Annotated in this window: 106 protein-coding genes and 2 tRNA genes (2 of these 108 running past the window's edge); 66 read left to right on the top strand and 42 right to left on the bottom strand. The window is 64.2% G+C overall.

Translation table 11 applies throughout. The features are described from left to right. Positions 1-2322, top strand: the 3' portion of a protein-coding gene (locus tag V473_RS09600) for a TonB-dependent receptor (protein ID WP_066603073.1). The gene continues 126 nt to the left of window position 1, outside the view; 2322 of the gene's 2448 nt are visible here — the last part of the coding sequence; its start codon lies beyond the left edge, outside the window; it ends in the stop codon at positions 2320-2322. A 97-nt stretch (positions 2323-2419) separates the two neighbouring features. Continuing rightward, on the top strand, positions 2420-5635 hold the full coding sequence (locus tag V473_RS09605; protein ID WP_066603076.1) for an autotransporter outer membrane beta-barrel domain-containing protein: 3216 nt from the start codon (positions 2420-2422) through the stop codon (positions 5633-5635). Positions 5636-5779: 144 nt separating this feature from the next. On the opposite strand, the gene V473_RS23520 is transcribed toward V473_RS09605, so the two are convergent. The 5 genes from V473_RS23520 to gatC form a co-directional block, all read right to left on the bottom strand. Next, the gene (locus V473_RS23520; protein ID WP_148648354.1) at positions 5780-6358 is read right to left on the bottom strand and encodes a hypothetical protein; all 579 of its coding nucleotides are present in this window, start codon (positions 6356-6358) and stop codon (positions 5780-5782) included. A 79-nt stretch (positions 6359-6437) separates the two neighbouring features. Continuing rightward, complete coding sequence (gene gatB, locus V473_RS09615; protein ID WP_066603080.1) at positions 6438-7943, bottom strand: Asp-tRNA(Asn)/Glu-tRNA(Gln) amidotransferase subunit GatB; 1506 nt, start codon at positions 7941-7943, stop codon at positions 6438-6440. Then, positions 7940-8287 (bottom strand): hypothetical protein, encoded by a 348-nt coding sequence (locus V473_RS09620; protein WP_066603086.1) that lies wholly within the window; start codon positions 8285-8287, stop codon positions 7940-7942. Before V473_RS09620 ends, gatB begins: the two co-directional genes overlap by 4 nt. A gap of 1 nt (position 8288) precedes the next feature. After that, on the bottom strand, positions 8289-9773 hold the full coding sequence (gatA, locus tag V473_RS09625) for an Asp-tRNA(Asn)/Glu-tRNA(Gln) amidotransferase subunit GatA (protein ID WP_066603087.1): 1485 nt from the start codon (positions 9771-9773) through the stop codon (positions 8289-8291). A gap of 1 nt (position 9774) precedes the next feature. After that, a complete protein-coding gene (gene gatC, locus V473_RS09630) occupies positions 9775-10062 on the bottom strand; it encodes an Asp-tRNA(Asn)/Glu-tRNA(Gln) amidotransferase subunit GatC (RefSeq protein WP_066603089.1) in 288 nt (95 codons plus the stop codon). 132 nt (positions 10063-10194) lie between these two features. On the opposite strand from gatC, the gene V473_RS09635 reads away from it, so the two are divergent. Genes V473_RS09635 through V473_RS09645 form a run of 3 tightly spaced genes read left to right on the top strand, consistent with a single transcriptional unit; the run spans position 10195 to position 12231 of the window. Then, positions 10195-11313: a DUF3089 domain-containing protein gene (locus V473_RS09635; protein WP_066603096.1), complete on the top strand. Its 1119-nt coding sequence runs from the start codon at positions 10195-10197 to the stop codon at positions 11311-11313. A 32-nt stretch (positions 11314-11345) separates the two neighbouring features. Continuing rightward, positions 11346-11819, top strand: a complete 474-nt coding sequence (ruvX, locus tag V473_RS09640; RefSeq protein WP_066603098.1) for a Holliday junction resolvase RuvX — start codon at positions 11346-11348, stop codon at positions 11817-11819. A 1-nt stretch (position 11820) separates the two neighbouring features. Further along, complete coding sequence (locus tag V473_RS09645; protein WP_066603100.1) at positions 11821-12231, top strand: Rap1a/Tai family immunity protein; 411 nt, start codon at positions 11821-11823, stop codon at positions 12229-12231. Between the two features lie 66 nt (positions 12232-12297). Here the strand turns inward: V473_RS09645 and V473_RS09650 are convergent, their stop codons facing one another. Then, positions 12298-12681 carry a MerR family transcriptional regulator gene (locus tag V473_RS09650; protein WP_066603103.1) on the bottom strand — a complete coding sequence of 128 codons (384 nt, stop codon included), beginning with the start codon at positions 12679-12681 and terminating at the stop codon, positions 12298-12300. Positions 12682-12749: 68 nt separating this feature from the next. On the opposite strand from V473_RS09650, the gene V473_RS09655 reads away from it, so the two are divergent. Then, positions 12750-13514 carry a MauE/DoxX family redox-associated membrane protein gene (locus V473_RS09655; RefSeq protein WP_066605438.1) on the top strand — a complete coding sequence of 255 codons (765 nt, stop codon included), beginning with the start codon at positions 12750-12752 and terminating at the stop codon, positions 13512-13514. A gap of 52 nt (positions 13515-13566) precedes the next feature. On the opposite strand, the gene V473_RS09660 is transcribed toward V473_RS09655, so the two are convergent. The 3 genes from V473_RS09660 to serB form a co-directional block, all read right to left on the bottom strand. Further along, a complete protein-coding gene (locus V473_RS09660; RefSeq protein WP_244884364.1) occupies positions 13567-15027 on the bottom strand; it encodes a L,D-transpeptidase family protein in 1461 nt (486 codons plus the stop codon). Between the two features lie 92 nt (positions 15028-15119). Beyond that, the gene (locus V473_RS09665; RefSeq protein WP_066603109.1) at positions 15120-15374 is read right to left on the bottom strand and encodes a hypothetical protein; all 255 of its coding nucleotides are present in this window, start codon (positions 15372-15374) and stop codon (positions 15120-15122) included. Positions 15375-15572: 198 nt separating this feature from the next. After that, positions 15573-16448: a phosphoserine phosphatase SerB gene (gene serB, locus V473_RS09670; RefSeq protein ID WP_066603111.1), complete on the bottom strand. Its 876-nt coding sequence runs from the start codon at positions 16446-16448 to the stop codon at positions 15573-15575. Between serB and miaA the strand changes: the two genes are divergently transcribed. From miaA to leuA, 8 genes are all read left to right on the top strand, one after another. Next, complete coding sequence (miaA, locus tag V473_RS09675; RefSeq protein WP_066603113.1) at positions 16447-17391, top strand: tRNA (adenosine(37)-N6)-dimethylallyltransferase MiaA; 945 nt, start codon at positions 16447-16449, stop codon at positions 17389-17391. The genes serB and miaA overlap by 2 nt on opposite strands. Positions 17392-17495: 104 nt before the next feature. Continuing rightward, a complete protein-coding gene (locus V473_RS09680; protein WP_066603116.1) occupies positions 17496-19247 on the top strand; it encodes an acetolactate synthase 3 large subunit in 1752 nt (583 codons plus the stop codon). Positions 19248-19257: 10 nt separating this feature from the next. Beyond that, complete coding sequence (locus V473_RS09685) at positions 19258-19617, top strand: hypothetical protein (protein ID WP_066603124.1); 360 nt, start codon at positions 19258-19260, stop codon at positions 19615-19617. Beyond that, entirely contained in the window at positions 19617-20132 is a 516-nt protein-coding gene (gene ilvN, locus V473_RS09690) for an acetolactate synthase small subunit (protein WP_066603127.1), read from the top strand. The genes V473_RS09685 and ilvN overlap by 1 nt, the downstream gene beginning before the upstream one ends. Positions 20133-20316: 184 nt before the next feature. Beyond that, positions 20317-21336, top strand: coding sequence for a ketol-acid reductoisomerase (gene ilvC, locus V473_RS09695; protein WP_066603130.1), 1020 nt, complete (start codon positions 20317-20319; stop codon positions 21334-21336). Between the two features lie 247 nt (positions 21337-21583). Beyond that, entirely contained in the window at positions 21584-22207 is a 624-nt protein-coding gene (locus tag V473_RS09700; RefSeq protein WP_066603133.1) for a YceI family protein, read from the top strand. Between the two features lie 3 nt (positions 22208-22210). Beyond that, entirely contained in the window at positions 22211-22966 is a 756-nt protein-coding gene (locus V473_RS09705; RefSeq protein WP_082679055.1) for a YceI family protein, read from the top strand. Between the two features lie 76 nt (positions 22967-23042). After that, positions 23043-24716 (top strand): 2-isopropylmalate synthase, encoded by a 1674-nt coding sequence (gene leuA, locus V473_RS09710; protein WP_066603135.1) that lies wholly within the window; start codon positions 23043-23045, stop codon positions 24714-24716. Between the two features lie 122 nt (positions 24717-24838). Here leuA and V473_RS09715 read toward each other — a convergent pair whose 3' ends face one another. Next, positions 24839-26206: a M20/M25/M40 family metallo-hydrolase gene (locus V473_RS09715; RefSeq protein WP_066603142.1), complete on the bottom strand. Its 1368-nt coding sequence runs from the start codon at positions 26204-26206 to the stop codon at positions 24839-24841. Positions 26207-26393: 187 nt separating this feature from the next. Between V473_RS09715 and V473_RS09720 the strand changes: the two genes are divergently transcribed. The 4 genes from V473_RS09720 to trmFO all read left to right on the top strand — a co-directional run bounded on the left by V473_RS09720 (position 26394) and on the right by trmFO (position 31103). Beyond that, a complete protein-coding gene (locus tag V473_RS09720; protein WP_066603146.1) occupies positions 26394-27695 on the top strand; it encodes a dicarboxylate/amino acid:cation symporter in 1302 nt (433 codons plus the stop codon). Positions 27696-27953: 258 nt separating this feature from the next. Further along, a protein-coding gene (locus V473_RS22900; protein WP_148648355.1) for an IS630 family transposase occupies positions 27954-29017 on the top strand; the annotation gives its coding sequence in 2 pieces (ribosomal slippage) (positions 27954-28445 and positions 28448-29017; 1062 coding nt in all). 284 nt (positions 29018-29301) lie between these two features. Continuing rightward, positions 29302-29487: a helix-turn-helix domain-containing protein gene (locus tag V473_RS09740; protein WP_066603158.1), complete on the top strand. Its 186-nt coding sequence runs from the start codon at positions 29302-29304 to the stop codon at positions 29485-29487. A gap of 272 nt (positions 29488-29759) precedes the next feature. After that, the gene (trmFO, locus tag V473_RS09745) at positions 29760-31103 is read left to right on the top strand and encodes a methylenetetrahydrofolate--tRNA-(uracil(54)-C(5))-methyltransferase (FADH(2)-oxidizing) TrmFO (protein WP_066603159.1); all 1344 of its coding nucleotides are present in this window, start codon (positions 29760-29762) and stop codon (positions 31101-31103) included. Positions 31104-31119: 16 nt separating this feature from the next. On the opposite strand, the gene V473_RS09750 is transcribed toward trmFO, so the two are convergent. Next, on the bottom strand, positions 31120-31584 hold the full coding sequence (locus tag V473_RS09750; RefSeq protein ID WP_066603161.1) for an EF-hand domain-containing protein: 465 nt from the start codon (positions 31582-31584) through the stop codon (positions 31120-31122). 43 nt (positions 31585-31627) lie between these two features. Then, positions 31628-32290 (bottom strand): hypothetical protein, encoded by a 663-nt coding sequence (locus V473_RS09755; protein ID WP_066603164.1) that lies wholly within the window; start codon positions 32288-32290, stop codon positions 31628-31630. A gap of 136 nt (positions 32291-32426) precedes the next feature. Here V473_RS09755 and V473_RS09760 point away from each other — a divergent pair, with 136 nt between their 5' ends. From V473_RS09760 to V473_RS09770, 3 genes are read left to right on the top strand one after another with little or no spacing between them, the layout of a single operon-like run. Further along, positions 32427-34481 (top strand): TadE/TadG family type IV pilus assembly protein, encoded by a 2055-nt coding sequence (locus V473_RS09760; protein ID WP_244884365.1) that lies wholly within the window; start codon positions 32427-32429, stop codon positions 34479-34481. Further along, positions 34478-35074, top strand: coding sequence for a TadE/TadG family type IV pilus assembly protein (locus V473_RS09765; RefSeq protein WP_066603168.1), 597 nt, complete (start codon positions 34478-34480; stop codon positions 35072-35074). The genes V473_RS09760 and V473_RS09765 overlap by 4 nt, the downstream gene beginning before the upstream one ends. Further along, positions 35071-35736: a TadE/TadG family type IV pilus assembly protein gene (locus tag V473_RS09770; protein WP_066603172.1), complete on the top strand. Its 666-nt coding sequence runs from the start codon at positions 35071-35073 to the stop codon at positions 35734-35736. The genes V473_RS09765 and V473_RS09770 overlap by 4 nt, the downstream gene beginning before the upstream one ends. A 36-nt stretch (positions 35737-35772) precedes the next feature. Here V473_RS09770 and V473_RS09775 read toward each other — a convergent pair whose 3' ends face one another. The 4 genes from V473_RS09775 to eno form a co-directional block, all read right to left on the bottom strand. Then, positions 35773-37143: a pyruvate dehydrogenase complex E1 component subunit beta gene (locus V473_RS09775; protein WP_066603177.1), complete on the bottom strand. Its 1371-nt coding sequence runs from the start codon at positions 37141-37143 to the stop codon at positions 35773-35775. Beyond that, on the bottom strand, positions 37143-38219 hold the full coding sequence (pdhA, locus tag V473_RS09780; RefSeq protein ID WP_066603179.1) for a pyruvate dehydrogenase (acetyl-transferring) E1 component subunit alpha: 1077 nt from the start codon (positions 38217-38219) through the stop codon (positions 37143-37145). Before pdhA ends, V473_RS09775 begins: the two co-directional genes overlap by 1 nt. Positions 38220-38453: 234 nt before the next feature. Then, positions 38454-38765 (bottom strand): FtsB family cell division protein, encoded by a 312-nt coding sequence (locus tag V473_RS09785; protein WP_066603187.1) that lies wholly within the window; start codon positions 38763-38765, stop codon positions 38454-38456. Positions 38766-38842: 77 nt separating this feature from the next. Further along, complete coding sequence (eno, locus tag V473_RS09790; protein WP_066603191.1) at positions 38843-40117, bottom strand: phosphopyruvate hydratase; 1275 nt, start codon at positions 40115-40117, stop codon at positions 38843-38845. 229 nt (positions 40118-40346) lie between these two features. On the opposite strand from eno, the gene V473_RS09795 reads away from it, so the two are divergent. From V473_RS09795 to V473_RS09815, 5 genes are all read left to right on the top strand, one after another. After that, a complete protein-coding gene (locus V473_RS09795; RefSeq protein WP_066603194.1) occupies positions 40347-40976 on the top strand; it encodes a hypothetical protein in 630 nt (209 codons plus the stop codon). A gap of 57 nt (positions 40977-41033) precedes the next feature. Further along, positions 41034-41423 (top strand): phage holin family protein, encoded by a 390-nt coding sequence (locus V473_RS09800; protein WP_066605445.1) that lies wholly within the window; start codon positions 41034-41036, stop codon positions 41421-41423. Then, on the top strand, positions 41420-41743 hold the full coding sequence (locus V473_RS09805) for a hypothetical protein (protein WP_066603197.1): 324 nt from the start codon (positions 41420-41422) through the stop codon (positions 41741-41743). Before V473_RS09800 ends, V473_RS09805 begins: the two co-directional genes overlap by 4 nt. Further along, entirely contained in the window at positions 41736-42311 is a 576-nt protein-coding gene (locus tag V473_RS09810; RefSeq protein ID WP_066603200.1) for a DUF883 family protein, read from the top strand. Before V473_RS09805 ends, V473_RS09810 begins: the two co-directional genes overlap by 8 nt. 104 nt (positions 42312-42415) lie before the next feature. Continuing rightward, on the top strand, positions 42416-42637 hold the full coding sequence (locus tag V473_RS09815) for a DUF4170 domain-containing protein (RefSeq protein WP_066603202.1): 222 nt from the start codon (positions 42416-42418) through the stop codon (positions 42635-42637). Positions 42638-42738: 101 nt separating this feature from the next. On the opposite strand, the gene V473_RS09820 is transcribed toward V473_RS09815, so the two are convergent. The 6 genes from V473_RS09820 to carA all read right to left on the bottom strand — a co-directional run bounded on the left by V473_RS09820 (position 42739) and on the right by carA (position 49169). Continuing rightward, positions 42739-43398: a rhomboid family intramembrane serine protease gene (locus tag V473_RS09820; RefSeq protein ID WP_066603204.1), complete on the bottom strand. Its 660-nt coding sequence runs from the start codon at positions 43396-43398 to the stop codon at positions 42739-42741. A 2-nt stretch (positions 43399-43400) separates the two neighbouring features. After that, complete coding sequence (gene greA / locus V473_RS09825) at positions 43401-43877, bottom strand: transcription elongation factor GreA (protein WP_066603207.1); 477 nt, start codon at positions 43875-43877, stop codon at positions 43401-43403. Positions 43878-43955: 78 nt separating this feature from the next. Then, entirely contained in the window at positions 43956-47291 is a 3336-nt protein-coding gene (gene carB / locus V473_RS09830; protein ID WP_066603209.1) for a carbamoyl-phosphate synthase large subunit, read from the bottom strand. Beyond that, the gene (locus tag V473_RS23525; RefSeq protein WP_148648356.1) at positions 47291-47515 is read right to left on the bottom strand and encodes a methionyl-tRNA formyltransferase; all 225 of its coding nucleotides are present in this window, start codon (positions 47513-47515) and stop codon (positions 47291-47293) included. The genes carB and V473_RS23525 overlap by 1 nt, the downstream gene beginning before the upstream one ends. A gap of 23 nt (positions 47516-47538) precedes the next feature. Next, entirely contained in the window at positions 47539-47907 is a 369-nt protein-coding gene (locus V473_RS09835) for a ribonuclease E inhibitor RraB (RefSeq protein ID WP_066603212.1), read from the bottom strand. Beyond that, on the bottom strand, positions 47904-49169 hold the full coding sequence (carA, locus tag V473_RS09840; RefSeq protein ID WP_066603215.1) for a glutamine-hydrolyzing carbamoyl-phosphate synthase small subunit: 1266 nt from the start codon (positions 49167-49169) through the stop codon (positions 47904-47906). Before carA ends, V473_RS09835 begins: the two co-directional genes overlap by 4 nt. 154 nt (positions 49170-49323) lie before the next feature. Between carA and V473_RS09845 the strand changes: the two genes are divergently transcribed. The 9 genes from V473_RS09845 (at position 49324) to V473_RS09885 (ending at position 58568) form a co-directional block, all read left to right on the top strand. Beyond that, entirely contained in the window at positions 49324-49776 is a 453-nt protein-coding gene (locus V473_RS09845; RefSeq protein ID WP_066603218.1) for a GatB/YqeY domain-containing protein, read from the top strand. Positions 49777-49839: 63 nt separating this feature from the next. Beyond that, positions 49840-50223, top strand: a complete 384-nt coding sequence (locus V473_RS09850) for an endonuclease domain-containing protein (RefSeq protein ID WP_066603221.1) — start codon at positions 49840-49842, stop codon at positions 50221-50223. Further along, entirely contained in the window at positions 50220-52118 is a 1899-nt protein-coding gene (gene dnaG, locus V473_RS09855; protein WP_066603223.1) for a DNA primase, read from the top strand. The genes V473_RS09850 and dnaG overlap by 4 nt, the downstream gene beginning before the upstream one ends. A gap of 41 nt (positions 52119-52159) precedes the next feature. Beyond that, positions 52160-54214, top strand: a complete 2055-nt coding sequence (gene rpoD / locus V473_RS09860) for an RNA polymerase sigma factor RpoD (RefSeq protein WP_066603225.1) — start codon at positions 52160-52162, stop codon at positions 54212-54214. Between the two features lie 214 nt (positions 54215-54428). Beyond that, positions 54429-55109: a DUF6975 family protein gene (locus tag V473_RS09865; protein ID WP_066603227.1), complete on the top strand. Its 681-nt coding sequence runs from the start codon at positions 54429-54431 to the stop codon at positions 55107-55109. Positions 55110-55185: 76 nt separating this feature from the next. After that, the gene (locus tag V473_RS09870) at positions 55186-56031 is read left to right on the top strand and encodes an AAA family ATPase (protein ID WP_066605446.1); all 846 of its coding nucleotides are present in this window, start codon (positions 55186-55188) and stop codon (positions 56029-56031) included. 41 nt (positions 56032-56072) lie between these two features. Next, on the top strand, positions 56073-56486 hold the full coding sequence (locus V473_RS09875) for a GFA family protein (protein WP_066603229.1): 414 nt from the start codon (positions 56073-56075) through the stop codon (positions 56484-56486). Positions 56487-56605: 119 nt separating this feature from the next. Beyond that, positions 56606-57655, top strand: coding sequence for a hypothetical protein (locus V473_RS09880; RefSeq protein WP_066603234.1), 1050 nt, complete (start codon positions 56606-56608; stop codon positions 57653-57655). A gap of 43 nt (positions 57656-57698) precedes the next feature. Continuing rightward, positions 57699-58568 carry a DUF817 domain-containing protein gene (locus V473_RS09885; RefSeq protein ID WP_066603236.1) on the top strand — a complete coding sequence of 290 codons (870 nt, stop codon included), beginning with the start codon at positions 57699-57701 and terminating at the stop codon, positions 58566-58568. On the opposite strand, the gene V473_RS09890 is transcribed toward V473_RS09885, so the two are convergent. Then, on the bottom strand, positions 58542-59906 hold the full coding sequence (locus V473_RS09890) for a methyl-accepting chemotaxis protein (RefSeq protein ID WP_201785495.1): 1365 nt from the start codon (positions 59904-59906) through the stop codon (positions 58542-58544). The genes V473_RS09885 and V473_RS09890 overlap by 27 nt on opposite strands. A gap of 143 nt (positions 59907-60049) precedes the next feature. Here V473_RS09890 and V473_RS09895 point away from each other — a divergent pair, with 143 nt between their 5' ends. Both V473_RS09895 and V473_RS09900 read left to right on the top strand, forming a co-directional pair. Beyond that, positions 60050-61225 carry a vWA domain-containing protein gene (locus V473_RS09895; protein WP_066605447.1) on the top strand — a complete coding sequence of 392 codons (1176 nt, stop codon included), beginning with the start codon at positions 60050-60052 and terminating at the stop codon, positions 61223-61225. A 125-nt stretch (positions 61226-61350) separates the two neighbouring features. Beyond that, positions 61351-62319, top strand: a complete 969-nt coding sequence (locus V473_RS09900) for a hypothetical protein (RefSeq protein WP_066603242.1) — start codon at positions 61351-61353, stop codon at positions 62317-62319. A gap of 43 nt (positions 62320-62362) precedes the next feature. On the opposite strand, the gene V473_RS09905 is transcribed toward V473_RS09900, so the two are convergent. Beyond that, positions 62363-63448: an anhydro-N-acetylmuramic acid kinase gene (locus V473_RS09905; RefSeq protein WP_066603244.1), complete on the bottom strand. Its 1086-nt coding sequence runs from the start codon at positions 63446-63448 to the stop codon at positions 62363-62365. Between the two features lie 55 nt (positions 63449-63503). Between V473_RS09905 and tyrS the strand changes: the two genes are divergently transcribed. Together tyrS and V473_RS09915 are read left to right on the top strand one after the other, a co-directional pair. Beyond that, positions 63504-64721 (top strand): tyrosine--tRNA ligase, encoded by a 1218-nt coding sequence (gene tyrS, locus V473_RS09910; protein ID WP_066605449.1) that lies wholly within the window; start codon positions 63504-63506, stop codon positions 64719-64721. 124 nt (positions 64722-64845) lie between these two features. Further along, positions 64846-65202, top strand: a complete 357-nt coding sequence (locus tag V473_RS09915) for a PilZ domain-containing protein (RefSeq protein WP_066603250.1) — start codon at positions 64846-64848, stop codon at positions 65200-65202. Here the strand turns inward: V473_RS09915 and V473_RS09920 are convergent. The 3 genes from V473_RS09920 to recG form a co-directional block, all read right to left on the bottom strand. After that, positions 65174-66283, bottom strand: a complete 1110-nt coding sequence (locus V473_RS09920) for a mechanosensitive ion channel family protein (RefSeq protein ID WP_066603252.1) — start codon at positions 66281-66283, stop codon at positions 65174-65176. The genes V473_RS09915 and V473_RS09920 overlap by 29 nt on opposite strands. Positions 66284-66478: 195 nt before the next feature. After that, the gene (locus tag V473_RS09925; RefSeq protein ID WP_066603254.1) at positions 66479-66709 is read right to left on the bottom strand and encodes a hypothetical protein; all 231 of its coding nucleotides are present in this window, start codon (positions 66707-66709) and stop codon (positions 66479-66481) included. Positions 66710-66811: 102 nt separating this feature from the next. Further along, positions 66812-68872 (bottom strand): ATP-dependent DNA helicase RecG, encoded by a 2061-nt coding sequence (recG, locus tag V473_RS09930; protein WP_066603258.1) that lies wholly within the window; start codon positions 68870-68872, stop codon positions 66812-66814. Between the two features lie 86 nt (positions 68873-68958). Here recG and V473_RS09935 point away from each other — a divergent pair, with 86 nt between their 5' ends. The 3 genes from V473_RS09935 to V473_RS09945 all read left to right on the top strand — a co-directional run bounded on the left by V473_RS09935 (position 68959) and on the right by V473_RS09945 (position 73556). Further along, positions 68959-69225, top strand: a complete 267-nt coding sequence (locus V473_RS09935; RefSeq protein ID WP_066603273.1) for an FAD assembly factor SdhE — start codon at positions 68959-68961, stop codon at positions 69223-69225. Positions 69226-69353: 128 nt separating this feature from the next. Then, the gene (gene mfd, locus V473_RS09940; RefSeq protein WP_066603275.1) at positions 69354-72827 is read left to right on the top strand and encodes a transcription-repair coupling factor; all 3474 of its coding nucleotides are present in this window, start codon (positions 69354-69356) and stop codon (positions 72825-72827) included. Between the two features lie 333 nt (positions 72828-73160). Then, positions 73161-73556, top strand: a complete 396-nt coding sequence (locus tag V473_RS09945; RefSeq protein ID WP_066603278.1) for an MAPEG family protein — start codon at positions 73161-73163, stop codon at positions 73554-73556. Here the strand turns inward: V473_RS09945 and V473_RS09950 are convergent. Further along, entirely contained in the window at positions 73553-75568 is a 2016-nt protein-coding gene (locus tag V473_RS09950; protein ID WP_066603280.1) for a putative bifunctional diguanylate cyclase/phosphodiesterase, read from the bottom strand. The genes V473_RS09945 and V473_RS09950 overlap by 4 nt on opposite strands. 130 nt (positions 75569-75698) lie before the next feature. Here V473_RS09950 and moaA point away from each other — a divergent pair, with 130 nt between their 5' ends. From moaA to V473_RS09965, 3 genes are all read left to right on the top strand, one after another. Continuing rightward, a complete protein-coding gene (gene moaA, locus V473_RS09955; RefSeq protein WP_066603282.1) occupies positions 75699-76709 on the top strand; it encodes a GTP 3',8-cyclase MoaA in 1011 nt (336 codons plus the stop codon). Continuing rightward, complete coding sequence (locus V473_RS09960) at positions 76706-77482, top strand: NAD kinase (protein ID WP_066603285.1); 777 nt, start codon at positions 76706-76708, stop codon at positions 77480-77482. Before moaA ends, V473_RS09960 begins: the two co-directional genes overlap by 4 nt. 76 nt (positions 77483-77558) lie before the next feature. After that, positions 77559-77633 (top strand) — tRNA-Asn (locus V473_RS09965). A 77-nt stretch (positions 77634-77710) separates the two neighbouring features. On the opposite strand, the gene V473_RS09970 is transcribed toward V473_RS09965, so the two are convergent. Further along, on the bottom strand, positions 77711-78907 hold the full coding sequence (locus V473_RS09970) for an IS256 family transposase (protein ID WP_007684572.1): 1197 nt from the start codon (positions 78905-78907) through the stop codon (positions 77711-77713). Positions 78908-79163: 256 nt separating this feature from the next. On the opposite strand from V473_RS09970, the gene V473_RS09975 reads away from it, so the two are divergent. Beyond that, positions 79164-79238: transfer RNA gene (locus V473_RS09975), tRNA-Asn, on the top strand. A 121-nt stretch (positions 79239-79359) separates the two neighbouring features. On the opposite strand, the gene V473_RS09980 is transcribed toward V473_RS09975, so the two are convergent. The 3 genes from V473_RS09980 to V473_RS09990 are packed head-to-tail and all read right to left on the bottom strand — an operon-like array spanning position 79360 to position 81992. Then, a complete protein-coding gene (locus V473_RS09980; protein ID WP_066603287.1) occupies positions 79360-80721 on the bottom strand; it encodes an SPOR domain-containing protein in 1362 nt (453 codons plus the stop codon). 19 nt (positions 80722-80740) lie between these two features. After that, positions 80741-81259: a hypothetical protein gene (locus V473_RS09985; protein WP_066603289.1), complete on the bottom strand. Its 519-nt coding sequence runs from the start codon at positions 81257-81259 to the stop codon at positions 80741-80743. Between the two features lie 13 nt (positions 81260-81272). Beyond that, positions 81273-81992 (bottom strand): ParA family protein, encoded by a 720-nt coding sequence (locus V473_RS09990; RefSeq protein ID WP_066603291.1) that lies wholly within the window; start codon positions 81990-81992, stop codon positions 81273-81275. A gap of 201 nt (positions 81993-82193) precedes the next feature. Between V473_RS09990 and V473_RS09995 the strand changes: the two genes are divergently transcribed. Next, positions 82194-83201, top strand: coding sequence for an SPOR domain-containing protein (locus tag V473_RS09995; protein WP_066605453.1), 1008 nt, complete (start codon positions 82194-82196; stop codon positions 83199-83201). Between the two features lie 4 nt (positions 83202-83205). On the opposite strand, the gene gcvA is transcribed toward V473_RS09995, so the two are convergent. Next, complete coding sequence (gene gcvA, locus V473_RS10000) at positions 83206-84105, bottom strand: transcriptional regulator GcvA (protein ID WP_066603293.1); 900 nt, start codon at positions 84103-84105, stop codon at positions 83206-83208. A gap of 87 nt (positions 84106-84192) precedes the next feature. Here gcvA and V473_RS10005 point away from each other — a divergent pair, with 87 nt between their 5' ends. Next, on the top strand, positions 84193-85221 hold the full coding sequence (locus V473_RS10005) for a DUF1338 domain-containing protein (protein WP_066603294.1): 1029 nt from the start codon (positions 84193-84195) through the stop codon (positions 85219-85221). A gap of 2 nt (positions 85222-85223) precedes the next feature. Continuing rightward, on the top strand, positions 85224-86627 hold the full coding sequence (astD, locus tag V473_RS10010; RefSeq protein WP_066605455.1) for a succinylglutamate-semialdehyde dehydrogenase: 1404 nt from the start codon (positions 85224-85226) through the stop codon (positions 86625-86627). A 72-nt stretch (positions 86628-86699) separates the two neighbouring features. On the opposite strand, the gene V473_RS24065 is transcribed toward astD (V473_RS10010), so the two are convergent. The 6 genes from V473_RS24065 to V473_RS10035 all read right to left on the bottom strand — a co-directional run bounded on the left by V473_RS24065 (position 86700) and on the right by V473_RS10035 (position 91597). After that, complete coding sequence (locus tag V473_RS24065) at positions 86700-86852, bottom strand: hypothetical protein (protein ID WP_169793934.1); 153 nt, start codon at positions 86850-86852, stop codon at positions 86700-86702. A gap of 224 nt (positions 86853-87076) precedes the next feature. Continuing rightward, a complete protein-coding gene (locus tag V473_RS10015; protein WP_066605457.1) occupies positions 87077-87457 on the bottom strand; it encodes a VOC family protein in 381 nt (126 codons plus the stop codon). 425 nt (positions 87458-87882) lie between these two features. Further along, positions 87883-88098 carry a DUF2093 domain-containing protein gene (locus tag V473_RS10020; RefSeq protein ID WP_066603296.1) on the bottom strand — a complete coding sequence of 72 codons (216 nt, stop codon included), beginning with the start codon at positions 88096-88098 and terminating at the stop codon, positions 87883-87885. An 11-nt stretch (positions 88099-88109) separates the two neighbouring features. Continuing rightward, a complete protein-coding gene (locus tag V473_RS10025; RefSeq protein ID WP_066605459.1) occupies positions 88110-89513 on the bottom strand; it encodes an NAD(P)H-dependent flavin oxidoreductase in 1404 nt (467 codons plus the stop codon). Positions 89514-89604: 91 nt separating this feature from the next. Then, positions 89605-90735: a glycosyltransferase gene (locus V473_RS10030; protein ID WP_066603298.1), complete on the bottom strand. Its 1131-nt coding sequence runs from the start codon at positions 90733-90735 to the stop codon at positions 89605-89607. Continuing rightward, complete coding sequence (locus V473_RS10035) at positions 90728-91597, bottom strand: alpha/beta fold hydrolase (protein ID WP_066603301.1); 870 nt, start codon at positions 91595-91597, stop codon at positions 90728-90730. The genes V473_RS10030 and V473_RS10035 overlap by 8 nt, the downstream gene beginning before the upstream one ends. Before the next feature lie 37 nt (positions 91598-91634). On the opposite strand from V473_RS10035, the gene V473_RS10040 reads away from it, so the two are divergent. From V473_RS10040 to V473_RS10080, 9 genes are all read left to right on the top strand, one after another. Further along, positions 91635-93032 carry a protein adenylyltransferase SelO family protein gene (locus V473_RS10040; protein ID WP_066603303.1) on the top strand — a complete coding sequence of 466 codons (1398 nt, stop codon included), beginning with the start codon at positions 91635-91637 and terminating at the stop codon, positions 93030-93032. Positions 93033-93097: 65 nt separating this feature from the next. Continuing rightward, positions 93098-94531, top strand: a complete 1434-nt coding sequence (gene astD / locus V473_RS10045; RefSeq protein WP_066603308.1) for a succinylglutamate-semialdehyde dehydrogenase — start codon at positions 93098-93100, stop codon at positions 94529-94531. 89 nt (positions 94532-94620) lie between these two features. After that, positions 94621-95409, top strand: a complete 789-nt coding sequence (cobA, locus tag V473_RS10050; RefSeq protein WP_066603310.1) for a uroporphyrinogen-III C-methyltransferase — start codon at positions 94621-94623, stop codon at positions 95407-95409. After that, complete coding sequence (locus V473_RS10055; RefSeq protein ID WP_066603311.1) at positions 95406-95702, top strand: DUF2849 domain-containing protein; 297 nt, start codon at positions 95406-95408, stop codon at positions 95700-95702. The genes cobA and V473_RS10055 overlap by 4 nt, the downstream gene beginning before the upstream one ends. Positions 95703-95705: 3 nt before the next feature. Continuing rightward, entirely contained in the window at positions 95706-97337 is a 1632-nt protein-coding gene (locus tag V473_RS10060) for a nitrite/sulfite reductase (RefSeq protein WP_066603314.1), read from the top strand. Then, a complete protein-coding gene (locus V473_RS10065) occupies positions 97330-97770 on the top strand; it encodes a DUF934 domain-containing protein (RefSeq protein WP_066603316.1) in 441 nt (146 codons plus the stop codon). The genes V473_RS10060 and V473_RS10065 overlap by 8 nt, the downstream gene beginning before the upstream one ends. After that, positions 97763-98548 (top strand): phosphoadenylyl-sulfate reductase, encoded by a 786-nt coding sequence (locus V473_RS10070; protein ID WP_066603319.1) that lies wholly within the window; start codon positions 97763-97765, stop codon positions 98546-98548. The genes V473_RS10065 and V473_RS10070 overlap by 8 nt, the downstream gene beginning before the upstream one ends. A gap of 124 nt (positions 98549-98672) precedes the next feature. Next, entirely contained in the window at positions 98673-99971 is a 1299-nt protein-coding gene (locus tag V473_RS10075) for a chloride channel protein (protein WP_066603320.1), read from the top strand. 98 nt (positions 99972-100069) lie between these two features. Further along, entirely contained in the window at positions 100070-101863 is a 1794-nt protein-coding gene (locus V473_RS10080; RefSeq protein ID WP_066603321.1) for a DUF885 domain-containing protein, read from the top strand. Positions 101864-101917: 54 nt separating this feature from the next. Here the strand turns inward: V473_RS10080 and V473_RS10085 are convergent, their stop codons facing one another. Next, positions 101918-103402 (bottom strand): replicative DNA helicase, encoded by a 1485-nt coding sequence (locus V473_RS10085; protein ID WP_066603322.1) that lies wholly within the window; start codon positions 103400-103402, stop codon positions 101918-101920. Positions 103403-103516: 114 nt separating this feature from the next. Here V473_RS10085 and V473_RS10090 point away from each other — a divergent pair, with 114 nt between their 5' ends. The 7 genes from V473_RS10090 (at position 103517) to V473_RS10120 (ending at position 112619) form a co-directional block, all read left to right on the top strand. Beyond that, entirely contained in the window at positions 103517-103999 is a 483-nt protein-coding gene (locus V473_RS10090) for a UPF0262 family protein (RefSeq protein WP_066603330.1), read from the top strand. A gap of 28 nt (positions 104000-104027) precedes the next feature. Next, on the top strand, positions 104028-104696 hold the full coding sequence (locus tag V473_RS10095; protein ID WP_066605468.1) for a GH25 family lysozyme: 669 nt from the start codon (positions 104028-104030) through the stop codon (positions 104694-104696). Further along, positions 104696-105154, top strand: a complete 459-nt coding sequence (locus V473_RS10100) for a cytidine deaminase (protein WP_066605471.1) — start codon at positions 104696-104698, stop codon at positions 105152-105154. Before V473_RS10095 ends, V473_RS10100 begins: the two co-directional genes overlap by 1 nt. Positions 105155-105160: 6 nt before the next feature. Then, positions 105161-105715 (top strand): dCTP deaminase, encoded by a 555-nt coding sequence (dcd, locus tag V473_RS10105; RefSeq protein WP_066603336.1) that lies wholly within the window; start codon positions 105161-105163, stop codon positions 105713-105715. Positions 105716-105731: 16 nt separating this feature from the next. Then, positions 105732-106484 carry a metallophosphoesterase family protein gene (locus V473_RS10110; protein WP_066603338.1) on the top strand — a complete coding sequence of 251 codons (753 nt, stop codon included), beginning with the start codon at positions 105732-105734 and terminating at the stop codon, positions 106482-106484. A 131-nt stretch (positions 106485-106615) separates the two neighbouring features. Beyond that, positions 106616-109462 carry a TonB-dependent receptor plug domain-containing protein gene (locus tag V473_RS10115; protein WP_066603340.1) on the top strand — a complete coding sequence of 949 codons (2847 nt, stop codon included), beginning with the start codon at positions 106616-106618 and terminating at the stop codon, positions 109460-109462. Between the two features lies 1 nt (position 109463). Next, positions 109464-112619, top strand: coding sequence for an amidohydrolase family protein (locus V473_RS10120; RefSeq protein ID WP_066603342.1), 3156 nt, complete (start codon positions 109464-109466; stop codon positions 112617-112619). Between the two features lie 50 nt (positions 112620-112669). Here the strand turns inward: V473_RS10120 and V473_RS10125 are convergent, their stop codons facing one another. After that, positions 112670-113359: an anti-sigma factor family protein gene (locus tag V473_RS10125; protein ID WP_066603345.1), complete on the bottom strand. Its 690-nt coding sequence runs from the start codon at positions 113357-113359 to the stop codon at positions 112670-112672. Then, positions 113356-113844: an RNA polymerase sigma factor gene (locus V473_RS10130; protein ID WP_066603348.1), complete on the bottom strand. Its 489-nt coding sequence runs from the start codon at positions 113842-113844 to the stop codon at positions 113356-113358. The genes V473_RS10125 and V473_RS10130 overlap by 4 nt, the downstream gene beginning before the upstream one ends. A gap of 88 nt (positions 113845-113932) precedes the next feature. On the opposite strand from V473_RS10130, the gene V473_RS10135 reads away from it, so the two are divergent. After that, positions 113933-115097 carry the 5' portion of a S8 family serine peptidase gene (locus V473_RS10135; protein ID WP_066603350.1) on the top strand. The gene runs 119 nt beyond the window's last position, so 1165 of the gene's 1284 nt are visible here — the first part of the coding sequence; its start codon is at positions 113933-113935; its stop codon lies beyond the right edge, outside the window.

Here is a 115097-nt window from a genome sequence, read left to right on the forward strand (position 1 = left end):
GCGGCGATAGTGCTCGGCCGTCAAACCGGCGCCAGCATCGGCATGTCGGACCAGTCGCTGGCCGGCATCCGCACCCCCGCCGTGCAGGGCCGGATGAGCGCGGAAGCCGCGCTGAAACAGCTACTAAAGGGCAGCGGCGCGAAGGCGCAGCGGATTGGCGACAATGGCTGGCGCATCGTGCGCGCCCGCGTCGTGCGCCCCTCGCCATCCGCCGCGCCCGCCCCGATCCAGGCCGCCCCGGTCGCCGAACAGCCCGCCGCAGAAATCATCGTCACCGCCTCCAAGCGCGACACGCCCCTGCCCCGCTATGCCGGCATGGTGGAGGCGCTGGATGGCGGCCTGTTCAGCGCGGCGGAGGCGGCGGGCGGCACCGCCACTTTGCTGGCGCGCGTCGCGAGCCTGAGTTCCACCCATGCGGGCGCGGGCCGCAACAAGCTGTTCATCCGCGCCATCGCGGATTCGGGGGTCGCCGGACCGACCCAGGCGACCACCGGCCAATATCTGGGCGACATGCGCCTGAACTATGCCGCGCCCGACCCGGACCTGAAGCTCTATGATGTCGGCCGGGTCGAGGTGCTGGAGGGGCCGCAGGGTACGCTCTATGGCGCGGGATCGTTGGGCGGCATCATTCGCGTCATGCCCAACGCCCCCAATCTGGCCCAATATGGCGGACAAACGTCGGCCGGCCTGTCCGCCACCCAGCATGGCGATCCGGGCGGCGACATCAGTGCGACGCTCAACCTGCCGATCGTGTCGGAAAAGCTGGCGCTGCGCGTCGTGGGCTATGGGGTGCAGGATGGCGGCTATATCGACGACGTCAATCGCGGCAAGGATGACGTCAACCGCACCCGGACCTATGGCGGCCGCGCCGCGTTGCGCTTCGCCCCCGACGCCGACTGGACCATCGACCTGAATGGCGTCTACCAGCATATAGACGGCGACGACGCCCAATATGCGACCCGGTCGGTCGGGCGTCTGCAACGCGCCTCCGCCGTCGCCCAGCCATATCAATCGGACTATCTGCTCGGCAACCTGCGGATCGAGAAACAGTGGGACAATCTCCGCTTCGTGTCGTCCACCGGCTATGTCCGCCATGTCCTGGCCGAAAGCTATGACGCGACCCAGCCGGGCGGGCCACCCGCCCTGTTCCGCCAGCGCAACAAGGTCGCCATCTTCACGACCGAAAACCGGCTGGTGCGTGACCTGGACAATGGGCTGGGCTGGATATTGGGCGCCTCCTATCTGCAAAGCACGTCCGACCTCAATCGATCGCTCACCTCCTTCGGCACCGCCGAGATGCAGCCCGTCATCATCCCCGGCGTCGCGATGTTCGGCCGCGGCATGGCCGCACCGGCGACCGGCGTGCGCAACATGGTCAAGGAAGCGACCCTGTTCGGCGAAGCCTCCTTCGAGCCGGTCAAGGGGCTGATCGCGACCTTTGGCGGGCGCCTGACCAACAGCCGCCTGTCGGGCGAGGCGCTCGATCCGGTCGCCGCGCTTTCCGACAGCGAACTGGCGCGGGCGGAGGCGCAGGCCGACCGCAGCGAAACGATCTTCCTGCCCTCGGCCTCGATTCTGACCGACGCCATCCCCGACGTGACGCTCTACGCCCGCTTTCAGCAGGGCTTTCGCCCCGGCGGCCTGGCCGTCGACGACCAGCGGGTGCGCCGATTCCAGAACGACCGCGTGTCCACCGTGGAGATCGGCGCGCGCAAGGGCGTGCCGGGCCGCGACCTCTTCGCCGCGAGCGCCAACATCGCCTATACCGACTGGCGCAACATCCAGGCCGACGTCACCGACCGCATCGGCCTGCCCACCACGGCCAATATCGGCGACGGGCGCATCTATACGGTCGAAGGGCGCATCGTCGTGCGGCCGACCCCGGCGATCACGCTCGACGGCAGCATCATCTATAATGACAGTCGCCTGACCCAGCCCAACGACTATATTCGCGCGCTATCCTATGACGGCCGGTCGCTGACCCTGCCCAATGTCGCCAATCTGGGCGGCCGGATCGCTGTCGATTATAATGCGCAAGTGGGCGACGCCATGCGCTTCCATCTGTCCGGTTCGGCCCGCTATGTCGGCAAGTCGCGGCTGGGTGTCGGCCCGATATTGGGTCAGACCCAGGGCGATTATGTGGACACCAGCCTGTCCGCCAGCCTGACGCGCGGTCCCGTGCAATATTCCCTGTCGCTGACCAACCTGCTCGATAGCAATGGCAATCGCTTTTCATTGGGCACGCCGTTCGACCTGCGCACTGACTATTATACGCCGCTGCGCCCGCGCACCATCCGTGTCGGGGTCGATTTCGCTTTCTGAACAACCATTCATCGCATCGCCTGACGGAAGCCACGGTCCGGCGTCGTCCCATGCGCACGCGCGCACTTGATACAGCGCGACACGCAGAGGAGACATCATGCGACATCTATTGGCCTGCACGGCGATCGCGCCCGTGCTCGTGGCCCTTACCGTGGCCGACGCGGCAGCAGAGACCACCATCAGCACCGCCACCACGACCGCCGTCAAGACCTCCACCATAGCCAGCGGCGCGGCCGACGACATCACCATCGGTTCGGCCGGCTCCATCACGCTCACCAGCGGCGCCGCCGTCACGGTCGACAGCCACAATGACGTGTCGAACACCGGCGCCATCACCATCAACGACGCCGATAATGTGACCGGCATCCTGATCGCGCCGGGAACGACCGGCAATATCACCAACAGCGGCACCATCACGCTGACGGAAGACTATAGCGCAGAGGATGAAGACGACGATGGCGATATCGACGGCGCGTTCGCCGAAGGCGCCAACAAGAAGGGCATCTGGATCCAGTCCGGCGCAGGCCATATCGGCGACATCGCCCATAGCGGGACAATCACGATCGAGGGCAACCAGTCGGCGGGCATCCGCCTGGACGGCGCACTGACGGGCGACCTGTCCACCAGCGGCGCCATTTCGGTCGTTGGCGACAACAGCCATGGCGTATTGGCCAATGACGTCACCGGCGACGTGACGTTGCGTGGATCGACGTCGGTGTTGGGCGCCAACAGCATCGGCGCGGCGCTGCTGGGCGATATCGACGGCGCGCTCAAGATCCAGGGCACGATCGTCAGCACCGGCTATCGCAGCACCACCCGGCCGACCGATACGGACGATCTGGACGCCGACGACCTGCTCCAGGGCGGATCGGCCGTGGTCATTGCCGGCAATGTCACCGGCGGCGTCATTTTCGACGTGCCGCCGACCGCCAGCGACGATGATGACGAGGACGATACCGACATCGATGATGACGGCCTGACCGACAGCACCGAAGGCGCCGCGTCCGTCGTCACCTATGGATCGGCCGCAGCGGTGCAGGTCGGCGCGGCCGACAGCGCCACGACGATCGGCGCGGTGGCGGCCGACAGTTCAGGCTATGGCCTGATTGTCAATGGCGCGATCGCCGGCTATGGCATCTATGACGGCGTAGACGCCAACGGCCTGGTCGTGGGCGGCCTGGGCGGCGACGTGACCATCGCCAAGGGCATATTGGTCGATGGCACGGTCGCGGCGATATCCTATGACAGCAACGCCACCGCGCTGCGGCTCGGATCGGGCGCCAGCACCGGCACGATCGAGGTGAGCGGCGCGGTGGGCGCCACCGGATCGGCGCTGGAAAACACCAGCGCGCGCGGCATCTTGATCGACGCCGGCGCTTCGGTGGATGCGATCAAGGTCAGCGGTACGGTCGGCGCGAGCGCGTCGAGCGACGAGGATGGTACAGCCATCGCCATTCTCGATTCGTCCGGCACCCTATCCAGCCTCAGCAATACAGGCGCGATATCCGCCGACGGCGGCGCGACCAATATCGCGATCGATCTGAGCGCCAATGGCAGCGGCGTCACCGTGACTCAGGCGCTGGCCTCCTCCACCGCCACCGCCCCCAGCATCATCGGCGACATCCGCATGGGATCGGGTAACGACGTGCTGACCGTATCGGCCGGCGCGATCACCGGCGACCTCAGCCTGGGCGCGGGGAATGACAGCGTCTCGCTGTCGGGCACGTCCAGCCTGACCGGCGACATCGCCTTTGGCGCGGGCAATGCCAATCTGACGCTGGCGGACGCCGCCGCCGTCACCGGGGGCATCGATTTCGGCGGCGGCGCGGGCACGCTGACGCTGGGCGGCGCCTCGTCGCTGACGGGCGCGATCAGCAATGGGGGCAATATGGCGGCAGTGCTGAACGGCGGCACGCTGAACGCCACCAATAGCGGCGCCGTGGCGCTCGCTTCGCTCGCCGCCAGCGGCACCTCCACGATCGGCGTCACCATCGACGCCGCCACCGGCGTCAACACCGTCTATGACGTCGCCGGCGCGGCCAGCTTCGCCACCGGCTCGCAGGTGAAGGTCAACCTGACCCAGGTGGGCGGATCGGAAGGCGATTATGTCATCGTGCGCGCCGGATCGCTTACCGGATCGCCGACGCTCGGCGCCACCACGCTGCTGCCCTATATGTTCAAGGGCAGCGTCGCGGGCGACAGCACGGCTGGCACCGTCACATTGTCGATCGCGGCCAAGACAGTATCGGAACTGGGCCTGAGCGGATCGACCGCCAGCGCCTATTCGGCGATCTTCAACGCGCTGGACAATGACGCCGACGTGGCCGATGCCTATCTGGCGGTGACCGACGGATCGACGCTGACCGCCAATCTGCGCCAGATGCTGCCCGACCATGCCGGCGGCACCTTCGAAGCCGTTACGTCGGGATCGCGCGCGACCGCCCGCATCCTGTCCGACCCCAATGGCATCTACCGCACCAAGGACGGCCGTCTGGGCTTCTGGCTGCAACAGGTCGCCTTTGGCAGCGCCAAAAGCGTGGGCAGCACCGCCTCCTACGACATCAACGGCTGGGGCGCGGGCGGCGGCCTGGAATATCTGAGCGACATTGGCGCGTTCGGCGGTTCCTTCGCCTATATCCATGGCAGCGACAGCAGCGGCAGTTCCAACAATGCGGTCGATTCCGACCAGTTCGAACTGGCGGCGCACTGGCGCGGCCAATGGGGTCCGCTGCTCAGCTTCGCCCGCCTGTCGGCCGCGCGCATCAAGTTCGACGGCAGCCGCCATTTCGAAAGCGGCGATGTCGTGCGCACGGCGAACGGCAACTGGAACGGCACGCTGCTGTCCGGCACGGCCGGGGCTTCCTATCAGTGGCAGATGGGCCGTTTCGGCCTGCGTCCCGCGGTCGGCATCGACTATTACCGGCTCAAGGAGAATGGCTATAGCGAAAGCGGCGGCGGCGATGCGTTCAACCTGACCGTGCTGGGCCGCACCAGCGACGAACTGACCGCCAACGGCACAGTGACCGCAGGCTACGACTTCGGCAGCCTCAACAAGGCGGATGGCTGGGTCCGGCTGGAACTGGAAGGCGGGCGTCGACAGATTGTGGGCGGGTCGCTGGGCGACACCAGCGCGTCCTTCAAGGATGGCGACCAGTTCACCCTGGTCGCCGAAGACCGCACCAATGGCTGGACCGGCCGCGCGCGCCTCTATGGCGGCACCGACACGTTCCGCGTGGGCGGCGAATTTGGCGCGGAGGAGCAACAAAATCACGTCGCCATCTCATTCCGGGCGACGGTTAACTTCGTCCTGTGACGTCTTGAAGGTGAAAGGACGGGCCACACCCCACAGACCCTCCCGGTCCGTCCCTTCCGCTCCGGCAATATCCCTCCCCAAGGGCGCCGGACATAAAAGAGGGGCGTCGCCGGCCCCCCGGCGGCGCCCCTTTTCTGTGGGCAGCTACTGCGAACCTTGGCTGATCTGGAGCAGAAGCCGGTTCAGCGCTTCCCGCATGATGTCGTCAGGCGGCATCGCGTCATTCTTGCTAAGGTCGATTTGAAGCCGGAAGACCTGTTTTTCAGCAGGCGTGCCGGGTCCGCGCGACCAAGCGAAAACAAAATCCGCCTTGCCCGAAAGCGCCTGAGTATCGCCCATACCAAAGACACCCCATGACTTGGCGCACAGCTGGACCCGAAGTCCCTGGAAATGGATTTGCAAATCGGCAAACGCCCGGCCGGTGCCATTCTGTTCGGACGCGGCCTGTCGCACCATCCTCGCCAGATCTCGCTGTGATCGTACGAAATCCTTGCCGCGTACCGTGCCTTTGGGAAGACACAACAGACCGGCGCGAACCGGACCAACTGCAGATTCAAGCGGAAAATCGATAGATGTCGTGATGGTTCCACTATCGACGTGCCCGGATTTCAAGGCAGCATCGGCTGACGCCGAAACCGTATCCCCTTCGGCCGAATTAGGTCGCGCTTCCACGCTTGCAGCATGAACCAGCGCGACCGATGCTAAGCATGATAGAAATTTCATGGTCCCTCCGCGCCCAGGACCATGAAAGCCAATTTCAGCGTCTACTCAAGTCAGAATGTGGCGGTGCGACGCCGGAGCATCAGCCCGCCAGCGCCTTCTTCACCAGTTCGTTGACGACCTGTGGGTTCGCCTTGCCCTGCATCGCCTTCATCGTCTGTCCCACGAAGAAGCCGAACAGCGCTTCCTTGCCGCCGCGATACTGCTCGACCTTGTCGCCATTCCGGGCAAGCACCTCAGCCACCGCCGCCTCGATCGCGCCAGTGTCGGACGTCTGCTTCAGCCCCTTTTCCTCGACGATCTTGCCGGGCTTGTCGCCGGTTTCGAGCATGATCTCGAACACCTGCTTGGCGATCGTGCCGCTGATCGTGCCATCGGCGACCAGCGCCAGCAGTTCCGCGCCGTCGGTCGGGCCGACCGGGCTGGTGTCCAACGTCTTGCCCAGCCGGTTGAGCGCGCCATAGAGTTCTGACAATAGCCAGTTGGCCGACGCCTTGGCGACGTCGCTCTCGCCCTTGCCCTGGATGCGCGCGGCCTCGCTCACCAGCGTCTCGAACCAGCGCGCCGTGTCGGCGTCCGCGGTCAGCGTCGCGGCGTTATAGGCGGACAGGCCAAGCGCCTGCTCGTACCGCTTGCGCTTGACGTCGGGCAGTTCGGGCAACGAAGCCCGGCACGCGTCCAGAAACGCATCGTCCAGTTCCAGCGGCAGCAGGTCGGGATCGGGGAAGTAGCGATAATCATGCGCATCTTCCTTCGACCGCATCGACCGCGTCTCGTTGCGGTCGGGATCATACAGCCGCGTTTCCTGCACGATCTTGCCGCCCGCTTCCAGCACGTCCACCTGGCGGTTCGCCTCATGCTCGACCACGGCCATCACGAAGCGCACCGAGTTGACGTTCTTCGTCTCCGTGCGGGTGCCAAATTCCTCGCCGGGCTTGCGCACGGACACGTTCACGTCGGCGCGCATCGACCCCTGGTCCATATTGCCGTCGCAGCTACCCACATAGCGCAGGATCGTCCGCAGCTTCGCCAGATACGCCCCGGCTTCGGCGGGTGAACGCATGTCGGGCTTCGACACGATTTCCATCAGCGCCACGCCCGACCGGTTGAGGTCGACATAGCTACTGGTGGGATGCTGGTCATGCATCAGCTTGCCGGCATCCTGCTCGACATGGATGCGCTCGACACCGATGACCTTGGTGCTGGTGTCGGGGTTCTTTTCGTCCAGCACGATCTCGACCTGCCCTTCGCCCACGATCGGGTGATAGAGCTGGCTGATCTGATAGCCCTGCGGCAGATCGGCGTAGAAATAATTCTTGCGGTCGAAGCGCGACCATTTGTTGATCTGCGCGTCGATCGCCATGCCGGTGCGCACCGCCTGACGAATGCATTCCTGATTGGGCACGGGCAACATGCCGGGCATGGCCGCGTCGACCAGGCTGACCTGCGTGTTCGGTTCCGCTCCAAAGGCCGTGGCGGCGCCGGAGAAGAGCTTGGCGTTCGACGTCACCTGCGCATGGACTTCCAGGCCGATCACGACCTCCCACTCGCCGGTTGCGCCCTGGATGCGATAGGTTGATTCAGTCATATCTCGCCATCATTCTCAAAAAATTGGCTGGTGAGTTCAAATTCGCGCCTCAACATGATTGCATTATCACCAACAACTCGCGGTGCAGCATCATTGCAAAGTCGGACTATCAACTCTTTATATTCAGGATATTTTCTTAACTCGTAAACCGCCGCTATTTTTGCAGCTATCGATCCTTGTTGCTCGCCGATTTTCTCCATTACGCGGAAAAATTTGTCGAACCTCTGCCTAGCTTCTTCGCGCCTTTGGAGCGCAACATATTGCCATGCGGACCAAGCAAGAACCAACAACGGAAGCACGACACCAGCCCAAGCGATCCAATCTCCTGCACTAGCGAGGTTCATATCACCACCACTTGTCCGCCCGCGCGGTAAAGCCCGCCCGTTCCTCGATCGCCAGACCCGCGTTCAGAACCGTCTGTTCGTCCAGCGCCCTACCGATGATCTGGAGGCCGATGGGCAGACCCTGCCCGTCCAGTCCGCCCGGCACCGCCATCGCGGGCAGCCCTGCCAGCGACGCCGGCACGGTGAAGACGTCGTTCAGATACATGGCCAGCGGATCGGCCTGCTTTTCGCCCAGCGCGAACGACGCGCTCGGCGCGGTCGGGGTCAGCAGCAGGTCGCATTGTTCGAACGCCAAATCGAAATCGCGCGCGATCAGCCCCCGGACCTTCTGCGCTTGGGTATAATAGGCGTCGTAGAAGCCCGCCGACAGGACATAGGTGCCGATCATGATGCGGCGCTTGACCTCCGGCCCGAAACCGGCGGCGCGGGTGGCGGCATACATATCCTGCAAGCCTGCGCCATCGGGCAGGTCGCGCTGGCCATAGCGCACGCCATCATAGCGGGCGAGGTTGGACGAGGCTTCGGCAGGCGCGATGATATAATAGGTCGGCAGCGCATATTTGGTATGCGGCAGCGACACGTCGACCACCTTCGCGCCCGCATCCTTCAGCCAGGCGATGCCGCGATCCCACATGGCGGAGATTTCTTCGTTCAGGCCATCGGGGCGATATTCGTTGGGAATACCGACCGTCTTGCCGCGCAGGTCGCTCGACAATCCCGCTTCCCACTGGGGCACGGCCAGGTCGAGGCTGGTCGAATCCTTGGGATCGAATCCTGCCATCGTCTCCAGCAGGATCGCATTGTCGCGCACCGTGCGCGCCATCGGCCCGGCCTGATCGAGCGAGGAGGCGAAGGCCACGATGCCCCAGCGCGAGCAGCGGCCATAGGTCGGCTTGATGCCCGAAATGCCGGTGAAGGCGGCGGGCTGACGGATCGATCCGCCGGTGTCGGTGCCGGTCGCCGCCGGACACAGCCGCGCGGCAATCGCCGAAGACGAACCGCCCGAAGACCCACCGGGCGCGAGGGCGGCATTGCCGCCGTCATTGCGTCGCCAGGGCGAGATCACATTGCCATAATAGCTCGTCTCGTTGGACGATCCCATCGCGAACTGGTCGAGGTTCAGCTTGCCCAGCATCCCCGCGCCCGCGGCCCACAGCTTGCCCGACACGGTCGATTCATAGGTCGGCACGAAGCCTTCCAGCATGTGGCTCGCGGCGGTGGTCTGCGTTCCTTGGGTGCAGAACAGATCCTTCATACCGATCGGCACGCCGGCCAGCGCGCCCAGCGTTTCGCCCGCGGCCTTCGCCTTGTCCGCGGCATCGGCGGCTTCCAGCGCCTTGTCCGGCGTTTCCACGATGAAGGCGTTCAGCGCCTTGGCGGCGGCGACATTGGCGTTGAAGCCTTCCGCCACTTCGCGGGCCGAAAAATCGCCCGCGCGGAAGCCGTCGCGAATTTCCGCGACCGTCAGATCAGTCAGATTGCTCATATTATTCGATCACCTTGGGCACCGCGAAAAAGCCATGTTCGGCCTGCGGCGCATTGGCCAGCACCTTGTCGCGCACATTGCCGTCGGTGACGACGTCCTGGCGCAGCCTTTGGTGGTTGGGGATGACGGCGGTCATCGGCTCTACGCCGGTGACGTCCACCTCGCCCAATTGCTCCACCCAGCCAAGGATGTTGTTGAGTTCGGGCACCATGGCTTCGGCTTCGGCGTCGGTCACCGAAATGCGCGAGAGGCTGGCGATCTTTTTCACGGTTTGAAGGTCTATCGACATGGGCCGCCGCTACCACCCGCGCCGGTCCGCTTCAAGCGCGTTTCACAGGCTCCGCCCGCATGGCCGCTTTAGCGCCTCTTGCGCGCGCCTGCCCCATGCGCCAGACAAGGGCGACAATTTCGGAGAGCATGGGTGGCCCGCAAATTCCTCTATATCATCGCGGCTCTGGTCGTGCTGGTGATCGCCGCGCTGCTCATCTACCGCATATGGGGGATGCAGATCATCCGCCTGGTGATGGTGCCGCGCGAAGCCTTCACCCGGCTCCAGCCGCTGCCCGCCAACGCCTATGACGGCGCCGATATGTGGCTGGCGCGGCCCGACATCGTGAAGGACAATGTCGCGCTCTGGACTCCCGCCGGGGTCACCACGCCCAAGACGAGCCAGAAGGCCGCCATTTTCTTCATCCACCCGACCAGCTACATCACCACCTTTGGCGACGCGCACTGGAATGCGCGGATCGGCGACAAGGAAGCGGACGCCACCGCCCGCCGTTTCGTCATGGGACAGGCCAGCGCCTTCAACGCCGCCGGCGCGGTCTGGGCGCCGCGCTATCGCCAGGCCAATTACGGCGCTTTCCTGACCGACAAGCCGGCCGGCGACCAGGCATTGGCCGCCGCCTATCGCGACGTGGCCCAGGCCTTCGCCACCTTCCTGAAAGCCAATCCCACCGGCCCGCTGATCCTGGCCGGCCATAGCCAGGGGTCGCGCCACCTGCTGCAACTGCTGCGCGAACAGGTGGCGGACAAGCCGGTCGCCGACCGCATCGCCGCGGTCTATGCCGTGGGTTGGCCAGTATCGGTGGAGGCGGATCTGCCCGCGCTCGGCCTGCCCGCCTGCGGCCGGCAGGACCAGGCGCATTGCATCGTCAGCTGGCAAAGCTATGCCGAACCGGCCGATCCCTCCGCCGTGGTCGAAAGCTTCGAACGCAAGACCGGCTATACCGGCAAGCCCCGCAAGGGCACGCACATGCTTTGCACCAACCCGATCACCGGCGCGTTCAACGGCGCGGCCCCGGCCAGCGCCAACAAGGGCACGCTCGACGCGCGCGAACAGGGCCAGCCGCCCAAGCTGCTCACCGGCATCGTCCCCGCGCGCTGCGACACCAGCGGCGTGCTGATGATCGGCGAGCCGGTCGACATGGGTCCGTTCACCCTGCCGGGCAACAATTACCACGTCTATGACTACAGCCTCTTCTGGGGCAATGTGCGCGAGGATGCGCAGAAACGACTGGCGGCTTTCACCGGCAAGTGACTCTTGTCTGAAGACGTGGCAGGGCGAACGCCATGACACTGGTTACAACGGATCGCGCGGCCTTCCGCGCGGCGCTGCCGCAGGGCGGACGGCTGATCGGCATGGATGTCGGCACGAAAACGATCGGGCTGGCGCTGTGTGACGCCGAATGGTCGATCGCCAGCCCCGCCTACACCGTCACGCGCGGCAAGTTCAGCAAGGACAAGATCGGCCTGGCCGCCTTCATGACGCAGCAGAATGTGAAGGGCATCGTCATCGGCCTGCCGCTGAACCTCGACGGCACCAATAGCCCGCGCAGCCAGTCGAGCCGCGCTTTTGCCCATAATGTCGCGGACCTGGGCTGCCCGGTGCTGCTGTGGGACGAACGCTGGTCGACCCAGGCCGTCACCCGCACCCTGCTGGAAGCCGACGCCAGCCGCGCCCGCCGCGACGAACTGGTCGACAAGCTCGCCGCCAGCTATATCTTGCAGGGCGCGATCGACGGTCTGGTGGCGGGAATGGAGTGAGATGACCATGCAGCCCCGCCATCTTCTCTACGCCGTCCTCCTCGCCACCGGCGCGGGCCTGCCGACCGCGGCGCAGGCCGGCTTCTACAGCGGCGACGAACTCTACGCCGTCTGCACGACCGACAAGGATGGCAAGGATTATTTCGAAAAATCCTATGAATGCGTCGGCTATATCAGCGGCGCGGTCGATGCGTTCAACACGACGCGGGAGGCCAACAAACTGAAAAGCTGCATCCCCGGCGACGTGACGATCAACCAGTTGCGCGTGGCCACGGTGGATTATCTGGGCAAGAACCCGATCGACCGCAAGAAATCCGCCTCCTCCCAGGTCTTCGCCGCGATCCGCAAGGCCTGGCCCTGCGCAAGTGCGGCCAAGGCGCCGGCGAAGAAGAAGAGCCGCAAGAAGCGCTGAGGGCGGTTGGCAGAAGGGCGCGGCGCTTTTGGGTAGGTAGACTCTACTCCGCCTGTTATTCCACTCTCACCCCTCGAACGCCGCGATGATCGGGCACGGCCCTTCCTCGCTCGCATGACATTCCCGCGCCAACCGCTCCAGAGCGCTCCGCGCCGCCTGCAATTCGGCGATCTTAGCGTCCAGCGCCGCGATCCGATCCGCCGCCAGCGCCCGCGCCCGCGCCCGGTCCTGTCCGGCGTCCAGTTGCAGCAACTCGCCGATCTGCTCCAATGTGAAGCCTGCCCCCTGCGCCGAGCGGATGAAGCCCAGCCGCCGCGCATCACTGTCACCATAGCGGCGCACGCCCTCGCCCCGCTCTGGCGTGTCGAGCAGGCCGCGCCGCTGATAATAGCGCACCGTCTCCACATGTACCCCGGCCGATCGGGCCAGTGTGGAAATCGTCATGCTCATCTCTTGACTCCGTACCATGATACGGCCCCTATATGGGGCGCATCCGTCCCATGACCAAGGATGCCAAGATGACCAGCCCCGACCCCAAAACCGGCGAACGCAGCGCCAGCATCTATCGCATGGTGATGCCCGGCCATATCTGCCCCTATGGCGTCAAGGCGCGCTGGCTGCTTAAACGCCATGGCTATGATGTGGACGATCACTGGCTGAAGACCCGCGCGGAAACCGACGCATTCAAGGCGCAGCATGACGTCAAGACCACGCCGCAAATCGTCATCGACGGTCAGCGGATCGGCGGCCATGACGATCTGCGCCGCTATCTCGGCCTCAAGGTCAAAGACCCCAACGCGACCAGCTATGTGCCGGTGCTGACGGTGTTCGCCGTGGCGGCGCTGCTGGCGCTGGCGGTCAACTGGCTGACCTTCCTGCCGCTGCTGTCCTTCATGACGCTGGAGCGGTTCGTCGCGATCGCGATGATGCTGCTCGCCATGCTGAAATTGCAGGATGTGGACCGGTTCGCGACCATGTTCCTGAACTACGACCTGCTCGCCCGCCGCCTGCCGCCCTATGGCCTCGTCTATCCCTTCCTGGAACTGGGCGCGGGCGTGCTGATGCTGACGCGGACGCTCGACTGGCTCTCGATCCCTGTCGCCCTGTTCATCGGCGGCATCGGCGCGGTGTCCGTCTTCCAGGCGGTCTATGTCGAAAAGCGCGACCTCAAATGCGCCTGCGTCGGCGGTAGCAGCACCGTGCCGCTGGGGTTCGTGTCCTTGACCGAGAATGTGATGATGATCGCGATGGCGCTGTGGATGGTGGCTGGGATCGGACATTAAAGCCAGCACCCGTTCGGGCTGAGTTCAGGGCGAACGGGTTTACAAATTCGTCCTACTCCCCGTCCCGCCCATAGACATCGGGCAGGAACTGCACCCCCTGCGCGGTCGGCACGGCGGTCAGATAGGTCAGGAACACCGGCACCGGCTGGGGCAGCGGTTCATGCTGTTCGGGCGCATCGCTGTCGGTCGTCGGCGTCTTGCCAAAGAACCAGCGCCCCAGCCGCTGCGCATCCTCCAGCCGGACGCAGCCATTGCTATAATGGCGATCCTCCTTGGCGAACAGGTCGCGCTGGGGCGTGTCGTGCAGGTAGATGCCCAGGTCATTGGGGAACATGAACTTGATCCGCCCCATGGCGTTGTTGCCGCCCGGCAACTGGCGCACGCGCACTTCGCTCTGCCCGGCCGCCACCGCCCGCCAGTCGATCGCGCTCTGCGCCAGCGGCGCAGGATTGGCGCTCCAGTCGGACAGCGCTTCATAACGCAGGCTTTTCAGCGACGCGCCGCTCAGGATCTTGGGCGCAACCTTGCGCTCCACCAGGTCGGACGGAATGTTCCAATAGGGGTTGAGCGTCGCATAACGGATCATCCCCGCCATCATCGGCGTCTGCGTTTCCTTCGTCCCGGCGACGACCTTCATCGTGCCGTCCAGCGCGCCCTTGCTATAATACCAGAGCCGCGCCGATGCGGCGTCCACCACGACATGGCGGGTCCAGGGGCCGGGCAGGACGCGCGCCCGCTCCAGATTGAGCGCCAGCAACCGGTCGTAGCGGTCCGGCCCGTCGTTCAGCGCCGCAATCGTCATCGCGCCGGCGACGCCGTCGGGCTTGAGGCCATGGTCGGTCTGGAACGCCTTCACCTTCGCCGCCAGCGCCTTGTCATAGGCGATGCCGTCCGACAGGCCGAGCCGATGGCGCAGCAGCGTGATTTCTGGCGCCTTGCCGCCGGGGCGCAGCTTGACGCCTTCGGGGATCTGCACCGCGGGCAGTCCGCCCCATGTGTCGAGATAATGCGCCCGCGCGCTGCGCAACCGCATATAGAGCGCACTCATCCACCCGGCGGTCTGGATATAGTCGGTGAGCGATGGGGCCAGCGATGCGGCGCGCACGACATCTGCCGGGCTGGGCGGTTTGGGTTCCGCCTCCTGGTCGATATAGCGCATCTTCACGCCCCTGGCCGGGCGGCGCATGTCGGCGACCAGCGCGGCGAAGGCGCGCGACAGAGCGAGGTCGGCGCGGGCCAGCGCCTTGGTATTGCCCTCGGTGTCGGCCACGTCGATCAGGCGCTTGAGGTCGCGCGCGTCATAGTCGCGCGGGCTCAGGCCATCGGCCTCGCTATCCGCGATCAACGCCAGCAGCGCGTCGGCCTGCGGTCCGATGCGATCCTGCTCGACCCAAAGCGGCCAGAAGCCGCGCGGGCTGTAGAAATCCTTGAGCTTGCCGCTCACGCCCGCGCGAATTTCGGCGGCGACGCTCGATTGGGCGGCCTTGTCGGCCGCGGCGCCCTGCGCCTGCACCCCATGGGGAATTACGGCGGCGGCCAGCAGACAGGCGATCAGGCGAAGCGAAGGGGCGCGACGAACTCGCCGCGCCCGAAAAACCGCTTGGATCAGCCGCGTTCTCCCCGGCGCGTCGGCGGCGGTGGCGGTGGCGGCGGGCAGGGCGGACCCTGGACGGCGTGGTAGATGCCATCGGCGGTATAATAGCCATCGACATAGCCGTCGCCATCGCGATCGGCCGCGACGGTGCCGGCAATGGCGCCGGGTCCGACCGGCGGCGCGGCCGTGACCGGCGCCTCATTCTTGGCGCAAGCGCTGAGCGCCAATAGCCCGCCAGCGGCCAAGGCCAGATATTTATAGTGCATAGAAACTCCCTGAACGCCTGGGCGGCAGGCCGCCTTGCGCCGTTAGACTCCTCGCCGCGACCCATGCGGCTCGATCCCAACGTGCGGGCACGGAATAAAATCCATTACTCGAACGAAATGACGATGAAACGTGGCCGATCAGCGGCGAGCCGCCGTAAGCAGACGAAGGTGTTCCCGCGTAGGCGGGAACACGCTGCCCTACTCAGCCCATTCCGCCGAGGGGATGCCCTGCGCATAGAGCAGCACCGACAGGTCGCTATGCACGATCTCGGCGGCGGCGGCGGCGCGCGTCACCGGCTTGGCGCGATAGGCGACGCCCAGCCCCGCGCCCTGAATCATCGGAATGTCGTTGGCGCCGTCGCCCACCGCCAGCGTCAGCGCCCGGTCGATCCCGCCCGCGATCGCCGCCTCCAGTTCCGTCCGCTTGCGCGCGGCGTCCACGATGGGCGTGGTCACGGTGCCCAGCAAGGCGCCGTCGGCGATCTCCAGCACATTGGCGACGTTCGCGTCGAAACCGATCTCGTCCGCCACCGGCCCGGTGAAGCGGGTGAAGCCGCCCGACACCAGCAAGGTCTTCGCGCCCCGCGCCTTCATCGTGCGGACCAGCGCCTTGGCCCCGCCCATGATGACCACGCGCTCTTCCCTGCACTGGTCGATGGCGCTGTCGGGCAGGCCCTTGAGCAGCGCGACCCGGCCATGCAACGCGCCCTCGAAATCCAGTTCGCCGCGCATCGCCCGCTCGGTGATTTCGGCGATCTGCGGCTTGATGCCCGCATAGTCGGCCAGTTCGTCGATGCACTCGACGGTGATCATGGTCGAATCCATGTCCGCGATCAGCAGCATCTTTGCGCGGCCCTCTACCGGCTGGACGATCACGTCCACCTTGTCGCCCACGCCGGTCAGCGCCGCGCGGGCCGCGACCGGATCGATCGTGAAGAAGAGATCGGCGGCCTTGCCCTCGTCCAGCCATGCGACATCGCCCGGTTCGCAGCCTGCATTGCGCAACCGATCAGCGGCGGCGGCAATATCCCCCTGCCCGATTCGATCACTTGCCACTAAGGTCGCGACGAACATGCACACTCCTGAACCATCTTCGAGCGAATCCCGCCCGCGCGCCGCGCTTATTGCCGGACCCACCGCCAGCGGCAAGAGCGCGCTGGCCATCGCGCTCGCCAAAGCCACCGGCGGCATCGTCATCAATGCCGACGCCAGCCAGGTCTATGCCGACCTCGCCATCCTGTCCGCCCGGCCGAGCGCGGCGGAAATGGGCGACGTCCCCCATCGCCTCTTCGGCCATATCGATGGCGTGGAGGCTTGCACCGCCCCGCGCTGGGCGGCCGAGGCGAAGGCGCAGATCGATGCGGCCCATGAGGCTGGCAAGCTGCCGGTGCTGGTCGGCGGCACCGGCCTCTATATCCGCACCCTGCTGGACGGGATCGCCCCGGTGCCGGAGATCGACCTCGACATCCGCGCCGCCGTGCGCGCCCTGCCGGTCGCCGACGCCCATGTCGCGCTAACCCGCGAAGACCCCGAAGCCGCCGCCCGCCTGGCCCCGGCCGATGCCACCCGCATCGCGCGCGCGCTGGAGGTGGTGCGCTCGACGGGCCGCCCGCTCAAGATATGGCAGCAGCATAAGGCAGGCGGCATCGCGGGCCGCATCACCCTGGCCCCCATGATCCTGCGCCCGCCGCGCGACTGGCTGGTCGACCGCTGCGACCGCCGTTTCGCGCAGATGGTCGAGGCTGGCGCGATCGCCGAAGTGGAGGCGCTGCTGACCCGCAACCTCCACCCCGACCTGCCGGTGATGCGCGCGATCGGCGTGCCGGAGATCGCCGCCTATCTGCGCGGAGACAGCGATCTGGACAGCTGTATCGCGAAGGCGACCCTGGCCACCCGCCAATATGCCAAGCGCCAATATACCTGGTTCACGAACCAGCCCCCGCCGACTTGGCCGCGCGAGGAACGAGAGATAGATGCCAAAATTACCGACGAATTAGTAATTAAATTACAACAATAGGGGTTGACCCGTCATTTTATGTCTACTAGAGGCAGCCTCCTTGCCATCGCAGGCGTGCTGTCGCAAAGGACGTCGCCCTGCACCTAGAACAGAAGGATTTCATCGTGGCCGAAAAGAGCGGCGCGGACATATTGGTTGAATGCCTGATCGATCTCGGTGTCGAGGTCGTGTTCGGCTATCCCGGCGGCGCGGTGCTGCCGATTTATGACGCGCTCTACAATCATCCCACGATCAAGCATGTGCTGGTCCGCCACGAACAGGGCGCGACCCACATGGCGGAGGGCTATGCCCGATCGACCGGCAAGCCCGGCGTCGTGCTGGTCACGTCCGGTCCCGGCGCGACCAATGCCGTCACCGGCATCACCGACGCGCTGATGGATTCGATCCCGATGGTCGTCATCACCGGCCAGGTGCCGACGCAACTGATTGGCACCGACGCCTTCCAGGAAGCCGACACGATCGGCATCACGCGCCACTGTTCCAAGCACAACTATCTGGTCAAGACGCCCGGCAAGCTGGCAGAAGTGATTCATGAGGCGTTCCATATCGCCACCACCGGCCGCCCCGGCCCGGTCGTCGTGGATATCCCCAAGAACGTCCAGATCGCGACCGCGCCCTATGCGAAGCCGCAACTGAAGGTCCATGCCAGCTACCGTCCGCAGACGAAGGCGGACGCGGCGGGAATCGACGCGGCGGTCGAAATGCTCGCCGCGGCCGAACGCCCGGTCTTCTACACCGGCGGCGGCGTCATCAACTCCGGCCCGCAGGCGAGCGCCTTGCTGCGCGAACTGGCGGCGCTGACCGGCGCGCCCGTCACATCGACGCTGATGGGCCTGGGCGCCTTTCCCGCGTCGTCCGAGCAATGGCTGGGGATGCTGGGGATGCACGGCACGTTCGAAGCCAATTGGGCGATGAACCAGGCCGACCTGATCCTGTGCATCGGCGCCCGGTTCGACGATCGCGTCACCGGCCGTCTGGACGCCTTTGCGCCGGGCAGCCGCAAGGTGCATATCGATATCGACCGCAGCTCGATCAACAAGATCGTCGATGTCGATGTCGCCATCGTCGCCGACGTCGCCAGCGCGCTGGACGACATGATCGCGCTGTGGAAGCAGCGCGGGCACCAGAAGGCGGACCTGACGCAATGGTGGTCGCGGATCGATGGCTGGCGTGCGAAGCGCAGCCTGGACTATGCCGAAAACGGCGTCGAGATCATGCCCCAGCGCGCGATCGCGAACCTCTATGCCGCGACGCAGGCGACCGGCAAGGACGTCATCATCACCACCGAAGTCGGCCAGCACCAAATGTGGGCGGCGCAGCATTTCGGCTTCGACGCGCCGAACAAGTGGCTGACGTCCGGCGGCCTTGGCACCATGGGCTATGGCTTCCCGGCCGCCATCGGCGCGCAGATGGGCAATCCCGACAGTATCACCATTTGCATCGCGGGCGACGCCTCGATTCAAATGAACATCCAGGAACTGGGCACCGCCAGCCAGTATCGCCTCCCGGTGAAAATCTTCATCCTGAACAATGAATATATGGGCATGGTTCGCCAGTGGCAGGAACTGACCTATGAAAGCCGTTACTCCAACAGCTATTCGGACAGCCTGCCCGATTTCGTGAAGCTGGGCGAAGCCTATGGCTGGACCGGCATCCGGATCGAGGGGCCGCAGGAGCTGGAGGCCGGCATCCGCCAGATGCTGGAAACCGACGGTCCGGTGATCGTCGATTGCCGCGTCGCGAAAATGTCCAACTGCTTCCCGATGATCCCGTCGGGCGCATCCCATACCGACATGCTGCTCGATCCCAACCAGATTGCCGGCGTGATGTCGGACGAGGCGAAGGCGCTGGTATGATGGCCGTCCTGTGACGCAACATCTGAAGCTCCGCATCCATGTGACGGAGCCTTGGGATTTCGAACGGATCGCGGGCACGGCCGACATCGTCGGCTGGACCACCGATCATGCCGTCCCGGACAATGAGGAATGGGAAGTGCATCTGGACGAGGGGTTCGACTTTAACGGGCGGCATATCGGCACGCTGCTGGCCGGTCCCCGCTATGTGGGCGAACATCTGGTCCGCATGTTCGACGCGGTGACGGGCTTTCCCGTTCGCCTCGCCCATCGGCAGGACGGCGGCTGGCACTATGCCTTCACCGCGATGATTTCACAGCGCCATGACGATCATGATGGCGCGGCAGTTACGGATAACGGGACAAGCATCTGATGCATATCCAGGAAGAACTCAGCCAGCGGCACGTCCTGTCGCTGACCGTTTCGAACGAAGCGGGCATATTGGCGCGCATTGCGGGCCTGTTCACCGCGCGCGGCTATAATATCGACAGCCTGACCGTGGCGGACATCACGCAGGACCATGGCGTCAGCCGCATCACCATCGTCACCAACGGCCCGCCCAAGGTGATCGACCAGATCATCGCCCAGCTTGACCGGCTGGTGCCGGTGCACAAGGTCACAGATCTGACCGAAGCCGGTCCCTTCGTGGAGCGCGAACTGGCGCTGGTGAAGGTCGCGGGCGTGGGCGAGGACCGGATCGAGGCGCTGCGTCTGGCCGACGTGTTCCGCGCCAAGGTGGTCGATACGACGATCGAGAGCTTCATCTTCGAAATCACCGGCACGACCGAGAAGATCGACAATTTCGTCGGCCTGATGCGCCAGATCGGCCTGGTCGAAGTCGGCCGCACCGGCGTCGTCGGCCTGATCCGCGGCAAGGAAGCGAACTGAGGATTTGACCCCTCTCCCACGGGGGAGAGGGAGGGGCCCGCCGCGCAACGGTGGGAGGGTGAGGGCGACGCAAGCGCCAACACCCGGTGGTTCCCCCTCACCAACTTCGACTAGGGCCTGTCGGCCCAAGTCTTCGTATCCTCTCCCTCAAGGGAGAGGGTCAGGATATGAAAAGGGAAGAGACATGAAGGTTTATTACGATCACGACGCGGACATCGGCCTGATCAAGGGCAAGAAGGTCGCCATCCTGGGTTACGGCTCGCAGGGTCACGCCCATGCGCAGAATCTGCGTGACAGCGGCGTCGCCGAAGTCGCCATTGCGCTCCGCGCCGGTTCGCCGTCCGCCAAGAAGGCCGAAGGCGCAGGCTTCAAAGTTCTGCCCAACGCCGAAGCCGCCGCCTGGGCCGACGTGCTCATGATCCTGGCCCCCGACGAGCATCAGGCCGCCATCTATGCCGACGACATCCACGCCAACCTGCGCCCCGGCGCGGCGCTTGCCTTCGCCCATGGCCTCAACGTCCATTTCGGCCTGATCGAAACCCGCAAGGACGTGGACGTCATCATGATCGCGCCCAAGGGTCCGGGCCACACCGTGCGCTCCGAATATCAGCGCGGCGGCGGCGTTCCCTGCCTGATCGCCGTCCATCAGGACGCGACCGGCAATGCGCATGACATCGCCCTGTCCTACGCCAGCGGCGTCGGCGGCGGTCGCAGCGGCATCATCGAAACCAACTTCCGCGAAGAATGCGAAACCGACCTGTTCGGCGAACAGGCTGTCCTCTGCGGCGGCGCGACCGCGCTGGTCCAGGCCGGTTTCGAAACGCTGGTCGAAGCCGGCTACGCGCCGGAAATGGCCTATTTCGAGTGCCTGCACGAACTCAAGCTGATCGTCGACCTGATGTATGAGGGCGGCATCGCCAACATGCGCTATTCGATCTCGAACACCGCCGAATATGGCGATATCAAGACCGGCCCGCGCATCATCACCGAAGAAACGAAGAAGGAAATGAAGCGCGTGCTGGCCGACATCCAGTCGGGCCGCTTCGTCAAGGACTTCGTGCTCGACAACCGCGCCGGCCAGCCGGAGCTGAAGGCCAGCCGCATCGCCGCCCAGCGCCACCCGATCGAGGAAACCGGCGCCAAGCTGCGCGCCATGATGCCCTGGATCGGCGCCAACAAGCTGGTGGACCAGGAAAAGAACTGACGGTCACAAAAACCGTTCGTCCTGAATAGCCATTGAGCGAAGTCGAAATGGCGTATCGAAGGATGCTTCGATACGAGGCTTCGACAAGCTCAGCCTCTACTCAGCACGAACGGCGTTGTGCTCAATTCTCCTGCTTCCATCTTGCGGCCGAAAAGGGAACGATCCGTTTCCGGTTACGGCTCTGGAACAATCGAGGGGCGTGGCTTATTCAAGCTGCGCCCCTTGATCGTTTTGGAGAGTCTGTCTCATGAAGAAGTTCCTCATCCCCGCCGCCGCCCTGATCGCTATTGCCGGCGGCACCGCACTCGTCGCCCAGATGCCAACCGCTGCGCCCGGCACCAAGGACGTCGCCAAGGTCACCGGCGGCGCCTATAAGGTCGATGGCGGCCATACGCAGGTCGTCTTCGCCTGGGACCATATGGGTTTCACCAATAATGCCGGCACGATCGCCGAACCGACCGGCACGCTGACGCTGGACAAGGCCAACCCGGCCGCATCCAAGGTATCGGTTGAATTCGCCGTCGCCAATCTGCGCACCGGCGTGGCGAAGCTGGACGAGCATCTGATGAAGGCCGATTTCTTCGATGCCGCCAAATTTCCCACCGCGACCTTCGTGTCCACCAGCGTCAAGCCCGAAGGCGCGAGCGGCGCCGAGATCACCGGCAACCTGACCATCAAGGGCGTGACCAAGCCCGTCACGCTGGACGCCGAATTTTACGGCGCTGGCGTGCAGCCGATGAGCAAGAAGGAAAATGTCGGCTTCGTCGCCACCGGCACGATCAAGCGCAGCGAATTCGGCATGGGCTATGGCGTGCCGGTCGTCGGCGACGCGATCGAGTTGAAGATCATCGCCGGCTTCGAAAAGCAATAAGCCGTGCGCCGTCCGGCACAAGCCGCGCTGCTCCTAAGCATCGTCGCGCTTGTGCCGGCGGCCGCCGCGCCGCCAGCCCTTTATGCACCCGGCCGCTATCAGGTCGATAGTGTGGCGACCAGGGTACATTTTCATGTGAAGGCGCTGGTCGGCGGCTATGAAGGCGACTTCGTCGCGCCCGAAGGCGCGGTGGTGATCGACTCTGCCCAGCCCGACCGCGCGACCGTCGACATCAGCTTCCCGGTCGAAAGGCTGACCACCGGCGACGCCTCCACCGACGCGATGCTGAAGGGCGACAGCTTCTTCGACATGGCGAAATTTCCCACCATCCGCTTTATCGCGCAAAACGCCCCGCTGGCGCGCAGCGATGCGCCCACGCCCATTGCCGGCGAACTGACGATGCACGGGCAGACCCGTCCCGTCACTCTCTCCGTCCGGCTGGTCGGCACGACCCTGAAAGAGGCGTCCGGCCCGGACGAAGCGCCGGGCCTGTCCACCATGCATTTCTCCGGCGCCATGACGGTCGAACGCAGCCAGTTCGGCATGGGCTTCGGCCGCCCATTCGTATCCGACAAGGTGGATCTCAGCATCGACGCCATTTTCAGCCGCGTCCAATTATGGTCTTTACCCCTCCCCCACAAAAGGGGTAAGGGGACGCATCATGCAGAGCGTCAGCCTTCTTACCCTGCTACGACTTACACGCCCTTAGGCGTGGTTTTTATGCTGCCTTTCGACTATGGGCAGCACCGATCCGCCTAAGGGCATTCATCGCAGTCAAGTCGTATACCGGAAAGCGCCGACCCGCGCGCCGCTGGCAAAGAAGTAGTTTGATCCCATGATGCTGACCGATCCCTCGCAGAAATACCGCGCCTTCCCGCAGGTGGACCTGCCCAATCGCCAATGGCCTGCGCAGGTCATCACCGCGCCGCCGCGCTGGCTGTCGACCGACATGCGCGACGGCAACCAGTCGCTGATCGACCCGATGAACGCGGAAAAGAAGCGCCGCTTCTTCGACCTGCTGCTCAAGGTCGGCGTCAAGGAAATCGAGATCGGCTTCCCCGCTGCGGGCGCGACCGAATTCGACTTTATTTCCGGGCTGGTCCGCGACGGCGCAATCCCCGACGACGTGATCGTGCAGGTGCTGACCCAGGCGCGCGCCGACCTGATCGCCACCACCTTCGAATCGCTGCGCGGCGCGCCCAAGGCGATCGTCCATGTCTACAACGCCGTGTCGCCCGCCTGGCGCAACATCGTGTTCCAGATGAGCCGGCCGGAGATCAAGGAGATCGCCGTCAACGCCGCCAAGCTGCTGCGCGACAATGCCGCCAAGCAGCCGGACACCGACTGGCATTTCGAATATTCGCCCGAAACCTTCTCCACCGCGGAGCTGGATTTCAGCCTGGAATGTTGCGAGGCGGTGATGGACATTCTTGCACCCACGCCCGATCGTCCGCTGATCCTGAACCTGCCCGCGACGGTCGAATGCGCGACGCCCAACATCTATGCCGACCAGATCGAATGGATGTGCCGCAACATCTCCAGGCGCGACAGCGTCGTCATCTCGCTGCATCCGCATAACGACCGCGGCACCGGCGTCGCGGCAGCCGAACTGGGCCTGATGGCCGGCGCGGATCGTGTCGAAGGCTGCCTGTTCGGCAATGGCGAGCGCACCGGCAATTGCGACATCGTGACCGTGGCGCTCAACATGTACACGCAGGGCATCAACCCGCTGCTGGACTTCAGCGACATTGACGAGGTCATCCAGACCGTCGAATATTGCAACCAGTTGCCCGTCCACCCGCGCCATCCCTATGCCGGCGAACTGGTGTTCACCGCCTTTTCCGGCAGCCATCAGGACGCGATCAAGAAGGGCTTCGCCGCGCAGGAAGCGCGCAACGACCTGATCTGGGACGTGCCCTATCTGCCAATCGACCCAAAGGATCTGGGCCGCGATTATGAAGCGGTGATCCGCGTCAATTCGCAATCGGGCAAGGGCGGCGTCGCCTGGGTGCTGCAACAGGACAAGGGCTATAAGATGCCCAAGCGGATGCAGGCCGAATTTTCCAAGGTCGTTCAGGCGATGGCCGACGAAAGCAGCCGCGAACTCAACGCCGCCGACATCTGGAGCGCGTTCCAGACCCATTACCGCCTGTCGGGGGATCAGGCCTATAGCCTGATCGACTATCATGAGAGCGGCGTGGCGGGCGACCGCATCTTCACCGGCAAGATCGTGCATGAAGGCGTGGAACGCTCCATTTCCGGGCGGGGCAACGGCCTGCTCTCTTCGGTGCTGGCCGCGCTGCGCGACGAGTTCGGCGTGCAGCTCGAAATCGCCGACTATAGCGAACATGCGATCGGCGCAGGCAGCGACGTGAACGCCGCCGCCTATGTCGAATGCCGCGCCCCCGACGGCCGCACCGTGTTCGGCGTCGGCACCGATGCGGATGTCGCGACGGCGTCGGTGCAGGCGGTGCTGTCGGCCGCCAACGGGATTGCGGTGCGGGGTTAAGCGCCTACCCGACACCTACCCCCGTTCGGTTCGAGCTTGTCGAGAACTGTTCTCGACGGACGCTTCTCGACTTCGCTCGAAGCTGCTCGAACCGAACGGGATAGAGAGGGTAAGCCCGTCCCCTACTTCGCCAGCCCGCGCACCACCGCGTCCCACTGCTCCAGCGATTCCCAAATCCCCGCCACCGGCACCCGTTCGTTCAACCCGTGGGCGAAGCCATCCTCCGCCTTCATGAACAGGCTGGACACGCCATAGCTCGGCACACCCAGCGCGCGAAAATAAAGGCTGTCGGTCGCCCCCGCCGACATGCCCGGCATCACCGCAATGTCGGGCGCCCGCGCCATCACCGCGTCGCGCACCACCTTCATCACGTCGGCGCGCAGGGGTGACGCATCGCTGGCCAGCGGATCGCCCAGCGTCTTCACACGCGCGCTCGGATCGGCCACCACCTTGACCAGTTGCGCCTTCACATCGTCGATCGCGACACCGGGGAAGATGCGGCAATTCACAACGACCTTCGCGCTCTGCGGCAGCGCATTGGGCGCATGACCCGCGCTCGCCATCGTCGCGACGCAGGTGGTGCGCACCTGCCCGACAAATTCCGGCCGGGTCGACAGCAGCTCCGCCGCCGCCGCATCGCCCGTATCGGCATAGCGCCGCATCGCCTGTCCCACGTCGCCGCCGATCCGGTCGGCGGACAGCGCCAGCGACGCCCTGGTCAGTGCGTTCCGCATCGGCGGGAACTGATAGGCCGCGATCGCGTCGATCGCCTTCGCCATCCGATAAATGGGATTGCCCGGCGTCGGGGCGCTCGAATGACCGCCCGCATCGGTGAAGGCGAATTCGAAATCCGCATAGCTCTTCTCGCCCGCCTGCAACTGGTACAGCACCGGCCTGCCCTCGTCGTTCAGCAGCCCGCCGCCGCCATCGCCGTTCAGCAGCAGTTCGATGTCCTTATATTGCCCCGCCAGCGCCTTGGTCGTCACCATGTCGGTTTCCTCGTCCCCCGACAAAAGCAGGATGACGGTGCGGCGCGGTTTCCAGCCTTCCTTCTTCAACTGCGCCATGGTCGCGACCATCATCGCGACGTCATATTTATTATCCTCCGCCCCGCGCCCGAAAATGTAGCCATTCTCCTCCACCGGCACGAAGGGATCGCGGGTCCAGTCCGCCCGGTCCGCCGCCACCACATCCATATGGCCGATCAGCGCCATGGGCTTCAGCGTCGGGTCGCTCCCCTTTATCGTCGCGGCGAGGGTCGCCGTCTCGCCCATCGGCGTGATGACGAGATCCGCCTCGGCAAAGCCCGCGGCCTTCAGCACGCCCGCATAATAGGCCGCCAGTTTGGGCACCTGCCCTTCGCCCTGCACCGTCTTGATCGCGACCGATCGCATCAAAATGGCCTTGGCCGCCCCGGCATCCGCCGCCGCCATCGCGCCCTGCGGCAGCGCCAGCAGCGCCAAAGCCGAACATGCGCCGCGCATCATCATAGTTTGCAACTCCCCGATGGATCGATATCGCCTGTCTGGCATAGCGGATCGGTCGCGCCAATGCGTTGATCCACCACAGCGGAAAGAGGGCCACCTTATCCCTGTTATACACACGTCAAGAATTGCTTGCGCGCAATCGGCCGACCGCCAACCGATATAGGCGGCCGGTCGCCCAGAGGAAACAGACATGGCCCTTCCGTATCGCAGTTTCGGATTTCAGGTTCTGGCCGGCATGGTCGTTGGCCTCTTGCTGGGCCTCGTCGCCCGCCAGATCGGCACGGGGCCGGATGGCGACCTCAACTGGCTGGCCACCGCGCTCAAGACGGTCGGGTCGATCTTCGTCTCGCTCTTGAAGGCGATCGTGCCGCCCTTGGTCTTCGCCGCCATCGTCGCGTCGATCGCCAATCTGCGCGCGCTGGACAACGCCGCGCGGCTGGCCGGGCAGACCCTGCTCTGGTTCGCCATCACCGCGCTGATCGCCGTCGCGATCGGCATCGCGATCGGCGTGATCGTCCAGCCCGGCGCAGGCCTGCACGGCACGGCGCTCGCCATGGGCAAGAACGAGAATATGGGCGGCTGGCTCGATTTCCTCAAAGGGCTGGTTCCGGCCAACAGCCTGGCGCTGTCGGGCAGCACCAAGATCACCGACGGCAGCGCCTCCACCAGCATCAGCTTCAACATCCTGCAACTGCTGGTCATTTCGATCGCGGTCGGCCTCGCCACCCTGAAGGTCGGGGAAAAGGCCGACCCCTTCCTCGGCTTCGTCCGTTCAGCTCTCGCGGTGGTGCGCGCGCTGCTCGGCTGGGTGATCCGCCTGACCCCGATCGGCTCGGCCGCGCTGATCGGCGCCGCCATCGCCACCTATGGCTGGAGCGCGCTGGCGCAACTCGGCGCCTTCACCGCCGCCATCTATTTCGGCCTCGCGCTGGTGCTGCTGCTCGTCTATCCGCTGCTGCTGGTCGCCAATGGCCTGAAGCCCGGCCCCTATTTCGCCAAGGCCTGGCCCGCGATCCAACTGGGTTTCGTGTCGCGCTCCTCGGTCGGCACCCTGCCCGTCACCGAAGCCGTGACCGAGCGCCTCGGCGTCGACAAGGGCTATGCCGCCTTCGCCATTCCGCTGGCCTCCACGACCAAGATGGACGGCTGCGCGTCGATCTATCCCGCGCTGGCGGCGATCTTCGTCGCGGGCTTTTACGGCATCCCGCTGCATTTCGTGGATTATGCGCTGATCGTGTTCGTGTCCGTCATCGGATCGGCCGCGACCGCCGGGCTGACCGGCGCGATCGTGATGCTGACGCTGACCCTCTCGACGCTGGGCCTGCCACTGGAGGGCGTGGGGCTATTGCTGGCGATCGACCCGATTCTGGATATGGGCCGCACCGCGGTCAACGTCGCGGGCCAGGTGCTGGTCGGCGTGATCGTGGCCAAGCGCGAGGGGATTTTGGACGAGGCGGCTTATTATGGGGATGGGGCGTTGGTGGGGGTTTGAAGACACCTGTCGCTATTTAGGCTCCGGGCGAGCGATCGCTCAAACGCTCTCTCTCCTTTAACGGTTTTCCGGCCGCATTGCCTCCAGCCACTCTTTTGGAGGCGAGTCGGTCGATGCTTGGCGATCTTCTTTTTCTAGTCCAAATGCAGTCATAACGAAGAAGTCACTTATACCATCCGTCCGTGATGCTGACTCACGTGGGGGATTCCCAAAGCGGCGAAACTATGAATCTATGTCTTCGGGTTGGAGGGCATTGTCATGGGTGCAGCGATTGGATTGCGAGACGACTATGATGCAGCGGGCTTGAGGCGACTGGCGCGGACGACGAAGAGCGCGAACCAAGGACGCCGACTGCTAGCTTTGGCGGAAATCTATGATGGCGCGAACCGCAGCGATGCCGCGCGCATCGGCGGAGTGACCCTGCAGATCGTGCGGGATTGGGTGGTGCGGTTCAACGCCCGAGGTCCAGCCGGTCTCCTTGACGGCAAGGCCCCAGGCAAGCCGCCCTTGCTGAATGATATCCAGCGCCAAGCGCTCGCGGAGGTGGTTGAAAGTGGACCGATACCAGCGATCCATGGAGTTGTGCGTTGGCGGCTGATCGACCTGGCGCGGTGGCTTCATGACGAATTTGGGGTTTCTCTGACGGAAACGACCGTAGGGCGAGAATTGAAAAAGCTGGGCTATGTCAAATTGACGGCACGCCCACGTCACCATGCCCAGAATAAATATGCGATGGAAGACTTCAAAAAGGGGGCTTTGCAGCCGAGCTGGCAAAGATCAAGGCCGCCCTCCCGCGCGACACGCCCATAGAGGTATGGTTCCAGGACGAGGCCCGTATCGGCCAGAAAAACAAGATCACCCGCCGCTGGGCAAGGCGCGGCACCCGGCCTTCAGCGCCCAAGGATCAGAGGACCAAATCAGCCTACATCTTCGGCGCTATCTGCCCTGAGCTTGGCAAGGGCGCTGGCTTGGTCCTGCCCTTCTGTAATACCCAGACCATGTCGCTGCACCTAGCGGAGATATCGCTCGCTGTCGAACCAGGTGCCCACGGCGTGCTGCTGATGGATCAGGCCGGATGGCACATGACCGGGAAGCTAGAAGTACCCGATAATATCAGCATCGTTCCGCTGCCGCCAAAATGTCCTGAACTCAACCCGGTCGAAAATATCTGGCAGTTCATGCGCGATAACTGGCTATCCAACCGCATCTTCACGTCCCACGACAACATCGTCGACCTTTGCTGCGAAGCCTGGAACAGGCTGATCGATCAGCCCTGGCGCATCATGACAATTGGACGCCGCAAATGGGCACGTGGGTCGTGATCAATGCAGGTTGGTATTAGGCCGAAGTTCTTCCGGTCGGCGTATGGAAGGTTGTGCAGCAGAGCATATTTCTCAACCAAGGGTCGAAACTTACCGTACCACAAGAGCGCGGACGCTACGTTGACCGACGCACAGGAAAAGGCGTTTAAGCGGATGACGGCCGCATTGAAGGAGGCGTTACGATGAAGACTGAAGATTTCGACGGCATTATGGCGGGCCTCACCGATGCCATCGCCTAAGCCAAGGGCGATGGCGCGCGCGGGCATATTGTCGCTGGGCCGGATGTGAAGGCGATCCGTCAGGCTACCAAGCTGACGCAAGGCGCCTTCGCCAAGGCCTATCGCATTCCGGTGGGCACTGTGCGGGATTGGGAGCAGAATCGCCTCCATCCGGACGCGCCCGCCCGCGTTCTTCTGTCGCTGATCGAGGCCGATCCGGTGGCGATCCAGTCCTTGCTGGACAAGGCATAAGGCCATCCCGCCGCAACCCAAAAGAACACCACTTCGCAAAACCCCTCCTATTGCGAAGTCCGCTCTGCCAACCCCCACCCGCGCAAAAGCGAACCCTGCGACGGTGTGAACTTCGCAGTCTTCTCCAATCGCTCGTCGCGCCCAAAGCCCCTCACCGCACCCTGTCCTACTTGCCCGCCATCGGCTATAGAACTTGCCCAAAGCGGCGATATGTCCCACGGACGCCCGCACCATCCGCGTCCCCCAACACATGCCATAAAGTCATACGCATCATGTCCAATCATCAGGTCCATATCATCGGCGGCGGCCTCGCCGGAACGGAGGCTGCGTGGCAACTGGCGCAGGCCGGCATTCGCGTGCGCCTGTCGGAAATGCGCGGGAGCGGCGACATGACCCCCGCGCACCAGACCGAGGGGCTGGCCGAACTGGTCTGTTCCAACAGCTTTCGCTCCGACGATGCGGACAAAAATGCCGTGGGCCTGCTGCATCAGGAAATGCGGCGGCTGGACTCGCTCATCATGGCGAGCGCCGAACCGGCCAAGGTGCCCGCCGGCTCCGCGCTGGCGGTCGATCGCCATGTGTTTTCGGGCGCCGTCACCCGCGCGCTCGCCGATCATCCCAATGTGGAGATCGTGCGCGAACGGATCGACACGGTGCCGACCGAAGGCATGACCATCGTCGCCACCGGCCCGCTGACCGCCCCCGCGCTCGCCACCAGCATCGGCCAGGCGGCGGGGATGGAGCATCTCGCCTTCTTCGACGCGATCGCGCCGGTGATCCACCATGACAGCATCGACATGGACCAGTGCTGGATGGCGAACCGCTGGGACAAGATCGGCCCCGGCGGCGGCGAGGGGAAGGACTATATCAACTGCCCGATGGACAAGGACCAGTATCAGGCCTTTGTCCAGGGGCTGCTCGATGGCGAAAAGACCGAGTTCAAGGAGTGGGAGGCCAGCACCCCCTATTTCGAGGGCTGTATGCCGATCGAGGTGATGGCGTCGCGCGGGCCGGAAACGCTGCGCCACGGCCCGATGAAGCCGATGGGGCTGGACAATCCCCGCACCGGCCGCTGGCCCTATGCCGTGGTGCAGTTGCGGCAGGACAATGCGTCCGGCACGCTCTGGAACATGGTCGGCTTCCAGACCAAGCTGAAACATGGCGCGCAGGTCGAGTTGTTCCGCACGATTCCCGGCCTTCAGAACGCCGAGTTCGCGCGGCTGGGCGGGTTGCATCGCAATACCTTCATCCAGAGCCCCAAGCTGCTCGACCCGACTTTGCGCTTGAAGAGCGCGCCGCATATCCGCTTTGCAGGCCAGATGACGGGCTGCGAAGGCTATGTGGAGAGCGCCGCGATCGGCCTGATCGCCGGGCGCTTCGCGGCGGCCGAACTGCTCGGCCGCGCCCTGACCCCGCCGCCCGCCGACACCGCGCTGGGCGCGCTGCTCGGCCATGTGACCGGCAATGTGGTGAGCGCCGACTATCAGCCGATGAACGTCAATTTCGGCCTGTTCCCGACCCTGGACGAGGTCAAGAAGAAGCAGCGCAAGGAAGCCTATACGTCGCGCGCCCGCGCCTCGTTCGGCGCGTGGATGGGGGAGATGGAGTTGGCCTGACCCCTTACGGATCGGCTCAGCACTTGCACTTTGCCTTCGCCGCCCGCTTGGGCGCGGTGGCGGCGAACTCCGCGGGGGTCAGCTTGCCGTCCTTGTCGGCATCCGCCGCGCCGAACCGGTCCGCCGTCGCCACCGCCCACTCCTCGAAGGACAACAGGTTGTCGCCATCCTTGTCCAGCGCCTTGAACGCCCTGGTCCGACTGCCCAGCATCTCGACCCGCGTGATGACGCCATCGCGGTTCCGGTCGTAGCGGGCGAAGCGCTTCTGCTCGCGGCTTTGCGGACTGGCCTCGCCGGGCATTGGCGGCGCATCGCCGACGGCATCGGGGTCGCCCTCCGGCAACGCTTCTATCTGCGGCGGTGGTGGCGGAGCGGAGGCAAGCTGGGGCACCGGCGCCGTATCCGCCCGTCCCTGCCACCAAAACAGGCCGCCCGCGACCAGCAGCAGCGCCGCCATGCCACCCGCCAGCAATCGCCCCATGCCGCCCTCCTCCGTCCGTGGAGGGCCAGCCTATCCCGACACGCTAGCGTCCGACAAGCGCGATCCGCAGCAACCGTCCCGCCAGCGCCCGCGGCATCCCCAGCGGCGCGCCCCGCCCCGCCAACACATCCTGCCGCGCCATAGTAAACGCGATCCGCAACGGCTTCCATCCCCGCGGCCAGCGCACGCCCTCAACCGACGGCAGTATTTCGACCGCCAAAGCCAGCGCCGCTTGCCCCAGCGCCTTGTCCCCGACATGCCCGGCCAGATCCCACAGCGCCCAAACCTGCCCCGCCGCCGCCAGCCAGTCCGGCGCATCGGCGGCATCAGCCAGCGCCCGGAACAATCCGCCGCCCCGCCCCAATGCATAATCGCGCAGGCCCTTCATATCGATGTCCGGTTCGACCAACAATATTTCCCAGCCGTCGATCACCCCCACCAGTCCCGGCGCTCCACAAGCCCCCGTCGCCCGCATCGCGTCCACCACAGGCTCGCCCTGCCCCTTAATGCCTGTGGAATCCTCGATGACGTCATTCCACCAGGCCAACCGCATCTGACCGATCATCGGCTCGCTGGTGGTGCGCGCGACCTTCGCCAGCCGCGCATCGAACGCCCAGAGCGCGCGATGCCGCGACGCTTGTGCGCCACCGGCATGGGCGGCGAGCAACAGGCCCAACGGCGGCACGGCGTCTTCGTCCAGGCTCATCGCGCGACTCCTGTCCTGACAGGGGATACGCAGGTTATCGGTCCTTTAACCATCTTCCTCATACACATTCTAACGAGTGCGCCTGCATAGGCGGAAAGGCTGCCCAACCCGGATGTGGGGGGTTCTTGGGCGCGACATGGGTGATTGCAGGCAAATGGGCAAGGTAAACCAGTATCGACACGGCTTCCTGAAGCGACTGGCGGGCAACCAGGCGGGCAACGTCATGGCGATGGTCGCCGCGGCGATCATCCCGCTCGCCGCGCTGATCGGCGGCGGGCTGGACATGAGCCGCGCCTATATGGCGCGCGCCCGGATGCAGCAGGCCTGCGATTCCGCCGCGCTGGCGGGCCGCCGCGCGATGACCGGGGCGACCATGTCCACGACCGATATCGCCGAAGCGCGCAAGTTTTTCGACTTCAACTTCCCGCAAAATACGTTCCAGGCCGCAACCTTCACCCCGGTCATCCGCAGCAAGCCGGGCGAAACCACCACGGTGCAGGTGACGGCGGAAACGACCATGCCGACCACGATCATGAAGATTTTCGGCTATCAGACCCTGCCGCTCGCCGTGACGTGCGAAAGCCGGTTCGACATCGGCAATACCGACGTCATGCTGGTGCTCGACACCACCGGCTCCATGTCCAGCAACATGACCGACACGGACGGCACCGTCATGACGCGGTTGGCCGCGCTCAAGCTGGCGGTGAAGGATTTCTACGACACGCTGGGCGCGGGGTCGGACACGACCGGACGTATCCGTTACGGCTTCATGCCGTACAGTTCGACCGTGAATGTGGGCTATTCGCTGCCGTCGAGCGCGCTTGTCGGCGGAACGACCGGCGAAACCTGGAACTACCAGACGCGCAAACTGGTCACCACCTATGCCGACAGCAGTCAGCCAGGCAGTTGGTCTTTTTCGTCAGGTTCAATTTCAGGATGGACGACGCAAAGCACCACGTCTGGCGGTAGCGCTTCGGCCTGTAGCGCTCCAGCGAACACGCTTAACACCGTCACAAATACTCCTGCGACGTCCAGTAGCACATCGTCTGATGGCACCATCACCACGACGACCACCACCACCCGCGTCACGAACGGCCGGGAATATAGAGCGAACTACACCGCGGCGACGTCGGGTTACTGGAACTGGTTTACCTGGGTGCCCGGAACGCCGAGCAGTTGCGCCATTCAATATCGTACATACACTAACTACACCGAAACCAAATCCGATAGGGCAACGAAGACACCGCAATATAGCTGGCAATATGGTCAATATCCGCTGGACGTGTCTGGCTATGTCGCCGGCAATGCGGTGGCTAATCCAACCCATCATGCCAGTGTGCCAACTGATGCAAATGGCACGACCGTGTCGGCGACCAACACATGGGCGGGCTGCATCGAGGAACGCGATACGGACAGCAGTATCACCGCGACGACATCAACGTCCTCCATACCATCGGGCGCCTATGATCTGCAAATTGACACCGCGCCGACCAATAAGGCGACCAAATGGCGTCCGCATTGGCCTGACGTGGAATTCACCCGCGCCGGCCGCTGGCTGAATGATAATCGGGATTATGATTATCGATCTGGCTCTGGCGGTTGGAATGCCTGCCCCAGCAAGGCGCGCAAGCTGGCGAGCTATACCAGCCGATCGGCCACACCTTCTGGCATGACCAGCAGCTTCGATACCTATATCGACGGCCTGATCGCGGTCGGCGGCACCTATCATGACATCGGCATGATGTGGGGCGCGCGCTTCCTGTCTCCCAGCGGTATCTTCGCCAGCGAAAATGCCAACGCGCCCAACGGCTTCAACATTTCGCGTCATATCATCTTCATGACCGATGGCGACCTGACGGCTTATCAGTCCGTCTATGGCGCCTATGGCTATCAGGCGCTGGACGGGCGGGTCGCGGCCACGAGCACGGACGATACCGGGCTTAAGGCCATCCACAAGCGGCGGCTGGAAATGATGTGCAATGCCATCAAGGGCAAGGGCATCACCATCTGGGTCGTCGGGTTCAAGGACAAGCCACCAGCGGGCACGCTCGATTCGGCCATGCTCGATACCGAGTTACAGACATGCGCCAACAGCGGCAACCACTGGTTCATGGCCTATAATCCGTCCACGCTGCGCCAGAAGTTCAAGGATATCGCCAAGAATATCGGCGGATTGAGGCTTTCCCAATGATCGGCCGGGTCGCCCATGTCCTCGCCCGGCTGCGCGATCATGCGCGCGGCGCCACTTTGCTGGAATTCGGTCTTGTCGCGGGACCGCTGATCCTGTCCATCATGGCGATCGGCGATTTGGGCTATCAATCCTATCTGCGCGCGGTGACGCGCGGCGTACTGGAGAAGGCGGCCCGCGCCGCATCGGTTGGCACGCTCAACAGCACGCAGATCGAAACCTATATCGATGCCCAGATGGCGGCGATCAATTCGAAGAACGGCACAACCTCCACGATCAAGAAAAGCTATTATAATTTTTCACGCGTGGGAAAGCCGGAAAAGATCACCACCGATACCGCGCCGCTGGGCAGCTATAATGTGGGCGACTGCTATGAGGACGCCAATGGCAATGGCGCCTATGACGCGGCGGGCGGATCGACCGGCCTCGGCAGCGCCGACGACATCGTCTATTATGAAGTGACCGTGTCGATGCCGCGCCTGTTCCCGATGGCCAAGATGCTGGGCTGGAGCGCGACCCAGTCCGCCACCGCGACCACCATTGTCCGCAATCAGCCCTGGGCGAACCAGAGTAAACCGACGATCAAATGCACATGATGACCATGCCCCCGCGCCTTTCGGCGCTCACGCGCCGCCTGCGCCGCGACGATCGCGGCCTGGCGCTGATCGAATTCGCCTTCTCGCTGCCGGTGCTGGTCGTGCTGTGCATGTCGGGACTGGAATGCGCGAACCTGGCGCTGGCGCATATGCGCGTCAGCCAGGTGGCGATGCTGGTCGCAGACAACGCCGCCCGCGTGCGCACGTCTATCGACGAAGCGGACGTCAACGAAATCATGACCGGCGCCGAACTATCGACCAATAGCCTGGCGTTAAAGGCCAATGGCCGGATATTCCTGTCGGACCTGGAGCCGAACGGTCTCAGCGGATCGAGCGAGGGACAATATATACGCTGGCAGCGCTGCTGGGGCAGCGGCAGCTTCACATCCAGCTATGGCGTCGCCAACAATGGCAAGACCGACGCCAGCATGAAATTTGGCATGGGACCGGGCACGACCGCCGACAAAAAGGTGAAGGCGGCCAGCAGCACCGCCGTCATGTTCGTGGAAGTGGCCTATAATTATCAGCCGCTGATCACCAACTCGATCTTCGGCGCGAAGGTGATCCGCTACACCAGCGCCTTCAATGTGCGCGAACGAACCGACCAGCAAATCAAGAATGCCGGCGGCCTGGCGACATCGGCCACCGCCGCCTGTAGCTGATAGAAAAAGGGCGGCCGTTAGAGCCGCCCTTCCGTCTTATTTGTAGCAGACCTTCTTGGCCGCCGCGACGACGCGGCTCGCATCGATCAGCGCGGCCTTTTCCAGGTTCGCCGCATAAGGCAGCGGCACATCTTCGTTGGTGACGCGCAGCACCGGGGCGTCGAGATCATCGAAGCCCTGCTCCATGACGACGGCGGCGATTTCCGACGCGATCGAGCAGGTCGGCCAGCCTTCTTCCACCACAACGAGGCGGTTGGTCTTCTTCAGGCTTTCCAGCACCGTCGCGGTGTCGAGCGGGCGCAGCGTGCGCAGGTCGATCACTTCGGCGTCGATGCCTTCGCCCGCCAGCGTCTCGGCGGCTTCGAGGGCCAGGCCTACTCCGATCGAATAGCTGACCAGCGTCACATCCTTGCCCGGGCGCATGATCCGCGCCTTGCCGATCGGCAGGACATAATCGTCCAGCTTGGGCACGTCGAAGCTGCGGCCGTAGAGAAGTTCATTCTCCAGGAAGACGACCGGGTCGGTCGATCGGATCGCGGCCTTCAGCAGGCCCTTGGCGTCGGCCGCGTCATAGGGAGCGATGACGATCAGGCCGGGAACGGCGGCATACCAAGGGCCGTAATTCTGGCTGTGCTGCGCGCCGACGCGGCTCGCCGCGCCATTGGGACCGCGGAACACGATCGGGCAGCGCATCTGGCCGCCGGACATGTAATTGGTCTTAGCGGCCGAGTTGATGATGTGGTCGATCGCCTGCATGGCAAAGTTGAACGTCATGAACTCCACGATCGGGCGCAGGCCGCCCATCGCCGCGCCCGCACCGATGCCGGCAAAGCCATATTCGGTGATCGGCGTGTCGATCACGCGCTTGTCGCCGAACTCGTCCAGCAGACCCTGGGTCACCTTATAGGCGCCCTGATATTCCGCGACTTCCTCGCCCATCACGAAAACGCGCTCATCCTTCCGCATTTCCTCGGCCATGGCGTCGCGCAGCGCTTCGCGCACGGTCGTCTTGACGAACTCGGTGCCTTCCGGGATCGCGGGATCCTGGACCGAGGCCTTGACGTCACTCGCCAGCTTGGACGTGCCGCTTTCGGCCTTCTTGGGCGCTGACGCGGCTTCCGCCTGGGGCGCTTCGGCCTTGGGCGCCGGCGCTGCGTCTTCGCCGCCCTCGCCCGCCATCTCGGCGATGACGGTGCCCACCTTCACGCCTTCGGTGCCTTCGGCGATCATGATCTTGCCGATCTTGCCTTCGTCGACGGCTTCGAATTCCATCGTCGCCTTGTCGGTTTCGATCTCGGCGAGGATGTCGCCCGACTTGACCTCATCGCCTTCCTTCACCAGCCATTTGGCCAGCGTGCCCTCTTCCATCGTCGGCGAGAGCGCCGGCATCTTGATTACGATACCCATTAATATTGCTCCACCAGCACGTCGGTATAGAGTTCGGACAGTTCAGGCTCTGGCGAGGTTTCCGCGAAATCGGCCGCTTCGGCGACGGTCTTGCGGATATCCTGGTCGATCACCTTGATGTCGTCCTCGCTGACGCCGGCCTCGATCAGATATTTCTTCACGCCTTCGATCGGATCGGACTTGTCGCGCATCGCCTGCACTTCCTCGCGCGACCGGTATTTGGCCGGGTCGGACATGGAGTGGCCGCGATAGCGATAGGTCTTCATTTCCAGCAGGATCGGGCCATTGCCCTCCTGCACCCACTTGAGCGCCTCTTCGGTCGCACCGCGCACGGCCAGCACGTCCATGCCGTTGACCTGAAGACCCGGAATGCGGAAGCTTTCGCCGCGACGATAAAGCTGGTCTTCCGCCGACGATCGATTGACGCTGGTGCCCATGGCATATTGGTTATTCTCGATCACGAAGATGATCGGGAGCTTCCACAGTTCGGCCATGTTGAAGGATTCATAGACCTGGCCCTGGTTGGCCGCGCCGTCGCCGAAATAGGCGACGCACACGCCGCCATCGCCATTATATTTATGCGCAAAGCCCAGGCCCGCGCCCAGCGACACCTGCGCGCCGACGATGCCATGGCCGCCGAAAAATTTATGTTCGACGCTGAACATGTGCATCGAGCCGCCCTTGCCGCGCGAAATGCCGGCTTCGCGGCCGGTCAGTTCGGCCATGATAACATTGGGGTCGATACCATAGGCGAGCATGTGGCCATGGTCGCGATAGCCGGTGATGACACTGTCCTTGCCGGGCTTGAGCGCGGACTGAATGCCAACCGCGACCGCTTCCTGGCCGATATAGAGATGGCAGAAGCCGCCGATCAGGCCCAGGCCGTAAAGCTGGCCGGCCTTTTCCTCGAAGCGGCGGATGAGGACCATCTGCCGATAAAATTCCAGCAGTTCGTCCTTGCTGGCCTTGTAATCGGTCGGGGTCTGGGGGCGAGGCCGGTTATGGTCCGCGCCGGCAGCGGGTGCAGCCGCCTTTGCCGTTGCGCGTGAAGGACGCGGCGTCGTTGGTTTCGCCAAGGCTCTTATCCTTTTGCGTGGGGGTAGGATGGAAGGAAGGCCGATATAGCGGCAGAGTTGCATATATTGCAACGGCGGACCCCGCGGAATCCGGGCATAACCAATAGCCGCGTCCGAAAATTGATGGCGGAAGGGAATAGGTGCGCGGGCGCTCTGGAAGGGCTTGCAGCAAAATTACCGAGACGGCATTTTTAGCGCAAAATCATTTCATAAGCCTGCGCATGATGTCTCAGCTCAATTTAGCGGCACGACCACTTCGTCATGATGGATCACGCCCAGTTGACGGCGGATCAGTTCGTCCGACAGGTCGGGATCGACCCGGCGCGGATTGAGCAGATCGACCCGGTTGCGCAGTTCGGCGCGCGCCTCCTGCACATGCTTCAATTCAGCCTTCGCCTCATGCAATTGACGCGAATAATCGCCCCAGGCGAGCACGCCATTGGAGCCCAGCACGACATAGCCCGCGAAGAACAGCAGCAGAAGCAGCGCGATCGCGGGGCCGATGGCCGACCAGAGGAGGAGACGAAGTTTAGCGATATGCGCCATGGACCAGAAGAATCACAGGAAAAGGCTGGCCGCAAGCAAAAAATGCGTCGTTTGCGGCCAGCCGAGTCTCCTGATGCTTAGCGGAAGATCGAACGCCCGGCATAAACGGCGATGTCGCCCAGTTCTTCCTCGATGCGGATGAGCTGGTTATATTTGGCGAGCCGGTCGGAACGCGCCAGCGAACCCGTCTTGATCTGCCCGCAATTGGTCGCGACGGCGAGGTCGGCGATGGTCGCGTCCTCGGTTTCGCCAGACCGGTGCGACATGACCGCGGTGTAGCGGGCGCGGTGCGCCATGTCGACGGCGGCCAATGTCTCGGTCAGCGTACCGATCTGGTTGACCTTGACCAGCAGTGAGTTGGCCAGCCCCTTGCCGATGCCCATCGACAGACGCGCCGGATTGGTGACGAACAGGTCGTCGCCGACGAGTTGCACCTTGTCCCCGATCAGGTCGGTCAGCGCCTTCCAACCTTCGAAATCATCTTCGCTCATGCCGTCCTCGATCGACTTGATCGGATAGTCGGCGCACAGCGCGGCGAGATAATCGGCCATTTCGACCGGTGAGAGCGACAGGCCTTCGCCCGAAATCTCATATTTGCCGCTCTTGAAGAATTCGGTCGCGGCGCAATCAAGCGCCAGCACGACGTCGTCGCCCGGCTTGTAACCCGCCTTTTCGACCGACAGCATGATGAAGTCGAGCGCGTCGCGGGTCGATGCGATGTTGGGGGCAAAGCCGCCCTCGTCGCCGACCGACGTCGCCAGCCCCTTGTCGTGCAGGCCCTTCTTGAGCGTATGGAAAATTTCGGATCCGATCCGCACGGCGTCGGCGATGCTTTCCGCGCCGACCGGCATGATCATGAATTCCTGAAAATCGATCGGGTTATCGGCATGTTCGCCGCCATTGATGATATTCATCATCGGCACCGGCAGCACATGTGAGGACACGCCACCGACATAGCGATAGAGCGGCAGACCGCGCGCATCGGCCGCAGCCTTCGCGGCGGCGAGCGACACGCCCAGGATCGCGTTGGCGCCGAGGCGCGACTTGTTTTCCGTGCCGTCCAGGGCGATCATCGCGGCATCGACTTCGCCCTGGTCTTCGGCGTCCAGGCCGATCAGTTCGCCGGCAATTTCGTCATTGACGGCGGCGACAGCCTGAAGGACGCCCTTGCCCAGATATTGGCTCATGTCGCCGTCGCGCTTTTCTACCGCTTCATAAGCGCCGGTGGAAGCGCCCGAAGGCACGGCGGCGCGGCCGAAGCTGCCGTCTTCCAGCATGACATCGACTTCGACGGTGGGATTGCCCCGGCTGTCGAAAATCTGGCGGGCGTGAATATCGAGAATGGCGGTCATGATCGCTCCTGCACTTAGCGTCGTAACGGGCGGCCGTTGGCCGGGAATGTGCGATCCGCTTAGCCAGCGCCTCCGCCAATGGCAATGCAGGGGCTTGCGCAGGCGCAAAAAATGCCGATGGTCGAAAATGTAACGGCAACGGAACTGTAGGCCGCCGCGATGCATTTGTTCGGTGACCCCACGGCCTTTCTGGGCCGCGATGCCGATTTGAAAGGGAGACTAGAGGACCATGGCCGACACACCGGGAACCCCGCCCATCAAGCGCGTGAAGAAGACGGCAGCCGTCAAGCCCGTCAAGGCGAAGCCCGCCAAGTCCGCTATCGCGACTCCCTCTGCCCCCGCAGTGAAGGCCGCGCCGGTCAAGAAGGCCGCCACGCGCAAGGCGCCTGCCGCCAAGACGCCGGGCAATGGCGCCGCCACCCATGGCTGGACCGCGCAGATCGCCCCGATCAAGGCTCAGGCTGAAAAAGCCGCCAAGGCTGCAGCGGACACGCTGAACGCAGTTGATTGGAAAGCCCATATCGACCCGATCAAGGAACAGGCGGGCAAAACCGCCAAGTCGGCTGCCGGCGTCGCCAAAGGGAAGACCGGCACCGCCATGCAAAGCCTGGCCAAGCTGATCGCTGACACGGCCGGCACCGTCGATTCCAAGCTCGGCCCGCAATATGGCGATTACGCCCGCCAGGCTGCGGAATCTGTCGCCGGCGCAGCCGACACGCTCGATGCCAAGGATGTCGACCAGTTGCTGGGCGAAGCGCGCGATTTCGTGCGCAAAAGCCCGGCGGTCGCGATCGGCGCGGCGGCGGTCGTCGGCTTCGTGCTGATGCGCCTGGCCAAGGGGTCGGACGACAAGGCCTGACACAGCCGCGTATTTCCTGACCGACGCACGATCCTGCACGGCGGGATGGAGGCCCAATTGATTGACGAGCCAGCGGATACGGCGGTGACGCCGCACACCGATGGGCAGCCCGACGGCGCGCCCGAAGAAAGCGTACGCGAAACCATCGCGCGCCTTTATGTCGACGCCCGCGCCTATGCCGCGGCTGAAGCAGACAAGCAGAAATTGCGGGCGGGCATCATTGGTACTGGCGTGCGCAACGCCGCCATCTTCGGCTTCGTGGGGCTCATGCTCGCCTTCGCCAGCATCGTCGCCCTGCTGGTGGGCCTGACCATTGCTCTGGCGCAGGTTATCGCGCCGATCTGGGCCACGCTGATCGTTGTAGGCTGCGCATTGATCCTGGTCGCGCTGCTGCTGCTCGCGGCCAAGAACTGTATCACGCGGATGAAGAAGGCGATCGCGCCATGAACCTGGAAGCCCGCTATCGCCAGGCCTGCCAGCGTGCGGACGCCGCGCGCGGACGACTGTCCATCACCGCGGAAGAAGCCAAGGCGCGTGTCGCGCCCGCCCGGCTCAAACAGGATGTGAAGGACAGGGCCAGCAATGCCGTGTTGAACGGCGTGGCCAATGCCGCCGCTCAGGCGCAACAGCGGCCCGTTGCGATCGCCGCAGCAGCCACCGCCTTCGGACTCTTTCTGGCGCGGCGTCCGCTGGCGGCACTTTTCCAGCGGCTGTACGTTCGCTTCCAAGACACTCAGGTAGACAATTCGGAGACTGACGATGGCTGATATCCGCGCTCAACTGACCCGCGTTCGCGAAGCAGCGAACGACGCCGCCACAACCGCCACCGACCGGATCAAGGACACCGGCGAAAAGGCGCGCGAAAGCGCGGGCGAACTGATCCAGACCAGCCGCGATAAAGCGAGCGAAGCCTATGGCGAAGCGCGCGACAAGACCCAGCGCGTCGCCACCCGCGCCAATGAGATCGTGCAGGAACATCCGATCGTCGCCGTGGCCGGCGCCGTCGCGGTCGGCGCGGTCGTCGCCTGGATGTTCCCCAAAAGCCGCGCCGCCATGAAGGCGCTGCCGGGCTTGGCCATGACCGCCGGCTCGCGCTTCCTGGAGGCCGCAGCCGTCGCACGCGCCGCCGCTGCCGAGGGCGCCGAAACGGTGAAGCAGGGCGCGACCCACGCGCTCCACGCCGCCGGCGATGTCGCCGCCGATGCGCGCGACAGCGTCGCGTCTGCCGACCTGTCGGCGAAAGCCTCAAGGCTGGCAGATGAGGTGACTACGCTGGTCGCGGCGAAAGTCGATGCATTGAGTGACGCGATCAAGGCGCGATTGCCCAAAAGCTAATCACGATTGCGGCGAACGCAATCGATCCGGCCTCTGCTCTTCTTGGCGTATCGCGGTGACGATGCTAAGGCATCGCGATACGCATAAGGAGAATAGATAACGCCATGAGCAAAATGCATCTGGTGATGGGGGGTCGCGTGACGAATCCGCAGACCCTTGAATTTCAGGACCTCAGCAAGGTCGATCTCGTCGGTGTGTTCCCTGACTATGCGTCCGCAGAAAAGGCTTGGCGCAGCGCGGCGCAGCGCACGGTCGATGATGCGGAAATGCGCTATGTCATCGTGCATCTGCACCGCCTGTTGGAACCGGAACTTCCGGCCGCCTGATCGCCCTCCGTTCGCTCTGAGCTTGTCGAAGGGCTTTTCTTTTCAGAAGGAAGAGCAGGGACTTCGACAGGCTCAGCCCAAACGGACAGATTTTTTTAACCTTAGTGCAGCGCGCGCGGCTTCTTTCTGAAGCGCCAGCGCAGGAGGGGCCGGGTCAGCGCCAGCCCCACCAGAAAGCCGCCGATATGCGCGGCGATCGCGATCTGGCCAAGTTCGCTCATCCCCGCGCCGCTCGCCAGCCCAATCATCAACTGCACCGCGATCCACGCGCCCGCCAGCCACAGCACACGCACCAGATTGGACGATATCGGTCCGATGGCGCGCACCTGCTGCTGGCTGTAGAGCAGCGCATAAGGCGCGATGATGGCGGAAATGGCGCCGCTGGCCCCGACCATCGGGTTCGTGGAACCCGGATCGATCGCCCATTGCGCCAGGCAGGCGCCATAGGCACCGACGACATAAAGGGCGAGCGTCCCGGCCCACCCTAGCACATGCTCCACCTGCCGCCCGCAGAAGAGCAGCATCAGCATGTTGAAGCCGATATGCAGCCAGCCGGCATGGATGAAGGTGCAACTGAGCGGCGTAAGCCAGGCGGGCGCCGCGGCCATGCCGTCAAGCAGCGCAGGATCGCCCAGGCGCGCAGGAATGAAGCCGCCGACGATCGCGGCGTTATCGACCTGCCCCGTCAGATAGAGCAGCAGGAAGGCGGCGACCGTAATCGCCCCAATCCCATTGGTCAGTCGGCCAGCCGGCAGCTTCACGGTCAGATGAAATCGATCTTGTCGACTTGGTAGAATTTGTCCCCGGACGGCACGGACACTTCCACGTCCTCGCCCACCGTGCGGCCGATCAGCGCGCGGCCCAGCGGGCTGTTATAACTGATCATGCCCTGCTTGGCGTCCGCTTCGGCCTGGCCGACAATCTGGTATTTCACCGGCTTGTCGTCTTCATCCAGCAACGTCACGGTCGCGCCGAACACGATCTTGTCGCCCGACAGGGTCGTCGGGTCAATCACCTGGGCGCGGGACAGCTTGTCCTCCAGATCGTTGATCGTCGCCTCGACCTGGCCCTGCCGCTCCTTGGCGGCGTGATATTCGGCGTTTTCGGACAGATCACCGTGCGCGCGCGCTTCTTCGATGGCGTCCACGATCAAAGGCCGCTCGGCCTTCAACTCGCGGAGCTGCGCGGTGAGCTTGTTATAGCCCATCTGCAGCATCGGCATCTTCTCGACGGTCGCCATTTGCAAATCCTTCGTCAAAACTTCCCTTTGGCGACCCGAACGTCGGGTCGCCCGCAGCATGCTTCCTTGTGCAGGGGATCAGGCTTGCGACAGGGGATAATAGGACTGGAGCGAGCGCACTTCAAGGGCATGACCCCGTAAAGCCTCGATCGCATCGGCCGCAGCGACGCTGGCGGCGGCCGTAGTGAAGCTGGCCACCTTGTGGCGCAGCGCGCTGATGCGGATTGCCTTGCTGTCTTTGAGCGACTGCCAGCCTTCGGTCGTGTTGAAAATGAGCTGCACGTCGCCATCGCTGATCTTGTCCACGATATGCGGGCGGCCTTCGGCGACCTTGTTGACCCGCTGAACGGCGATGCCCTGCTCTCCCAGATATTGGGCGGTGCCGCCGGTCGCGATCAGCCTGAACCCCATGTCCACCAGCTTGCGCGCGGCGGGCAGTATGACCGGCTTGTCGCTATCCTTGAGCGAGATGAACACCGTGCCCTCGGTCGGCAGCATGGTGCCCGCCCCAATTTGCGCCTTGGCAAAAGCGGTAGCAAAATTGCTATCAATTCCCATGACTTCGCCGGTGCTTTTCATTTCCGGTGAGAGAACCGGATCGACGCCGGGGAAGCGGCCGAAGGGGAACACCGCCTCCTTGACCGCCACATGGCTGATCGCGTTGCGGTCGATCTTCGGCAGATCCTTGATCTTCTCGCCGGCCATCACGCGCGAGGCGATCTTGGCGATGGGGGTACCGATCGCTTTGGCGACGAAGGGCACGGTCCGGCTGGCGCGCGGATTGACCTCGATCAGGTACACCGTGCCGTCCTTGACCGCGAACTGGATGTTCATCAGGCCGCGCACGGACAGGGCATGGGCCAGCACTTCGGTCTGGCGCTCGATTTCGGCGATGATCTCGTCCGACAGGCTGTAGGGGGGCAACGAACAGGCGCTATCGCCCGAATGGACGCCTGCCTCCTCGATATGCTGCAACACCCCCGCGACCACCACATCGTCGCCATCACACAAAGCATCGACATCGACTTCGATCGCGTCGCGCAGATATTGGTCGATCAGCACCGGCGAGTCGCCCGACACCTTCACGGCCGTCGTGATATATTCCTCCAACTGCGCCTGTCCGTCGACAATCTCCATCGCCCGGCCGCCCAGCACATAGGACGGGCGCATCAGGACGGGATAGCCGATGCGGTTGGCGACCGCGATCGCTTCCTCGCGGCTGCGCGCGATGCCGTTGGCGGGCTGGCGCAGCTTGAGCTTGTCGATCAGCGCCGCGAAACGCTCGCGATCCTCGGCAAGGTCGATCGCGTCGGGGCTGGTGCCCAGGATCGGGATGCCCGCATCCTCCAGCGCCTGCGCCAGCTTGAGCGGCGTCTGGCCGCCAAACTGCACGATCACGCCTTTCAGTGTCCCGTTCGACATTTCGACGTTCAGGATTTCCAGCACATCCTCGGCCGTCAGCGGCTCGAAATAGAGGCGGTCAGACGTATCATAGTCCGTCGAAACCGTCTCAGGATTGCAGTTTATCATGATGGTTTCATAGCCGACTTCGCTCAGCGCGAAGCAGGCATGGACGCAGCAATAGTCGAACTCTATCCCTTGCCCGATCCGGTTCGGCCCGCCGCCCAGGATCACCACCTTCTCCCGGTCGGTAGGCGCGGATTCATTCTCGGCCTCGCCGAAGATCGGCGCTTCATAGGTCGAATACATATAGGGCGTCTTCGCCTCGAACTCGGCGGCGCAGGTGTCGATGCGCTTGAACACCGGGCGCACGCCCAGCTTGTGGCGCAGCTTGCGTACTTCATCCTCGGTCACGCCGCCGGTCATCGCCTTGACGGCTTCATGGATCAGGCCCGAACCGCGCGCGATGCCGCGCTCGTTCCCCGCCAGATTGGCCGACTTGAGCGCCAGATAAGCGAGCCGCTTGTCGGAAAAGCCCATGGCTTTGAGGCGGCGCATCCCGTCCGCGTCGCGCGGCAGGCCATTGGCCAGCACTTCGCCTTCCGCGTCCACGATTTCCTTGATCCGTTCCAGGAACCAGGGATCGAACTTGGCGATATTGTGGATTTCCTGAACGCTCAGCCCTTCGCGCAATGCCTGCGCGGCGACCAGCAGCCGGTCCGGCGTCGGCTGGGCGAGCGCGGCGACGATGTCGTCCTTGGGCGCGCCGACCAGGTGATCGACCGTGTTGAAGCCGCTGAGGCCGGTTTCCAGCCCGCGCAGCGCCTTCTGCATCGATTCATGGATGTTGCGGCCGATCGCCATGACTTCGCCGACGGACTTCATCGCCGTGCCCAACAGCGGTTCGGCGCCCTTGAACTTTTCGAAGGCGAAGCGGGGGATCTTCGTCACGACATAGTCGATGGTCGGTTCGAACGACGCAGGCGTCGCGCCGGTGATGTCGTTGGTGATCTCGTCCAGCGTATACCCCACCGCCAGCTTGGCCGCGACCTTGGCGATCGGGAATCCAGTCGCCTTGGACGCCAGCGCCGACGAGCGCGACACGCGCGGATTCATCTCGATCACGACAAGACGGCCGTCCTTCGGATTGACGGCGAACTGTACGTTGGAACCGCCTGTTTCGACGCCGATTTCCCGCAATACCGCGATCGATGCGTTGCGCATGATCTGATATTCCTTGTCGGTCAGCGTCAGCGCCGGGGCAACGGTGATGCTGTCGCCGGTATGGACGCCCATCGGATCGACATTCTCGATCGAACAGATGATGATGCAATTGTCGTTGCGATCCCGCACGACCTCCATCTCATATTCTTTCCAGCCGAGCAGCGACTCCTCGATCAGCACTTCGGTCGTCGGCGACGCATCCAGCCCGCCACGCACGATGGTCATGAACTCGTCGCGATTATAGGCGATGCCGCCGCCGGTGCCGCCCATGGTGAAGCTCGGCCGGATGATCGAGGGAAGCCCTGTAAACTCCAGCCCTTCCAGCGCCTCTTCCATCGTGTGCGCAATGCGCGAGCGGGCTGATTCCAGCCCGATCTTGTCCATCGCGTCGCGGAACTTGATCCGGTCTTCCGCCTTGTCGATCGCTTCGGCATCCGCGCCGATCATCTGCACGCCGTACTTCTCCAGCGTACCGTCATTGAACAACGCCAGCGCCGTGTTCAGCGCGGTCTGCCCGCCCATGGTCGGCAGCACCGCGTCCGGCCGCTCCTTCTCGATGATCTTCGCCACAATGTCGGGCGTGATCGGCTCGACATAGGTCGCGTCGGCAAATTCCGGGTCGGTCATGATCGTGGCCGGATTGGAATTGACCAGGATGATGCGATAGCCCTCTTCCTTGAGCGCCTTCACCGCCTGCGTGCCCGAATAATCGAACTCGCACGCCTGGCCGATGATGATCGGACCAGCGCCGATGATGAGGATGGAGGAGATGTCGGTGCGTTTGGGCATTAGAAGTAGCTTTTCCCGGTTTCGACCAGCTTTTCAAAAGCGGCTTTATCTAAGCGAATTGTTTGCGAAACTTTTCCAGGGATCTCTCGGCCAGGTCGGCCATAAGTATCAATTTGGATCAGTTTTTCTCGACCGCAATCTACCAGCCGAACGATGGTTTCAACCTCATCGTGAGGTCGTGCATTGTCTAGATGTTCAACCTTAAAGTCTCGCACCGTCGCCATTGCTCAGTTCCTCCCTCGGACACTCAATGCACCGCCCCCGTCTGCGCCTCGCACCCCCAGCCGTCATATTCGACGCCGCAGAGGATTTCGATCTGGAGGCATTTGCGAGTCAGCGCGCGGATCGACTGCTCGTCGACGGGCTGCACGCATTCCAGGAACAGGTACAGGTCGCCCTCCTCATCCTCTTCCCGGTCGAGTTCGACAAAGCCGAACTGGCTGGCGATGGTGAGCAGCCGTTCGAAATCCTTTTCGCTGCCGCGGAAGGACACATCCACCGGCCGCGCGATCCGCGCTACGTCGCCATTGGCGGCGAGGTTGGCGAGCACGTCCTTGTCCGCCTCCCACTCGGCGGCAAGGCGGGCTTCATCGACGGGGGGGAGGTTCTGGCTCACGCCGCGACCGCCCCTTTGAGGCCTGTCACGAACTTCTTGAACAGGTAGAAGCTGTCCTGCGGCCCCGGCGACGCTTCGGGGTGATATTGCACAGAGAAAGCGTTCCTGTCGGTCAGCTCGATCCCGCAATTGCTGCCGTCGAACAGCGACACATGGGTCGCGCGGACATTGGCGGGCAGCGTGGCGGCATCCACGGCAAAGCCATGGTTCATCGATGTGATCTCGACTACGCCATCGTCCAGCCGCTTGACCGGATGGTTCGCGCCGCGATGCCCCTGATGCATCTTGATCGTCTTGGCGCCCACGGCCAGACCCAGCAACTGATGGCCCAGGCAAATGCCGAAGATCGGCACATTCTCGGTCAGCAGCGCGGCGATCACCGGCACGGCATAGGCGCCGGTCGCCGCCGGATCGCCCGGTCCGTTGGACAGGAACACGCCGTCGGGCTGCAAGTCCATCACCTGCTCGAACGTCGCGGTCGCGGGCAGCACGGTGACGCGCGCGCCGGCCTTCACCAGATTGCGGAAGATATTGTTCTTCGCGCCATAATCGATCGCCACAACATGCGGACGCGGCGCGGGAGTCGGCAGATCCTGTTCCGCGAACAGCAACGGCTCGCCATCCTCGCCCACCGCCGGATAGCCCGCCGCGACCGTCTCCAGCGCATCGGTGGCGTCGACATCATAGCCCTTGCCCAGCGTCCAGCCGCCATCCTTCCACAGGCGCGTCTCCTTGCCCGTGACTTCGATGGCCAGATCCATGCCCTCCAGCCCCGGCCAGCCCGCCGCCTTGGCGGCCAGCGCGGCGATATCGAACTGGCCGTCGGGATCATGGGCGATCACGACATTGGGCGCGCCTTTGAAGCGGATCAGGCGGGTCAGCGCGCGGGTATCGACACCGGCGAGGCCAATACGGCCATTGTCCGCCATCCACTGGTCAAAGGCCATGACATTGCGGAAATTGCTCGGCGCGGTCACGTCCTCGCGCACGATGCAGCCCAGCGCGTAAGGATTGTCCGCCTCGACATCGTCCAGGTTGGTGCCGACGTTACCGATATGGGGAAAGGTGAAATTGATGATCTGCCCGGCATAGGACGGATCGGTCATGATCTCCTGATAGCCGGTGATCGACGTGTTGAAGCACAGTTCGCCCACAGCCTCGCCGATCGCGCCGAAGCCGCGCCCGAACACCGCGGACCCATCGGCGAAAACCACGACCCCTGTCGCTCCTTTAGGCACGGTAAGGGTTTTGGCGTCAGCCATGGCGGTCGGTCCTTTATGCTTTTGCGGGAACCCGTCTGATGCGGGTTAAACGGCCGGTCACCTATGCCCCCACGCCCGCAAGGTCAACGTCTGTTAAAAATCTCTTTTGGCGCTATATCTGCTCCTTTCCGCAAGCAACAGGATTAATGCGTCGATGATTCGCGATACCATCAAGAGCGCCCAGGTCACCGCCATGAAGGCTGGCGACAAGGAAAGGCTGGCCGCCGTCCGCCTGATCCTGGCGAAGCTGAAGGACCGCGACATCGAACTGCGCACCGCGTCGAGCGTGCCGGACGACGACGCCATCGTGGTCGAAGTGCTGCAAAAGATGGTGAAGCAGCGCCGCGAATCGATCGAGATGTTCAGGAACGGCGGCCGCGACGAACTGGCGGCCAAAGAACAGGCGGAGCTGGAGGTGATCGAAGGCTTCCTGCCTGCGCAACTGAGCGAGGACGAGACGAAGGCGACGATCGAGAGGATCAAGACCGAGGTCGGCGCGGCAAGCGTGAAGGACATGGGCAAGGTGATGGCGGTGCTGAAGGAACGCCATGGCAGTGTGATCGACATGAGCAAGGCGAGTGGAATGGTAAAGGCGGCGCTGGGCTAAGCTATCATTGATAGTTCCCCTCCCGCTTGCGGGAGGGGTTAGGGGAGGGCATGTTCCACATCAATGGACAAAGGCTACGCCCGCCCCACCGCGAAAGCGCGCGCACTGCGTAATAATGCCACGGACGTCGAACGCGCCCTATGGCACGTCATCAGTGCCCGAAAAATCTCCGGCATCCGTTTCAACCGTCAGGTTCCCATCGGCCAATTCATCTGCGATTTCGTGGCGCGATCCATCGGCCTGGTGATCGAAGTCGACGGCGGACAGCATAATGATGAGGTTGATGCGGAACGGACGCGCTACATCGAAGCACAGGGCTTTCGCATGATCCGTTTCTGGAACAATGATGTTCTGGGCAATATCGAAGGCGTGATTGAGGAAATCGAACGGGTGATTGCAAACATGCCCTCCCCCGACCCCTGCCGCAAGCGGGAGGGGAGAGATTGAGCCTTTCCCCCGCTTTCCTCGACGAACTGCGGATGCGCACGTCGCTGTCCACCCTGATCGGCCGCACGATCAAGGTCACCAAAGCGGGCCGCGAATACAAGGCTTGCTGCCCCTTCCATAATGAGAAGACGCCCAGCTTCACGATCAACGACGAGAAGGGCTTCTATCATTGCTTCGGCTGCGGCGCGCATGGCGATGCGATCCGCTGGATGACCGACCAGCGCGGCCTGCCCTTCATGGAGGCGGTCAAGGAACTGGCGCAGGCCGCCGGCATGGACGTCCCCGCCCCCGATCCGCGCGCCGCCAAGCGCGCCGAACAGGCCAAGGGCCTGCATGACGCCATGGCCGCCGCGCAGGGCTTTTTCGAGGAGCAACTGGGCGGCATCGACGGCGGTGAAGCCCGCGCCTATCTGCAAAAGCGCGGCATCAGCGATGCGACACGCCGGGCCTTCGGCTTCGGCTTCTCCCCTGACGGGCGCGGCCGTCTGAAGAGCGCGCTCAAGGATTTCGGCGAGCCGATGCTGGTTGAGGCCGGACTGCTGATCGATCCTGAAGCACTGGAGCAGGGCAACGCCAGGAAACGCGAACGCTATGATCGCTTCCGCGGGCGCCTGATGCTACCCATCCGGGACATTCGTGGCCGCGTCATCGCCTTTGGCGGCCGCATATTGGGCGCGGGTGAGCCGAAATATCTGAATTCCCCCGACACGCCGCTGTTCGACAAGGGCCGCACCCTCTACAATATCGACCGCGCCTCCCCCGCCAGCCGCCAGACCGAACGGGTGATCGTGGTCGAAGGCTATATGGACGTGATCGCGCTGGCGCAGGCCGGCTTCGGTGATGCCGTCGCCCCGCTTGGCACCGCGCTGACCGAACATCAGATCGAGCGGCTGTGGAAAATGGTCGAAGTGCCGATCCTCTGCTTCGACGGCGATTCGGCGGGACAAAAGGCCGCGATCCGCGCCGCCACCCGCGCCCTGCCGCTGCTGCGCCCCGGCCATAGCCTCTGCTTTGCCACCCTGCCGCCGGGCAAAGACCCCGACGATCTGCTGCGCGAGAGCGGCCCGCAGGCGATGGAAGCGGTGCTCAAGGCGGCCGAACCGCTGATCGAACGGCTATGGAGCCATGAACTGAGCGCCATGCCGCTCGACACGCCCGAACAGAAGGCCGCGCTCAAGCAGCGGCTACGCGCCATAACGGATGCGATCGCCCATCCCGACGTCCGCGCCCATTATGCCCATGAATTTCGCGAACGCTATGACGCGCGCTTCTTCGCCCGGCGCGATAACACCCCGGCGCAAAGGCAGGCGCGCGGCGGCGGGGATGGCGGCCGCTGGCAACGTGACAAGCGCGGCAACTGGAAAGCGCCGATTCCCGCGGCCGGTTTTGAAGTCCGCGCGATCGGCGCCAATGGCCTGGAACAGCGACTGCTGCGCGCCGTCCTGGCCAGTCTGCTGCGCCATCCCGAACAGATTCTGCCCCATCGCGAGATGCTGTCGGCGCTGCAAATCGCTGATTCGCTGCTGGCGCAATTGCTGGACGTGATGATCAGCACGTCCTTCCGCAAAGAAACAGTTGAAACACAGGCCCTCCTTACCATATTGGGGCAAGGTGAGTTGTATAATATGGCTAAGGGGATGCTCCGGGCCGATGCGTTCAAACTCACTCCCGACAGGACGACCACCGATCCTGATCGCGTCGCACGCGATCTTGAGGAGGCCGTTCGGGTAATGACGCAGGGACCAGAGCTTGAGCGGAATTTGGCCGTAGCGACCGAGCGGGTGAAGGCGGATGTGAGCGAAGAGAATTTGCTGGCGCAAAATCATGCGCTGGTTGCTCATCGCAACCATCTTCTCCGCTTGGCGGAACTCGGCCAGTCCGAAGACATTATTTGATGAGATCGTTCTTGCGAGAGCGGCGGAGTTAAGGCGAATAAATGGCGACCAAGGCGAACAGCAAGAGTGCGGCGGGTGCAGGCGATGGCGGGGATGAAGGCGGCGACGCCCCCCTGCTCGACCTCAACGAAGCCTCGGTCAAGAAGCTGATCGCGCGCGCGAAAAAGCGCGGCTACATCACCTATGACGAGTTGAACAACGCCTTGCCGCAGGACCAGATGTCCTCCGAGCAAATCGAGGACGTGATGTCCGCGCTGAACGACATGGGCGTCAACATTGTCGAAAATGAGGAAGCGAGCGAAGACGGCGACGAGCAGCGCGAGCGTGAGGATGCCGACGACGCCGAAGATGATTCGGGCGATGATGATGGCGGCCCGAAGCTCATCACCGAAAAGAAGAAGGAAACGGTCGATCGCACCGACGATCCCGTTCGCATGTATCTGCGCGAAATGGGCGCGGTGGAACTGCTCAGCCGTGAGGGCGAAATCGCCATCGCCAAGCGGATCGAGGCGGGCCGCGACACGATGATTCTGGGTCTGTGCGAAAGCCCGACGACCTTCAACGCGATCATCGAATGGTCGACCGCGCTCAACAATGGCGAAATGCAGCTGCGCGAGATTCTCGATCTCGACGCCATGCTGTCCAAGGACCCTGCCCCGGAAAGCCTGGAGGAAGGCGCCGAGGATGATGATGGCGAGATCAGCGAGAAGACCGCTGGCCCTAGCTTCAAGGAAGAAGAAGAGCCGGAGGAGGAATCCGCCGACGCCGACGAGGATGAGGACGGCGCCCCCCGCGCCCGCCGCGTCGAGGAAGAAGAGGAAGAGGACAACACCCTCTCCCTCGCCCAGATGGAAGAGACGCTCAAGCCGATGGCGCTTGAGAAGTTCGCGACCATCACCGAAATCTTCCGCGCCTTTTCCGCCGCACAAGAAGCCCGCATGGTCGCGATGGCGGTTGGCGAAGTGCTGAGTCAGAAGGCCGAGGATGATTATCATGATTTGCGCGAGCAACTCACCGCGCAGGTCGAAAGCGTCCAGTTCCACCAGCAGAAGATCGAATATCTGGTCGATCAGCTCTATGCCTATAACCGGCGCCTAACCGCGCTGGGCGGGCAGATGCTGCGCTTGGCCGAACGCCATAAAGTCAGCCGCAAGGATTTCCTCGACCGCTATGTGAATCATGAGCTCGACGACGCCTGGCTCGACAAGGTGCAGGGCCTCGACAAGAAATGGGCCGCCTTCGCCGCCGCCGAAGGGCGGGCGGTCGATCGCATCCGCAATGAGGTGAGCGAAATCGCCCAGGCGACCGGCATGTCGCTCAGCGAGTTTCGCCGCATCGTCAACATGGTGCAGAAGGGCGAGCGCGAAGCGCGCATCGCCAAGAAGGAAATGGTCGAGGCGAACCTGCGCCTGGTCATCTCTATCGCTAAAAAATATACAAACCGCGGCCTGCAATTTCTTGATCTTATTCAGGAAGGCAATATCGGCCTGATGAAGGCGGTGGATAAGTTCGAATATCGCCGCGGCTACAAGTTCAGCACTTATGCCACCTGGTGGATCAGGCAGGCGATCACCCGTTCGATCGCGGATCAGGCGCGGACCATCCGTATCCCGGTCCATATGATCGAAACGATCAATAAGCTGGTCCGCACCAGCCGACAGTTCCTGCACGAGCAAGGCCGCGAACCTACCCCGGAAGAGATGGCCGAGCGCCTCTCCATGCCGCTCGAAAAGGTCCGCAAGGTGATGAAGATCGCCAAGGAGCCGATCTCCCTCGAAACGCCAATCGGCGACGAGGAGGACAGCCATCTGGGCGACTTTATCGAGGACAAGAATGCGATCATACCGGTGGACGCCGCGATCCAGGCGAATCTGAAGGAAACTGTCACCCGCGTCCTGGCGTCTCTCACCCCGCGTGAGGAGCGCGTGCTCCGGATGCGCTTTGGCATCGGCATGAACACCGACCACACGCTGGAGGAAGTCGGCCAGCAGTTCAGCGTCACCCGCGAACGTATTCGTCAGATCGAAGCGAAGGCGCTGCGCAAGCTCAAGCATCCGTCGCGCTCGCGCAAGATGCGGTCTTTCCTCGATCAGTAACGAAAGCATCGTTCGGAAAAGTGGAAACTGGTTTTCCGTAAAAACGATTCGGCGACAAAAACTAAATTGATCGGTAAATAGTAATTAACCATCGTTGACGGAAAAGGGCGGCTTTCACGGTCGCCCTTTCTGATTCCGTAAACCGGACGTTTACTCCGGCCTACTATGCCTTGGGATCGCAGCCTGCCGATGCGGGCGTAATAGGGATTTGGGCATGAGCGAAGCGGCACCGCGCTATCAATTTGGCGACATAGCGCGAATTTTGGAGGCGCTGGTCGCCGCCGATGGAACGGCCGCTCATGCCTATGCCAATCGCGCCGGCACCGGTGTAGCGCGCGACGCGCTGCTCTCGCTGTCCGACCTGGCCGACGCGACCTATTATCTCTGCATGCTCCACGGCCGTCATCCCGGCGTGATCGATCATGCCGCGACCCGTTCGGCCGACAATGCCGCACGCCAATGGCTGATCGAGACGGCAGACGCCTTCGCTCGCGAGCGCGCCTATCTCACCCAGGTCACGGTCGCCACCGGTCCCGCGCCCAGCACGGCAGGTCAGGCCGATTGTGAAACCGCCGTCAGCCAGCAGCGCCATGCGCTCGACATGCTGGCCCAGTCCGACCGCCGCGGTTGCGCCATGGGCGCTGCAATGGCTTTGGTGCTCGATTGGCGCGCGGTGCGCCAGGTCCTCGACATGGCGGCCCTGCGCGCAGGCCTGGAGCCCCATCCCTATGCCATGCCCGATCGTAACGCGACGCTGGATGTCGCCCGCGCGATCGGCGGCGACGATGGCATCGACCGCGCGATCCAGTTCGGCGCGCGCCAGTTGCTGAACCAGCATCGCGGTTTGTGGGATCTGCTTGCCGCCCGCGCCGACGTGCGCGCCCGACAGGCCTAATTTCCCCTTTTACGATTGCGCCTGCCCATCGCTTTGCCTAGTCCGGTTGTCATCGGCAACCGAATGGAATAGCAATATGCGCTTTGAAGGCACGCAGGATTATGTCGCCACCGACGACCTGAAGGTCGCGGTCAACGCCGCCGTGTTGCTACGTCGCCCCTTGTTGGTCAAAGGGGAGCCAGGCACCGGCAAGACCGTCCTGGCCCAGGAGATCGCCAAGGCGCTGGACGCGCCGTTGATCGAATGGAACGTCAAGTCCACGACCAAGGCGCATCAGGGCCTCTATGAATATGACGCCGTCGCCCGCCTGCGCGACGGCCAGTTGGGCGACGCGCGCGTCCACGACATCGCCAACTACATCCGAAAGGGCAAATTGTGGGAGGCCTTCACCTCGCCCAAGCTGCCTGTGCTGCTGATCGATGAGATCGACAAGGCCGACATCGAATTTCCCAACGATCTGTTGCAGGAACTCGATCGCATGGCCTTCCACGTCTATGAGACGGGCGAGACGATCGCCGCGGCCGATCGCCCGGTCGTCATCATTACGTCGAACAACGAGAAGGAGCTGCCCGACGCTTTCCTGCGCCGTTGTTTTTTCCATTATATCAAATTTCCGGACCGCGACACGCTGGCGCAAATCGTCGACGTCCATTTCCCCGGCATCCAGAAGATATTGGTCAGCAAGGCGATGGATATCTTCTACGATATCCGCGAGGTGCCGGGCCTCAAGAAGAAGCCCTCGACCTCCGAACTGCTCGACTGGCTCAAGCTGCTGCTGAACGAGGATATGCCGCTAGACGTTCTCCAGAACAGCGATCCGACCAAGGCGATCCCGCCGCTCCACGGCGCGCTGCTCAAAAATGAGCAGGACGTCATGATGTTCGAACGCCTCGCCTTCATGGCGCGCCGACAGGGGCGGTAACGCAGGATCACCGCCAACCTCCGTTGTGCTAAGGAATATCTATGTCCCACACCGCCGGATGCCTCTGCGGCGCCGTCCGCATCATCATCGACGCCGAACCAATCGCCGCGCGCATGTGCTGGTGCCGCCTGTGCCAATATCTGGGCGGCGGATCGGCGACCGTGAACGTCGGCTTCCCATCGGACAAGATGACGACCAGTGGCGACGTCCGCTGGCATGACAGCGTCGCCGACAGCGGCAACGCGATGAAGCGCGGCTTCTGTCCCACCTGCGGTACGCCACTGTTCAGCCTGGCCGAATCGCGCCCGCATCTTACCTTCATCCGCGCCGGCGCGCTCGACGATCCTTCGCTGATCGGGCCGCAGGCGGTGATCTGGACCGATGCCGCCCCTGGCTGGGCGCATCATGATCCCGACCTGCCCCATTATCCTGCGCAAATCCCGCCTGTGCCCTGAAACAGGCCCAGAGCGCCACGCGCGCAAAATAGACGCTTGCGCCCCCCGGTTTAGTCTGTAGCCTCTCCTTCATAGTTCAATGCCGCGCAAAGACGGTATCGACCTGGAGAGTGATGACAATGCCGAAGCGCACCAAAGGACTCATAGCCGCTATAGTCTCCGCGACAGCGTTGTGCCTTTCCATTCCGACTATCGCCCATGCCGCCGACGCCGAAGCCTGGACCCCGACCGAAAGCGCCATCCGCGCCGCCTCCGCCGGCATCGCCCTGCCCCATACCGTCGCCGGCCTCTCGCTCAGCAAGAGCGGCGAAGCGTCCAATGGCGGCCGCGCGGTCGACAATTATGCGCAATATCTGTCGGAGGATGGCGCCATCCAGGCGACCCTTTACGTCTATCTGCCAACCTATGCCGACGCCTCGCTGGCCGCTTATATGACTGACAAGGCGGTGATGGAGCGGTTCGGCGCGAAGACCCGCCGCACCGCCTATGCCAGCGCGCCCGTCGCCGGCCGGGCGGACGGCGCGATCCGCGCGGTCTATGACGATGCCGCCGACGGCGCGCTGACCACGGCCGCCGGGTTCGTCCATGCCGGGCGCTGGATCGTCAAGATCCGCGTGACTGGCCCGACCGAGCGTCGCGGCGAAGTGCTGGCCGGTCTAGACGGCATGCTGGCCAACCTGACGGTCGATGACCCGGCCAGCTTGCACGCCACCGCCCCCGCCAGCTTCTCCGCCTGTCCCGCCGCGCCGACCGCCGACGCCCGGCTGACTCCGGCCAAGCCAACCGAGGAAGCCGCGCCGCGGGATGTCCGCATCCCGCGCGATGGCAAGGATGCGCTCTGCATCCGCGGCACGGCCGCCACTGCCGACGGCCGCTACGACATGCTCCAGCAGGCCGGGCGCAGCGATAGCGCGATCATCGTGCCCGTCGATGATAGCGGCACCGTGCTGGCCTTCGATCCCGCCGCCAACGGCGCAGGCTACAAGCTATCGATTCACATGGTGGGCCAGACCGATATTTATGGCGTCTATGACAGGGTGCCCAGCCCGCATCAGATCGCCGCCATCATCGACGGCAAGGACACCCAGACCGCCGAGGCGCAAGCCGTCGCCACCTACGCCGCCAATGGCGAGGTGACGGTCAGCCGCCTGGCGCAGAAGGGGCGCTGAAGGCGCTTTCGATCTTGTCAAAATGCGGCTTTAACATGCCGGGATGAATCAGCCGACAGACGCGACCCGCTTCGCCCGTATCCGCGGCCGTCTGGAAGCGATCAGCATATCGCCCGGTCCAGCGGCATGGGCGTTCGAATTTCTTCTTTTCGGCTTCAAGCAGGGCTGGGCGTGCCTGTTCGGCGGCTTGATGCTGGCGCTCCTGCTGGCTACGCACCTTTTCTACCCGTCCGGCGCATACCTCCATCGCTATGATTTCCTGACGTTGGCGGCGCTCTTCATTCAGGCCGCGATGCTGGGCTTCCGGCTCGAAAGCTGGGACGAGGCGAAGGTCATCTTCGCCTTCCACCTGATTGGCACGATCATGGAATTGTTCAAGACTCATGCCGGTTCGTGGATCTATCCGGAGGCCAGCCTGCTTCATGTCGGTCCGGTACCGCTCTTTTCAGGATTCATGTATGCGGCGGTGGGCAGCTATATCGCCCGTATCTGGCGCATTTTCGATTTCCGCTTCCTCCATTATCCCCCGGTCTGGGCAACGATGTTGTTGGCTGGCGCCATCTACGTCAATTTCTTCGCCCATCATTGGCTGCCCGATATCCGGCTCGCCCTGTTTGCAGCCGCCGTCCTGCTATTTGGCCGCACCTGGATCATCTTTACGCCCTGGCGCGCGCCGCGGCGGATGCCGCTACTTTTTGGCTTCTTCCTCGTCGCCCTGTTCATCTGGTTTGCGGAAAATATCGGCACTTTCGCCAACGCCTGGACCTATCCCGACCAGCGCCATGGCTGGCAGATGGTCAGCGTCGCCAAGCTGGGCAGTTGGTATATGCTCATCATCATCTCCTTCGTGCTGGTGTCGCGCATCCACAACGGCGGCGCGAAATCCTCAGATCAGATAGCCCACCTCATATAGTCCCCAGCGCCGCCCGCTGAACATCAGCGGCACGAACACGCTGCGCAGCGCGCGGTAGCGGCCTTCGCCCAGATCCTGCCGATAGGTGTAGAGGAAGAAGTCGCCCTCCTCCTGCAAGGCGCGACGGGTCTGGCTATCCATGAAAATCTGCCGGTTGCGGGCATTTTCCATGTTCCAGTCAGGGGCGCCTGGCCGCTGCGGCTGGCAGCGCGCGCTAATATGGGTAGGCAGATAGCCGTTCATGTCGAGCAGGCAGCAGCCCACGATCGCGTTGTCCTCGCTGGTGCGGCGATCCAGCACCGGCCGCAACATCCCGTCCGCGAAATTGGTGAAGCCGTTGAGATATTGGGTGGGCGCCGATCCTTCGATCGCGCGGTAATCGGTGTCGAACAGTTGCGACGGGCTGATCTCCCCCTTTTGCAACGCCTGTTCGATCAAGGCGCCGACCTCTTCCGCGCCATCCTCCGCCAAAGCGATATAGCGGCTGTTGCGTGTCTTCTGCGGCCCATGCGCGGCGGTGTTGAGCATGGCGTTGGCCATACCCTCCAGCCCTTCGAGTTGCTCGCGTGCGCTGTCGACCCGCGCCGCGCTGTCGCTGGCCGACCGGCTGAACGCCGCCAGCCCATGGCGCAACGCATTGACGTCGCCATCGGCCGCGTCGGTGCAGGCGACGATAGCGCCCGACCGCTCGCCAAACTGGGTGACCAGCGAAGCGATCTCCGCCATGCCCAGGCGCAGTCGGTCGATATGCGCGCCCGCCCCCCGGCCGCGCACGATATTGGCCTCGACCCCGCCGATCAGGTGGCGCGCATCCCGGTCCAACTGGGTCAGTTTGTCGCCGGCCGACGCCGCTGACTCGCCCGCCTGCCCCGCCAGCCGCCTGATCTCGTCCGCGACCACGGCGAAGCCCTGAGTCGCCGCGCCTCCGCGCGCCGCCTCGATCGCGGCGTTAACCCCCAGCATCCGGGTCTGGCGCGCGATCGCGCCCAGTTCTTCCGAAATATCGCCCGCCGCCTCGATCACGGTAAGGAATTGGCGCAAATGCCCCTCCAGCCCGGTGACATGCTCCACCAACGCCGCCACCTCGCCCAGTGACAGGCCGATCACGTCATGCCCATCGGCGATGATCCGGCCGGCGCGTCGGGCGGTCAGGCTCAATTCCTGCGCCGCGGCGACGCTCTCATTCTGGCTCGCGGCCAGCGTTTCCATATTGGCCTGCAATTTCGCCAGATGCGCCGAATCGCCCTGGATACGGCGGTTCAACTCGCTCAAATATCCGGCCGTCTCGCTGCACTGCAATGCGATGTCGCCCGACCTTTCTCCAAGATCAGCCAACAAGTCCCTGTTTTCCAAGCGCGCCCCTGCTCATCTTTGTGCCGTGGATAGTGACGGATTAACCATGCGCTGCAACACTTAATATTCGAACAACTTTGCAGCGACGGCGGCTTGCATCGCTGCGCGCGGTGGACGACAAGCGATCCATGCTGCTCAATTTTCTAGACGCGCTCCGCGCCGCCGGCATCCAAGCCAGCATCAAGGAGCATCTGCTGCTGCTCGAAGCGCTCGAACGCGACGTCATCGCGCGGCGGCCGGAGGATTTCTATTATCTCGCCCGCGCCACTTATGTGAAGGACGAAGGGCTGCTCGACCGGTTCGACCAGGTGTTCGCCAAGGTCTTCAAGGGCGTGCTGGGCCAGGACGGGGTCGAGGCGGATATACCCGAAGATTGGCTACGCCTGGTCGCCGAGAAATTCCTCAGTCCTGAGGAAATGGAAAAGATCAAATCCCTGGGCGACTGGGACGAGATCATGAAGACGTTGAAAGAGCGGCTGGACGAACAGCAGGGCCGGCACCAGGGCGGCAGCAAGTGGATCGGCACTGGCGGCACCTCCCCCTTCGGCAATGGCGGCTACAACCCGGAAGGCGTGCGGATCGGCGGCGAATCCCGGCACAAGCGCGCGATCAAGGTGTGGGAAAAGCGGGACTTCGCCAATCTCGACAACGCCAAGCAATTGGGCACCCGCAATATCAAAGTCGCGCTACGCCGCTTGCGCCGCTTCGCGCGGGAAGGCGCGGCGGACGAACTGGATTTGGATGAAACCATCCGCGGCACCGCGCGGCAGGGCTGGCTCGACATTCGGATGCGGCCCGAACGGCATAATGCGGTCAAGCTGCTGCTCTTTCTGGACGTCGGCGGATCGATGGACCCGTTTGTGACGCTGTGCGAGGAGCTTTTCTCCGCCGCCACGGGTGAATTCAAGAATATGGAATTTTTCTATTTCCATAACTGCCTCTACGAAGGCGTGTGGAAAGATAATCGCCGCCGCTTTGCCGAGCGGATTTCGACTTGGGATATCCTCCACAAATATGGCCATGATTATAAGGTCATCTTCGTCGGCGACGCGGCGATGAGCCCTTATGAGATCGCCCAGCCCGGCGGATCTGTCGAACATATGAACCCGGAAGCCGGCGCGGTATGGCTTCATCGCGTCACCCACACCTATCCCGCCTGCGTGTGGCTCAACCCGGCGGCCGAAGCCCATTGGGGCTATAGCCAGTCGACGAAGATGATCCGTGAGTTGATGAACGATCGCATGTATCCGCTGACGATTCAGGGTATCGACGCGGCGATGCGCGAACTGACGCGCAAAAGATAGATTGATCCATTCTGGAATATGAAGATCAATAGCTGGTGGATCCGATGAAATCGGTTCAAACTCCCATTGTTAGTATATAAATAAAGGATCAGCCTTTTTCTGCCATAATAGGTGGGAGAAGACTCATGCGAGTACTACACATCATTTCTTCACTTGCACTTTCACTTCCAGTCCCGACATGGGCGCAGGCCAACGCCTGCAAGGCTCAGGAAGATGCCGTCAATGACGTCGCCCAGATATTTGCCAAGGATCAAAGCGACCTTAATGATCGATCGAACAGCATTCAGGGGGATGCGGGCAAGGCCGAACTGTCCGGCACCGTCGATATCAAGATGGTGGAGCAACGGTGGGTGTTCGACATTCCAACGGTTATAATGAAAACCAAAGCAATGGCGTTGGACATTCCGCAGGTCACCATGAACCTGCGAACGCTGTCGTGGGACAATCCAACTGTCGTCATGCGCGCGAAAAAGGTTGGCCAATATCCGGAATTCAAATGCAGCGGTGGCCTGATCCCCAAATGCACCGTCAAATGGAAGGACATCATCACCCATGTCCCCGTCACCGAAATGCGGCGACAGGAAATCAAGATGCACATCCCGGAAACCCGCATGGAGCGTACAGATTTCACGATGGACATTCCCGAAATTCATCCAGATCGCAAGGAATGGTTCGTGAAGATTCCCGAAGTCACGCTCCGTAACATCATAGTAGAAGCGGAAAAACTGAAGGAGCGCGGAGACGCCTTGGGCGCTGACGCCATGGCGCTCGCCAATCGGCAAAAAGAGGTTGCGGCGGAACGCACGGCTGCCCTATTCCAATGTCATGTCGATAGCCTTCAGACCAAACGCCTGGAGGTCGCCAGTCAGTTCGACACAGTCCTGAACAGCATCGACAGCGCGATCGATACGATACGCAAAAATGGCGGCAATCCGAGCAAGATCGTGACCGACGCTGGAGGCCCTCCCTTCGACATGCTGGCCCAACGGCTGGACCTGATTGCAAAGCGCGACGCCGCGCTGGCCCAAATCGACAATGCGCTTGCGGCGATGCAGAAGGACGAAGTTCTCCAGATCGACAAAACGATCGCCTGATTTTCAATGACGACCTTGCCCGCCGTTCGGGCAAGGTCGCTTTTCATGCCGAAAACAACACTCCGCCCGTCATCGCCTCCGGCGCGCCGGTCGTCCCCGGAAAGCTGATCGGCAGCCCCTTCAGGCGCCGCACCGCCATATAGGCGAAACCCTGCGCCTCCAGCGCGTCACCGTCCCATCCCAGCCCGTCGACCGATAGTATCGCCGCCCCGGTCCGCTCCGCCAGCATCGCCATCAGCGTCGCATTATGCCGTCCGCCACCCGCGACATGGATCGCCGCCGGCCGCTGTGGCAGATGATCGACCGCGCGCGCCACCGCCGCCGCGGTGAAGGCCGTCAGCGTCGCCGCGCCATCCTCCAATGATAATCCCCGCACCACATCAATGCTGAACTGCTCGCGATCGATGCTCTTGGGCGGCGGCGCGTCGAACCAGGGGTCGGCCATCATCGCCGCCAGCCGCGCGTCATCCGGCCGCCCCCGCGCGGCGCAGGCCCCGCCCGCATCATAAGCGGCATCGCCATGCGTCTGCATCCAATTGTCGATCAGCCCGCTCGCCATGCCAGTGTCGAACGCGATCAACGTCCCGTCCGACCCGATGAAGGTGATGTTCGCCACCCCGCCCAGGTTCAGCACCGCCGCTGGCTTGTCCAGCCCCGCCGCCAGCGCCCGGTGATAGACCGGCATCAGCGGCGCGCCCTGTCCGCCCGCGGCCACATCGGCGCTGCGCAGATCGGCGACCACCGCTATGCCGAACGCCCCCGCCAGCCCAGCGCCGTCGCCAATCTGCCACGTCCAGCCCCGGTCGGGCCGATGCGCGACGGTATGGCCGTGAAAGCCGATCACCGTCACATCCTCCGCTATATGCCCGCTGCGCCCCAGCAGGTCGGCGACCACCTGCACATGCCGCTCGGTCAGTTCCGCCTCGACCGACGCCAGCAGCGGTTCGAACCCCGGCTTCTCCATCGCCATCGCACGTCGACACGCTTCGGCTAGGCGCACGCGGAAGCCGTCATCATAAGCCATGGCGTGAAATTCGACCGCGTGGGCTTGCCCTTCGCCGTCCGTTTCGATCAGCGCCGCGTCGATTCCGTCGCGCGATGTGCCGGACATCAGGCCGATTGCTAGCATGATCGAAGACTCCGCCTCTTTAACAGTCGCAACCGCAATGCTACAGGCGCGCGCCATGAGCAACTATCAGTCCGATCTCCTGCGCCTGCTCGACACGCGCGGCTACATCCACCAGTTGACCGATGCGGGGGGGCTGGACGCCCTTGCTAAAAGCCAGGTGGTGCCCGGTTATATCGGCTTCGATCCGACTGCCCCGTCGCTCCATGTCGGCAGCCTGGTCCAGATCATGATGTTGCGCCGGATGCAGCAGGCCGGTCACAAGCCGATCGTTCTGATGGGCGGCGGCACAGGCAAGATCGGCGACCCCAGCTTCAAGGACGAAGCCCGCAAGCTGATGACCGGCGACACGATCTCGTCCAACATCGCCAGCATCAAGCGGGTGTTCGAACGCTTCCTGACCTTTGGTGACGGCCCGACAGACGCTGTGATGGTCGATAATGCCGACTGGCTCGACGCCCTGGAATATATCCCGTTCCTGCGCGACATCGGCCAGCATTTTTCGGTCAACCGGATGCTCAGCTTCGATTCGGTCAAGACACGGCTGGACCGCGAACAGTCGCTGTCCTTCCTCGAATTCAACTATATGATCCTGCAGGCCTACGACTTTCTGGAACTGTCGCGCCGCTCGGCCTGCCGTCTACAGATGGGCGGCTCCGACCAGTGGGGCAATATCGTCAACGGCATCGAATTGTCGCGCCGGGTCGATGGCACGCAGGTCTTCGGCCTGACCAGTCCGCTCATCACCACGGCGGATGGCGGAAAGATGGGCAAGACCATGAACGGCGCGGTGTGGCTGAACGCCGACGCGCTGGCGCCCTATGATTATTGGCAATTCTGGCGCAACACGCAGGATGCCGATGTCGGCCGTTTCCTGGCGCTGTTCACCGACCTGCCGCTGGACGAGATCGCCCGGCTGGAGGCGCTGGAAGGAGCAGAAATCAACGAGGCGAAGAAGATCCTCGCCCATGCCGCGACCGCCATGGCCCACGGTGAGGAAGCTGCGACCGCGGCCGCCGAAACGGCGCGCAAAACTTTCGAGGAAGGCGCGTCGGACGCCAACCTGCCGACGGTCAGCCTCGGCGCGGAGAGCCTGACCATCGTGCAGGCGATAACCGGCCTGGGATTCGCCACCTCCAACAAGGAAGTGCGCCGCAAGCTGACCGAAGGCGCGATCCGGGTGAATGGCGATGTCGTCACCGACCCCGCTCTTACGCTCACGCCCGGTGACAGGCTGAGTTTCGGCGCGAAGAAACACGGGTTGGTCGTCGCGTAACAACAATGTGTTCCCGCGCAGGCGGGAGCACACATGATTTGGCCGAAGGTCAAAACAGCGTTAGCCCATCATTAACACTCCTTCCTATCAAATCGTCCATTTTCAACTGCTTAGGCTGCGGACCATGTCGTCTTCCGTCTTTGCCAATCTCGGCCATGTGCTGCGCTCGCGCGACCCTGCGGTCGATCAACGCCGTGCGCAGCGCGAACTGGTCGATATGGTCAGCCATGTGACGGCGCAGGGGCGCAGCCATGGCGTGCGGATCATCAACATCTCCGCGCTCGGCCTGATGTGCCGCAGCGACAGCCCCTTGTCGCAGGGCGAGCGGGTCAGCATCTGGTTGCCGATCCTCAAAGACTATCCTGCTGAGATACGCTGGGTCGAGGATGGTCGGGTCGGCATGGAATTTTACGAGCCGATTTCCCCCAAAATCTATGATGCGATGCTCTCGATCATCCCGCCGCGCCGGACGGCCTGGTAGCGGCTGCATCGAGGCTGGGGAAATCGGGCCGGGCAAAGCCCTCGCCCGCCTCCACCCGCTGACGCCCGCGCACCAGCGCTTCGGGCATGTCGGTGCGCAGGAATGTCAGCATCGCTTCCCGCACCTCGCAGCGCAGGTCGAACGCGATGCCCGCATTGCGCGCGCTCAGCAGTCCGCGCAGTTCCAGCGCGTCGGCGCGATGATCCGTCACCTGCAAGATTGCGACCCGCCCGTCCCAGCGCGCGTTCGCCTGCACCGCCTCCACGAACCGGGTGCGGATACGCTCGATATCGGCGGTCGGATCGACGTAGAGGAACACCGTGCCCAACAGGTCGGACGTCCTGGTGGTCCAGTTCTGGAACGGCTTTTCCAGGAAATAGGACACCGGCACCACCATCCGCCGGTCATCCCATATGCGCACCACGACATAGGTCAGCGTGATATCCTCGATCCGCCCCCATTCCCCCTCAACGATCACCACATCGTCCAGCCGGATCGGCTCGGAAAAGGCCATCTGGATGCCCGCGATCAGATTTTTGAGCGCCGGTTGCGCCGCCGCACCCACCGCCAGGCCGACCAGCCCCGCCGACGCCGCCAGCGTCACGCCGATCGTCCGCACGCCGGGAATCGCCATCAGCATCATCGCGATCACCAGCACCGCGACGATACTCTGCGCGATACGATAGAGGATACGCACCCGCGTATGTCGCTTGCGCGCTTTGAGATTATCCTCAGCATTGATATCCGCGCCGCGCTCGATCATCACCCGCGTCGCACGCATCAGCCGCAGCAGCAGCCAGCCGACCAGCAGCGCAAACACCATCTTCGACCCGATCGACCAAAGCCCCTCGACCCGCCGCCCCATGTCGAGCGGCTGCAACCCCGCCCCCAGCGCCAGCAACACCACCAGCCACCGCGTCGGCTGGAAAATCGCGGGCAACAACACCGGATCCATCCGCCGCCGCACGACCCGCAGCGCGACCGCATAGAGCGCCCAGTGGATCAGGAACGCGGACACCACTGCGGCCAAAATCGAAAAGGCGGCGGTCGATGTGATATGGGTCAAGCTGATGTCGGTCATGCGGGGCCAACGCGACGGCGTGAGGATTTGTTTCGCAGGTGCGGCATGCCCCATCCACCGTCATCCCCGCGCAGGCGGGGATCCATCTCCCCAGCTTGGTACTTGGCGCGAGATCAGGAGATGGATTCCCGCCTTCGCGGGAATGACGAGAAAGGGTGGGGAGCGGACGGACGGCTGAGAAGCGGAACCGCGCAGTTACAGACTGTATAGCCCAAGCGAATTGCCGAGGATGAAGACTCCACCCACAAGGAATAGCAGGTTGTAAAGGGCGCAAAACCAAAACAGAGCAGGGCTGCGAACTCGGTGGCCGCGAACAAAGCTCGTGACGGGAACATCCATGTCCCCAGACTTCCATCCGGCAATCAGATGCCAAGCGAAGATCGCGCTGCCAAATAGCGCAGCGAAGCCGATGATGGTGTCCCTCATAGGAGCATTCTAACGCTCGGCACTATGTCCGCAATCGGGAAGGGATAAACGCCGATCGAACGGCAACAAATGGTCGTTTCCCGACACCCACCCCGCTTCCAACTACCCCCCCCTGAGCAACCCCACAGCCGCATCCTTCTCGAACAGATAGAGGCACGTCCGCGCCGCCTGCCCCCGCGCGCTGTCCAGTCCGCCGTCCCGCTCGATCAGCAGATGCGCGTCGTCCCGCGCGCTATCCACCAGCGCCGCGACATGCTCCGGGGTCGCGACCTTCAACGCCGCTTCGCCCGACTGCCGCGTGCCCAGCACTTCGCCCGCGCCACGCAGTTCCAGGTCCGCCTCCGCGATCCGGAACCCGTCATTCGTCTCGCGCATCAGCGCCAGCCGAGCGCGCGACGTCTCGCCCAGCGCATTGCCGCGCAGCAGCAGGCAGGTCGACGGCTTGTCGCCGCGCCCCACGCGCCCGCGCAACTGGTGCAACTGGGCAAGGCCGAACCGATCCGCCCCCTCGATGATGATCAGGCTGCTATTGGGCACGTCCACGCCCACTTCGATCACCGTCGTCGCTACCAATATCTGCGTCCGATTGGCGGCGAAGGCCTCCATCGCCGCATCCTTGTCCGGCCCCTTCATCCGGCCATGGACCAGCCCCACCCGCGCGCCGAACCGCTCGCGCAGCGATTCCGCCCGCATTTCCGCCGCGGCCTGATCGCTCGTCTCGCTCTCCTCGACCAGTGGACACACCCAATAGGCCTGCCCCCCGCCCTCGACATGGCGAGCCAGCGCCTCCACCACCTCGTCCAGCCGCGTGGCGGCCATCACCAAAGTCTGGATCGGCTGGCGCCCCGGCGGCATCTCGTCCAGTCGGGAGACTTCCATCTCGCCATAATAGGTCAGCGTGAGCGTGCGCGGGATCGGCGTCGCCGTCATCACCAGCAGATGCGGCGATCGTTCCGCCTTGCTCGCCAGCATCATCCGCTGCGCCACGCCAAAGCGATGCTGCTCGTCGATCACCGCCAGCCCCAACGCCTTATACTGCACCGCCTCCTGAAAGATCGCGTGGGTGCCGACCAATATGTCGATGCTCCCGTCCGCCAGCCCCATCAACGTGGCTTCGCGCGCCTTGCCCTTGTCCCGCCCGGTCAGGATCGCGATTGCGATCGGCAGGCCCGAAGCCATCTTGCGCAGCGTCTCATAATGTTGCCGCGCCAATATCTCGGTCGGCGCCAGCATCGCGCCCTGCATCCCGGCCTCGACTGCATTGAGCAGCGCCATCAGCGCCACCAAGGTCTTGCCCGATCCGACATCGCCCTGAAGCAGCCGCAGCATCGGCGTCGCCTGCGCCATATCGCCCTCAATCTCGGCCGTCGCGCGCCGCTGCGCGCCCGTGGGCGCGAACGGCAGCTTGAGCATATCGCGCAGCCGTCCGTCGCCTTCGATTCTCACGCCCCGCCGCCGCCGCGACGATTGCCGCACCAGCATCAGCGCCAGTTGCCCGGCGAAAATCTCGTCATAGGCGAGCCGCGCGCGGGCCATGGCGTCCGCCGGATCGGCATGGACCCGCGCCAGCGCCTCGCGCCACGCCGGCCAATCCTTGCGCGCCAGCAGGCTCGGCTCGATCCATTCCGGCAACTCCGGCGCCCGCGTCAGCGCCTGCCCCACCAGATCGCGCATCCGGTTGTTGGTCAGCCCTTCGGACAGCCCATAGACCGGTTCGCGCGCCGGGAGCATATGCGCATCCTCAGGCGCCAGCACATCGGGATGAACGATCTGGAGCGTATCGCCATAGGCCTCCAGCTTGCCGGAGATATATTTCGGCTCGCCCAGCGGCAACAGCTTGCGCGGCCATCCGCTATTCTTCCCGAAATAGACCAGCGCGACATGATTGCCATAGCGATCGACCGCATCGACCCGGAACGGCGCACGTGCGCTGCCGCTGGCGCGATAATCGACCGGCGTCAGTTCGATCCCGACTACCCGCCCGGCGTCCGCCATGTCGAGCCGGTCGGTCAGGTGCCGATCGACCCAGCTGACCGGCAAGTGAAAGGCCACATCGACCGCGCGCGCCAGCCCCAGCCGCTCCAGCGGCCGGGCCAGAGCGGGGCCGATCCCCTTGAACAGGGATATTTCGGCAAAGAGCGGATTGAGAATATCGGGTCGCATGTCTATCTGGCTGCCTGTAGCTGAGCGGGGGCGGTCATACAAATCCCCGATCGGCCATTTTGCCATGCCCGCAAAAGGAACAAATTGTGAACGACGATCCCCTGATGCGCCGCCTGAAATTTCGGGCCTGGCACCGCGGCACACGCGAATCGGATTATGCGGTCGGTGGCTTCTTCGAACGCTATCACGCCGAATGGAACGCCGAGGAGATTGCCTGGTTCGAACGCTTCATGGACGAGCAGGATGCCGACATCATCGGATGGGCGCTGGGCACCATCCCGGTGCCGGACGAATGGAAAGGGCCGATGATGGACAAGTTCCTGAAGCTCGATTTCGTGAAAATCGAGAACTGACAAGTCCCCCTCCCGCTTGCGGGAGGGGTTAGGGGAGGGTCTGTCTCTTCCCATCCTTTACAAGCCCTCCCCCGACCCCTCCCGCAAGCGGGAGGGGAGCAATCGAGGAGAGGACCGGACAGCCAGATATGACCGATCTCCAGACCATCCTGAAGGCCACGGCGCCCCTCACCCTGTCGGGCGTTCCCGCGGGGTTCCAGCCCTGGCTGCTCGCCGACATCGCCCGCGCCGCGGGGGCTGCGGGCAATCGCGCGGTCTTCATCGCCTCCGACGAGCAGTTGATGCGCGCGGTCGCGGACACGGCGCATTATTTCGCGCCAGAGATCGAGATCATCGAAATTCCCGCCTGGGACTGCCTGCCCTACGACCGCGCCAGCCCCTCGCTGCGCGCCGCCTCCGCCCGCCTCGCCGGTCTCCATGCCCTGCAAGCCAGGCCCAAAGGCCCGCAACTGGTCCTCACCACGCTGGCCGCCATGACCCAGCGCACGCTCACCCCGTTCCGCGTTCGGCAGTTGGTCGCCAAACTTGCGCCCAAGGAACGGATTGCTATCCAGACGCTGGCGCAGATGCTCCAAGCGAACGGCTATGTCCGCACCGACACGGTCCACGACCGGGGCGAATTCGCCATTCGCGGCGGCATCGTCGATCTCTTCCCCGGTGGCGAGGACATGCCGCTGCGCCTCGATTTCTTCGGCGACGAGATCGAAACCGTCCGCCGTTTCGATCCCGCAGACCAGCGCACGATCGAAAATGTCGACGGCTTCACCCTTCTCCCCGCCTCTGAAGCGCTGCTGGACGAAGACACGATCAAGCGTTTCCGGAGCCGCTATCGCGAAACCTTCGGCGCGACTGCGACCGGCGACCCGCTCTATCAGGCGGTCAGCGACGGCCGCCGGCTCGCGGGCATGGAACATTGGCTGCCGCTGTTCGAGGAAAAGCTCGTCCCGCTCGCCGATCATCTGGGCGAGGACGCCGTTCTGATCCGCGACCCAGGCGTGGCCGGCGCAGCGGAAAACCGGTTCGAGGCGATCCGCGACTATCATGCCAACCGCGTCCAGGCGAAGTCCGCCGATCCCGGTTCCTACCGCCCGCTCAAACCTGAATTGCTTTACCTGAGCGCCGCCGAATGGGACGCGGCCGTCGCGACCAAGCCGATGCACGGCACCACGCCCTTCCGTGAACCGGAAAGCGCGACCGTACTCGATTTCGCCGTCGACGGCCCGCGTGATTTCGCCCCCGAACGCGCGCAAAATACGAACATCTACGAAGCCGTCGGCAAACATATCGCCGCCCTGCGCAAGACCAGGAAAAAGGTCATCATCGCCAGCTACTCGGTCGGCGCGCGCGAGCGTCTTTCGGGCCTGCTCGCCGACCATGACGTCACCCGCCTCGCCGCCGCCGACGGCTGGCAGGAGGCGCTGGGCACCGCCGCCAGTGGCAGCGTCACGCTCACCGTCCTGCCGCTTGACCACGGCTTCACCGCGCCCGACGTCGCCGTCCTCACCGAACAGGATATGCTCGGCGACCGCCTCGTCCGCCGCGCCAAGCGCAAGAAGAGCGCCGACGCCTTCCTGCAGGAACTGGCCACCCTCTCGCCCGGCGATCTCGTCGTTCACATGGACCATGGCATCGGCCGCTATGAAGGGCTGACCCAGATTCCGGTCAGCAAGGCGGCGCATGACTGCGTCGCGCTGACCTATGCGGGCGGCGACAAACTCTACGTCCCCGTCGAAAATCTCGAAGTCCTCTCCCGCTACGGCTCCGAAAACGAAGGCGTCAGCCTCGACAGACTGGGCGGCGAAGCGTGGCAGCGGCGCAAGGCCAAGATGAAGGAGCGCATCCGCGAAATCGCGGGTGAATTGCTCAAGACCGCCGCCGAACGCGCCCTGCGCGCCGCCACCGTGGCGGAACCGGATCAGGCGGGATACCCCGCCTTCGTCGATCGCTTCCCCTATCAGGAAACCGAAGATCAGGATCGCGCCATCAGCGACGTGGTGGAGGATCTGGGGTCGGGCAAGCCGATGGATCGCCTCGTCTGCGGCGACGTCGGCTTCGGCAAGACCGAGGTCGCGCTCCGCGCCGCCTTCGTCGCCGCGATGGCAGGGATGCAGGTCGTGGTCATCTGCCCCACCACGCTCCTTGCGCGCCAGCATCATATGCAGTTCGAGGAGCGTTTTCGCGGCTTCCCCGTCAATATCGGCCGCCTCTCCCGCCTCGTCCCGGACAAGGAGGCGAAGGCGACCAAGGCGGGCCTGGCCGACGGCACGGTCGACATCGTCGTGGGCACCCATGCGCTGCTGGCCAAGGGGCTGGAATTCAAGCGCCTCGGCCTCGTCATCGTGGATGAGGAACAGCGGTTCGGCGTCACCCACAAGGAACGGCTGAAGTCGCTCAAGACCGACGTCCATGTCCTGACCCTGACCGCCACGCCGATCCCGCGCACGCTGCAAATGGCCATGTCGGGCCTGCGCGAACTGTCCGTCATCCAGACCCCGCCGGTCGATCGCCTGGCGGTCCGCACCTACATCATGCCCTGGGACGGCGTCGTCATCCGCGAAGCGCTGCTGCGCGAACATTATCGCGGCGGCCAGAGCTTCTTCGTCGTCCCCCGCATCGCCGACCTGACCGAGATCGAGGAGTTCCTGCGCAACGAAGTGCCGGAGATCAAGGCCATCGTCGCCCATGGCCAGATGAGCGCGACCGAAGTGGAAGAACGCATGTCCGCCTTCTACGACAAGCGCTACGATGTCCTGCTCTCCACGACGATCGTGGAATCCGGCCTCGACATCCCCAGCGCCAACACGCTCATCATCCACCGCGCCGACCGTTTCGGCCTGGCCCAGCTCTACCAGCTACGCGGCCGCGTGGGTCGCTCCAAGACACGCGCCTATGCCTATATGACGACCCCCGCCAACCGCATCATCACCGAAACGGCGGAAAAGCGATTGAAGGTCTTGTCGGACCTCGACACGCTGGGCGCCGGTTTCCAGCTCGCCTCCCACGATCTCGACATTCGCGGTGCGGGCAATCTGGTCGGTGACGAACAGTCGGGCCATATCAAGGAAGTCGGCTTCGAACTCTACCAGTCGATGCTGGAAGACGCGATCATGGACGCCAAGGCGGGCGGGGTCGGTATCGAAAAGCGCAGCGACAGCTTCTCCCCCCAGATCAGCGTCGACGCGCCCATCCTCATCCCCGACGATTATGTGCCTGACCTTGACCTCCGCATGGGCCTCTATCGCCGCATCAACGAGATCGAGGATCGCCAGGGCCTTGAATCCTTCGCGGCCGAGCTGATCGACCGTTTCGGCAAGCTGCCGCTGCCCACGCAAAACCTGCTCAAGATCATCGAAATCAAGCAGAATTGCATGACCGCGAACATCTCGAAGATCGACATGGGCGCAAAGGGCGCGCTGGTCAGCTTCTTTGAGGACCGCTTCCCGAACCCCGCCGGGCTGGTCGCCTATGTCCAGCGCCTCGACGGCGTCGCCCGCCTGCGTCCCGACAGCAAGGTCGTGGTCAACCGCGCCTGGCCCGACCCGCAAGCCCGCCTGAACGGCGCGCTGCAATTGTCGAAGGGATTGGCCAAGGCGGCGGGGTAGAAGCGGGAGGGGAAAATCCCATCCCGCTTCCCTACGTCGCGCTTTTCTGGTCTATCCGCCGGATGGAACAGCCTCACGGAAGATCATCCGCAACCGTCACCGGTGACCCGGATGGCGCGCAACTGGCGCGTCGCTATGACCCTGGTGGCGCGTCAAAGATACGTCGCTGTAACCTAAGGCGCACTTGGCCCACGCAAAAGCGCCAAATCCAGCCTGTAATTTTTGCGACGACGGTGTGAACTTCGCCGTGGCGCATCGCTGTGACCCAAGCGCGCTCTGTCCTACCTGATCCAGATGCGCTAAAATGATCTGACAAAAGGGGACAATATCATCATGCCCGTCGAAATCACGATCCTCGCCTGGTCCATGGTCCTGCTGCTGGTCCACATCTTCGCCGCGGCGCATGTGAAGACGAAGCAATATGGTCCCAAATGGAATATGGGCGCGCGCGACGAAAAACTGCCGCCGCTCCATCCCCTCGCCGGACGTCTCGTCCGCGCTGAGGCCAATTTCAAGGAAACCCTGCCCATCGCCATCGTCGCGCTGATCGGCGTGGTGGTGGCGGGCAAAACCAGCGAATGGACCGCCATGGGCGGTTGGATCTGGCTCGGCGCGAGGGTCGTCTATCTGCCGCTATATGCGGCGGGCGTCCCGGTGGTCCGCACCATCATCTTCCTGGCCAGTCTGGCGGGCATCCTGATTACCCTCTGGCCACTGTTAGGATTCTAACCCTTTAGCACCAGATTGACCAGGTCGGCGGACGACACCCCTGCCGAGCGCAGGAAGCCCTGATAATAGTCGCACCCTTCACGGGCGAGCAGATCCAGTTGCTCCTCCGTCTCCACCCCTTCGGCGATGACCTTCAACCCCAGCGATTTGGCCATGTGGATGACCCCGCGCACGATGATCCGGTCCCGCGCCGTGCCCGCAATATCCTGCGCCAGACCGCTGTCGATCTTAAGGAAATCGAGCGGCAGGCTCTTGAGATAGGCAAGGCTGGAATAGCCCGTGCCGAAATCGTCGATCGCGACCGCCAACCCTTCGGTCCGCAGCGCGGTCAACAGCGCGGCGGCGGCGTCCACATCCTCGATCAACCCGCTCTCGGTGATCTCCACCGTCAGCCGGGACCGTGGAAAGCCGCTGCGATCGACCAGCCCCAGCAGGCCGGGCATGAAGCCGGGCTGGGCGATGTCCGCCGCCGTGACGTTGATCGACAGGCGCAGGTCGGACAGCGCGCCGGGCCATGCCGCCGCCTGCCGCAGCGCCTCCGCCTGGATATGCGCCGACAGCGGCAACATATAGTCGGATCGTTCGGCGGTAGCGAACAATATGCCCGCCCCCAGCGGCCCATAATGGGGATGGTTCCACCGCGCCAGCGCCTCCACGCCGCTGATCTTGTCGCTATCGACCGGATATTGCGGTTGGAATACGATGCCGATCTCGCCCCGGTCCAGCGCCAGGCGCAGGTCCGTCTCCAGCCGGTCGGCGTCCACCTGACGGCTGTGCTTTTCCGCCGACAGAATGCGAATGCCCTCGCCGCCCGCCTGCCGCGCATCGGCCAGCGCCGTGCCCGCGCGGCGCAGCAACTGGGTCACGTCATCCTCGGCGCGCGCCTGCGCGATCCCGCACCGGGCGGTAAGGCGGATCAGATGATCGCCCGCGCTAAATGGCCGTCCGACCGCGCCAATCAACTGCCGCGCCAGGAAGGTCGCCCGGTCGCTGCCGGCCGCCTCACCGGTCAGCCCGATCAGAAATTCGGTGCCCGCGATGCGCGCGACCATTGCGCCGGGCGCGACATCGTCCACCATCCGCTCGATCCGTCGGGCGATCCGCCCCAGCAGCGCGTCGCCGACCACCTGGCCATAGGCGGCGTTCATGCGGTCGAATTGACTGATGGAGAGCAGCAATATGGTGGTGGCGAGGCCCGCCCGCCGGTCCAGCCAATCGAGCGCCGCCTGCCGCGATCGCAGCCCGGTCAGATGGTCGCGCGTCTCGCTTTCCCTGTCATGCCCGTCCGACAGCCATTCGACATCGGCAGCCAAGCCTCCGTCCGACAGCCGCAAATGATGCACCAGCCGCTGGCCGGGGCGGCCAGGCACACCATGCGCCAGCGCAGCGGGACGACCGGCGCGGATCATCGCCTTCAGTGCGACCAGCACCGCTCGCCGTTCCGACCGTGGCAATCGCCGCAGCAAGGCCGACGGGGCGATATGCGAATCGGCCAGGTCCAGATGCCGCGCCAGACTGTCGCTGAGCCGCAGCAGCGATCCGGCCCGCGTCAATTCCCAATAAAGCGCGTCGCCCCGCCTGATCCGCTGGGCGCGCTGGTTGTGGGCCACGCCCCCGCCCACACGCTCAACCAGCCGGTGCGCCGACGCCAGAGCGGCGTTGAGCGCCGCATCCGTCACCGGCCCCACCAGATAATGAGTCGCCCCCGCAGCCATCAACGCGGGCAATTGCCCCTGGTCCTGCGGATCGACCAGCACCAGCAATGCGCCGCCGCCCGCCTCCATCGGCGGCACCAGCGGCGACAGCAATCGCTGCGCCTGCCCGCCCGATCGCAGGTCGACCAGCGCGACCTGCGCCTCGCTATGCAAATAACGCTGTGGCGCGTCCTTGGCCCGCCGCGCGCCGATCGCGCGCCAGCCGATCCGTTGCGCGGCGTGGCACAGCCCGTCGCGATCGCCCGGCGACAGGATGAAAAGGCTGCGATGGCTGTCTGCGGTATGATCCCCGCTCACTTATATCTGTCCCCCGGCGCAGCGCATCGCTCCACCTTGTTGTCAGGCCTTAGCATCAAGCCGTTACCGACCTCTTGCGCCCCCCGCAACTTCGCTTGCGCAGGCCATGTCCATCGCCTAGCTAGTCGGCATGGCCATGGCCGATCCCTCACGCCCCCTAATGACCGACGGCCTAGGCCGCCGGATCAGCTATCTGCGCATTTCTGTGACCGATCGCTGCGACTTGCGCTGCCGCTATTGCATGGCGGAAAAGATGCAGTTCCTGCCCAAGAATCAGGTATTGACGCTGGAGGAGATCGCGCTGCTGGCCGATCTCTTCATCGCGCGCGGCATCCGCAAGATTCGCCTGACGGGTGGCGAGCCATTGGTCCGGCGCGATATCGGCGATCTGGTGCGCCGGATCGGACGGCGTATCGGCACGGGCCTGGATGAGTTGACCCTTACCACCAACGGCACGCGGCTGGTCGATCATGCGGAGATGCTGGCGGATGCGGGCGTGCGGCGGATCAATGTCAGCCTGGACAGCCGCGATCCCGAACGCTTCGCCCATGTCACCCGCGGCGGGAAGATTGATCAGGTCTTGGTCGGGCTGGACGCCGCGCGTGCCGCGGGGCTTGCGGTCAAGATCAACATGGTCGCGCTTAAGGGCGTCAATGACGATGAAATTCTGCCGATGCTGCGCTGGTGCGGCGAGCAGGGTTTCGACCTGACTCTGATCGAAACCATGCCGCTCGGCGATACCGGCGAGGATCGCACCGACCATTATCTGCCCCTGACACTGGTCGCCGACCGCATTCGCGCCGAACATGCGCTCACGCCCCTCTCCCACCGGACTGGCGGCCCTGCCCGCTATCATGCGGTCGAGGGGATGAGCATCAAACTGGGCGTCATCACCCCGCTCACCCAGAATTTCTGCGCCGACTGCAACCGTATCCGCATGACGTGCGAGGGCAAGATATTCATGTGCCTGGGCCATGAAGACCATGTCGACTTCAAGGAGGCCCTGCGCGAAGGCGGCCTGCCCGCCGTTGAGCCGCTGATCGACAGGGCGTTGCGGTTGAAGCCGGCCGCCCACGATTTCCGCATCGGCGCAGGCGAAGGCGCCGCCACGCGGCGGCATATGAGCGTTACCGGCGGATGAGCAGCGAACCGCGGCGCGCTCTGGTCGCGTCCCCCACCCAGGCCGCGCGGGCCGCGGAGGAGCGGCTGCGCGCCGCCTATGACTTCGTGGCCGTCGAGCAGGCCGAAATGATCATCGCGTTGGGCGGCGACGGCTTCATGCTCCAGACGCTCCATTCGATGCTGGAAGGGCGGCGGATCGTACCGATCTTTGGCATGAACCTGGGCACTGTCGGTTTCCTGATGAACGAATGGCGACTGGAACGGCTCGACCAGCGGCTGGAGAAGGCCAAGAGCTTCAAGGTCAATCCGCTGCGCATGACCGTGGATACGATCGATGGCGAGCGTTTCTCCATCCCCGCCATCAACGAAGTCTCCCTGCTGCGCGAAACCCGCCAGACCGCCAAGCTGGAGGTGCAGGTGAACGGCCGCACCGTGTTGCCCGAACTGGTGTGCGATGGCGTGTTGGTGGCGACCCCGGCCGGCTCCACCGCCTATAATCTATCCGCCCACGGTCCCATCCTGCCGCTGGGGTCCGCGCTCGTAGCCCTGACCCCTATCAGTCCGTTCCGTCCCCGACGGTGGCGCGGCGCCATCCTGCCCGAAAACACGGTCATCCGTTTCATCGTGCTCGATCCCGTGAAGCGACCGGTCAGCGCCGTGGCCGACCAACGCGAAGTGCGCGACATCGCGCAGGTGGAGATCGGCATCGACCGCGCGACCCCGCTAACATTGTTGTTCGACCCCGAACATACGCTGGACGACCGCATCGCCGCCGAACAATTCATCGCATAAATTTCCATCATTTGGCGCTTGCCATGGCGGGAAAGCCGCTGCTATAGGCGCGGCCTGCCCAGCGAAAGCGGGTTGCTCCCCGATAGCTCAGCGGTAGAGCATTCGACTGTTAATCGAATGGCCGTAGGTTCGAATCCTACTCGGGGAGCCACATTTGCCGGCCGACAGGGCGGGCATTTTTTTTGGTTGTGTGCGTCAAGTTCTGCAAATTGGCGGTCATGGTGCTGGTCATGCGGCTTTGCGTAGTTCGGTTTTCTTCTGCTCGCGCAGTTCGTCCATATTGAGGTAGCGGTTGGCTTCGAGCCAGTTTTCGTGGGTTTCGACGGCGAGTGCGCGGACCAGGCGCAGGCAGCTGGGGGCGTTGGGGAATATCCGCACGACATAGGTTCGCCGCCGGATTTCCTCATTGAAGCGTTCGAGCATGTTGGTGCTTTTCATGTGCTTGTGATGCCTGCGTGGCAGCCGGTAGAAGGAGAAGGTCTCCTCGATCGTCTCCTCGGCCCAGTCGGTGAGCCTGGGATATTTGGCGCTCCATCGGGCGAGCCACTGGGCGAGATCGGCGCGGGCCTCGGCGAGGTTGCGCCGGTCGTAGAGCCAGCGCAGTTCCTGCAGGCAGTCGTCGTCGGCCTTCCTTGGCAAGTGATCGAGCGCGTTCCTCAGGAAGTGCACGTAGCAGCGCTGGTATGCGGCGCCGGTCAGCACCTCGCGGATCGCCGCGCGCAGGCCGGCATGATCGTCGGCGACGACGAACTCGGTGCCATGCAGGCCCCGGTCACGCAGGCGCAGCAGGAAGTCCTTCCATGACGTGGCGCTCTCGCGATTGGCCATCTCCACGGCCAGTATCTGCCGCCTGCCGTCCCAGTCGATGCCGATCGCGATCAGCACCGCCTGGCTTCCAACCACGCCGCCTTCGCGCACTTTCTCGTAGCGGGCATCAAGGATCAGATAAGGGAACGGCTCGTCGAGGCGGCGCTGGGCAAAGGCCGCCAGGCTGCCATCGAGCTTCTTGTTGATCGCCGAGATCGTCGAGGCCGAGAAGGCATGGCCGCACAGCTCTTCGGTGATCGCCTTGACCTTGCGCGTCGAAACGCCCTGGACATACATCTCGGCCAGCGTCGCCACCAGCGCCTGCTCCGACCGCTGGTAGCGCTCGAACAGCTCGGTCGAGAAGCGCCCGGCACGGTCCTGCGGCACCCGCAGCTCCAGCTTGCCGACCCGCGTCACCAGCGTGCGCGGGTAATGCCCCGAACGGTAGCCGAGCCGCGCATCGCTGCGCTCGCTCTTGCCCGCGCCCAGCGCCTCGTCCATCTCGGCTTCCAGCATCGCCTGCATCACGCTGCGCACAATCTCGCGAAGCGCATCCGGCTCCTGCGCCAGCAACTCTTTGACAGCGGATACAGCAGGCTTAATCTCGGTCCTGGTCATGGCGGGTCTCCTCGGTGACGTTGAACATCACCAGCCTGCCATGACCGCCTCGCTCCTCAAGCGATTTTGCAGAACTTCACGCACACTACCTTTTTTTTCAAAAGATAGCGTCGTTGCGCCAACCCGCAGGCTAACTGCCCTGTCGTAAATCTCTGACATGAATTGACCTGATTTTTCGGTTGTCAGCCGCGCGATGCTCTTGCCATTTCCATTTCGCCGATGCATAGGCGCGGCCTGCCCGGCGAAATCCGGTCGTTCCCCGATAGCTCAGCGGTAGAGCATTCGACTGTTAATCGAATGGCCGTAGGTTCGAATCCTACTCGGGGAGCCATTTTGCCAACATCTTCAGCATCTTGATGCCGGTTCGATCCGTGATCGATTCGCCGCTCAAGAAAAAGCGCGCGAAGCCGGTGGGCTTCGCGCGCTCAGGGTCACGCTTGGGGGAGGAAGGTTCAGCGCGATGCGTATTGGCGGCCCTTGGCGGCGACGGCCCAGCGCTGCGGCGTCGCGCCAGGCGCGCCTTCGCGCACGAAGCACTGGCCGCTCCGCGCGCGGATCATCCGGCACGCCGTCATCGCGTCCGCCCGGCTGCCAAAGCCGCTGATGGCGAGCCGGTGATAGGTTTTGCCCTTGACCGTCGCCTGGCTGGTGAGCACCGGGAAGGCCGCCAGCGCGCCGCTGCGCCCGGCCATGCTCATCCATTTTTCCTTGGCGATCGCGGCATTGTCATACGCGCCCAGTTGCACCACCCAATTGCTGGCGCCGTTGGCGACCGGCTTGATGAACGCGGCCTGCTGCATCCGCGCGACCGGCGCGGCGGCGACGGCCGGCTGCCCCTTGGCGACGCGGCTCTTGGACAGAACCGGCTTGGCGTTGCCATCCTCGATGATGAAGTCGCGGACGGCGACGCGCGCAGGCGCGCGTTCCGCCCGCATGACGGGCGCGGAGACGACCACCGGCTGCGGCGCCGACGCGGCTTCCGCCACCTGCACCGGCGCTTCGGGCGGGGATTCCGGCAAGGGCGCTATGTCCGGCGCAGTCTGCGCCATTTCGATTGGCGCGGCGGCGGCGGCAGGCGCAAGCGCCAGGGCGACGGGCTGACCGGCATCGCCCTGATCGATCGTCACGCCCATCAGCGCGGCGACGCGCATCGGCGCTAAAGACGGCTCGGCGATCTGCGCCCAGTCGGAAATGCGCTTGTTCGCAGCCAGCGGCTCCAGATCCATGCCGACGATCATGCGCGCATCCTTCCAGCGACCGGCCAGCGCATAGGCATAGGCCAGGTTCTGGCGCGTGCGCGCGGTGGCGGATGGGTCATGGATCGCTTCGGACAAGATACGGACGCCTTCGGCCGTATCGCCCGTCATCGCCATCGCCAGACCATAGTCGCCGGCCGGCACGGTGCCGGCATTGGCGACCAACAAACTGCGCGCGCTGTCGGCACGGCCCTGCGCCACCTGCACCAGCGCCAGGCTGACGATCGTGCTGGCGTCGCTATTGCCCAGCGTCATCGCATCGCGCAACGCCGTCTCGGCCGATGCGAAGCGTCCGGCCAGCACATAGGCGCGGCCCAAAATCTGGCGATAGGCGGCATTTTGCGGCTGCAGCTGAACCACCGCTTCAGCGGCTTCCACAGCCTTGACGGCGTTACGGTCGGCCATCGCCTTTTCGGCGACGATGGCGAGCTTGCCCGGATTGCCCTTCTGCTGAACGGCTGAAGCCGACGGGCGGAAAGCCGCGCCGGTGCAACCCACCATGGTCGTGGCGACGAGTAAGGAAGACAGCGCCGCCTTTCCGAATGTCGTGCGTTTCATAAAATTACCCACCCTTCATTCACTGGCCGTCGCGCATGTGCGGCAGCTGCTGAGTCAGCCGGTCGATTTCCGGCAGGTTATTGAGAAGATCGTCCAGCGCCTGCGTCACGATTTGTTGGGCCGACCGGCCCGTGATCGCGCAGGCCAGCCGCAGTTTGAGATGCCGTTCGGCGTCGAGGCGCAGCGTAAAAGCGGCCTTGCGGTTGCGGGCGACGGCCTGAACCGGAGTCGCCTTCGCGGCCAGCCGCTTGGCCAAAACCTTGCGTTCCGTCACCACCGGCGGGACGGGAACGATCGGCGTCATCGGCGTCAGGCCGATCGGCGCGGCCGGCTCCTCGATCGGTGCGTGCACTGGCTCGACATCGAATCCCATGTCGTTCCAGCCCAGATCGTCCTGTTGCCCAAAGTCTTCTTGCTGCAACGCCGCGCTCGACGCACGGCCAAAGCCCAGCATCGGACGACGCATCGCAGGCTGGGCCGCGCCCTTGCGGGCCAGCAGGCCCGATGTCAGCGAAGCGAGCGGCTTGGGTTCGGCCATGGTCCTTGCTCCCTTACTGGCCGATCACGCGGCGGCCGAAGCCCGCGCTGGATGGACGGCTGGCGATCGTGCCGACGCTGCCCTGGGGCACGGAAAAGACCGTGCGGCGGAAATTCTTCTCCAGCCGGTCCGATACATAGGACCAGAGCGCCTCGACCTCGGCGGCGGAGCGACCCTTGGGATCGACCTCCATAACGGTGCGGCCATCGATCATCGATGCGGCGAAATCGGTGCGGTGATGCAGCGTCACCGGCGCGACCGTACCGTGCTGCGAAAGGGCGACGGCGGCTTCCGACGTGATGCGCGCCTTGGGCGTCGCGGCGTTGACGACGAAGATCAACGGCTTGCCGGCGCGTTCGCAAAGATCGACCGTGGCGCCCACGGCGCGCAGGTCATGCGGGCTGGGCCGGGTCGGCACGACGATCAGTTCCGCGACCGAAATGACGCTCTGGATCGCCATGGTGATAGCGGGCGGCGTATCGATGACGGCCAGCTTGAAGCCCTGCTGGCGCAATATCTCAAGGTCGGCGGCCAGGCGCGCGACGGTGGTCTGGGCGAAAGCGGGAAATTCCGCCTCGCGCTCGTTCCACCAATCGGCCAGCGACCCTTGCGGATCAATGTCGATCAGCACGACCGGGCCGGCGCCGGCACGTTGCGCCTGCACAGCCAGATGGCCCGACAAGGTGGTCTTGCCCGATCCGCCCTTTTGCGACGCCATTGCCAATATCCGCACGCACACCCCCCAGAAAATCCAGTTCCGGGTCGGATTGCCACGAGTGGCGCTAAAATTTGGTTAACTGCCCGCGAAACTTGATGACCCTGCGACGCCATGGTTAAGCTACTGTCCAGCATCTTGCCGTTGCGCTAACAAGACTTTAACCTTGTTTGGCCAATGCAGTTGCCCATGACGATTTTCGCACTGGAGCCTGCGCATATGAAGCATATCTGGGGAACGGCGGCGCTGGTCGCGATGCTGGGCGTCGCACTGCCTGCGCTGGCGGATGTAAAAACCGGCGTCGACGCCTGGCAGCAGGGCGATTACGCCAAGGCGATCGCCGAATGGCGGCCCCTGGCGCAATCGGGCGATCCCGATGCGCAATTCAATCTGGCCCAGGCCTATAAGCTGGGCCGCGGCGTGCAGCCCGACCTCAACAGCGCGATCGACTGGTATCGCAAGGCGGCGGCGCAGGGGCATTTGCGCGCCGAAGACAATCTGGGCCTGCTGATGTTCCAGCAGGGCGACCGCAGCGGCGCCATGCCCTATCTGCAACGCGCATCCATGCGCGGCGAACCGCGCGCGCAATATATCGTGGGCACCGCCCTGTTCAACGGCGACACGCTGGCCAAGGATTGGGTGCGGGCCTATGCGTTGATGACCCGCGCCTCCGCGTCGGGCCTGCCGCAGGCATCGACCAGCCTGGAGCAGATGGACAAATATATCCCCGAAGACCAGCGCAAGCAGGGCCTGGCCCTCGCCGCCAGCCTGGAAAAGGGCGACAAGAGCGTGACGCTGGCGCAAGCGGCTCCGCCACCGCCGCGCAGCAGCCAATCGGCTGTTCGCACGACGCAATTGCCGCCCTCTACGCCCAGCCAACCGACACCGGCGCTCGCTCCGCCCAGGCCCACTAGCCAGCAGGTCGCCGTCGCCAAGCCGAAGCCCGCGCCTGCGACCACGCGGCCTGCCGCGACGGCCCCAGCTCCCGCCGCTTCGGGCGGCTGGCGCGTCCAACTCGGCGCGTTCAGCGAGGAAGGCCGCGCTCGCACATTGTGGAGCCAACTCAGCGGCAAGGTGAAAGGCCTGTCCGCCTATCAGCCCTATTTGGTGAAGGCCGGCGCGGTGACCCGGCTCCAGGCCGGACCGCTCGCCAGCAGCAACGACGCCGCGCGCCTGTGCGGGGCGATCAAGGCCGCCGGCGGAGACTGTATGCCAAAGAAGATGTAAGGGTTCAGGCTCCCCGCGCCTGCTCCATCATCCAGTCTCGGAACTGGCCCAGCGCGCCCGTTCCCAACGCCCCGGTCGGATAGACCAGATAATAGGCCTGCTCGCTCGACAGCGGCCGGGCGAAGGGGATCACCAGCGTGCCTGCCTCCAGTTCCGGCTGGATCAGGAAACTGGGGATCAGCGCCACACCGCCCCCAGCCGCGCAGGCCTGCGCCAGCATCAGGAAATGCTCATAGGCTGGTCCCGGCGCCAACGCCGACGCATCCACCCCGGCGGCCGTCAGCCAGCGCCTCCAGGCATCGCGCCGCGAGATCTGGCTGAGTAGCGGCGCGTGTAACAGGTCCGCCGGTTCGCATAAGGGGTGCGCGGCGAGCCAGGCCGGCGCGCAGACCGGCACCGCCTCCTCCCGGAACAGAAAGTCCATGGCGACGCCGGGCCAGTCCGCTGCGACACCGAAATGGACAGCTGCATCGAACTCTTCATGGCCGAAGTCGAAGGGTTGCGAGCGGGCGGCGAAGTCGATCACCAGATCCGGGTGGCGCGCCGTCAGTTGCGGCAGGCGCGGCGCGAGCCAGCGCATTCCGAAGCTGGGCAGCGTTGCGACCCGCAGCGCGGTCTGCGACGGTCGCGCCGAGGCCCGCGCCGTCGCGCGGCGGATGGCGTCGAGCGCAGGCAGCACGTCGTCGGCATAGGCCCGCCCCCCTTCGTTCAGCCGCACCCGCCGCCCGATCCGGTCGAACAGGGGTGTCTGAAGCCAGTCCTCCAACTGCGCAATCTGGCGGCTGACCGCGCTCTGGGTCAGCCCGATTTCCTCGCCCGCCCGCGAAAAGCCCCCATGGCGCACCGCCGCCTCGAAAGCGGTCAGGGCCTGCATCGGCGGCAGATGTTTGCGCGATCCATTCATTCCAAATTCGCATCAACAGATGACAGGTCGCCATTTTGAAAATCCTGCCTATCTTGGCATAAGGGCGTTGTCATCCCGGAGCAATTCATGTCGATTGAGAATATGGGCAGCATAGAAGCATTGGTCGTTGCGAGCCTGGGCGCAGACGCGGGCCGCCAGACGCTGGACAGGCTGGCGATCGAACCTGCGCTGCTGGCGCAGCACGGCGACACCGTCTCGCGCGCCGCCTTCGCCATGGCGTTGAACGTCGCCCTGTTCGCCGACCTGTTGCGCCGGGTGCCGAGCGGCGACGCCTATGTCACCGACACAGTGGCGCGCGGCGGCAAGGTCATATTCGACCACGGCGCGCTCCGCTCGATCCGCTTCCCCAATGGCCCGACCGGCGCCCTGCCCGGCGGCGAGGATGCCTTCACCCGCATCTTCCTTCCCTTGGGCTATACAATGGCGGCCATCTATCCGCTCGACCGGCTGAAGATGACGGGCCGCGCCTACCGCCATAGCGACTTCCCCGAAGCGATCCCGCAATTCTTCCTGTCCGAACTGCATGTCGATCGGTTCGACGCGGAATTTGCCGAGGCCGCCGGCCGCGTCTTCGGCACATCGCGCGATCCGCTGAACGATCAGGCGAAAGACGTACTCGCGCGCTATGAAGGCGATTCACCTGTCCAACTCGTTGACGCAATCGCCGCGCTGCCGGTGATCCTCTCCGCCTTCGACCGTCAGCATGAAGCGCCCGTTTTCGCCGATTATCAGCTATTGCTGTCCCGCTCCAACGAGGCTGCCTGGATCGCGACAGAGGGCAATGGATTCAACCATGCGACCGACCGGGTGGCCGATGTCGCCGCCCTCGCCGAACGGCTCAAGGGGGAGGATCGGCCGATGAAGGCGAAGCTGGAAGTCTCCGCAACCGGCCGTGTGCGCCAGACCGCCTTCCGCGCCGACAGCGTGGAACGGCTCTTTGCCGACGGAGAATTGCGGCAGGTGCCCGGCTCCTTCTACGAATTCATCAGCCGCGATATCGATCCCGCGACGGGCAGGCTCGACCTCGCCTTCGACACCGGCAATGCGACCGGTATCTTCGCCATGACGAGCGCGCAAGAAAGCGCAGTACGGTGAGCCTGATGCTCCAGTCCTTCGATCCGGCGTCACGCGAACTGGTCTGGGAAGGCCCGGCCGCAAACGCCGACGATTGCCACCGCGCCATCGCCACCGCCCATGCCGCCCTGCCCGGCTGGCGCGCCCTGCCAGTGGACGATCGCATCGCCATCGCCCGCCGCTATGCGCAGATATTGGCGGAACGGCGCGCGACGCTGGCCGAACTCATCGCCCGCGAAACGGGCAAATTGCTCTGGGAAAGCGACGCCGAAATCGGGTCGATGATCGCCAAGGTCGATGTGTCGATCAAGGCCCATGCCGAGCGCACCGGCGAGCGCGCCGCCGACATGCCCTTCGGCCGCGCCGTGCTGCGCCATCGCGGCCATGGCGTGATGGCGGTGCTTGGCCCCTATAATTTCCCCGGCCACCTGCCCAATGGCCATATCGTCCCCGCCCTGATCGCGGGCAATGCGGTGGTTTTCAAGCCTTCGGAGATCACCCCGGCCACCGGCGCCGCCATGGCCGATGCCTGGGCGGCGGCGGGACTGCCCGATGGGCTGTTGACCGTGGTCCAGGGCGGCCGCGCCACCGGCGAGGCGCTGGTCGCGGGCGACATCGACGGGCTGCTGTTCACCGGATCGGCGGGCGCAGGCGCGGCGCTGCGCCGCGCGCTGGTCGATCGCCCCCATGTCGTCATGGCGCTGGAATTGGGGGGCAATAATCCGCTGATCGCCTGGGACAGCCCGGAAGCGGCCGCTTCGATCATCATCAATTCCGCCTTCATCACCACCGGCCAGCGCTGTTCCTGCGCCCGTCGGCTGATCCTGCCGGAAGGCGCGACCGGCGACGCGATCGTGGAGGCTACCGCCGCGCTCGCCGCACAACTCCCGATCGCCGCGTGGAATGAGCCGGGCGACGCCTTCATGGGGCCATTGGTGTCGGACCAGGCCGCCGCCGCATCGCACCGCGCCGTCAGCGACCTGATCGCGCGCGGCGCGCGGGTGATCCGCCCCTTTGGCGGGGTGCAAGGCCGCAGCGCCGCCTTCGTCACGCCCGCCCTGCTCGACCTCACTGGCGTCGATGCGCCCGATGCGGAGATTTTCGCGCCCGTCCTCACGGTTATTCGCGTGCCCGATTTCAACGCCGCGATCGCCGCCGCCAACGCGACCAGCTTCGGCCTGTCCGCTGGCCTCATCTCGCAGGACGAGGCGCTATGGCAGCGCGTGGTCGAGGAAAGCCGCGCCGGCGTGGTGAACCGCAACCGGCCGACCACGGGCGCGGCAGGCAACATGCCGTTTGGCGGCCTGGGCGCATCGGGCAATCACCGCCCCAGTGCCTATTATGCCGCGGACTATTGCGCCTATCCCATCGCCAGTTTCGAAGCCGACGGCGTGATGGCGGTGCCGGTCACCGGCTTGAGCGGCTGAGACGGTCGCCCGCACCGTCGGTCAAACGGCGCGGGCGGCTGAGTGGATAGAGTTTCCCGAACGGACCTGGATTCAAAGCCCTAGTCGCGCCCAGAAATCATCGGGGGCGATCGCTCCACCCGCAGACTTGCGCTCGACGCGGGTCCAGGACGAATGGGGCAGATAGACATGGCTGTCCGTCTGGGCGCGATGGGGTTGGCGGGAGCGTATTGTTTTGCGAGTCATCGTCTTCTCCTCCAAGCAAGGGAACACGAAACCTGGCGTCGTCGCTTCGGCACCGTGCGCTTTAGCCGTTGGTGACGCGGAGCAAGCTGACATCCTTCAAAAGCCGCGGAGCATGATGCCCGCCACTCTATCTATCGATCTGATTGAGAAAGTCGATATAGCTTTGCTTGGGGGGCGGCCAGTCTTGTTTGGCCATCCAATCGCAAACCAATCGAAGCGGCGGATCAGCCTATGCGATGCAACCCGCACAATTTGTTGCCCGCCGGATCGCGCAGATAGGCGAGATACAGCTTGCCGAAGCCGCCTTCGCGCACGCCGGGCGGATCTTCACAGGTCGCGCCGCCCGCTGCCACACCTGCTGCGTGCCAAGCGTCCGCCTGTTCGGGCGAGGCCATGGTGAAACCGATCGTCCCGCCATTTGCATGACAGGCCGACGCACCGTCGATCGGCTTGGTCACCAGAAACAAGGCATTGTCATGCATGTAGATGGCCCGGCCCATGTCGTCGAAAAACCCAGGCTTCGCACCGATCGCACCGAATATGGCGTCATAGAAGGCCTTGGACGCCTCCATATCGTTGGCACCCACCATGATGTGGCTGAACATCATCATCTCCAATTATGCAGAACTACAGGATGCATGGACGCAACATGGCAGCACCCATAGACGTGGCACGGGGCGCTCAATCCAGACAATGACCCCGACGAAAGCGCGGTCAGGCGGGAGATCCCGCCGCAGGAATCAGAAGATCGTGCTGTAGAGGAACCAGCCCACGATCAGCAGGCTCGACACGATGCAAATACGATCACCAAAGACGTCGATACGAGACATCAGAAAAACATCCTTCCACATGTAGCGCTCTACGTCGCCTCTGAGAAAAGATTACATCAGTTTTCACCGTATCGGAATAGCAAAGTTGCGACCAATCACCTTATTGAGACGCTGAACCGATGTTCAGCACCTCTTGAAAGCGATTTAGGCCAGCCCACCCCGTCTGGCGGACAGGCTGGCGTCGCTTTAACGGCCGTTATTTATCGGAAATCCGGCCCGCGATGCAGCAGGAAGGACCGAGTCGCTTCCTCCGGCCCACGATAGGCTTCCTGAAACTCGGCGCTCCAATATTTCAGGTCTTCCAGATCGATTCGCGCGCCGGATACGGCGCACAGCACGAACTGCCCCGGTTGCACGATATCGAAATGCGGCGTGTCATAGCGCAGCACCGCCAGACCCTGAATATCCCCGATCATCGCCGACGCCGTCAATCGCCGGTCAGGATACGGTCGACCAGTTGCTTTACGGTCGGCACGAACCCGTTGGAGTAGAAAGGATCCTGCTTGAACTTATAGGCGCCATGGCCCGCAAAGATCAGATTCTGATCGAGGTCGCCGCCATGCACCGCTTCCTGCAACGCCTTCTGGATGCAGAAGCTGCGCGGGTCGGCCAAGCGTCCGGTGGAGTTGGTTTCGCTGTCCATCCAGGACGAGAAGGAACATTGGCTGAGGCAGCCCATGCAGTCCGTCTGGTCCTTGCGGATGACGCCCTTTTCCTCTTCGCCCACGAACACCAGCGTATTGTCGGGCGTCTTGAGCGCGGCGGTGAAGCCCTGCCCCACCCATTCGCGCGCGCGGGTCAGATCACCCAGCGTGACCCAGAAATTCTTGCCCTTCACGCCCACGTCGAGCTGGTGGGTATGGTCGCCCGCCTGTTCGGTGCTGAACGGTATCTGCCGTTCCGAGCGCGCCTCAAGCTGGCGCAGGAACGGATTGCGCACCGCCGAGCTGTAGAAGCCGGTCGGCGAGAATTTATGGAGCAGGACATCGCCGGGATTGAGCTGGGTCAACCGATCCTTCCACTCCTGCGGGATCGGGCTTTCCTGCGTCAGCAGCGGCCGGGTGCCGAACTGGAAGGCGATCGCGCCTAGTTCGGGATTGTCGATCCAGTCGTTCCAGTCCTTGAGCGCCCACACGCCGCCCGCCATCACGATCGGCACATCGTCCGAAATGCCGCCTTCGCGCATCGTATCGCGCAGCGCCTTGACGCGGGGATAGGGGTCCTGGGGCACCTTGGGGTCTTCGGCATTGGACAGGCCATTATGGCCGCCCGCCAGCCAGGGGTCTTCATAGACCACCGCCGCCAACCATTCCGACGCCTTCGAATAGGCCCGCTTCCACAGCGCGCGAAAGGCGCGGCCGGAGGATACGATGGGCAGATAGCTGACATTGTAGGAGGCCGCGATCTCCGACAGCTTATAGGGCATACCCGCGCCGCAGGTGACGCCCGCCACCATGCCCTTGGTCTTTTCCAGCACGCCGTGCAGGATGCGCTGAGCGCCGCCCATTTCCCACAGCACGTTGATGTTGATCGCGCCCTTGCCGCCCGCAATCTCATAGGCGCGCTTCACCTGTTCGACTGCGCCGTCGATGGCGTAGGCGACCAGTTCCTCATGGCGATCGCGGCGGGTACGGCCGTGGTAGATTTGGGGGATGACGTTGCCGAAACTGTCATAGCTGTCGGCATTGACCGCCGACACCGTGCCGATGCCGCCTGCGGCCGCCCAGGCGCCCGAACTGGCATGGTTGGACACGGCAACGCCCTTGCCGCCTTCGACCAGCGGCCAGACTTCACGGCCACCATAGACGATGGGCTTCAACCCCTTGAACAACGACATCTCCCGCAAAAACGGCCCGGCCCCCTCGACCGGGTAAAAGCGACCCTATAGCAGCTTTGGCTGTCTATGACGAATTTGGCGCGCCCTAGCGCAAAATCATGGGGCTGGCCAGTGCCTCGCCATAAAGGCGTGCATAAGCGTTTACCATGTCGCCTTCGGCATAATCGCGCGTCGCGCGGGCGCGGTTGGCAGCGCCCAGCCGGGCGCGCAGATCAGCGTCGCCAGCCAGCGTCGCCAGCGCGTCCGACAACCCTTGCTCATCCGCCACCACGAAAGCCCGATTTTCCGGCGCGACCATGTTGGCGACGTCGCCGACATCCATGGACGCCGCGGGCACGCCGGCCGCCATCGCCTCCACCAGCGATATCGGGAATTGCTCGCTGTCGGAGGATAAAGCGAAGATATCGAACAGGCCGACGAAGCGCCAGGGGCGGTCCATGAAGCCAGCCATATGGATATCGTCCAGACCGAGCGCAGCCGCCTGCGCCAGGATCGCGTCGCGCTCCGGCCCCTCGCCCACCACAACCAGTTGCAGCCGATCCCTGTGCGCCGCGACGGCGCGGACCAGGCGCGGGATGTTCTTGACCGGCCGCAACCCCGCCAGCGTGCCGACCAGCAGTTTGCCCGGCGTGCGGACGAGGCCGGGAATGGCGTCCGCCGCGGGCGGCGCGGCATAGCGGGCGACATCGATGCCGTTGCGGATCAGATGCACTTTGCCTGCCGGTTGCTTCCATACCGACCGCGCAATGGTTTCCAGCCGTACCGACGGCACCACCATCGCATGTGCGCGTTGCAGTCCGAGCCGACGGAAGAGGTTGCGTTTGACTTTCAACCCATCGGTTTCGTCGGCGTTGAAGCCGTCCTCATGATGGATGAGCGGCGGCAGGCCGGCCGAAGCCCCGGCCAGCCGATGCGCCATGACCGCGTCCATCGATCCCCAATTATAGGTCAGGACCAGGTCGAACCGCTTGAGGAAGGCGGTGATAACCTTGTACCGGGCAAGCCCCGGCTTGCCCGCGAAAGACGGCCCGTCGGGAAAATCGACGTCGAGCCCCGAATCGATCGCGTCGCGCGCGCCCATGGCGGCGGGGTCGGCGCTGACGATGCTATGGCGCGCCTTGTCGCCCCAGATGTTCATCAGCCGCACCGCGCGCGCTTCTTTGCCGCCCAAGGTGAAGCTGCCATGGACGTGGAGAATATGCGGCCGCTCAATCATGGAGGACGCGGTCCAGCAACCGGTCGATCGCGGCGACGCTTTCCGGCTCGTCCAGCGCAGGGGCATGGCCGACGCCAGGCACCGTCGCCAGTTCGACGCTGTCGCCGATCCCGTCCGCCATGCGCTGCGCCGTGGCGGCGGACAGCAGGTCGGATCGCTCGCCGCGCAGCAACAGGGTCGGGACGCCCTGGAACGCCTGCATCACCGGCCACATGTCGACGCCCGCCTCACTGCCCATGGCGCGGATCGGTTCGGCGATCTTCATATCATAGTCCAGCACGACGCGCCCGCCGCTGTTCAGGCGATAGAGGCGCTTAGCCATGGCAAGCCATTGTTCCAGGTCATAGCCGGGATAGACGTCGCCATTGGCCTCGGCCAGGGCGCGGGCGGCATGGACCCAGGTCGGGTGCGACTGGCCCACCCCGACATAGGATCGGATGCGCGCCAGCCCGCCTTCGTCCAGCACTGGTCCCACATCATTGAGCAGCGCGCCCGCCAGCCATTCCTTGTGCGTGGCGGCTATCAACATGGTGATGACGCCGCCCAGCGATGTGCCGACCGCCACGAAACGGGTGATGGCCAAGTCGGCCAGCAAGCGACTGATATCCTGCAAATAGGTCAGCGGGACATAGGTCATCGCATCCTTGGCATAGGCGCTTTCGGCGCGGCCGCGCATGTCGGGGCAGATCAGCCGCCATTCGCCCGCCAGGCGCCCGGCCAGCGGTTCGAAATCACGGGCGTTGCGGGTCAGCCCCGGCAGGCAAAGCAAGGGCGGACGGCCGTCATCGCCGCCGTGATAATCCCGATAATGGAGTCGCAGCCCGTCGGGCGACCACCAATATCCATCGTTATAGCCGCTCAAGCTTGATCCTTCTGGTGACCTTCCCCCATATCGCCTTATGAACCAGACGCTGCAAGCCGCCATTTATCGCCCCGCCACCGAAATCGACGCGCTGATGCCCGACATCGCCGATCCGGTCGCGGCGGCGGACTTTCCACAGACGATCCTGCGCTACCGCAACGACAGGGCCGCTGCCTTCGTGGGGCTGGACGGGTTGAGCGACGCGGAATGGGTTGCGCATTTCGGCCGTTTTGAGCCGCTGGAAGGCGGCCTGCCGCGCCCGCTGGCGCTGCGCTACCATGGCCATCAGTTCCGCCATTATAATCCCGATATCGGCGACGGCCGCGGTTTCCTGTTCGCCCAGTTGCGCGACGATGCCGGCCGTTTGTTGGATCTGGGCACCAAGGGAACGGGCCAGACACCTTATAGCCGCTTTGGCGACGGCCGGCTGACCCTGAAGGGCGGCGTGCGCGAGATATTGGCGACCGAGATGCTGGAGGCGCTGGGCGTCACCACGTCCAAGACTTTTTCCATCATCGAGACGGGCGAGGCGCTGGAGCGCAACGACGAACCCTCCCCCACCCGCGGCGCGGCGATGGTGCGCCTGAGCCATTCGCATATCCGCATCGGATCGTTTCAGCGCGCCGCATTTCACGACGACAAGGCGCTGCTGGCGAAGCTGACCGACTATGCCCTCACTCGCCTCTATGGCGAGGAACCGGGCGACAATCCGCCGGCGCAATTGCTGGGTCTGGTGGTCGAACGCGCCGCCGACCTCGCCGCCAGCTACATGGTCGCAGGCTTCGTCCATGGCGTGCTCAACAGCGACAATATCAACATCACCGGCGAGAGTTTCGATTATGGACCGTGGCGCTTCACCCCGTTGTGGGACGCCAATTTCACCGCCGCCTATTTCGACCATCAGGGGCTTTACGCCTTCGGGCGGCAGGCCGAAGCGATCCATTGGGACGTCGCGCAACTGGCGGTGTCGCTTCGACCGCTGGTGGAGGCGCCGGCGCTGATCGCGCAACTGGAGCGGTTCCCGGCACTTTATGGCGACGCGATGCAACGGCGTTTTTGCTGGCGGCTGGGCGTTGAGGGAGCAGAGCCGGGCGCGATGATCGAGGCGGCCGTGCGCGGCATGGTGACGACCGGTATGCCGATCGACCGCTTCTTTCACGACTGCCGCGGCGGCATGGCGCGCGACGCCGCATCCTATGGCGATGCCGCCTGGGCGCCGTTTCGCGAGGCGATTACGGGCTTGGCCGCCATTCCCGGCGCGAAGGCGCATCCCTATTGGTCGGACGAGGTGCCCTGCTCCATGCATATCGAGGAGGTTGAGGCCATCTGGAGCGCCATCGACAAGGATGACGACTGGGTGCCGCTCCACGCCAAAGTCGCGGCGATCCGGCGGATGGGGGAGGCGCTTGGGAAGCCGCCCGGCCCCACGGCCTAAGTACGACGAGTCGAGAGCGCATCCCTCTTCTTTCCTTAACCAATTTCCGTCATAGCTCTCTCCAAATGGTCGCGCCGCTTACATCCCATGAACCCGCCACCGGCGCTCTGCTCTGGCAGGGCGAGACGGGCGATGTCGATGCGGAGGTTTCCCGCGCCCGCGCCGCATGGCCGAAATGGGCGGCGCAACCCATCGCCTATCGCATCGAAACGCTGCGGCGCTTCGTCAATGTCGTGCGTCGCAACGAAGACGCCCTGGCCGACCTGATCGCGCGCGAAACCGGCAAGCCGTTATGGGACGCCCGCAACGAAGTGCATGCGGTGATGGGCAAGGTCGATGTCAGCGTCGCCGCCTACTCCGAACGCACCGGCCAGCGCCGGCTGGAAGCGGCGCTGGGCGCGCGCCAGTCGGTGCGGCACAAGCCCCATGGCGTCATGGCGGTGCTTGGTCCCTATAATTTCCCCGCGCATTTGCCCAACGGCCATATCATTCCCGCGCTGCTGGCGGGCAACGCCGTGGTGTTCAAGCCGTCGGAAAAGACGCCGGCGGTGGGCGAGATGATGGTCAAGCTCTATCATGAGGCAGGCGTGCCGGTGGATGCGATCCGACTGCTGCTCGGCGGGCCAGACGTGGGCAAGGCGCTCGGCGCCCATCCCGATGTTGGTGGCATCCTCTTCACGGGATCGGCCCAGACCGGCATCGCGATCAACCGCCAATATGCCGCGCAGCCGTCCAAGATATTGGCGCTGGAAATGGGCGGCAATAACCCGATCATCGTGTGGGACACGCCAGAAATCAACGCCGCCGCGACGCTGGTGGTCCAATCGGCTTTCATGAGCAGCGGCCAGCGCTGCACCGCCGCCAGCCGCCTGATCGTGCGCGACAGCATCGCCGACCGGCTGATCGCGGAAGTCAAGAAGCTGGCCGACCGGCTGATCGTCGATCATCCCCATGCCGACCCCACGCCCTATATGGGTCCGGTGATCGACAATCCGACCGCCGACGGGCTGACGGAGAGTTTCCTTTACCTGATGAGCAATGGTGGCCGACCGATCAAGCATATGGTCCGGCCGCACAAGGGCTTGCCCTTCCTCAGCCCGGCAATCATCGATGTGACCGCGATGAAGGAGCGGCCCGACGTGGAATTGTTCGGCCCGTTGCTCCAGGTCATCCGCGTTGCTGACTTTGGCGATGCGATCGCGGAGGCCAACAACACCCGCTATGGCCTCTCCGCATCGTTGATCGGCGGGTCGCCCGAACAATATAATCAGTTCTGGGCCAATATCCGCGCGGGCGTGGTCAACTGGAACCGGCCGACCAATGGCGCCTCTTCCTCGGCGCCCTTCGGCGGCACTGGCATATCGGGCAACCACCGCCCCAGCGCCTATTACGCCGCCGATTATTGCGCCTATCCGGTGGTGTCGGCGGAAATCGAAACGCCCCGCGCCTCGATCGGCGTAGGCCTCAAGGACATCGACGTCAGCGTGATGGGCGATTGAGCCGCCCAATATTTCCCCAAAACATTTCCTAGTCCCCGCCATACCCATTCTGAATTGAACTTTGGCTGCGCCTTCGCCATCTGGCCACTATGGCTGATAAAGCATCTTCGACAGTGCAGTTGGTAGGCGCTGGACCGGGCGATCCGGATCTGCTGACCATCAAGGCTGCGCGCCTGATCGCGCAGGCGGACGTCATCGTGCATGACGGGCTGGTGTCGGACGCTATATTGGCGCTCGCTTCTCCTCATGCCGAGCTGATTTCCGTCGCCAAGCAGCGCAGTCGCCATTCGATGCCGCAGGAGGCTATCAACGCCCTGCTGGTCGATCTGGCGCGCGAAGGCCGCAACGTCGTGCGGTTGAAGGGTGGCGATCCGTTCATCTTTGGTCGCGGCGGCGAGGAGGTCGATGCCTGCCGCGCCGCTGGCGTGTCGGTAGAAGTCGTAGCCGGCATCAGCGCTGCGATCGGCAGCGCTGCGATGGCGCAATTGCCGCTCACCCACCGCGAAGCGTCCAGCGCGGTCAGCTTCGTCGCGGGCCAGTGCAAGGGGCTGACAGACCAGGACTGGTCGGGCCTGGCGGGTCGGGGCCGCACGCTCGTCATCTACATGGGCGTCGCGACCGCAGGCGAAATCGCCGACAAGTTGATGGCGGATGGCGTGTCCCCTGCGATCCCCGTCGCGGTGCTGGAAAATGGCACGCGCGCCGACATGCGGACGCTGCGCACCCTGCTCGCCGATCTGGGTGACATGGTGGCGCGCGAGAATGTGGTTAGCCCGGCCCTGATCGTGGTCGGCGACGTCGCGACCCATGCGCTGGCGCGCGACGTGCTGGCGAATTGGGCCGCAATAGGGGAGAATATTTCGGAGATGCGTTCGTGAAGATATTGACCGGCAACGATCTTGTGAGCGGCGACGTCATCTGGTGGGCAGGCGACGGCTGGTCGCGCCAGGTCGGCGACAGCGCCGATGTGGGTGAGCGCGGCGACGACCTTGCCCGCACGGAGGAAGCCGCGCTGCGCGTGGTCGGCGCTTATGTGATCGATGCGACCGTTTCTGACGATGGCGTGCGCCCGGCCCATATCAAGGACCGTATCCGCGCGCTCGGCCCCACCGTGCGCCCCGACCTGACGCTGAAACCGAATGACGCCGACGCCGGCAACTGGGTGATCTGAACCATGTATCGCTACGACAGCTATGACCAGTCCATCGTCGACGCCCGCGTCGAGGAATTTCGCGACCAGGTGCAGCGCCGCCTGACCGGCGCGCTGACTGAGGATCAGTTCAAGCCGCTGCGGCTGATGAACGGCCTTTATCTGCAACTGCACGCCTATATGCTGCGCGTCGCCATCCCCTACGGCACGCTGAGCGGCAAGCAAATGCGCAAGCTGGGCGAGATCGCGGCCAAATATGATCGCGGCTATGGCCACTTCACCACGCGCCAGAATCTACAATATAACTGGATCAAGCTGGCCGATGCGCCCGACATCCTGGCCGAACTGGCGACGGTGGAGATGCACGCCATCCAGACCAGCGGCAATTGCATCCGCAACATCAGTTCGGACCAATATGCCGGCGTCAGCGCCGACGAAGTGGCGGACCCCCGCCCCTGGGCCGAATTGCTGCGCCAGTGGTCCAGCTTCCACCCCGAATTCACGTACCTGCCGCGCAAGTTCAAGATTTGCGTGATCGCCAGCGACGATGATCGCGCGGCGATGCGCCTCCACGATATCGGCCTGAAGCTGATGTCGAAGGACGGAAAGATCGGCGCCGAAGTCTATGCCGGTGGCGGCATGGGCCGCACGCCGATGGTTGCGCCGCTGATCCGCGATTTCGTGCAGGAAGAGGAGATTGTCTCCTATCTGGAAGCCTGCCTGCGCGTCTATAATCGCCACGGCCGCCGCGACAACAAGTATAAGGCGCGGATCAAGATCCTGGTCCATGAGATCGGCGTCGAAGAATATAAGCGCCAGGTCGAGGAAGAGTTCGCCCATATGCGGACCCTTGGCCTCAACCCGCCGGTCGAGGAACTGAACCGCATCCGCGCCTTCTTCGCGCCACCCGCCTATGAAACGGGCCTGTCTGACGCAATGGATCGCAGCGATCCGGCTTTCGCTTTGTGGGTCGATCGTCAGGTCGCCGCGCACAAGGCGCCTGGCTATGCCATCGTCAATATCAGCCTGAAGCCGCTGACCGGCATCCCCGGTGACGCATCGGCCGAGCAGATCGAACTGGTCGCGACCCTGGCCGAGCGCTATTCGCTCGACGAGCTGCGCGTCACCCATGCGCAGAACCTGGTTCTGCCTCATGTTAGGAAGGTGGACCTCTACGCCATCTGGCGGGAACTGGAGGAAGCGGGTCTGGCCGAAGCGAACCTGGACCTCATTACCGACATCATCGCCTGCCCTGGCCTGGACTATTGCGCGCTCGCCAATGCCCGTTCGATCCCGCTGGCGCAGAAGATCGCGCATCGTTTCGCCGCGGCCGAGCGTCAGGCGGAACTGGGCGAGTTGAAGCTCAAGATTTCGGGCTGCATCAACGCCTGCGGCCACCATCATGCCGGCCACATCGGCATCCTTGGCGTCGACCGTAAGGGCGTGGAGAATTTCCAGCTGTCGCTGGGCGGATCGGGCGCGGAGGACGCCAGCCTTGGCCAGATAACCGGCCCCGGTTTCTCGGAGGATGGCGTGGTCGACGCGATCGAAAAGGTCACCGACCTCTATCTTGCGCAGCGGGAAAGCGGAGAACGCTTCCTCGATACCTATCGCCGTCTCGGCATGAAGCCCTTCAAGGAGGCGATCTATGGTTGAGTTCCTGTCCTTCCGCAACGGCGAAGCCACGCAGGAACCCGCGGTGACGGTCGAAGCCTTCACCGGCCAGACCAACTCGACCGCCGTTCGCATCGAGGCGGGCGAGGATGCGCGCGAATTGCTGCCGCATCTCGACCGGCTGTCGCTGGTCGAGGTGAATTTCCCCGCTTATGGCGACGGACGCGGCTATTCGGCGGCGCGCATCCTGCGGGAATCGGGCTATCAGGGCGAATTGCGCGCCGTGGGCGACGTGCTGGTCGATCAGATCGTCGCCCTGCGTCGCTGCGGTTTCGACAGTTTCCATCCCGCCAAGCCGCTGGACGACGCCGCCGTCGACCGCGCGCTCAATCGCTATGCCGACGTCTATCAAAAGGCGATCGACGGCCGCACCCCGGTTTGGGCGAAGCGGCACCCGGAGACGACCAATGGCTGAACCTGCCCGTCAGATCGACCTGATCGACGCCCGCCCCGCCTTTACTCAGACACAGGCCGACGCGCTCAACGCGCGGTTCGAGGGCGTCGATACGATCACCATGCTCAAGACCGTGTTTGCAGAAGGGCTGGCCGGCAATGTCGCCGTCGTCTCCTCCTTTGGCACGGAAAGCGCGGTGCTGCTCGATCTGGTAGCGAAGGCCGATCCGACCGTCCCAGTGATCTTCGTCGATACGCTCAAGATGTTCGCCGAAACGCTGCATTATCGCGACACGCTCATCAAACGCTTCGGCTTCACCGACAGCCGCACGGTCGCCCCCATCGCCGACGTCATCGCGAAGAAGGACGAGACGGGCCTGCGCTGGTCCTACGACCCGGACGGCTGCTGCGAAATCCGCAAGGTCGAACCGATGAAGCGCGCAAAGGAGGGTTTGGACGCCTGGATTTCGGGCCGAAAGGCGTTCCAGTCGGTCACGCGCCAGAACCTGCCCCGGTTCGAGGTGGAGGATGGCCGACTGAAACTGAACCCGCTGGGCGACTGGAACAAGGTCGAGCTGGAGGCCTATTTCGAGGCCGAAAATCTGCCCCGCCATCCGCTGGAATCCCAAGGCTATCTGTCGATCGGCTGTGAACCCTGCACGTCGAAGGTGATGCCGGGCGAAGACCCGCGCGCAGGCCGCTGGCGCGGTTGGGACAAGGTGGAATGCGGCATCCATTCGCCGGTCACGCCCATCCCCGTCATCGATCCCGAAGATTCGGCCAACCAGCCGGTCTTCTGATCGACCCGAAGGCCCGAAAAAACGGCCTTTCAGGGTTTCGTCCCTTGCCCTACCCCGCTATGGGTCGCCCTTCCCGGCCTGATCGGTCGCAGCACGGGCGGATTATCGACATGGCGCAACCAATATGATCGGACAGCTTCGCCTGTTCCGGCGCCGGGTGCGCGTGATGATGCGCCGCCATGGCCCCGAAGCGCTGATCTGGCGGCGGCGTATCGCCATATTGGCCGGCGCAGTGCTGGTCGGCCTGACGGCGCTGCTGTTCGCTGAACTGGCCGACCATGCCGGTGCGCTGTTCCGGCGCATGATCGCCTGGTGCTGGTGGCTTCCGCTGGTCGTGACCCCCCTGGGGTTCGCCGCCTTCGCCTGGATCACGATGACGATCGCCCCCGCCGCCAAGGGATCGGGCATCCCGCAAGTGATCGCCGCGGCGCGCAATCCCGATGCAGGGATGCAGCAACTGGTGTCCGCCCGAACCGCCTTCGTCAAATTCTGGCTGACCATCGGCACCTTGTTGTTCGGCGCGTCGGTGGGCCGCGAAGGTCCGACGGTCCAGATCGCCGCCAGCATCATGGGATATATGCACCGCTTCATGCGCATCCCGCTGCGCGCGTCCGTGTTCATCGCAGGCGGCGCGGCGGGCGTGGCGGCGGCGTTCAACACGCCGCTCGCCGGCGTCGCCTTCGCTATCGAAGAATTGGCCGCCGCCTATGAGCAACGCATGACCTTGCTGGTGATGGCCGCGGTGCTGATCGCGGGCATGGTGAGCCTGGGGCTGGCTGGCGACTATGTCTATTTCGGGGAGATGCGGCAGACGTTGAGCGTCCATGACGCGCTGATCGCCGCACCCGTTGCGGGCTTTCTTGGCGGGATCGCCGGCGGCCTGTTTTCCCGGCTGATGCTGGCGACCGGTTCTACCGCATGGAAGCCGATGCGGTGGTTGCGGGATCGGCCGGTTCGTCTTGCCTTGCTGTGCGGAGGCGCGGTGGCGGTCATGGGCGTCATCACCGGACTGACCTGGGGCACCGGTTACGAAACGGCACAGTCCGTCATCACCGGGCAGGACGTGCCGATCTGGTTCGGCGCGGCGAAATTCGTATCGACGCTGGCGACCGCCATGTCCGGTCTGCCCGGCGGCATCTTCGCCCCCTCGCTGTCGGTCGGCGCGGGCATTGGCGACATGTTGCGCAGTTTGTTTCCCAGCTATCCGCAAGGCGCGGTGGTGCTGCTCGGCATGGTCGCCTATTTCACCGGCGTCGTCCGCGCGCCGCTGACCGCCGTCATCATCATTTCCGAAACCACCGCCAGCCGCGGATTGATGATGCCGCTGCTCGCGGCGGCTTTGGTCGCCGACTTTTCTGCCCAGTTAGTTAGCAAGGAACGTCTCTACCACGGCCTTGCCAAGCGCTTTACCCTGCCTGGCTGAATCTGTCCCGCCTGCGTAACAAAGTTACAAGAGGCTGGACGAACAGCGCCAGTCGCGCGATACCCGCGCGCCATAGTCAGATAGCAGGGAGTCGCCCCATGGACCGTCGTCAATTCCTCGCCACCACCGGCGCCCTGGCGCTCGCCACCGCTGCCCCGCGCGCTTTGGCGCAGGGTAACGACGATGCGCGCCTGTCCGCCGCCTTCGCCGCCATTTTCGAGCGGCAACTGGATCTGTCGCCCAGCTTCGTCACCAGCCTGGGTCTGGACAAGGGCGCTCGCGCCGGAGCAAAGAGCCAGCTTGACGACAATAGCAAGTCGGCGATGCTGAAAAAGCTGGCCGCAACCCAGGCCGCGATCAAGGAACTGGACAGTTATAAGACCGCCAGCCTGTCCGATGCCCAGCGGCTGAACCTTGACGTCATCCTCTATGCGCTGGACCAGCAGACCGTGGCCCCGGCCAAATTCGGCCTTAACAGCGCGGTGCGCCCCTATCGCATCTTCCAGCAGGGCGGCAGCTATTTCTCAACGCCCGATTTCCTGAACACCGCCCACACCATCAACGCGGCCGCCGATGGCGATGCCTATGTCGCGCGGCTGGAGGCCTTCGCCCGCAACCTGCGCACCGACACCGCGCTTCAGCGGGACGAGGCGGCGCGCGGCTATCTGGCGCCGGGCTGGTCGCTGGACCTGACGCTGGGACAGATGAAGACGCTGCGAGCGCAACCCGCCGCCGCAAGCTCCATGGTACAGTCGCTGGTCAAGCGCGCCGCGGCCAAGGGCATCGTTGGCGATTGGCAGGCGCAGGCGGCAGCGGTGGTGGAAAAATCCATCTATCCCGCACTGGACGAACAGATCGCGGCAATTGAGTCGTTGAAAGGCGAGACGGCGGCGGGCGATGGCGTATGGCGCACCCCGCGCGGCGACGAAATCTACGCCGCCGCGCTCAAAAGCGCGACCACGACCGACCTGTCCGCCGACCAGATTCACGCCATGGGGCTGGAACAGGTGGCTGACATCAGCGCGCAGCTCGACGCCATTCTGAAGGGTGCGGGCTATGCCAAAGGCATGATCGGCGAGCGGCTGGCCGCCCTCAATGCCGAACCGTCGCAGCTTTACGCCGACAGCGCCGAAGGACGCCTGGCGTTGCTGGCCCAGCTTAACCGCGATGTCGATGCGATGAAGGCCAAGCTTCCTAATGCCTTCGCTACCATTCCTGACACCGCATTGGAAATTCGCGCAGTGCCGGTCGAGATTCAGGACGGCGCGTCGAACGGCTATTATAACCGCGCGGCGCTCGACGGGTCGCGCCCGGCTATCTATTTCATCAATCTTAAAGATGTTGGCGACTGGCCGAAATATGGCCTGCCGGCGCTGACCTATCATGAGGGCGTGCCGGGCCATCACCTCCAAATCTCGACCGCGCAGACGGCGAGCGACATTCCGATGCTGCGCAAGACCGCCTTCATGAGCGCCTATAGCGAAGGCTGGGCGCTTTATGCCGAGCAACTGGCCGACGAGCTGGGCGGCTATGCGACGCCGCTCGACCGGGCTGGCTATCTCCAGTCCTTCCTCTTCCGCGCGGCGCGGCTGGTGGTCGATACGGGCATCCATGCGAAGAAGTGGAGCCGCGAGCAGGCGACCGATTATATGGTGGAGAAAACCGGCTTCGCCCGGCCGCGTTGCCAGCGGGAGGTCGAGCGCTACTGCACCCAGCCTGGCCAGGCGACCAGCTACAAGGTTGGCCATGGCGTCTGGACCAAGGCCCGTGCCGATGCCCAGGCCGCGCAGGGCAAGGCGTTCGATCTCAAGCAGTTCCACGCCATCCTTGAGGAAGGCGCGATGCCGCTGTCGATGCTGGAGAAACGGGTCGCTGCGCGGGCGAAGGGCTAGGCGCCCATGCCCCCGTTCGTTTCAGACGACACGAACGGGGGCTGATCGGCCAGGTTATTCGTAGTTCAAATCCTGATAGCTATCGTCCGCAATGTCGGAGAATCGCGTGATCTTCGCGTCGAACTTCATGCGGATGCGGCCGGTGGAGCCGTGACGCTGCTTGGCGATGATCACCTCGGCCAGGCCGTAGATCCGCTCCATATTTTCCTTCCACGTGGCGTAAGCCGCCTCATCGTCGGGCTTAGGTTCCTTGGCCGCTTCGTAGTAATCCTCACGGAATACGAACCAGACCATGTCCGCATCCTGCTCGATCGAACCGGATTCGCGCAGGTCGGAGAGTTGCGGCCGCTTGTCTTCGCGCTGCTCGACCGCACGGCTGAGCTGCGACAGCGCCAACACCGGAACATGCAATTCCTTCGCCAGCGTCTTTAACCCGCGAGAAATTTCAGAAATCTCGTTGACGCGATTTTCATTGCCGCGGCCAGTGCCCTGCAATAGCTGAAGATAATCCACGACGATGAAGCCGATATCGTGGCGGCGCTTCAACCGGCGCGCGCGGGTGCGCAGCGCGGCGATGGTCAGGCCCGGCGTATCGTCGATGAACAGCGGCAATTCCTGCAACTCTCGCGCCGCGCGCGACAGATTCTGGAAGTCCGCCCGGCTGATCTTGCCCATGCGCAGCGCTTCGCCGCTGATGCCCGACTGTTCGGCCAGAACGCGGGTCGCCAACTGGTCGGCCGACATTTCGAGACTGAAGAAGGCGGTCTTGGCGCCCATATTCTTTTCCGCCGGGATGCCGTCGGCATTGTCGCGCAGCCAGCGCGACGCCGCATTATAGGCGATGTTCGTCGCCAGCGACGTCTTTCCCATGCCCGGCCGACCGGCCAGGATCATCAAGTCCGAATTGTGCAGGCCGCCGATCTTGGCGTTCAGGCTGTTGATCCCGGTCGTGATCCCCGACACATGACCGCCGCTGTTGAGCGCACGCTCCGCCACCTGCACCGCCGCGGTGGAGGCCATGAGGAAGCTCTTGACCGAACCGCCCTCGCCCTCGCCCTCCGACACTTTGTAGAGCGCGACTTCGGCCGCCTCTATCTGCTCGCGCGGATTGACGGCCTCGCTGGTGTCCAACGCATTTTCAACCAGTTCGCGGCCGACATTGACCAGTTCGCGCAGCAGCGCCAGGTCATAGATCTGGGTGGCGAAGTCGCGCGCGCCGATCAGCGCCGCGCCATTGCCGGTCAGTTGCGCCAGATAGGCCGCCCCGCCCAGCTCCTTCAAGGCTGGATCCATATCCAGCATGGGCTTGAGCGTGACCGGATTGGCGATCATGTCCTTGTCCAGCAAGCGCATGATCGCGTCGTAGATACGGCCGTGCAGCGGCTCGAAAAAATGTTCGGCCTTAATCTTGAGCTGGACATCCTCGGCAATGCGGTTGTCGATCATGATCGCGCCCAGCAGCGCGGCTTCGGCCTCCACATTGCGCGGCAATTCGGTGCCGGGATTTTCGGCGGGGTTGATTTTCAGCAGTTCGACCATGGCCTCTCTTTCCTCTGCGCGCGCGCACGGCGCAAGGGCCAAGGCGGAAACCATCTGTGGATAAGTCGCGCTTGCTTTTCGCCGCGCGCCGCCGCACTGACTATCCGCTTCACCATGGCCGATCCGCGCATCATAGACATCCAGCTGGACCAGCGCACGATCCTGTGGCGCAACGCCGACGTGGAGCAGGAACGGCGCATCGCGATCTTCGACCTGCTGGAGGATAATCACTTCGCGCCGCAGCGGGTCCATGCCGACGGCTATGCCGGTCCTTACAAGGTCGTGCTGCGGGTCGAGGATGGTCGGCTGGTGATCGAGATTAACCGGGAGGATGATGCCCCGCTGGAGGCGATCATTCTGGGCCTGGGCCGCTTCCGTCGCCCGATCCGCGAATATTTCGCCATTTGCGACAGCTATTATCAGGCGATCAGCAACGCTTCCCCGCAACAGATCGAGACGGTGGACATGGCCCGCCGCGGCATCCACAATGATGCGGCGGAGGTGCTGAAAGAACGGCTGGAGGGCAAGATCGAGGTCGATTTCGATACCGCGCGCCGGCTGTTCACGCTCATCTGCGTGCTGCATATCAAGGGGTAGGACGATCAGGGTTGTAACTTTGGGGGGCCTGCTGGTCCGCATTGGCGCGGGACTGGCGGTGGTCGCGGCGCTGGCGCTGGGGCTGTTTTTCTATGCGCGCGGCTGGGCGCCCAGCCGCGACCAATATCCCGTCCAAGGCGTCAGCATCAGCGCCGACAATGGTCCGGTCGACTGGGGCACGCTGGCGGCGCAGGGCGCGGACTTCGCCTATATCCGCGCCGCCGACGCCGCCGACCGGCGCGACCCGGCCTTCGCCGCCAACTGGCGCGCGGCGCGGGCTGCGGGCCTGCGCTATGGCGCGCTGCTGGAGTTCACCCCCTGCCGCCTCGCGATGGATCAGGCGACCCGCTATATGACCACCGTGCCGCGCGACAATGCCGCGCTGCCGCCTGTCATCCGCCTCGCCTTCTCCCCCGCCTGCACGGCGCGGCCGAACCGCGACCTGCTGCTGTCCGAACTTAATACGCTGGTCAACCTGGTCGAGGGTCATGCCGGCAAGACGGTGCTGCTCAATGTGACCGAAGATTTCGACAAGGCCTATGACGTCGGGTCAGGCATCAACCGGACCTTGTGGCTGGACGGCAATTTCTTCCCGCCCGATTATGCGACCAAACCCTGGGTGATGTGGACAGCCAGCGACATGCGGCATATCGACGGCGTTGATGGTCCGGTTCGATGGAATGTGGTGGCGCCCTGATGCACGATGAACAGCGAGTTGGACAGTTGATCGAGGCCGCGCGGAATGCGATGGCCAACGCCCATGCGCCCTATAGCCGCTTTGCCGTGGGCGCGGCGGTGCGGCTGACCGACGGCAGCATCGTCACCGGCTGCAATTTCGAAAATGCCAGCTACGGCCTGTCGCTGTGCGCCGAAACGGTCGCGCTGGCCACCGTCAATGCCCAAGGTCGTTTCGCTGACGTAACGGAAATCGCCGTGGTCGGAGGCGCGATGGATGGTGCGCAAGAGGTGCTCGTCACCCCCTGTGGCCGGTGCCGCCAGATCATGAACGAGGCCGAACAGTTGGCTGGCCGCACGCTCGCTATCTATTGCGCCACGCCCAGCGGCGACCGCGTCATCGACCTCACGGTCGCCCAACTCCTTCCCCATGCCTTTGGTCCGGCGGACCTGGGCATCGGCCCTCAGAAAAAGAGCTGACACGACATGGCCATTCTTTCCGACAAATGGATTCGCGAACAGGCTCTGAAAACCAACATGATCGAGCCGTTCGTGGAGAGCCAGCGGCGCGAAGGCTGCATCAGCTACGGCCTGTCCTCCTACGGCTATGACGCGCGGGTGGCGGACGAATTCAAGATCTTCACCAATGTCGACAGCACGATCGTCGATCCCAAGGATTTCGATCCGAAGAATTTCGTCGATCGCCAGACCGACTGCTGCATCATCCCGCCCAACAGCTTTGCGCTGGCCCGCACGGTCGAATATTTCCGCGTGCCGCGCGACGTGCTGGTCATTTGCCTCGGCAAATCCACTTATGCGCGGTGCGGCATCATCGTGAACGTGACCCCGCTGGAGCCGGGCTGGGAAGGGCATGTGACGCTGGAATTTTCCAACACCACGCCGCTTCCCGCGAAAATCTACGCCAATGAGGGCGCCTGTCAGTTCCTCTTCCTCCAAGGCAACGAACCGTGCGAGGTCAGTTATGCCGACCGCGCGGGCAAATATATGGGGCAGCAGGGCGTGACATTGCCCCGCCTGTAATGCGACACTCTTCGCCATGAACTTCTGGCGCAGGGTAAAGCGCGGCGCGCCGCCGCCCGACATTGGCGACCGGCGCGTCTATGCGATCGGCGACGTGCATGGCTGCGCCGACCTGCTCGACGCGCTGCTGGCGATGATCGCGCAGGACGACAAGGACCGTGCGCGCAAGCCGATCAGCCTGATCCTGCTGGGCGACCTGGTCGATCGCGGACCGCAATCCTGCGCGGTGGTGGAAACGGTGATGGCGCTGGCGGCGTCGGGCGGCGACGTGCGCTGCCTCAAGGGCAATCATGAGGAAGCCTTCGTGCTCGCCGCGCGTGGCGACCTGCGCGCCCTGCCCCTGTTCCGCCGCATGGAGGGCGAGGCGACGCTGGCCAGCTATGGCCTGGACCCCGCCCTGTTCCGCGTCATGACCGATGCCGAACTTGTGGACTGGATGGAAAGCCATGTCCCGCGCGCCCATGTCGATTTTTTGGATGCCCTGCCCGACAGCATCGCGATGGGCGATTATCTGTTCGTCCATGCCGGCATCCGTCCCGGCGTGCCGATCGGGAACCAAAGTCCAGCCGATCTGCGTTGGATCAGGCAGGAATTTCTGGCGCATCGCGGCCGCCATCCCAGCATGATCGTTCATGGCCACAGCATCAGCGAGGATGTGGACGAACAGGCCAGCCGGATCGGGATCGACACTGGCGCATTCCTGTCCGGCCGCTTGACCGCGTTGGGGCTGGAGGGAACGAGCCGATGGACGCTCCAGACCAAGCCATGATTTGCGCCCTGTCAGCGGCGATTCTGGACAAGCGTCACATTTCTTGAAAATTCGATAGCGGGACAGCCGACATTCTTCGTTGGAAGGGGGTGAAACGGCAGGGGATGCCGCTACATTCAGGGGAACAGACAATGCATATTCGCCATGCCGTGGCGGGGGTCGCCCTCGCCATCTGCCTCGTCTCGCCTACGCAACTTCTGGCCGCAGCCACGCCGAACGCCACGCTGACCCAGCGCCATAAATTCGACATCCATGTCCAGCCGCTCAGCAGCGCGCTGCGCGAATTGTCGGTGCAGTCGGGCGTGCGCATCCTCTTCCCCTATGACGAGGTCGCCGCGATCCGCAGCCGCCGCATCCAGGGCTGGCTGTCCACCCAGGATGCGCTCGCCCGCTTGCTCGCTGGCACGGATCTCACCTCCAGCCCCGCCGGCGAAGGCGTGATCGCGCTCGCCGCCCCCGCCAATCGCAGCGCCGCGCGCCGCAGCCCGCTGGCGCTGCAATATGCCCAGGCCAGCCTGCCGGGCGCGGGCACACAGGCGATGGCCATGGCCCCCGCCCCCGAACCGGCCGAGGACGCGACGCCGATCATCGTCACCGGCACCCGCACGACCAACCGCACCGTCGCCGAAAGCCTGGCCCCGATCGACGTGCTGGGCGAAAAGGATCTGGAATCGAGCGGCAAGCAGTCTGTGCGCGACTTGCTCGGCACGCTCGTCCCATCCATCAACGTGTCGAACAATGGCGCGGGCGCCAGTTGGGCGGTGCGCACCCTGTCGCTGCGCGGCTTGGGCGGCGACCAGTTGCTGGTGCTGGTCAACGGCAAGCGACGGCATAATTCCGCCACGCTGTTCATCAACGGATCGGTCCAGAACGGCCAGTCTCCGCCCGATCTCGACCTTATCCCCGGCAACGCGATCCAGCGGATCGAGGTGCTGCGCGACGGCGCATCTGCGCAATATGGGTCCGACGCGATCGCCGGCGTCGTCAACGTCATCCTGAAGAACGACACGGCCGGCGGCGCGGCGCTGACCCTGGGCAGCACAGCCGACAATGGCGGCGAACAGGGCCGGTGGCAGATCGACAACGGCTTTTCGATCGGACCGGACGGCGGCTATATCCATCTTGCGGCGGACGGCGTCTTGCAGGCGGGAACGCTGGTCAAAGGCTCGGCGATCGGCGGCACCTATTATCCCACCGGCGATCCGCGCAACGCCAATCCCGATCTTGATCGTTATCGCGGCAAGGCCGGCCAGCCGGAGGTGATCGGCGGCAATGTCAGCTATGACGCCATGCTGCCGGTGGGGGACAGCCTGGAGGGCTATAGCTTCGGCACATATTCCAAGCGCCACGCCGCGGGCTGGCTGACCTACCGCACGCCCGCCGCGCTCAACAACATCATCGAAATCTATCCCGAAGGCTATATTCCGCGCATCCATGTCTATGACGAGGATTTCCAATATGCCCTCGGCCTGCGCGGGAAAATAGGCGGCGGCGTGCATTTCGACATCAGTTCCACCTATTCGCAGGACGAGGTCAAATATAAGCAGACCACATCGCTCAACCCTTCGATGGGTACGGCCAGCCCGACGACCTTCTATCTTGGCAAGATTCGGTTCGACGAATGGACCAATAATCTGGACCTCTCGAAAGAATTTGATGTCGGCCTGGCCGGCCCGCTATCGCTGGCGGTGGGCGCAGAATATAAGAAAAACAAATTCATGATCGGGGCCGGCGACCCTGAATCCTATATCAACGGCAATTATGTGTCGCCGCCCGGCTCCTGGCTCGCGGGACAGCAGCGCACCGGCGTCGGCGCGCAAGGCGTGACCGGTTTCGTTCCCGAAGGCGCGGGAAGTTGGAGCCGCAGCAATTGGAGCGCCTATGCCAATGTGGAAGGCAAGATCGTCGAGGGCCTTGAGTTCGGCCTCGCCGGCCGCCACGAAGATTATACGGATTTCGGCACCACCAATACAGGCAAGGCTTCGCTCCGCATCGAACCGATGCGCGGCTTCGCCATTCGCGGCACCGCCAGCACAGGTTTCCGCGCACCGACGCTGCAACAGCAACATTATGCATCGTCATCGACCATCGGCGTGATTCAGAATGGCGTCAGCGTCCTGTTGCCGGTTCAGGCGCTGCCGGTCGAGGGCGCGGCGGCCAGGGCGCTGGGCGCCGTGCCGCTCAAGGCCGAAAAGTCCGTCAACTTCTCGGCCGGCATCGTGCTCACGCCTGCGCCGAACCTCAACCTCACCGTCGATGCCTATCAGATCAAGATCAAGGACCGCATCCTGCTGAGCGAGACGCTCAGCGGCCCGACCGTCATCAGCGCGCTGGAGGCAGCAGGCATTTACGGGATCGCCGGCGGACTGATCTTCTCCAACGCCGCCGACACCCGGACCCGCGGTCTCGACATCGTCGGCACCTATCGCGCGGGTCTGGGCGACATGGGTCTGGCCACGATCAGCCTTTCGGCCAATTTCAACAAAACCATCTTCACCCATATCGACCCGGTGCCGGGGCCGATCGCAGCATCGGGCCTGGCGCTGATCGGCCGCACGAAGCAGGGTGACCTTACCGAAGGCACGCCGCGCGACAAGTTCATCGCCAACGTCCTTTGGGAAAAGGATGATTTCAACATGAACCTGCGCGCCACGCGCTTCGGCAAGATCGTCCAGCGCGCAAACGCCACAGCCTTTCACACCGCCGACTTCACGGCCTGCGCGGTCAATGTCGTGAGCGACGTGTGCTTCCGCGATTATGTCGATGAAGAGCTGAAGCCCAAAGTCATCGTCGATCTCGAAATCGGCTATAAATTGACCAAGGGGGTCAAGCTCTCGGTCGGCGCGAACAACCTGCTCAACACCTACCCGAACAAGTTGAAGCCGGTAAACCAGTTCGTCGGCTTCCTTTACAATGCCTACGCACCCTACGGCATCAGCGGCGGCTTCTATTATGGCCGGTTGAACCTGGAGTTCTGACATGACGAAGACAGCAGGATTGAACCGGCGCGAGGCGATGGCGGCGGGCGGGATCGGTTTGCTCGCGGCGGGCGGCGCGGGGTCGTTAGCGCAATCGGGGGCGGCGCAAAGCCCCGGCGCCCCCGCCGCCGGCAAGGAGACCTTGGTGACGGTGAAGGACTGCACCAACGTCGCACTGGCGCTGTCGCCCGACGGCAAGCGCATCGCCTTCGACCTGCTGGGGATATTGTGGTCCCTGCCGGTCGGCGGGGGACCGTTGAAGCGGCTCTCCGGCGATTTCGACGATCTGGCCCAGCCGGACTGGTCGCCCGACGGCAGCCGCATCGCCTTCCAATCCTATCGCACCGGCCATTTCCACATCTGGTCGGTCGCGGCGGACGGCGGCGACATGCGCCAGCATACGGACGGACTGCTGGACGATCGCGAGCCGCGCTGGTCGCCCGACGGCAAGACGATCGCCTTTTCCAGCGACCGGGCGGACGGTCGCTACGCCATCTACCTGCTCGACGTGGCGAGCGGCCAGGTCACGCCATTGTCGAAGGGCACGACCAACGACAGCGAACCCGCCTGGTCGCCCGACGGTAAGCGCGTCGCCTATGTCGCGGGCGGCACGAAGCTGGTCGCGGTCGATATCGCCAGCGGGGCGGTGACGGACTTGGCGTCGGTGACGCCATCTGCGGACCGATTCAGCCCGTCGGCTATCATGGCCCCGGCTTTCGCGCCTGACGGTCGCATCGCCTATACCCGCGTCCAGCCCGGATCAATGACGCTGGTCATGGACGGCAAGGATATCGTCGCGGGCGAGGATCTTTATCCGTTCCGCCCCGCCTTCACCAGGGACGGCGCGATCCTTTACGGGTCCGATGGCAAGCTGCGCAGCCTGAAGCGCGGCAAGGCGAGCGTCATCCCCTTTGAGACGCAAGTCCCGGTCACCACGCCCAGCTATCGCAAGAAAACGCGCGACTTCACCTCCACCGCGCCAAAGCCCGTGGTCGGCATCGCCGCGCCCATGCTCTCGGCCGACGGCCGGACCATCGTCTTCGCCGCGCTCAACGACCTCTATCTGATGCCCGTTGGCGGCGCACCCAAGAGGATCGTCGGCGACGGCTTCCATAAATGCGATCCCGCCTGGTCGCCCGATGGCAAGACCATCGCCTATTCCTCCGACCGCGGCGGCACGCTCGACCTGTGGTTGCATGACGTCGCCACTGGCAAGGAACGCCAACTCACCAACATTCCCGACAAGGCGGTCGCCTGGGGCAGTTGGTCGCAGGATGGCAAGATGATCGCCTTTCTCGACCAGGATGGCGCGCTCCATACCGTCGATGTGGCGAGCGGCGCGGTGACCAAGCGGTTCGACGCGCTCTGGGAACCGGGCCGCCCCAGCTTTGGGCCTGATGGCAAGACCATCGCCTATGCCGCCTTCAAGCCCGTCACCGGCCGCTATCGCGAGGGCGCCAGCCAGATACTGACCGTCGATCTCGCCACCGGCAAGGGCACCTATCGCCCTGTATTCGAAGGCAAGTCGCTCGGCACGCGCGGGCATGACGGCCCGATCTGGTCGCCCGATGGCAAGAGCATGGCCTTCGTGTTCGCCAGCACCTTGTGGGTCGTGCCGGTCGCGCCGGACGGCAGCTTCACCGCCGCGCCCAGGCAGATCAGCACCGAAGTCACCGACGCGCCAAGCTGGAGCGGCGACGGCAGCAAGCTCCTTTATCTGAGCAACGGCAAGCTGCGCATAGTGGCCGCCACCGGCGGCGCGGCGCAGACCGTGCCTTGCCGCCTTAGCTGGGCCAATGCCAAGCCTTCGGGTCGCACCGTCATACGGGCTGGCAAGGTGTGGGATACCCTCTCGACCGAGTACAAGACGCAGGTCGACGTCGTACTGGACGGCAATGTCATCAGCGCCGTCACGCCGCGCGGGGCCAGCGCGTCCGACGCCAACGCGAAGATTATCGACGCGCCCGACCTTACCCTGATGCCGGGCCTGATCGACATGCACACCCATCGGCAGATGGCGGGCTATGGCTATGGCGACCGTATGGGGCGGCTGTGGCTGGCGATGGGCGTGACGGCGACCCGGTCGCCCGGCTGCCCCGCCTATCATATGGTGGAGGACCGGGAGTCGATCCAGAGCGGCAAGCGCATCGCCGCGCGTCACTATGCCACTGGCGAAGCGATCGACGGCGGCCGCATCTTCTATAATTTCATGCGGCCGGTCACCGAAAAGGGCCAGATGGCGCTGGAGCTGGAGCGCGCCCAGGCGCTGGATTATGACATGGTCAAAACCTATGTCCGGCTGCGCCACGACACGCAGAAGGAAGTGGTCGACGCCTCCCACAAAATGGGGATGCACCTGTCGTCCCACTATCATTATCCTGCGCTCCACAGCGGCATGGATTGCATGGAGCATACCGGCGCGACCAACCGCTATGGCTATTCGCGCACCATCACGTCGCTCGGCGGCGGCTATCATGACGTCAACGACCTGTTCGCCGCTGCCAAGGCGGGGCGCACGCCGACCCTGTTCGCGGCCACGTCCCTGCTGGGGCTGGACGACGGCTTTACCCGTGATCCGCGGATCACGACGCTTTATCCGCAATGGGAATATGACAAGTTGCTGGCGCGGGTGAAGGCGATGTCGGGCGACGGCGGCAAGCCGATGCTCGCGTCGCTGGAACGGCAGGTTGCGCAGATCAAGATGACGCTGGCGGCGGGATGGCATCCCTTCTCCGGCACCGACGCGCCGATCGACCTGACCGCGATCAGCCTGCACCTCAACCTGCGCGGCATGGTGAAGTTCGGCATCTCCCCCTATGAGGCGCTGATGATGACGACCCGCTGGTCCGGCGAATTTCTGGGCGAGCCGGTCGGCCGGATCGAGCGCGGGATGCTGGCCGACCTGATCCTGGTTGAAGGCGATCCGCTCAAGGATGTCGCCGCCGTCGCCAATGTAAAACAGGTGATCGCCAATGGCGTCGTCCATACGCCAGAAGCGCTGATGGCGCCCTTCGTCAACGCCAAGCCGCAGGCGGCGGCGAGCAAGATGCTGCCGATGCTGGCGGACGCTCATCAACATTATTGGTGGCATGACGCCGAATATGTCGAAAGCAGCCGTGCGGCGTGTTGCGCGGGCCATGCGGTGGCGCACGCCTAGATTGGAGAGCTAAGGGCTCCCGCGCAGGTGGCGCGGGAGCCCTGATAATTCTACCACCATCCCTTCGCCTGCGCCGCTTTTTCCCCGGCGGCATCCGCCGGTGCGCCGTCGATCAGCGCCTCCACCGTCGCCATGACCCGCGCGTCGGCGGAGGAGGCTTGTCGATAAGTGTTGCTTTGGCCTGCCCCCGGCAAAGCCTGCTGCACCTGCCAGCCTTCGCCCTCGCGGCAGGCCACGCCCGCGATCGCACCATCGAAGCTGCGGCACCAACCGCCGCCCTTACGCTGGAAGGTCAGGCCGATGCGGATCGCATCGTCCTTCTGCGCTGACGCAAGTTGCGTGTCGAGCGCGGTCGCCAGCGCGCCTTGCGCCACCATCACGCCGTCCTGCGTCCCGATCGATCCAGGCTCCTTACCCGACATGCGGCCCAGCCCCAACCCCAGCACGAGGCTGGCCGCTACCGCCCCACCCATCGCCCAGTCCCGCCAGCGGGGCGCTGGTCGCACCAGCGGCGCCACCGTCGCGCTTTCCTCCAGCACCGCGCGCAAACGGTCGGGCACCGGCTCCTGCGCCACTGGCGCATAATGACCCGCCAGCCGCGCGCGCAGCGAGCGATGCTGCGCCAGCCGCGCCGCCAGGGCCGGATCGGCGGCCACCGCCCGCTCCACGCGACGCCGGTTCACTTCGTCCAGTTCGCCATCGACCAGCGCGATCAGCATGGCTTCACCTATGTCCGTCATGCCGCCTCTCCCATCAGTTCCAACAATGCGCCGCGCCCGCGCACCAGCCGCGACGTCAATGTGCCCATCGGCACGCCCAGCACCGCCGCCGCTTCCTTGTAGGACAGGCCCTCGACCAGCACGAGCGCGATCGCCTCGCGCTGTTCCTGCGGCAATGCCTGCATCGCGCGGTCGACGTCGGACAGCATCATATGCGCCTCCACATCGCGGTCGCCGGCATGGCCGACATACGCGCCCGCCTCTTCGGGGGCGAAAGTCTGGGCCGCGCGCTGCCGGGCGCGGGCCTCGTCGATCCACAAGTTGCGCATGATCCGATACATCCAACTGTCCAGACGGGTGCCGGGCTGCCACTGGTCGCGCGCCTTCAAGCCACGCTCCAGCGCAGCCTGGCACAGGTCGTCGCCGTCGGCGCGGTCCCGCGACAGGCTGGCGGCAAAACGCCGCAGCCGGGGCAGGATCGCAAGCAGGTCGCGTTCGAACGACATCAGCACTCCGTCACTTGTTCTAAGGATGAAACGCGCCAGCCCATCCGTTTCATCCCGCAGACAGAAGACGGATGGACATTTTTTCGCAATGGTTGATTTTGCAGACGAGAGGATCGGTGAGACGGACATGAAACTGACGCACCCCTGGATGATCGCGGGGATGATGCTGATCGCGCCATCAGCCACCCAGGCGCAGTTGCTGCCCGGCGGCGGCGGCGGGCTGGGCGCGGTGGGTCAGGTCGTGCCCGACATTGTGGAGCGCGTCGATGGCGCGGTCGATGCGGCCGACCTCGACCGCTTGTCGCCCGCGCGCCTCGCCGACCGGCTCGCGGCGGCGCGCGCCACGCGGATCACCGACCTGCTCCGTCGCCATGGCGACCGGATCGAACTGGACGACCGGCGCGAACCGGCGCGGCGCGGTGTCATTCTGCTTACCGGCGCGGACGACGCGACGATCGATGCCTTGCGCGCGGCGGGCTATGGCGTGGACGGCGAGAGCGTGGAGGGCATCGACCTGGCCGTCGCTCGCCTGACGCTACCCAAAGGCCGCAGCCTGGCCAAGGCGCTGCGCGACGTGCGCCGCATCGCCCCGCGCGCGCAGGCCAGCGCGGACAATCTCTATTTCCCCAGCGGCGACGCATGGTTCCTCGCCAGCCCCGCGCTGGCGGGCGGCGGCCGGGTCGATGGGCGGCTCGCTGGGCTGATCGACGGCGGCGTAGCGCAGCATCCCGCGCTTAGCGGGCCGATCGAACAACGCGGCTTCGCGCAGGGCGCGCCGCGCGCCAGCGCCCATGGCACCGCTGTCGCCTCGCTTATCAGTGGCGAGGGGGTGGTGCGGGGCGGAGCGCCCGGCGCATCGCTGCTGGTCGCGGACGTCTATGGCGACGATCCGGCCGGGGGCGGCGCCTTCGCCATCGTCCGCGCACTGGGATGGATGGCGGCGCGTGGGGTGCGCGTCGTCACCGTCAGCCTGGTCGGCCCGGCCAATCCGCTGCTCGATGGCGCGATCCGCCTGGCGCGGGACAAGGGCGTGATCCTGGTCGCGGCGGTCGGCAATGACGGCCCGGCCGCCCCGCCCGCCTATCCCGCATCCTATCCCGGCGTCGTCGCTGTGACCGGGATCGACGGGCGTGGGCGGCCCTTGCCCGAAGCCGGCCGCGCGCTCCATGTCGATTTCGCCGCCCCCGGCGCGGACATGCAGGCGGCGAACACAAGTGGCGGCAAGAGCGCGGTGCGCGGCACCAGCTTCGCCG

It is taken from the genome of Sphingobium cupriresistens LL01 (assembly GCF_001046645.1).
Taxonomy (GTDB): Bacteria; Pseudomonadota; Alphaproteobacteria; order Sphingomonadales; family Sphingomonadaceae; genus Sphingobium; species Sphingobium cupriresistens.

Excerpts from the sequence above, each read along its gene's own strand:
- V473_RS09605 (WP_066603076.1), top strand. The coding sequence starts at position 2,420 with ATGCGACATCTATTGGCCTGCACGGCGATCGCGCCCGTGCTCGTGGCC.
- V473_RS23520 (WP_148648354.1), bottom strand. The coding sequence starts at position 6,358 with ATGAAATTTCTATCATGCTTAGCATCGGTCGCGCTGGTTCATGCTGCA.
- gatB (WP_066603080.1), bottom strand. The coding sequence starts at position 7,943 with ATGACTGAATCAACCTATCGCATCCAGGGCGCAACCGGCGAGTGGGAG.
- V473_RS09620 (WP_066603086.1), bottom strand. The coding sequence starts at position 8,287 with ATGAACCTCGCTAGTGCAGGAGATTGGATCGCTTGGGCTGGTGTCGTG.
- gatA (WP_066603087.1), bottom strand. The coding sequence starts at position 9,773 with ATGAGCAATCTGACTGATCTGACGGTCGCGGAAATTCGCGACGGCTTC.
- gatC (WP_066603089.1), bottom strand. The coding sequence starts at position 10,062 with ATGTCGATAGACCTTCAAACCGTGAAAAAGATCGCCAGCCTCTCGCGC.
- ruvX (WP_066603098.1), top strand. The coding sequence starts at position 11,346 with ATGACACTGGTTACAACGGATCGCGCGGCCTTCCGCGCGGCGCTGCCG.
- V473_RS09645 (WP_066603100.1), top strand. The coding sequence starts at position 11,821 with ATGACCATGCAGCCCCGCCATCTTCTCTACGCCGTCCTCCTCGCCACC.
- V473_RS09650 (WP_066603103.1), bottom strand. The coding sequence starts at position 12,681 with ATGAGCATGACGATTTCCACACTGGCCCGATCGGCCGGGGTACATGTG.
- V473_RS09655 (WP_066605438.1), top strand. The coding sequence starts at position 12,750 with ATGACCAGCCCCGACCCCAAAACCGGCGAACGCAGCGCCAGCATCTAT.
- V473_RS09665 (WP_066603109.1), bottom strand. The coding sequence starts at position 15,374 with ATGCACTATAAATATCTGGCCTTGGCCGCTGGCGGGCTATTGGCGCTC.
- miaA (WP_066603113.1), top strand. The coding sequence starts at position 16,447 with ATGCACACTCCTGAACCATCTTCGAGCGAATCCCGCCCGCGCGCCGCG.
- serB (WP_066603111.1), bottom strand. The coding sequence starts at position 16,448 with ATGTTCGTCGCGACCTTAGTGGCAAGTGATCGAATCGGGCAGGGGGAT.
- ilvN (WP_066603127.1), top strand. The coding sequence starts at position 19,617 with ATGCATATCCAGGAAGAACTCAGCCAGCGGCACGTCCTGTCGCTGACC.
- ilvC (WP_066603130.1), top strand. The coding sequence starts at position 20,317 with ATGAAGGTTTATTACGATCACGACGCGGACATCGGCCTGATCAAGGGC.
- V473_RS09700 (WP_066603133.1), top strand. The coding sequence starts at position 21,584 with ATGAAGAAGTTCCTCATCCCCGCCGCCGCCCTGATCGCTATTGCCGGC.
- leuA (WP_066603135.1), top strand. The coding sequence starts at position 23,043 with ATGATGCTGACCGATCCCTCGCAGAAATACCGCGCCTTCCCGCAGGTG.
- V473_RS09715 (WP_066603142.1), bottom strand. The coding sequence starts at position 26,206 with ATGATGATGCGCGGCGCATGTTCGGCTTTGGCGCTGCTGGCGCTGCCG.
- V473_RS09720 (WP_066603146.1), top strand. The coding sequence starts at position 26,394 with ATGGCCCTTCCGTATCGCAGTTTCGGATTTCAGGTTCTGGCCGGCATG.
- trmFO (WP_066603159.1), top strand. The coding sequence starts at position 29,760 with ATGTCCAATCATCAGGTCCATATCATCGGCGGCGGCCTCGCCGGAACG.
- V473_RS09750 (WP_066603161.1), bottom strand. The coding sequence starts at position 31,584 with ATGGGGCGATTGCTGGCGGGTGGCATGGCGGCGCTGCTGCTGGTCGCG.
- V473_RS09755 (WP_066603164.1), bottom strand. The coding sequence starts at position 32,290 with ATGAGCCTGGACGAAGACGCCGTGCCGCCGTTGGGCCTGTTGCTCGCC.
- V473_RS09760 (WP_244884365.1), top strand. The coding sequence starts at position 32,427 with ATGGGTGATTGCAGGCAAATGGGCAAGGTAAACCAGTATCGACACGGC.
- V473_RS09765 (WP_066603168.1), top strand. The coding sequence starts at position 34,478 with ATGATCGGCCGGGTCGCCCATGTCCTCGCCCGGCTGCGCGATCATGCG.
- V473_RS09770 (WP_066603172.1), top strand. The coding sequence starts at position 35,071 with ATGATGACCATGCCCCCGCGCCTTTCGGCGCTCACGCGCCGCCTGCGC.
- V473_RS09775 (WP_066603177.1), bottom strand. The coding sequence starts at position 37,143 with ATGGGTATCGTAATCAAGATGCCGGCGCTCTCGCCGACGATGGAAGAG.
- V473_RS09785 (WP_066603187.1), bottom strand. The coding sequence starts at position 38,765 with ATGGCGCATATCGCTAAACTTCGTCTCCTCCTCTGGTCGGCCATCGGC.
- eno (WP_066603191.1), bottom strand. The coding sequence starts at position 40,117 with ATGACCGCCATTCTCGATATTCACGCCCGCCAGATTTTCGACAGCCGG.
- V473_RS09795 (WP_066603194.1), top strand. The coding sequence starts at position 40,347 with ATGGCCGACACACCGGGAACCCCGCCCATCAAGCGCGTGAAGAAGACG.
- V473_RS09805 (WP_066603197.1), top strand. The coding sequence starts at position 41,420 with ATGAACCTGGAAGCCCGCTATCGCCAGGCCTGCCAGCGTGCGGACGCC.
- V473_RS09810 (WP_066603200.1), top strand. The coding sequence starts at position 41,736 with ATGGCTGATATCCGCGCTCAACTGACCCGCGTTCGCGAAGCAGCGAAC.
- V473_RS09815 (WP_066603202.1), top strand. The coding sequence starts at position 42,416 with ATGAGCAAAATGCATCTGGTGATGGGGGGTCGCGTGACGAATCCGCAG.
- greA (WP_066603207.1), bottom strand. The coding sequence starts at position 43,877 with ATGGCGACCGTCGAGAAGATGCCGATGCTGCAGATGGGCTATAACAAG.
- carB (WP_066603209.1), bottom strand. The coding sequence starts at position 47,291 with ATGCCCAAACGCACCGACATCTCCTCCATCCTCATCATCGGCGCTGGT.
- V473_RS23525 (WP_148648356.1), bottom strand. The coding sequence starts at position 47,515 with ATGGCGACGGTGCGAGACTTTAAGGTTGAACATCTAGACAATGCACGA.
- carA (WP_066603215.1), bottom strand. The coding sequence starts at position 49,169 with ATGGCTGACGCCAAAACCCTTACCGTGCCTAAAGGAGCGACAGGGGTC.
- V473_RS09845 (WP_066603218.1), top strand. The coding sequence starts at position 49,324 with ATGATTCGCGATACCATCAAGAGCGCCCAGGTCACCGCCATGAAGGCT.
- V473_RS09850 (WP_066603221.1), top strand. The coding sequence starts at position 49,840 with ATGGACAAAGGCTACGCCCGCCCCACCGCGAAAGCGCGCGCACTGCGT.
- rpoD (WP_066603225.1), top strand. The coding sequence starts at position 52,160 with ATGGCGACCAAGGCGAACAGCAAGAGTGCGGCGGGTGCAGGCGATGGC.
- V473_RS09865 (WP_066603227.1), top strand. The coding sequence starts at position 54,429 with ATGAGCGAAGCGGCACCGCGCTATCAATTTGGCGACATAGCGCGAATT.
- V473_RS09870 (WP_066605446.1), top strand. The coding sequence starts at position 55,186 with ATGCGCTTTGAAGGCACGCAGGATTATGTCGCCACCGACGACCTGAAG.
- V473_RS09875 (WP_066603229.1), top strand. The coding sequence starts at position 56,073 with ATGTCCCACACCGCCGGATGCCTCTGCGGCGCCGTCCGCATCATCATC.
- V473_RS09880 (WP_066603234.1), top strand. The coding sequence starts at position 56,606 with ATGCCGAAGCGCACCAAAGGACTCATAGCCGCTATAGTCTCCGCGACA.
- V473_RS09885 (WP_066603236.1), top strand. The coding sequence starts at position 57,699 with ATGAATCAGCCGACAGACGCGACCCGCTTCGCCCGTATCCGCGGCCGT.
- V473_RS09895 (WP_066605447.1), top strand. The coding sequence starts at position 60,050 with ATGCTGCTCAATTTTCTAGACGCGCTCCGCGCCGCCGGCATCCAAGCC.
- V473_RS09900 (WP_066603242.1), top strand. The coding sequence starts at position 61,351 with ATGCGAGTACTACACATCATTTCTTCACTTGCACTTTCACTTCCAGTC.
- V473_RS09905 (WP_066603244.1), bottom strand. The coding sequence starts at position 63,448 with ATGCTAGCAATCGGCCTGATGTCCGGCACATCGCGCGACGGAATCGAC.
- tyrS (WP_066605449.1), top strand. The coding sequence starts at position 63,504 with ATGAGCAACTATCAGTCCGATCTCCTGCGCCTGCTCGACACGCGCGGC.
- V473_RS09915 (WP_066603250.1), top strand. The coding sequence starts at position 64,846 with ATGTCGTCTTCCGTCTTTGCCAATCTCGGCCATGTGCTGCGCTCGCGC.
- V473_RS09920 (WP_066603252.1), bottom strand. The coding sequence starts at position 66,283 with ATGACCGACATCAGCTTGACCCATATCACATCGACCGCCGCCTTTTCG.
- V473_RS09925 (WP_066603254.1), bottom strand. The coding sequence starts at position 66,709 with ATGAGGGACACCATCATCGGCTTCGCTGCGCTATTTGGCAGCGCGATC.
- recG (WP_066603258.1), bottom strand. The coding sequence starts at position 68,872 with ATGCGACCCGATATTCTCAATCCGCTCTTTGCCGAAATATCCCTGTTC.
- mfd (WP_066603275.1), top strand. The coding sequence starts at position 69,354 with ATGACCGATCTCCAGACCATCCTGAAGGCCACGGCGCCCCTCACCCTG.
- V473_RS09945 (WP_066603278.1), top strand. The coding sequence starts at position 73,161 with ATGCCCGTCGAAATCACGATCCTCGCCTGGTCCATGGTCCTGCTGCTG.
- moaA (WP_066603282.1), top strand. The coding sequence starts at position 75,699 with ATGGCCATGGCCGATCCCTCACGCCCCCTAATGACCGACGGCCTAGGC.
- V473_RS09960 (WP_066603285.1), top strand. The coding sequence starts at position 76,706 with ATGAGCAGCGAACCGCGGCGCGCTCTGGTCGCGTCCCCCACCCAGGCC.
- V473_RS09970 (WP_007684572.1), bottom strand. The coding sequence starts at position 78,907 with ATGACCAGGACCGAGATTAAGCCTGCTGTATCCGCTGTCAAAGAGTTG.
- V473_RS09980 (WP_066603287.1), bottom strand. The coding sequence starts at position 80,721 with ATGAAACGCACGACATTCGGAAAGGCGGCGCTGTCTTCCTTACTCGTC.
- V473_RS09985 (WP_066603289.1), bottom strand. The coding sequence starts at position 81,259 with ATGGCCGAACCCAAGCCGCTCGCTTCGCTGACATCGGGCCTGCTGGCC.
- V473_RS09995 (WP_066605453.1), top strand. The coding sequence starts at position 82,194 with ATGAAGCATATCTGGGGAACGGCGGCGCTGGTCGCGATGCTGGGCGTC.
- gcvA (WP_066603293.1), bottom strand. The coding sequence starts at position 84,105 with ATGAATGGATCGCGCAAACATCTGCCGCCGATGCAGGCCCTGACCGCT.
- V473_RS10005 (WP_066603294.1), top strand. The coding sequence starts at position 84,193 with ATGTCGATTGAGAATATGGGCAGCATAGAAGCATTGGTCGTTGCGAGC.
- V473_RS24065 (WP_169793934.1), bottom strand. The coding sequence starts at position 86,852 with ATGACTCGCAAAACAATACGCTCCCGCCAACCCCATCGCGCCCAGACG.
- V473_RS10015 (WP_066605457.1), bottom strand. The coding sequence starts at position 87,457 with ATGTTCAGCCACATCATGGTGGGTGCCAACGATATGGAGGCGTCCAAG.
- V473_RS10020 (WP_066603296.1), bottom strand. The coding sequence starts at position 88,098 with ATGATCGGGGATATTCAGGGTCTGGCGGTGCTGCGCTATGACACGCCG.
- V473_RS10030 (WP_066603298.1), bottom strand. The coding sequence starts at position 90,735 with ATGATTGAGCGGCCGCATATTCTCCACGTCCATGGCAGCTTCACCTTG.
- V473_RS10040 (WP_066603303.1), top strand. The coding sequence starts at position 91,635 with ATGAACCAGACGCTGCAAGCCGCCATTTATCGCCCCGCCACCGAAATC.
- astD (WP_066603308.1), top strand. The coding sequence starts at position 93,098 with ATGGTCGCGCCGCTTACATCCCATGAACCCGCCACCGGCGCTCTGCTC.
- cobA (WP_066603310.1), top strand. The coding sequence starts at position 94,621 with ATGGCTGATAAAGCATCTTCGACAGTGCAGTTGGTAGGCGCTGGACCG.
- V473_RS10060 (WP_066603314.1), top strand. The coding sequence starts at position 95,706 with ATGTATCGCTACGACAGCTATGACCAGTCCATCGTCGACGCCCGCGTC.
- V473_RS10065 (WP_066603316.1), top strand. The coding sequence starts at position 97,330 with ATGGTTGAGTTCCTGTCCTTCCGCAACGGCGAAGCCACGCAGGAACCC.
- V473_RS10070 (WP_066603319.1), top strand. The coding sequence starts at position 97,763 with ATGGCTGAACCTGCCCGTCAGATCGACCTGATCGACGCCCGCCCCGCC.
- V473_RS10075 (WP_066603320.1), top strand. The coding sequence starts at position 98,673 with ATGATCGGACAGCTTCGCCTGTTCCGGCGCCGGGTGCGCGTGATGATG.
- V473_RS10080 (WP_066603321.1), top strand. The coding sequence starts at position 100,070 with ATGGACCGTCGTCAATTCCTCGCCACCACCGGCGCCCTGGCGCTCGCC.
- V473_RS10085 (WP_066603322.1), bottom strand. The coding sequence starts at position 103,402 with ATGGTCGAACTGCTGAAAATCAACCCCGCCGAAAATCCCGGCACCGAA.
- V473_RS10090 (WP_066603330.1), top strand. The coding sequence starts at position 103,517 with ATGGCCGATCCGCGCATCATAGACATCCAGCTGGACCAGCGCACGATC.
- V473_RS10100 (WP_066605471.1), top strand. The coding sequence starts at position 104,696 with ATGCACGATGAACAGCGAGTTGGACAGTTGATCGAGGCCGCGCGGAAT.
- dcd (WP_066603336.1), top strand. The coding sequence starts at position 105,161 with ATGGCCATTCTTTCCGACAAATGGATTCGCGAACAGGCTCTGAAAACC.
- V473_RS10110 (WP_066603338.1), top strand. The coding sequence starts at position 105,732 with ATGAACTTCTGGCGCAGGGTAAAGCGCGGCGCGCCGCCGCCCGACATT.
- V473_RS10115 (WP_066603340.1), top strand. The coding sequence starts at position 106,616 with ATGCATATTCGCCATGCCGTGGCGGGGGTCGCCCTCGCCATCTGCCTC.
- V473_RS10120 (WP_066603342.1), top strand. The coding sequence starts at position 109,464 with ATGACGAAGACAGCAGGATTGAACCGGCGCGAGGCGATGGCGGCGGGC.
- V473_RS10125 (WP_066603345.1), bottom strand. The coding sequence starts at position 113,359 with ATGACGGACATAGGTGAAGCCATGCTGATCGCGCTGGTCGATGGCGAA.
- V473_RS10130 (WP_066603348.1), bottom strand. The coding sequence starts at position 113,844 with ATGTCGTTCGAACGCGACCTGCTTGCGATCCTGCCCCGGCTGCGGCGT.